Source organism: Bifidobacterium sp. 2450 (genome assembly GCF_041900695.1).
GTDB lineage: Bacteria > Actinomycetota > Actinomycetes > Actinomycetales > Bifidobacteriaceae > Bifidobacterium > Bifidobacterium longum.
Window position 1 is genome coordinate 173,014 of the sequence record NZ_JBHEEA010000003.1, and the last position, 88,539, is coordinate 261,552.

At 60.9% G+C, this 88,539-nt stretch carries 74 protein-coding genes, 1 tRNA gene, 6 pseudogenes and 3 riboswitches (1 of these 84 only partly in view); of the genes and pseudogenes, 24 read left to right on the forward strand and 57 right to left on the reverse strand.

Annotated elements, in window-relative coordinates:
- A protein-coding gene (locus tag ACEUKI_RS01870; protein ID WP_251847616.1) for a glycoside hydrolase family 3 N-terminal domain-containing protein crosses the window boundary here: on the forward strand, positions 1-411 show its 3' end. It extends 792 nt beyond the left edge of the window; only the last 411 of its 1,203 coding nucleotides appear in the window; the start codon falls outside the window, past its left edge; its stop codon occupies positions 409-411.
- Positions 412-488: 77 nt separating this feature from the next.
- Here the strand turns inward: ACEUKI_RS01870 and nadD are convergent, their stop codons facing one another.
- From nadD to glyA, 4 genes are all read right to left on the reverse strand, one after another.
- The gene (nadD, locus tag ACEUKI_RS01875) at positions 489-1,274 is read right to left on the reverse strand and encodes a nicotinate-nucleotide adenylyltransferase (RefSeq protein WP_080785130.1); all 786 of its coding nucleotides are present in this window, start codon (positions 1,272-1,274) and stop codon (positions 489-491) included.
- Positions 1,271-1,852 carry a phosphoribosylglycinamide synthetase gene (locus ACEUKI_RS01880; protein WP_374156430.1) on the reverse strand — a complete coding sequence of 194 codons (582 nt, stop codon included), beginning with the start codon at positions 1,850-1,852 and terminating at the stop codon, positions 1,271-1,273. The genes nadD and ACEUKI_RS01880 overlap by 4 nt, the downstream gene beginning before the upstream one ends.
- The gene (locus ACEUKI_RS01885) at positions 1,849-3,144 is read right to left on the reverse strand and encodes a glutamate-5-semialdehyde dehydrogenase (protein WP_115770726.1); all 1,296 of its coding nucleotides are present in this window, start codon (positions 3,142-3,144) and stop codon (positions 1,849-1,851) included. Before ACEUKI_RS01885 ends, ACEUKI_RS01880 begins: the two co-directional genes overlap by 4 nt.
- 190 nt (positions 3,145-3,334) lie before the next feature.
- A complete protein-coding gene (gene glyA, locus ACEUKI_RS01890) occupies positions 3,335-4,642 on the reverse strand; it encodes a serine hydroxymethyltransferase (RefSeq protein ID WP_115770725.1) in 1,308 nt (435 codons plus the stop codon).
- Between the two features lie 223 nt (positions 4,643-4,865).
- On the opposite strand from glyA, the gene thrC reads away from it, so the two are divergent.
- Both thrC and ACEUKI_RS01900 read left to right on the forward strand, forming a co-directional pair.
- Entirely contained in the window at positions 4,866-6,356 is a 1,491-nt protein-coding gene (gene thrC, locus ACEUKI_RS01895; RefSeq protein ID WP_115770724.1) for a threonine synthase, read from the forward strand.
- A 519-nt stretch (positions 6,357-6,875) separates the two neighbouring features.
- Positions 6,876-9,663, forward strand: a pseudogene (locus tag ACEUKI_RS01900) (calcium-translocating P-type ATPase, PMCA-type).
- A gap of 75 nt (positions 9,664-9,738) precedes the next feature.
- On the opposite strand, the gene ACEUKI_RS01905 reads toward ACEUKI_RS01900, so the two are convergent.
- From ACEUKI_RS01905 to ACEUKI_RS01935, 7 genes are all read right to left on the reverse strand, one after another.
- The gene (locus ACEUKI_RS01905; protein WP_080785136.1) at positions 9,739-10,452 is read right to left on the reverse strand and encodes an ABC-2 transporter permease; all 714 of its coding nucleotides are present in this window, start codon (positions 10,450-10,452) and stop codon (positions 9,739-9,741) included.
- Positions 10,453-10,454: 2 nt separating this feature from the next.
- Positions 10,455-11,168 (reverse strand): ABC-2 transporter permease, encoded by a 714-nt coding sequence (locus tag ACEUKI_RS01910; protein WP_374156431.1) that lies wholly within the window; start codon positions 11,166-11,168, stop codon positions 10,455-10,457.
- 6 nt (positions 11,169-11,174) lie between these two features.
- Entirely contained in the window at positions 11,175-12,095 is a 921-nt protein-coding gene (locus ACEUKI_RS01915; protein ID WP_115770186.1) for an ABC transporter ATP-binding protein, read from the reverse strand.
- A 21-nt stretch (positions 12,096-12,116) separates the two neighbouring features.
- Positions 12,117-12,491: a GntR family transcriptional regulator gene (locus ACEUKI_RS01920; protein ID WP_015713411.1), complete on the reverse strand. Its 375-nt coding sequence runs from the start codon at positions 12,489-12,491 to the stop codon at positions 12,117-12,119.
- A 241-nt stretch (positions 12,492-12,732) separates the two neighbouring features.
- Positions 12,733-13,380, reverse strand: a complete 648-nt coding sequence (locus ACEUKI_RS01925; protein ID WP_144169192.1) for an HAD family phosphatase — start codon at positions 13,378-13,380, stop codon at positions 12,733-12,735.
- A gap of 29 nt (positions 13,381-13,409) precedes the next feature.
- The gene (recN, locus tag ACEUKI_RS01930; protein WP_374156432.1) at positions 13,410-15,248 is read right to left on the reverse strand and encodes a DNA repair protein RecN; all 1,839 of its coding nucleotides are present in this window, start codon (positions 15,246-15,248) and stop codon (positions 13,410-13,412) included.
- A complete protein-coding gene (locus ACEUKI_RS01935; protein ID WP_374156451.1) occupies positions 15,248-16,264 on the reverse strand; it encodes an NAD kinase in 1,017 nt (338 codons plus the stop codon). The genes recN and ACEUKI_RS01935 overlap by 1 nt, the downstream gene beginning before the upstream one ends.
- A 246-nt stretch (positions 16,265-16,510) precedes the next feature.
- Here ACEUKI_RS01935 and ACEUKI_RS01940 point away from each other — a divergent pair, with 246 nt between their 5' ends.
- From ACEUKI_RS01940 to ACEUKI_RS01950, 3 genes are all read left to right on the forward strand, one after another.
- Positions 16,511-17,977 (forward strand): TrkH family potassium uptake protein, encoded by a 1,467-nt coding sequence (locus tag ACEUKI_RS01940; RefSeq protein ID WP_374156433.1) that lies wholly within the window; start codon positions 16,511-16,513, stop codon positions 17,975-17,977.
- 50 nt (positions 17,978-18,027) lie between these two features.
- Positions 18,028-18,690: a TrkA family potassium uptake protein gene (locus ACEUKI_RS01945; protein ID WP_071474645.1), complete on the forward strand. Its 663-nt coding sequence runs from the start codon at positions 18,028-18,030 to the stop codon at positions 18,688-18,690.
- Between the two features lie 139 nt (positions 18,691-18,829).
- Positions 18,830-19,504 (forward strand): hypothetical protein, encoded by a 675-nt coding sequence (locus ACEUKI_RS01950; protein ID WP_080785142.1) that lies wholly within the window; start codon positions 18,830-18,832, stop codon positions 19,502-19,504.
- Here the strand turns inward: ACEUKI_RS01950 and ACEUKI_RS01955 are convergent.
- From ACEUKI_RS01955 to argH, 12 genes are all read right to left on the reverse strand, one after another.
- On the reverse strand, positions 19,486-20,259 hold the full coding sequence (locus tag ACEUKI_RS01955; protein ID WP_374156434.1) for a TlyA family RNA methyltransferase: 774 nt from the start codon (positions 20,257-20,259) through the stop codon (positions 19,486-19,488). The two genes, ACEUKI_RS01950 and ACEUKI_RS01955, sit on opposite strands and share 19 nt — an antisense overlap.
- Positions 20,260-20,330: 71 nt before the next feature.
- A complete protein-coding gene (locus ACEUKI_RS01960; protein WP_007051152.1) occupies positions 20,331-20,477 on the reverse strand; it encodes a hypothetical protein in 147 nt (48 codons plus the stop codon).
- A 4-nt stretch (positions 20,478-20,481) separates the two neighbouring features.
- Positions 20,482-21,522, reverse strand: a complete 1,041-nt coding sequence (locus ACEUKI_RS01965; protein WP_374156435.1) for an HAD-IIA family hydrolase — start codon at positions 21,520-21,522, stop codon at positions 20,482-20,484.
- 8 nt (positions 21,523-21,530) lie between these two features.
- Positions 21,531-23,363 carry a tetratricopeptide repeat protein gene (locus ACEUKI_RS01970; RefSeq protein WP_374156436.1) on the reverse strand — a complete coding sequence of 611 codons (1,833 nt, stop codon included), beginning with the start codon at positions 23,361-23,363 and terminating at the stop codon, positions 21,531-21,533.
- A 27-nt stretch (positions 23,364-23,390) separates the two neighbouring features.
- On the reverse strand, positions 23,391-24,713 hold the full coding sequence (tyrS, locus tag ACEUKI_RS01975) for a tyrosine--tRNA ligase (protein ID WP_374156437.1): 1,323 nt from the start codon (positions 24,711-24,713) through the stop codon (positions 23,391-23,393).
- A gap of 125 nt (positions 24,714-24,838) precedes the next feature.
- Positions 24,839-25,606, reverse strand: coding sequence for a putative ABC transporter permease (locus tag ACEUKI_RS01980; protein ID WP_080785147.1), 768 nt, complete (start codon positions 25,604-25,606; stop codon positions 24,839-24,841).
- Positions 25,603-26,136 carry an HD domain-containing protein gene (locus ACEUKI_RS01985; protein WP_080785148.1) on the reverse strand — a complete coding sequence of 178 codons (534 nt, stop codon included), beginning with the start codon at positions 26,134-26,136 and terminating at the stop codon, positions 25,603-25,605. The genes ACEUKI_RS01980 and ACEUKI_RS01985 overlap by 4 nt, the downstream gene beginning before the upstream one ends.
- A 157-nt stretch (positions 26,137-26,293) precedes the next feature.
- Positions 26,294-26,650: a rhodanese-like domain-containing protein gene (locus ACEUKI_RS01990; RefSeq protein WP_374156438.1), complete on the reverse strand. Its 357-nt coding sequence runs from the start codon at positions 26,648-26,650 to the stop codon at positions 26,294-26,296.
- A gap of 56 nt (positions 26,651-26,706) precedes the next feature.
- Positions 26,707-27,516: a thiazole biosynthesis adenylyltransferase ThiF gene (thiF, locus tag ACEUKI_RS01995; protein ID WP_080785150.1), complete on the reverse strand. Its 810-nt coding sequence runs from the start codon at positions 27,514-27,516 to the stop codon at positions 26,707-26,709.
- Positions 27,517-27,611: 95 nt separating this feature from the next.
- Positions 27,612-28,481: a thiazole synthase gene (locus tag ACEUKI_RS02000; RefSeq protein ID WP_003828815.1), complete on the reverse strand. Its 870-nt coding sequence runs from the start codon at positions 28,479-28,481 to the stop codon at positions 27,612-27,614.
- Between the two features lie 11 nt (positions 28,482-28,492).
- A complete protein-coding gene (gene thiS / locus ACEUKI_RS02005; RefSeq protein WP_007051161.1) occupies positions 28,493-28,687 on the reverse strand; it encodes a sulfur carrier protein ThiS in 195 nt (64 codons plus the stop codon).
- A gap of 174 nt (positions 28,688-28,861) precedes the next feature.
- Positions 28,862-28,965: riboswitch (TPP riboswitch) on the reverse strand.
- Between the two features lie 70 nt (positions 28,966-29,035).
- Positions 29,036-30,508: an argininosuccinate lyase gene (gene argH / locus ACEUKI_RS02010; RefSeq protein WP_115770168.1), complete on the reverse strand. Its 1,473-nt coding sequence runs from the start codon at positions 30,506-30,508 to the stop codon at positions 29,036-29,038.
- A gap of 9 nt (positions 30,509-30,517) precedes the next feature.
- On the opposite strand from argH, the gene ACEUKI_RS02015 reads away from it, so the two are divergent.
- Positions 30,518-30,736: a type II toxin-antitoxin system YoeB family toxin gene (locus ACEUKI_RS02015; RefSeq protein WP_007056876.1), complete on the forward strand. Its 219-nt coding sequence runs from the start codon at positions 30,518-30,520 to the stop codon at positions 30,734-30,736.
- 216 nt (positions 30,737-30,952) lie between these two features.
- Here ACEUKI_RS02015 and ACEUKI_RS02020 read toward each other — a convergent pair whose 3' ends face one another.
- The 15 genes from ACEUKI_RS02020 to ACEUKI_RS02090 form a co-directional block, all read right to left on the reverse strand.
- Entirely contained in the window at positions 30,953-32,191 is a 1,239-nt protein-coding gene (locus ACEUKI_RS02020; protein ID WP_374156439.1) for an argininosuccinate synthase, read from the reverse strand.
- 82 nt (positions 32,192-32,273) lie between these two features.
- Complete coding sequence (locus tag ACEUKI_RS02025; RefSeq protein WP_008782771.1) at positions 32,274-32,786, reverse strand: arginine repressor; 513 nt, start codon at positions 32,784-32,786, stop codon at positions 32,274-32,276.
- On the reverse strand, positions 32,783-33,748 hold the full coding sequence (argF, locus tag ACEUKI_RS02030; protein ID WP_115770171.1) for an ornithine carbamoyltransferase: 966 nt from the start codon (positions 33,746-33,748) through the stop codon (positions 32,783-32,785). Before argF ends, ACEUKI_RS02025 begins: the two co-directional genes overlap by 4 nt.
- Positions 33,749-33,791: 43 nt before the next feature.
- Positions 33,792-35,087 (reverse strand): acetylornithine transaminase, encoded by a 1,296-nt coding sequence (locus tag ACEUKI_RS02035; RefSeq protein ID WP_080785154.1) that lies wholly within the window; start codon positions 35,085-35,087, stop codon positions 33,792-33,794.
- The gene (gene argB / locus ACEUKI_RS02040) at positions 35,077-36,033 is read right to left on the reverse strand and encodes an acetylglutamate kinase (RefSeq protein ID WP_080785155.1); all 957 of its coding nucleotides are present in this window, start codon (positions 36,031-36,033) and stop codon (positions 35,077-35,079) included. The genes ACEUKI_RS02035 and argB overlap by 11 nt, the downstream gene beginning before the upstream one ends.
- Positions 36,034-36,104: 71 nt before the next feature.
- The gene (argJ, locus tag ACEUKI_RS02045; RefSeq protein ID WP_080785156.1) at positions 36,105-37,280 is read right to left on the reverse strand and encodes a bifunctional glutamate N-acetyltransferase/amino-acid acetyltransferase ArgJ; all 1,176 of its coding nucleotides are present in this window, start codon (positions 37,278-37,280) and stop codon (positions 36,105-36,107) included.
- On the reverse strand, positions 37,277-38,371 hold the full coding sequence (gene argC / locus ACEUKI_RS02050) for an N-acetyl-gamma-glutamyl-phosphate reductase (RefSeq protein ID WP_080785157.1): 1,095 nt from the start codon (positions 38,369-38,371) through the stop codon (positions 37,277-37,279). The genes argJ and argC overlap by 4 nt, the downstream gene beginning before the upstream one ends.
- Positions 38,372-38,469: 98 nt before the next feature.
- A complete protein-coding gene (locus ACEUKI_RS02055; protein ID WP_080785158.1) occupies positions 38,470-39,156 on the reverse strand; it encodes a hypothetical protein in 687 nt (228 codons plus the stop codon).
- A gap of 30 nt (positions 39,157-39,186) precedes the next feature.
- Complete coding sequence (pheT, locus tag ACEUKI_RS02060; protein WP_080785159.1) at positions 39,187-41,796, reverse strand: phenylalanine--tRNA ligase subunit beta; 2,610 nt, start codon at positions 41,794-41,796, stop codon at positions 39,187-39,189.
- A 7-nt stretch (positions 41,797-41,803) separates the two neighbouring features.
- Positions 41,804-42,859, reverse strand: a complete 1,056-nt coding sequence (gene pheS, locus ACEUKI_RS02065) for a phenylalanine--tRNA ligase subunit alpha (protein WP_370622457.1) — start codon at positions 42,857-42,859, stop codon at positions 41,804-41,806.
- Positions 42,860-42,924: 65 nt separating this feature from the next.
- Complete coding sequence (locus ACEUKI_RS02070; protein ID WP_179133454.1) at positions 42,925-43,803, reverse strand: RNA methyltransferase; 879 nt, start codon at positions 43,801-43,803, stop codon at positions 42,925-42,927.
- A gap of 112 nt (positions 43,804-43,915) precedes the next feature.
- A complete protein-coding gene (locus tag ACEUKI_RS02075) occupies positions 43,916-44,743 on the reverse strand; it encodes an energy-coupling factor transporter transmembrane protein EcfT (RefSeq protein WP_080785162.1) in 828 nt (275 codons plus the stop codon).
- On the reverse strand, positions 44,740-46,215 hold the full coding sequence (locus tag ACEUKI_RS02080) for an ABC transporter ATP-binding protein (RefSeq protein WP_179133455.1): 1,476 nt from the start codon (positions 46,213-46,215) through the stop codon (positions 44,740-44,742). The genes ACEUKI_RS02075 and ACEUKI_RS02080 overlap by 4 nt, the downstream gene beginning before the upstream one ends.
- Positions 46,215-46,814 carry an ECF transporter S component gene (locus tag ACEUKI_RS02085; RefSeq protein ID WP_080785163.1) on the reverse strand — a complete coding sequence of 200 codons (600 nt, stop codon included), beginning with the start codon at positions 46,812-46,814 and terminating at the stop codon, positions 46,215-46,217. Before ACEUKI_RS02085 ends, ACEUKI_RS02080 begins: the two co-directional genes overlap by 1 nt.
- A gap of 104 nt (positions 46,815-46,918) precedes the next feature.
- Positions 46,919-47,023, reverse strand: a riboswitch (TPP riboswitch).
- Positions 47,024-47,113: 90 nt separating this feature from the next.
- Positions 47,114-48,481, reverse strand: a complete 1,368-nt coding sequence (locus tag ACEUKI_RS02090; RefSeq protein ID WP_374156440.1) for a dipeptidase — start codon at positions 48,479-48,481, stop codon at positions 47,114-47,116.
- Between the two features lie 89 nt (positions 48,482-48,570).
- Here ACEUKI_RS02090 and ACEUKI_RS02095 point away from each other — a divergent pair, with 89 nt between their 5' ends.
- From ACEUKI_RS02095 to ACEUKI_RS02115, 5 genes are all read left to right on the forward strand, one after another.
- Complete coding sequence (locus ACEUKI_RS02095) at positions 48,571-49,194, forward strand: DUF3043 domain-containing protein (protein ID WP_374156441.1); 624 nt, start codon at positions 48,571-48,573, stop codon at positions 49,192-49,194.
- 148 nt (positions 49,195-49,342) lie between these two features.
- A complete protein-coding gene (locus ACEUKI_RS02100) occupies positions 49,343-50,833 on the forward strand; it encodes an NAD(P)/FAD-dependent oxidoreductase (protein ID WP_374156442.1) in 1,491 nt (496 codons plus the stop codon).
- Positions 50,834-50,916: 83 nt separating this feature from the next.
- The gene (locus ACEUKI_RS02105; protein WP_374156443.1) at positions 50,917-51,699 is read left to right on the forward strand and encodes a DUF4191 domain-containing protein; all 783 of its coding nucleotides are present in this window, start codon (positions 50,917-50,919) and stop codon (positions 51,697-51,699) included.
- A gap of 318 nt (positions 51,700-52,017) precedes the next feature.
- On the forward strand, positions 52,018-53,454 hold the full coding sequence (gene glnA / locus ACEUKI_RS02110) for a type I glutamate--ammonia ligase (protein WP_374156444.1): 1,437 nt from the start codon (positions 52,018-52,020) through the stop codon (positions 53,452-53,454).
- A gap of 208 nt (positions 53,455-53,662) precedes the next feature.
- Complete coding sequence (locus ACEUKI_RS02115) at positions 53,663-54,409, forward strand: carboxymuconolactone decarboxylase family protein (protein ID WP_374156445.1); 747 nt, start codon at positions 53,663-53,665, stop codon at positions 54,407-54,409.
- Between the two features lie 146 nt (positions 54,410-54,555).
- On the opposite strand, the gene ACEUKI_RS02120 is transcribed toward ACEUKI_RS02115, so the two are convergent.
- The 6 genes and pseudogenes from ACEUKI_RS02120 to ACEUKI_RS02145 all read right to left on the reverse strand — a co-directional run.
- A complete protein-coding gene (locus ACEUKI_RS02120) occupies positions 54,556-55,626 on the reverse strand; it encodes an AEC family transporter (RefSeq protein ID WP_374156446.1) in 1,071 nt (356 codons plus the stop codon).
- Between the two features lie 163 nt (positions 55,627-55,789).
- Positions 55,790-56,119, reverse strand: coding sequence for a hypothetical protein (locus ACEUKI_RS02125; protein WP_374156447.1), 330 nt, complete (start codon positions 56,117-56,119; stop codon positions 55,790-55,792).
- Positions 56,110-56,229: pseudogene (locus tag ACEUKI_RS02130) on the reverse strand (DNA lyase); the annotation flags it as partial. The gene ACEUKI_RS02125 and the pseudogene ACEUKI_RS02130, both read right to left, overlap by 10 nt.
- 246 nt (positions 56,230-56,475) lie before the next feature.
- Complete coding sequence (locus tag ACEUKI_RS02135) at positions 56,476-57,834, reverse strand: MATE family efflux transporter (RefSeq protein ID WP_080785170.1); 1,359 nt, start codon at positions 57,832-57,834, stop codon at positions 56,476-56,478.
- A 73-nt stretch (positions 57,835-57,907) separates the two neighbouring features.
- Positions 57,908-58,099: pseudogene (locus ACEUKI_RS02140) on the reverse strand (hypothetical protein); the annotation flags it as partial.
- Positions 58,050-58,548, reverse strand: a pseudogene (locus ACEUKI_RS02145) (transposase); the annotation flags it as partial. The pseudogenes ACEUKI_RS02145 and ACEUKI_RS02140, both read right to left, overlap by 50 nt.
- Positions 58,549-58,774: 226 nt before the next feature.
- Here ACEUKI_RS02145 and ACEUKI_RS02150 point away from each other — a divergent pair.
- Positions 58,775-60,154, forward strand: a complete 1,380-nt coding sequence (locus ACEUKI_RS02150) for an ATP-binding protein (protein ID WP_374156448.1) — start codon at positions 58,775-58,777, stop codon at positions 60,152-60,154.
- Between the two features lie 20 nt (positions 60,155-60,174).
- Here the strand turns inward: ACEUKI_RS02150 and ACEUKI_RS02155 are convergent, their stop codons facing one another.
- Positions 60,175-60,810 (reverse strand): GntR family transcriptional regulator, encoded by a 636-nt coding sequence (locus ACEUKI_RS02155; protein ID WP_374156449.1) that lies wholly within the window; start codon positions 60,808-60,810, stop codon positions 60,175-60,177.
- A 121-nt stretch (positions 60,811-60,931) separates the two neighbouring features.
- The gene (locus ACEUKI_RS02160) at positions 60,932-61,975 is read right to left on the reverse strand and encodes a zinc-dependent alcohol dehydrogenase family protein (protein WP_080785174.1); all 1,044 of its coding nucleotides are present in this window, start codon (positions 61,973-61,975) and stop codon (positions 60,932-60,934) included.
- Between the two features lie 271 nt (positions 61,976-62,246).
- Positions 62,247-62,316: riboswitch (Fluoride riboswitch) on the forward strand.
- A 62-nt stretch (positions 62,317-62,378) separates the two neighbouring features.
- Here ACEUKI_RS02160 and ACEUKI_RS02165 point away from each other — a divergent pair.
- The 3 genes and pseudogenes from ACEUKI_RS02165 to ACEUKI_RS02175 all read left to right on the forward strand — a co-directional run.
- Positions 62,379-62,909: pseudogene (locus ACEUKI_RS02165) on the forward strand (CrcB family protein); the annotation flags it as partial.
- 68 nt (positions 62,910-62,977) lie between these two features.
- Positions 62,978-63,346: a CrcB family protein gene (locus tag ACEUKI_RS02170; protein WP_080785176.1), complete on the forward strand. Its 369-nt coding sequence runs from the start codon at positions 62,978-62,980 to the stop codon at positions 63,344-63,346.
- Between the two features lie 46 nt (positions 63,347-63,392).
- Positions 63,393-63,797 (forward strand): annotated as a pseudogene (locus ACEUKI_RS02175) (GtrA family protein); the annotation flags it as partial.
- A gap of 59 nt (positions 63,798-63,856) precedes the next feature.
- Here the strand turns inward: ACEUKI_RS02175 and ACEUKI_RS02180 are convergent.
- From ACEUKI_RS02180 to ACEUKI_RS02205, 6 genes are all read right to left on the reverse strand, one after another.
- Positions 63,857-64,921: a YeiH family protein gene (locus ACEUKI_RS02180; RefSeq protein WP_080785177.1), complete on the reverse strand. Its 1,065-nt coding sequence runs from the start codon at positions 64,919-64,921 to the stop codon at positions 63,857-63,859.
- Positions 64,922-65,306: 385 nt separating this feature from the next.
- Complete coding sequence (gene tuf, locus ACEUKI_RS02185) at positions 65,307-66,506, reverse strand: elongation factor Tu (protein WP_080785178.1); 1,200 nt, start codon at positions 66,504-66,506, stop codon at positions 65,307-65,309.
- 172 nt (positions 66,507-66,678) lie between these two features.
- On the reverse strand, positions 66,679-68,802 hold the full coding sequence (fusA, locus tag ACEUKI_RS02190; RefSeq protein ID WP_065443789.1) for an elongation factor G: 2,124 nt from the start codon (positions 68,800-68,802) through the stop codon (positions 66,679-66,681).
- Between the two features lie 31 nt (positions 68,803-68,833).
- On the reverse strand, positions 68,834-69,304 hold the full coding sequence (rpsG, locus tag ACEUKI_RS02195) for a 30S ribosomal protein S7 (RefSeq protein ID WP_003828652.1): 471 nt from the start codon (positions 69,302-69,304) through the stop codon (positions 68,834-68,836).
- A gap of 5 nt (positions 69,305-69,309) precedes the next feature.
- Complete coding sequence (gene rpsL, locus ACEUKI_RS02200; protein ID WP_003813881.1) at positions 69,310-69,681, reverse strand: 30S ribosomal protein S12; 372 nt, start codon at positions 69,679-69,681, stop codon at positions 69,310-69,312.
- A 716-nt stretch (positions 69,682-70,397) separates the two neighbouring features.
- Positions 70,398-71,459, reverse strand: a complete 1,062-nt coding sequence (locus ACEUKI_RS02205; protein WP_077389376.1) for a bile acid:sodium symporter family protein — start codon at positions 71,457-71,459, stop codon at positions 70,398-70,400.
- 337 nt (positions 71,460-71,796) lie between these two features.
- Between ACEUKI_RS02205 and ACEUKI_RS02210 the strand changes: the two genes are divergently transcribed.
- A tRNA-His gene (locus tag ACEUKI_RS02210) sits at positions 71,797-71,872 on the forward strand.
- Between the two features lie 125 nt (positions 71,873-71,997).
- Complete coding sequence (locus ACEUKI_RS02215; protein WP_251847635.1) at positions 71,998-73,023, forward strand: low specificity L-threonine aldolase; 1,026 nt, start codon at positions 71,998-72,000, stop codon at positions 73,021-73,023.
- A gap of 147 nt (positions 73,024-73,170) precedes the next feature.
- Here the strand turns inward: ACEUKI_RS02215 and ACEUKI_RS02220 are convergent, their stop codons facing one another.
- Both ACEUKI_RS02220 and ACEUKI_RS02225 read right to left on the reverse strand, forming a co-directional pair.
- The gene (locus tag ACEUKI_RS02220; protein WP_115770300.1) at positions 73,171-74,331 is read right to left on the reverse strand and encodes a glycosyltransferase; all 1,161 of its coding nucleotides are present in this window, start codon (positions 74,329-74,331) and stop codon (positions 73,171-73,173) included.
- A gap of 96 nt (positions 74,332-74,427) precedes the next feature.
- Positions 74,428-75,573 carry an aminotransferase class I/II-fold pyridoxal phosphate-dependent enzyme gene (locus ACEUKI_RS02225; protein WP_318161281.1) on the reverse strand — a complete coding sequence of 382 codons (1,146 nt, stop codon included), beginning with the start codon at positions 75,571-75,573 and terminating at the stop codon, positions 74,428-74,430.
- Positions 75,574-76,064: 491 nt separating this feature from the next.
- On the opposite strand from ACEUKI_RS02225, the gene purT reads away from it, so the two are divergent.
- A complete protein-coding gene (gene purT, locus ACEUKI_RS02230) occupies positions 76,065-77,402 on the forward strand; it encodes a formate-dependent phosphoribosylglycinamide formyltransferase (protein ID WP_251847636.1) in 1,338 nt (445 codons plus the stop codon).
- A 12-nt stretch (positions 77,403-77,414) separates the two neighbouring features.
- Here purT and ACEUKI_RS02235 read toward each other — a convergent pair whose 3' ends face one another.
- Positions 77,415-77,780: a VOC family protein gene (locus tag ACEUKI_RS02235; protein ID WP_115770301.1), complete on the reverse strand. Its 366-nt coding sequence runs from the start codon at positions 77,778-77,780 to the stop codon at positions 77,415-77,417.
- A gap of 325 nt (positions 77,781-78,105) precedes the next feature.
- Between ACEUKI_RS02235 and purC the strand changes: the two genes are divergently transcribed.
- The 5 genes from purC (at position 78,106) to ACEUKI_RS02260 (ending at position 86,242) form a co-directional block, all read left to right on the forward strand.
- Positions 78,106-78,858, forward strand: a complete 753-nt coding sequence (gene purC, locus ACEUKI_RS02240; protein ID WP_007051209.1) for a phosphoribosylaminoimidazolesuccinocarboxamide synthase — start codon at positions 78,106-78,108, stop codon at positions 78,856-78,858.
- A 208-nt stretch (positions 78,859-79,066) separates the two neighbouring features.
- Positions 79,067-82,801 (forward strand): phosphoribosylformylglycinamidine synthase, encoded by a 3,735-nt coding sequence (locus ACEUKI_RS02245; RefSeq protein WP_251847637.1) that lies wholly within the window; start codon positions 79,067-79,069, stop codon positions 82,799-82,801.
- 137 nt (positions 82,802-82,938) lie between these two features.
- Entirely contained in the window at positions 82,939-84,243 is a 1,305-nt protein-coding gene (locus tag ACEUKI_RS02250; protein WP_251847638.1) for an alpha/beta hydrolase, read from the forward strand.
- Positions 84,216-85,586 carry an alcohol acetyltransferase gene (locus tag ACEUKI_RS02255; protein WP_251847639.1) on the forward strand — a complete coding sequence of 457 codons (1,371 nt, stop codon included), beginning with the start codon at positions 84,216-84,218 and terminating at the stop codon, positions 85,584-85,586. The genes ACEUKI_RS02250 and ACEUKI_RS02255 overlap by 28 nt, the downstream gene beginning before the upstream one ends.
- On the forward strand, positions 85,583-86,242 hold the full coding sequence (locus ACEUKI_RS02260; RefSeq protein WP_251847640.1) for a DUF6320 domain-containing protein: 660 nt from the start codon (positions 85,583-85,585) through the stop codon (positions 86,240-86,242). Before ACEUKI_RS02255 ends, ACEUKI_RS02260 begins: the two co-directional genes overlap by 4 nt.
- An 83-nt stretch (positions 86,243-86,325) precedes the next feature.
- On the opposite strand, the gene ACEUKI_RS02265 is transcribed toward ACEUKI_RS02260, so the two are convergent.
- A complete protein-coding gene (locus ACEUKI_RS02265; RefSeq protein WP_115770307.1) occupies positions 86,326-87,138 on the reverse strand; it encodes an FxLYD domain-containing protein in 813 nt (270 codons plus the stop codon).
- 102 nt (positions 87,139-87,240) lie between these two features.
- On the reverse strand, positions 87,241-88,425 hold the full coding sequence (locus tag ACEUKI_RS02270; RefSeq protein WP_131218582.1) for an IS256 family transposase: 1,185 nt from the start codon (positions 88,423-88,425) through the stop codon (positions 87,241-87,243).
- Between the last annotated feature and the right edge of the window lie 114 nt (positions 88,426-88,539).

Genomic DNA, 88,539 nt, shown 5'->3' on the forward strand with positions numbered 1-88,539 from the left:
ACCACGTTGGACGGGGCCGAGGCAGGTGCCTTTGACCAGGCGATCACCAAGGCCGATCCTGCAATGGTGATGATGTCGTTGGCCACGTATCAATCCATCGACCCGAATAATCCGGCGGTGTTTTCTTCTACGATTATCGACGGTCATATTCGCAACGCCCTGAAGTACACGGGCGTGGTGATTTCGGATTCGATGTCTGCCGAAGCGTTGAGCAGCTACGATGTAAGCCAATTGGGAGTAAAGCTTGTCGAGGCGGGCGGCGACATGTCCTGCATCGGTCAGACGGATTATGTAAAGCCAATTGTGGACGGCCTCAACGGACGGGCGAAGTCCGATCCGGCTTTCGCTTCGAAAGTGACGGCGGCGGCGACTCGCGTAATGACATTGAAAATCAAGATGGGACTGGCCTGACCGTTCATCCTTGCACTGGCGAGGATTGATGCGCGCTGATTCGCGCTAATCCTCACCAGCCCTCGTACAAATCCTCACTAGTCCTCGTATGAATACAGACCATGCTTGCCGATGTATTGCACTACGCCGTCAGGCACCAGATACCAGACCGGCTCGTCGTGTTCGGCGCGGCGGCGTACATCGGTCGAGGAGATGGCCAGGGCCGGAATCTCAAGCGTATCGACCTTGCCTTCGGGCAAGGTCACGCCGTCCGGACTGGAGTAGCCGGGGCGCGTGACGGCCACGAAGTGGGCGAGGTCCCACATGAGGTCGGCGTCCTTCCACTGCATGATTTCGGCCACGGCGTCTGCGCCGGTGATGAAGAACAGCTCGGCGTCGGGATGCTGGGCTCGGATATCGCGCAGGGTGTCGATGGTGTAGGTGACGCCCGGACGGTCGATGTCGACACGCGAGACGGTGAATTTGGGGTTGGATGCGGTGGCGATCACAGTCATCAGATACCGATCTTCGGCGTTGGTGACGTGCTTGTCCAGCTTGAACACAGGTCGGCCGGTGGGTACGAAAATCACCTCATCGAGGTCGTATACCCAAGCTACTTCGGAGGCGGCGACCAAGTGGCCGTTGTGAATCGGGTCGAACGTGCCGCCCATGATGCCGACGCGCAGGCGCGTATGCCAATTGCCGCGTGCGGAAAGCCTGCCTTTGCCATGGCTGCTGGCCCCGGCCGGCGCGGACAGGTCAGACATGCGCCGTTCGGTTTCGCCTTGGGTGACGGCAACGATTTCGGCGGGCTCGGCGAATTCCACTGATTTTTCGGACTGAACTGACGCAGCCGTTTTGTGGCTGTCGGTAACACCACTCATGCCTGGCCGCCCTCGCCGGCGGCGTCATCGGCTGATTCGGTTTCCCCTTCGATTTCGCCGGCGGTGGGATTGTCTTCCTTGGGATCGATCTTGCCCATGTCTTCATCCCATTCGTCCTGAACCACGCGACGAATTTCGGCGAAGGTGGGCAGCGGGAAGTCCGGCTGGTAGAGGCGGCGGACCTCGGCCACGCGCTCGGTGATGCGGATGAGCGTGTCGGTCATGCCGTCAAGGTTGCCGTCGTGCTCCATCTGGCTGTATTTGCCGATGTAGCCTTCCATGAGTTCCATGTGTTCGCGCACGATCTCGAGCTGGGCATCGTCGAGGTCCACGACTTCGGGCGAATCGGTCTCGGGACAACCGATGAGCACGGCGTCCGCGTATTCGAGCGACGCACGCTGGGCGGCGGAGGCGATGCCGTCCTCGATCTGCACAAGGAACACGTAGCGGACGATGCTCAGACGTTCGACCGCGATCTTCAGGCCGAGCTTGGGATCGCTGAGGTCGATGTCGGGCCGCAGTTCGCTTGCCTTGTTTGCCGTGTCAGCCGTAGTGTTCATGTTGCCGTCCTCGTTCATGCGCGCACCTGTCCTGTTCCGTAACCGATCCACTTGGTGGTGGTCATCTCCCGCAATCCCATGGGACCGCGTGCGTGCATCTTCTGCGTAGAGATGCCAAGCTCGGCACCAAAGCCAAACACGCCGCCATCGGTGAAGCGGGTGGAGGCGTTGACCATGACCACGGCCGAGTCGATGCGCTTGGTGTATTCCTCGATGGCCGCATAATCCTCGGCGATGATGGATTCGGTGTGGCCTGTGGAATGCGTGTTGATGTGGTCGATGGCCGCGCCCAGATCCGGCACCACCTTGATGCCCATTTTGAGGGCCAGGTATTCAGTGTCCCAATCCTCTTCGGTGGCGTGGTTGAGGTCAAGGCCCTCGATTGCCGTGCCGGAGATGATGTCGTACGACGTGGTGTCGGCCTGCAGCACGACGTTCGTCTCGGCCAGAGCGGCGGCGATCTGCGGCAGGAATTCGGCGGCGACATCCTTATGAACCAATAGCTTTTCGGCGGCGTTGCACACGCCCACGCGCTGGGTTTTGGCGTTGATGATGATCGGGATGGCCTTGGCGAGATCACCGGACTTGTCGATGTAGATATGCACGTTGCCGGCACCGGTTTCGATGACCGGCACTTTGGAGTTGCGCACGACGGCTTGGATCAGACCCGCTCCTCCTCGCGGCACGAGCACGTCGATATGGCCTCGCGCCTCCATCATGGCGGTGGCGCCGGCGCGCCCGTACTGGTCGACGGATTGCACCAGTGCGGATTCGAAACCGTGGGCTTCAAGCACCGGGGCGATGACGCCCAACGTGGCGGCGTTAGTGCGTTCGGCGGCGTGGCCGCCTCGCAGCAGCGCGGCATTGCCGGACTTGAGGCACAGGCTGGCCACGTCCACAGTGACGTTCGGCCGGGCCTCGTAGATCATGCCGATGACGCCCATCGGCACGCGCGTTTGGGTAAGGCGCAGACCGTTGGGCAGGTTGTATCCGCGCACGATCTCGCCGACCGGATCGGGCAGGGTGGCCACATGGCGCACGCCTTGGGCGGCGGCGGCCACGCGCGGCACGTCGAACAGCAGGCGGTCGAGCTTTCCCTCATCCATGCCGTTTTCCTTGGATTCGTGCATGTCCAGCGCGTTGGCGGCTTCGATGTCCGCGGCGTGCTCATCCAACGCGTCCGCAATGGCAAGCAGCAGTTCGTTTTTGGCTTCGGTATTTGCCTGTGCAAGACGCTCCTGCGCGCGTGCGGCCTGATCGGCCTGGCGGCACACCGCGTCGAACACCTCAGGACTCAATTCATCGCTCATAACAGTCAAGCGTAACTCACAACGCGGCTGATTGCTTACTCCGACCTGCTTGTTATGGGATGTCTGACGTTTTGAATCGCAAACAGAACCGGCTCCCCTCCATCTCAGGCGGGAAGCCGGTGATGTGATGCGCTCCGGTCAGCAAATCATCACTAACCGGTACACCACGGTGGATTAGCGAATCAGCAAATCAGTGAATCTGGTCCAGGTCGGGGTAGAGCGGGAAGTCTTCGGCGAGCTTGTCGACGCGGGCCTTCAGCGCGGTCACGTCGGCGGACGGGCCGGCGGCGAGCGCGGTGCCGATGATGTCGGCCACCTCCTCGTATTCCTTCGGTCCGAAGCCGCGGGTGGCCAGGGCGGACGTGCCGATTCTCAGGCCCGAGGCCACCGAGGCCGGACGCGGGTCGAAGGGCACGGTGTTGCGGTTGATGGTGATGCCGCAGGCGGCGAGCAAATCCTCGCCCTGCTGGCCGTCCATCTCGCTGTTGCGCAGGTCGACCATCACCAGATGCACATCGGTGCCGCCGGTCAGCACGGAGATGCCGTTGGCCTTGACGTCGTCGGCCAGTAGTCGTTCGGCAAGGATCTTGGCGCCGTCGAGCGTGCGCTGCATGCGGTCCTTGAATTCGGGGGTGCCGGCCACTTTGAAGCTCACGGCCTTGCCCGCGATCACGTGCATGAGCGGTCCGCCCTGTTGGCCGGGGAACACGGAGGAGTTGAGTTTCTTGGCATACTCCTGCTTGGCGAGAATGAAACCGGAACGCGGACCGCCGAAGGTCTTGTGCGCGGTGGAAGAGACCACGTCGGCGTACGGCACGGGGCTCGGGTGCAGGCCCGCGGCCACGAGTCCGGCGAAGTGGGCCATGTCGACCCAGAATTTGGCGCCGACCTCGTCGGCGATCTCCTTCATGGCCTTGAAGTCCTCGATGCGCGGGTAGGCGGACCAGCCGCCGATGATCATGGCCGGGTGGGTTTCGAGCGCGCGCTGGCGGATGATCTCCGGGTCGATGCGGAAGGTCTCGGGGTTCACGCCGTACGCCTCGGCGTGGTAGAAACGGCCGGAGAAGTTGATCTTCATGCCGTGGGTCAGGTGGCCGCCGTGGTCGAGGGCCAGACCGAGCACGGTGTCGCCGGGCTTGACGAGCGCCTGGTAGACGGCGGCGTTGGCCTGGGCACCGGAGTGCGGCTGGACGTTGGCGTATTCGGCGCCGAACAGGGCCTTGGCGCGTTCGCGGGCGATGGTTTCGATCTGGTCCACGTATTCACAGCCGCCATAGTAGCGGCGGCCGGGGTAGCCTTCGGCGTATTTGTTGGTCAGCACGGAGCCCTGGCATTGCAGTACCGCTCGCGGCACGAAGTTCTCAGAGGCGATCATCTCAAGGCCATTGCGTTGGCGGCCCAGTTCGGAGTCCAGCAGTTCGGCGATCTCAGGATCGGTTTCGTAGATCGGCGCGTTGAAAGCATCGGTCGCTTTCTGCGCAAGGGGTGAAGCGGTCATGGGTGCTCCTTTGGTATGGGCGACGATTGATTCGCCGTTGTCGCCTTACTGTATGGCCCGTTTGTAGCCGGCCTGTTTCATGATATGGCCGGTCCCCGTTCGATGGCAATGGTGATTTTCGCCGGTGCGACCGGTCGGCTACGCGAGACGGACGGCCCTTCTGCCCACGGCCCACGCTAGACTGGTGTGGATTCATCATCCCTTTCAGGCAGAAGGATTCATCGTGACAACCACCTTCCATTCCACCCGTAGCACCACCGATTCGCTGACCGCCAAGCAGGCGATTCGTAAGGGCATCGCCGATGACGGCGGCCTGTTCGTTTCGGACGCGTTGGGCAAGACCAAGGTGGACGTGGCCTCCCTGCCGGGCAAGTCGTACCAGCAAATCGCCGCCGAGGTGCTGGGCGCGCTGCTGCCGGACTTCACGGCCGAGGAGCTGGGCCAGTGCATCGCCGACGCCTACGGCGAACAGTGGTCCGATGAGCGCATCACCCCGCTCAAGCCCCTGGGTGACGATTACGTGCTCGAACTGTTCAACGGTCCGACTTCCGCGTTCAAGGACGTGGCGCTGCAGATCCTGCCGCGCTTCATGGCGCACACCACGCCGGCCGATGGCGACGCGGACGAGAAGATCATGATCCTCACCGCCACCTCCGGCGACACCGGCAAGGCCGCGCTGTCCGGCTTCGCGGACGCCCCGGGCACCGCGATCACCGTCTTCTACCCGGAAGGCAAGGTCTCCCAGGTCCAGGAGCTGCAGATGACCACGCAGGCCGGCTCCAACGTGCAGGTGGCCGCCGTGGAAGGCAACTTCGACGACGCCCAGTCCGCGGTCAAGCGCATCTTCGGCGACCGTGCCCTGGCCGAGCGTCTCGCCGGCAATTCGCACGTGGTGCTTTCCTCCGCCAACTCCATCAACGTAGGCCGTCTGGTGCCGCAGGTCGTCTACTACTTCTCCGCTTACGCCCAGCTGCTCGCCGACCAGGTGATCAACGTCGGCGATGAAGTCGAGTTTGTGGTCCCGACCGGCAACTTCGGCGATATCCTCGCCGGCTACTATGCCAAGCTGCTCGGTCTGCCGGTCAAGCACCTCGTGGTGGCTTCCGACAAGAACAACGTGCTGTTCGACTTCCTGACCACCGGTACCTACAACCGCCAGCGCCCGTTCTTCCAGACCATCTCCCCCTCGATGGACATCCTCATCTCCTCCAACCTGGAGCGCATGCTGTACTACTTGTCCGAGGGCGACACCCGTCTGATCTCCATGTTGATGAACGACCTCAACAAGTGGGGCACGTACGAGATCCCGGAAGAACTGCTGTCCAAGATTCGTCAGATCTTCGGCACCGGTTGGGCCGATGAGGATCAGGTACGCGAGTCCATCAAGCACTGCTGGGACGAGAACCACTACGTGATCGACCCGCACACCGCCTGCGGCTACTACCTGCTTGAGCAGATGCCGCGCGACCCGCTGACCACGCGCGTGCTGCTCTCCACCGCCAGCCCCTACAAGTTCCCGCGCGTGGTGAACGAGGCATTGGGCTTCGACGCCACCGGCACCGACTTCGAGTGCATGGATGTGCTGGCCCACGAGACCGGCACCACCGCCCCGGCCGCCCTGCGTGGTCTTGAGACCGCCGATGTGCGGTTCAAGGACGTCGTGGCCATCGACGGCATGGAGGACTACGTGGAGAAGGCCGCCCAGGCGCTGTGATAGTCCGCTGACGGCACTAACTGACAATTCCCAACCGATACATGCTTTACCAGCATGTATCGGTTTTTTGTTTTCTGATGTCACAAGTCGAAGGTCCAGGCATGTTCAAGCATGTCCGAGCCTTGTCACGCGCGGCTTTCTTGCGGCTTTTCACCTGCAACGAGCCAATGGCGTGTTGCTTGTTTTTTCTAGGAAGGCGGGAATCGCCATGCTGCCGGCGAACGGGAAAATCCATGTGGTTTGTTAGGTTCTGTTCCTGCAACTGAATAGTCCCATGAGGGAGTAGACAGCATTGCGGCGAAGGGCTCGGCCCAAACCGCAATGTGGCAAGTCAACATCGTGGCCGTCGGCAGTTCCGTTACGGTCTGGCTTTGCCTTAAATGACGAGACTCATGTACCGCGGAGTATGCGATACATGGTCGTCAACGATTCGTTTGGCTGCGTGCCGCCATGTTGCGCGGTACGCGAGTGATATTACGCGGGTTTCAGTGCGGTGTGTCAACCAAACGAGAGGAACATATGACCACGGCCAACGGGCAGACGCCCGCACCATTCATGCAGGATGCGCCAGCAGTCATCAGCACGCTGGGCACCGATGCACATCAAGGCCTGACCAGCGAACAGGCCGCGCACAACCTGAACCAGTACGGCCCCAACGCCTTCACCAAGCCGAAGCCGGAATCGATGCTTTCCCGCATCGTCAAGACGGCCGCCGACCCGATGCTCATCATGCTTATGATCGCGGCGGCCATCACCCTGGGCGTCAACATCACCCGCGCCATGGCCGGCGGCCACGCCGACATTCTCGAATGCGTGGGCATCTTCTTCGCCATCGCCCCGTCCGTGACCATCACCGTGGTGATGGAGGGCCGCAGTGCCAAGGCATTCGAAACGCTGAACGACATCAATGACGACACGACCGTCACCGTGGTGCGCGATGGCGAGGTCACGCTGGTGTCGCAGTGAGACATCACCATCGGCGATGTGCTGCAGATCAGCACCGGCGACAAGCTGCCGGCCGATGCGCGCCTCATCGAATCAAACGATCTGGCCGCCGACGAATCCGCGCTCACCGGCGAAAGCGTGCCGAGCGCCAAAGCCACCGACGCCGTGTTCACCGACCCGAAGACCCCGGTGGCCGACCGCACGAACATGCTCTATTCCGGCTGCTTCGTGACCGCCGGCAATGGCCGTGCCGTGGTCACCGCCGTGGGCGACGACACCGAGTTCGGCAAAATCGCCCGCGAACTGCGCGCCGCCAACACCGGTATGACGCCGCTGCAGGAGAAGCTCGCGAAGCTCGGCAAGGTGATCGCCGTGGTGGGCTCGATTGTGGCCGCACCGGTGTTCGTGCTTCAGGTGGCCCGGTTCGTGGCTTCCGGCACCGCCTCGTTCGACACGATTTCCGAGGCGTTCACCACCTCCATCACGCTAATCGTGGCCGCCGTGCCCGAAGGCCTGCCGACCATTGTGGCCGCGTGCCTCGCGGTGAACATCATCAAAATGTCCAAGCAGAACGCGCTGGTCAAGAAGATGGTGGCGTGCGAGACCATCGGCTGCATCAACGTGATCTGCTCGGACAAAACCGGCACGTTGACCCAGAACCGCATGACCGTGATCGAGGCGTGCAACGCGCCGGGCCGCGCCTTGGAGAAGCCCGAACAGATCAGGAACCGCATGCTGCTGGAGAACTTCTGCGTCAACGGCACCGCCGACGTGACCTTCCCGAGCGCCACCGAAGCCGAGGCCGGCGCGATGCCGGAATTCATCGGCAACCCCCACCGAATGCGCACTACTGGTCGCCGCGCACAAGGCCGGACTCGACTACCGGATTCGCCGCGAGCGCGCGACGGTACTCCACACGTATCCGTTCTCGTCGGAAACCAAGAGCATGACCACTGTGGTGCGTGACGGCGACGGCATTACCGTGTTTGCCAAGGGCAGCCCGGAGAAGATGCTCGACCGATGCGCCGTCGACGCCAAGACGCGCGGCGAAATCGAACGGGAGATCGCGAAGTTCCAAGCGCAGTCCTGCCGAGTGCTCGGCTTCGCCCACCGCCATATTTCCGATAAGGACGCCGACACTGCGGCCCTCGATTACGCTGCCGACCGCGCCGGCTTGGAATCCGGCATGATGTTCGACGGCTTCGTGGCCATCGTGGATCCCCTGCGCGAGGATGTGCCCGGTGCCGTGGAGCGCTGTCGCAAGGCGGGCATCGAGCTCAAGATGCTCACCGGCGACAACATCGTGACCGCCACGGCCATCGCCAATGAACTCGGCATTCTGGACGAGCGGCATATCGCCGTCGAGGCGCGCCAGATCGAGGAAATGAGCGATGAGGAACTGGCCCGCGAAATCGTCCGCATCCGCGTGATCGCCCGCAGCACGCCGGTTATCAAGATGCGCGTGGTGAACGCTCTGAAAGCCCAGGGCAATGTGGTGGCGGCGACCGGCGACGGCATCAACGACGCGCCCGCCATCAAGAACGCGGACGTGGGCATCGCCATGGGCATCGCCGGCACCGAGGTGTCCAAGGAGGCCAGCGATATCGTGATGCTGGACGATTCCTTTGCCACCATTGTCAAGGCCGTGCACTGGGGCCGTGGCATTTACGAGAATTTCCAGCGATTCATCCAGTTCCAGCTCACCGTGAACCTGTCTTCGGTGGTCGTGGTACTCGCCTCGCTGTTCAGTGGTCTGGCCGCGCCGTTCACCGCATTGCAGCTGCTGTGGGTCAACATCATCATGGATGGCCCGCCCGCGCTGACGCTCGGTATGGAGCCGATTCGAGACAATCTTATGGACCGCAGGCCCACTCGCCGCGACGCCGGCATCGTCTCGCGTGGCATGCTGGAGCGCATCATCGTCTCCGGCGCGTTCATCGCCGTGGTGTTCATGGCGCAAAGCTGGACGAACTTCATGGGCGGCACCGCCGAACAGCAGTCGACCATTCTGTTCACGCTGTTCGTGGTATTCCAGCTGTTCAACGCCTTCAACAGCCGCGAGCTGGGCAACGCCAGCCTGTTCGCCAATCTGCTGCGCAATAAGGTGATGATCGGCGTGTTCGCGCTGATGTTCGCACTTCAGGTGCTAGTGGTGCAATTCGGCGACGCGATGTTCCGCACCGTGCCGCTGCCGATCGACATGTGGCTGAAAATCATCGCGGTCGGGTTCGGCGTCGTGGTGCTGCAGGAGGCCATCAAGGCCGTCAAGCGCGCAGTCGCCGCCATCCGCGCGCGCCGCACGGCCAATGAAAGCGATTCCCAGCAATCGCACCAGCCAATCGCTCTGGATCTGGTGGACTGATAGCACACCGATAACGGAAAGAGACCGACAGATTCCTGTCGGTCTCTTTTCATTCGCGGTCGGACAAATGCGCGGCTAGAGTTCTTTGGCTCGGTAGACGCGGATGGCTATAAGCATGGAGCCAAAATATGCGAGCAGACACAACACGGCGAGAACAAGCGCCGTATGCCACCAGATTGTCAGGAAATCGGCAATATTCAGCAATAGCCATTGCCAGTCAACAGGCAATCGGGCCAGCAGCGCAATGACGGCATACAAGCCAACCATGACCGCGCCAAAGGCCATCATCATCTTGCGGGAGGTGAACCGGTATGCACAGGCCAGCAGCACCGACCCAAGAATGATAGCCAAAGCGAAGATGGAGGCACCTGCTGCCAAGGCACCAATCCACCCCATATCTGCTATATCGCCAAAGACAATGAAGACGCCGCCGCATATCACCACGTCCAAAGCCCAGAGCAGGCCAACCACCAACAGAAAAAGGTACCGACCTACAACTTGTGCAGTGCGTGAAACAGGAATCAGCCCTCGCATGGCACTGTGCCCTGCAGATTCCTCAGACGTCGCAGGCCCCAATGCACTCATACATGCCATCACCGATGCCAGACCTCCGAGTCCGCCCATCAGACCACTGGCAACGTGTTCATCGACGTGGGTCGATATCATCACCAGCGATACCACGATAGACAGCACCGGGAAAACCAGCAGAAACACCATATTCGCCACGCTGAACAGACCCATACTGGCACAATCGAATCGACATTGCTTTACTACGGATTTCCAGCTCATCGTCACCACTCCCTTGAAGCAAATATGCGAGAGGCAATTACATACGAGATTCCATATGCCACAACCGTCGTCGCCAATACCGCAATAACCAGCAACAAGCGTTGCGCGATGATGGCATTCGCGGCATGGGCCAATCCTCTGGTCACCGAAGCAGGCAAAATAGATAGCAGTATGGATCCAGCCAATACAACGGCATAAATCACCATCATCGTGACTTGAAGACCGCCTAGTTTGGTCCACAGATAACCCGTGGGCACGATAAGCGCGATCATCAGCGCGGTGCAGACACCTCCCAACGGCGCCGCCCACAAATTGCCCGCGAATAACCAATCCGGATTGACCAGCACTTGCAACCCGTCAATCAGAACAATCATCGCTATCGACAATACGGAAATCACCAATCCAACCACATATCGCGCGGCCACCTGGTTCTTCCTTGAAGACGGAATAATGCCACGAAGCCGATATCCGTTCTGCAGGTCAGCAACAGCCATGGTGAGTATCCATATGGCGCAGGTGAATACCGTCATGATGACACCTATGCGATAGCCGAAGCCATCACCATAAACTTCACCTTGAAAGATGACGGAGAACAACGGTGCCAACAACAACGAGAACACAGTCTGTACGTCGACGCACAGGTAGGCCATATCGACGCGCAATGCAGTGGTCAATGCATGTTGCCGAGACCGCAACACCCTCAGTATTGCCCCCATGGCCGCTCACCTCCCGCTCAAGTCACGATTGGAATCATGGGCATTGGTCAGTCGAACGATGTCATCAATGGAAGCCGATTCAACGACAAGCCCCGAAACCACCGACGCAACAGCATCAAGCCTGTCTGACCGGACCAGCGCATCGAATCCGGTGGCATACGTATGCGAGCCCAGAACCACGTCCGCAGGCAGTTGTGCCAGTTCGTCTGGACCGCCCTTAATCAGGCGGAACGATTCCTCAAACTCGTCTTTCGGACCGGTGTAGTAGAGACGGCCATCGGTGATGTAGGTAATGAAGTCAGCGGCACGTTCGAGGTCGGCAGTGATATGGGTACTGAACAGTACCGAATGTTCGCCATCCTCAATGTAGGCATGCAGTATATCCATGAGTTCGTCACGCGCGAGCACATCGAGTCCGCTGGTCGGCTCGTCGAGAATCAGCAGCTTGGCATCATGACTCAATGCGATGGCGAGCATCAGCTTCATCTGCATGCCGCGGGAAAGATCCTTGATATGTTTCTTGCCGTTCTGTGCACCACCAAGACCAAAAGCATCCAGATACTTGCGATAGCATCCACTGTCCCATGATGGATACAGTGGCGCGACAATACGTTCAACGTTCTTGACTTGCCACTGTTCATACAGGTAGCTGGAATCGAATACCACGCCGAGTTGTTCCTTGACGGGCTCCTCGTCGGCGATGTTGTCGAGGCCGAGCACGTGAATCGAACCGGCGTCACGGTGGATCATGTTGAGGATGAGTTTGATGAGGGTGGACTTGCCGGCGCCGTTCGGGCCGATCAGTCCCATGATGTAGCCCTTGGGCAGGTCGAAGGTCACGTCGTCCAGCGTGAAGCCGGAATCGTAGTGTTTGGTGACGTCGGTGACCTGCAACGCCATTGCGTTGGATTCGGATATGGCGGTCATGGCCATGGTCCTTTCTTGAGGTTATTCCTTGCGGTATTCCTCTTCGAGCATGCGGTCCAATGCGTCCAGCGGAATGCCGGCGGCTTTGGCGCCCCGGCTTGCCTCGGCCAGGCTTTCGCGAATCTGGGTTTCGAGCTGACGTTGCATCAGCTCGTTGCCCTTGTCCATCACGAAAGTGCCTTTGCCTTGGATGTTCTGCACCACGCCCTCATCGGCCAGTTCGTTGTACGCCCTGGTGACGGTGAGTACGGAGATGCGCAGCTCCTTGGCGAGTTTTCTCAGGGAAGGCAGGGCCTCGCCCGCCTTCAACTCGCCGCTGAGCACCGCCGAACGGATTTGGGTTTTGATTTGCTCGTAGATGGGTTCACCGGACACGGATGAGATGATCAGTTTCATCTATGCCCCCTTCGGTTGTGGTTGACTAGCACCCCAGCTGTTTAGCTGTTATACAACACAGTACAACTGTTCTGCTTAACTGTCAAGGTGTGTTACATAACAGTTGAACAGTGAACAAATACATCGCCAATTTATAGTGTCGGAACATGGACCGTGCCTACAATGGCCTCGGAAGGGGGCACCTATGCCGAACAACGCCGTTCCGCCGACAACCCCGCCAGCGGGGGCGTAACTTTTTTTATCACAGCACGCGCGGGGCGTCGTGGAAGTCGAAGAGGACACCGTCGGCTAGGTGGCAGATTTCGGGCCAGTCGGAGGCGGAGGAGTCGTCGTGCATGGCCCAGACCTTCATGCCGACTGATTTGGCCGACTTCATGCCGACCAGCAGGTCTTCGAACACTGTGCAGTCGGCCGGTGCAGCACCCAGGCGCTTGGCGGCGAGCAGGTAGACGTCGGGCTGGTCCTTGCCGGCGTCGTTCGCGTCATCGACGGAGACTATATCGTTGAACAAATCGAACATGCCGACGTGGCGTAGCGCCGGCTCACGCAGATGCGGGGGCAGCGAGGTGGCGACACCCAGTTTGACACCGGAGGCTTTCAGATCGCTCAGATAGTCAAGCGCGCCGGGTTTGGCTTCGACCGTGGTGGAATAGGCGACGCTGGCCATGTCGTCCCATTCCTGCATGAGCTCTTCGGGCGTGTCTGTAAGGCCGAAGCGTGCGATGGTGTATTCGGCGATCTGGCGGAATTGCATGGCGGAAACTTTGGTCATGTAGTCGGGCGGCACTTCGATTCCGCGCTTGTTCAGGAAGTCGATGTCGACTTGGTCCCAGACTCCCATGGAGTCTAGGAGGGTGCCATCGAGGTCGAATATGGCGGCTTTGGTCATTTGCTAATCTCCTTCTTCTTCAACCACCCTCAGTCGCCTGCGGCGCCAGCTCTCGCCAGCGGGAGCGTAAGCCGAGAATCGGATAGGAGTTCTCGGGCGTGGTCCAGGGAGGCTTCGGATTCGCTGCCGGAGAGCATGCGGGCGATTTCGTGGACGCGGGTTTCGCCGTCGACTTCGGCGATGGTGGTGACCACGCCCAAATCGTCGTCATCGGCATCCGGCGGCTCCTTGGTGACCACGAACTGCGCGTCCGCCCACGAGGCGACCTGCGCCAAGTGGGTGACGACGATGACCTGCGCGCTGCGGGCCAGCCGTGCCAGACGTTTGCCCAGTTCGACCGCGGCCTTGCCACCCACGCCGGCGTCAACCTCGTCGAAGATGAAGGTCTGGTCGGCACCGCCGCGCGTGTCGGCGGCCACCAGCTCCAAGGCCAGCATCAGTCGGCTCAGTTCACCGCCCGAAGCGCTTTTGCCCATCGGCAACTGCGGCGACCCCTCGAACGGCGTAAACAGGAACGCGATATCGTCGCGACCATACGGGCCGAGCGGATCATCGGCCTTGTCTCGCGGCGTGACGCGCACTTCCAAGGAGGCGCCCAGCATGGCGAGCGAGCCGAGTTCTTCAGTGACGCGCGCGCCCAAGTCGGCAGCGGCAGCCACGCGCGCGGCGCTCAGCACATCGGCGGCGGCGAGGGCCGCATCGTACAGCGTCTGCCGTTCGGATTCGAGTTCGGCGACCTTTTCCGGCGAGGCGTCCAGGTCCTCCAGATCGAACGCCGCCTTGTCCCGCCAAGCGAGCACGTCGGCCAAGGTGGGGCCCCACCGACGGGTGAGGTCGCCAAGCTCGTGGATACGGCCGTTAATCTGGTCCAGATCCTCCACGCTGCCTTCGTCGCCCAGCTCCTGGCTCAGGGCGAACACCACGTCGCCCAAATCGGCATTGATGGATTCAAGCCGATCGGCCTGCTCGGCGAACGTGCCGCCGACGCGAATCGCGCGCAACGAGGTCACCGCATGATTGATGAGTTCCACGGCCGAAGCGCCGTCGGCGGCGTCCACATCCACCTGCGAGGCATCCAGCGCGCCCAGCGCCGAACCCACGCCTTGGGCGATGTCGGCCGCGTTTTCGATGCGTTCGCGGCGCGCCTTCAGCTCCTCGTCCTCCCCCGGCTGCGGGTCGGTTCGGTTGATGCGGTCGATGGATTCGCGCAGGTAGTCGGCCTGTTGGCGGGCAGAGGATTCCTGCGAGCGCAGGCGTTCCAGCCGCTCATCCATGGCGGCCAGCGCATCCCACGCCTTGCGGTAGGCGGCCAGTTCGGCTTCGTCTCCGGCCACCCGGTCCAGAAACTCGCGTTGCCGTGCGGCAGCCGCGATTTTCAGCTGATCGGTCTGGCCATGAATGGTAACCAGTTCGCCGGCGATGGCCCCCAGCACCGAACGCGGCACGGACTTGCCGCCGAGCACGGCCCGCGAACGTCCGGAAGCGCGTACGGTGCGGGAAAGGAACAGTTCGCCGTCTTCGGGGTCGACGCCCGCGTCATGGGCCTTGGCCACGGCCGCGGCAGCACCGGTGAACCCACTGTCGGCATCACCAGAACCGGCATCGTCACCGGCATCGTCGGTGTCGCCGGAATGTTCAGATACGACGGCATCATCCGAGAGCGCGAAAATCGCCTGGGCCCAAGCCTCGTCCGCCCCGGCCGAGACGCGCGAGGATTCGGCGGCCCCACCGGAGACCAGTCGGATCGCGGAGAGCAGCATGGATTTGCCGGCGCCGGTCTCACCGGTGATGGCGGTCATGCCTGCGGCCGGCGCAATGGTGGCTTCTCGAATCGGCCCCAGATTGCGGATATCGAGTTCTTCGAGCATCAGGCTCCTGCCTTGCCGTCACGTTCGCCCGGCTTGTCGGGATCGGTACCAGCGACGCCAGCGCCACCGGCAACGCCAGCCGCATACGCGGCCGCCGGGAACGTGTGCCCGTGATGCAGCGACTGGCTCGAGGCCTCGTTGCGCGCGTGCTCGCGCCAACCGACCACGGGCAGATCGAACTTGGAGACCAGACGGTTGGTGAACGGCACGCCGGAGAGTCGGGCGAGACGCAAGGTATCGCGCGATTCGCGCACCATGACGCGCGTACCCTGCGGCAGGGCGCGCTGACGGCGTCCATCGCAGCAAATCCAGCCTTCGGACATGGAATCGTCCAGAATATCGATGGTGAAGGTCGAGCCGGAGCCGATGATCAGCGGCCTGGCGAACAGGGCGTGCGCGGCCAACGGAATCAACTGCAGGGCCTTGACGTTCGGCCACATGACCGGACCGCCCGCGGAGAAGGCGTAGGCGGTGGAACCGGTGGGCGTGGAGACGATGACGCCGTCCGCGCCGAACGAGTTCATCTCCACATCGTCCACGCGGATGGACAGTTCGACCATCTTGCCCCGGTCGGCGCGTTCCAGCGTGATGTCGTTCAGCGCCCAATCCTCAATGGGCTTGGTGGCGCCGGGCAGCCAGACGTCCACATGGGCGATCATGCGTTCGTCGATCGAATAGTCGTGGGTGGCGACCCGGCGGATCGCCTCGCCGATCTGGAAGCTTTCGAATTCGGCCAGGAAGCCGACATGCCCCATGTTCACGCCGAGAATCGGCACTTGGGTGCAGTAGACGAGTTCGGCGGCGCGCAGTATCGTGCCGTCGCCGCCCAGGACCACGACGATTTCGGTGTCGTCCGACACGCACGGCGGCCGCACGCCGAAATCGGGGGCCTCGGTGTTGTCGATGATGGTGACTTCGAAACCGACCACTCGCAGCTGGCTCACCGCCTCGGCCACTACGGTTCCGGTCTGCCTGAGCCTGGTATGCGTCACCACCACCGCGTTGCGCTTGGCCATGGCATCCTCCTGTCGATTCGGTCGCATTGCTCATTATTCTAGCCGCAGACACCGTCATCAGTCGTACAGGTGTTCGAAAAATGCTGCTTCGTGGCGCGTCGTCGGCAACGTTCCACAGAGTCGATTATCGTAAGGCTTCGGCATACAATGGCATACAGCCGCGCAATCACCGTACACGTGCCGCGCTCAGCGCGATGGCATGCCGTATGACCGTACAGCGGTATCAGTTGAGGAGCTTGAGGACCCATGGCCAACGACTTCGACGAATCCTCCGCCAATGAGGAGGCCTCGAAGGGCCTGCCATGGTGGTATTCAGCCGATGTACTGAGCCGAGACAAAAGCGATAAAACCGCCAAACGCATTCGCCGCATCAGCATCACCGACCGTCTGCTCAGGCACCCGGGCCGTCTGTCCATGGTGTATTTCGGCGCACTGATCATCATCGTCACCGGTTTGCTGCTGCTGCCGATCTCCACATCGGACATCATCTTCACCAATTTCCCGGTCGCGTTCTTCACCGCCGTCTCGGCCCTGTCCACCTGCGGCATTCCGGTGGTGAACACCGGCGAATACTGGTCGATGTTCGGCCAGGTCGTCGTCCTGTTCTCCATCCAGTTCGGCGGTCTGGGCGTCATGACCTTCGCCTCGATGGTGGCTCTTGGCGCTTCCCGCAGACTCAAGGTCTCCCAGCGTATGCTCACCGCGAACGAGCTGGGCACCACGAAGCTTTCCGAGGTCAAAGGCGTGCTCACCGTGGTGCTGGGCACCTCCATCATCGCCGAGGTACTGACCTTCGTGCTGCTGCTGCCCGACCTGTTCCGCGTGAACCATGGCAATATGGGGCGCACCTTGTGGCAGGCGCTGTTCTACGCGGTGTCGGCCTACAACAACACCGGTTTCACGCCTGACGCCACCGGCCTGCATGTGAACCGTTGGGGCGTGGGACTGCCGATTCTCATCAGCGCATTCATCGGCACGCTCGGTTTCCCCGTGGTGCTGAATCTGGTGCAGTGCGCACGCCGGCGGCTCAGCCCGAAACGTTGGACATTGCACACCAAACTCACTTTGGTGACCACCGCTGTGCTGGTGGCCACCTCACTGGCTTGGTTCCTGCTGGTCGAGTGGGGCAATACCGGCCTGTTCCCCGCAGATGACCCCGGCATGAAGATGCGCCGTGCGATGAGCGCCGCCGTCATGCCCCGCTCCGCCGGTTTCGATATTTCCTGGGTGCCCGAAGTCACGAATGAGACCAAGGTGTTCATGAGCATACTCATGTTCATCGGCGCAGGTTCCTCATCCACCGCTGGCGGCATCCGTGTCACCACGTTCGCGGTGATTCTCTTGATTTGCCGAGCTGCATTCACCGGCCATCGCGATGTCACCGTGTTCCGCCGCCGTATCCCCCGCCGCATCCAGATGACCGCCGTGTCCGTGACCACAGCCTGCTTTGCGCTGGTTATGGTCGGTGCGGTGATGCTGATGTTCACCACCGACTGCGCGTTCGTGGACGCCGTGTTCGAAGCCTGCTCGGCCTTCTCGTTGGGCGGTTATTCGGTGGGTGTGGCAAGCGCCGGCAATCCGGCCAGCCTGTTTATTCTGTCCGCCGAGATGATTGTCGGACGACTTGGCCCGTTGACCATCGCCTACTCCATCAGCAGACCGATGGCTCCCGAACCTATTCGTTATCCACAGGAAAACATTATCGTTGGCTGATCGGCCATTCAATCGGCACCCAGCAATCTGACATAGAGAGGACCATCATCATGGCAGCAAAACCGAGCGGCAATAAAAGCGTGCTGGTCATCGGCCTGGGCCGTTTCGGCGGGTCCGTGGCCGCCACCCTCGACCAGATGGGTCAGGATGTGCTCGCAGTGGACAAGAACCCGGAGCTTGTGGCCCGCTGGTCCGCGCATCTGCCCACCATTCAGGCCGATATGACCGATGTGCTGGCCATCGAGCAGATCGATGCCTCCCAGTTCGACACGGCCGTCGTGGCCATCGGAGACAGCATCGAGGCTTCGGTGATCATCACCGGCAACCTGCTGGACGCCGGCGTTTCCGACCTGTGGGCCAAGTCCGTGTCCCAGGAGCATGCGCGCATTCTGCAGCGCATCGGCGCCCGCCACATCATCAACGCGGAGACCGACGCCGGCAAGCGCGTGGGCCATCTGGTGGCCGGCAATTATCTGGACTACATCGAAATCGACGGCCCGTACACCGTCGTCAAGATCCACACGCCCCTGTACGCGGTAGGCCGCAGCATCGAGGACGTACAAGTACATGACAAGTACGGCGTGACCGTGGTGGGCCTCAAGGCCCCCGGCAAGGAGTTCCAGTACGGTTCCAAGGAACTGGTCATGCATCGCAACGACGAACTCATCCTCATGGGCAAGCAGGACCAGATCGACCACTTCATCCAAGGCTAACCCCCCCCTAACTACGCCTGTTATCCCCCCCCTATCTGCTCACATCGTGACCGATATAACCCCCCTCAACATGGATGCGCTCATTATTGTGGCAATAAGCCATAAAGCTGTACGTCCATATTGAGGGGACTTTATCATCATGGGCAAGCATACGCAGAATTGCACGCTGATAGGCAAAGGAGTCTACGGCACCATAGGAGTGGACCAACGTTCCCGTCTTGCCGATGGCGCGCATTTTCACACCATGATTGTGACCAGCACCCTCGAGGCCTCAGTTATAGAAGGGGACAAACTGGTCATCAAAAGTGGCATTGTGCGGTGTGATGGTGATATTCGCGTATTCAGCATCAGCGGCAGCGGCGACATCGAAGTCGGCGGCGACATTATTTGCGATGAAATAACCTTTACCGGCAAACTACGATGCAACGGCGATATCGTTTGTTCCGGAAATCTGTCCGTCAATGGCTCCCTAGGCACCCGTCATATTAGCGGTCAGACAGTCCGCTTGAACGGCGTGTTGAAGGGTCATGACATCAACAGCAGGGCTCTGGAAGTTCATCCACTTCGCAGTACGATGTTTTCTCGTTTTGATATGGATGGGTATGAGGATGGCAGCACGGTTCGCCATATCACAGCCGTCACGGTTGAAGCCAACCATCTGCAATGCCGGACTTTGACGGCGGACTCCGCCATGCTACGCAACGGCAGTGCGGTGGAAAGCGCCACGTGTGCCACCGCAATAGGCATCGACCGTACCTCCAGCGTACTGCTGGTGAACGGAGACTGCCAACGCATTCATCTCAAGACAGCGTAAAGCAAGTATTCCTCATTACCGTGGGTGCCGATGATGGGACTATCGGCAGTGGCCACCACGTCAAGTCCGTGCTGTTCAGCACAGGCGACCACGTCGTGTAATGCCCGCTCCCGCAATGCAGGATCTTCAACGATGCCGTTTTTGCCGAGTCCTGCCCGGCCGACCTCGAACTGCGGTTTGACCAGTAACACAATCTGCGCACCGGGAGCCGCGATGCGCGCGATTACCGGAATCACATAGGTCAGGGAAATAAAGGAGACATCGGAGACGATCATCGCCGGCCGGTAAGGCAGGTCGTCGGCCTCTACTTCACGAATGTTGACGCCGCTCATTTCGATGACGTGCTCGTCATTGGCGATGCGCGGGTCGAGCTGGCCGTGCCCAACGTCGAGCGCTACGACTTTGGCCGCTCCCCCGCGCAACAGTACGTCGGTGAAGCCACCGGTGGAGGCACCGATATCCAGACATTCCAAGCCTTCCGGCCCGGTAAGGCCATTGCCGGCAAAGGTTTCGAACGCGCCCAAGAGTTTGTAAGCGCCTCGGGAGACGTAGTCGTCGCCCTTATCCACGGCGAGTTCGCTGTGCCCGGCTTTGACCATGGACGATGGCTTGGTGATGGTCTCGCCGTCCACGCGCACATGCCCGGCTTTGATGAGTCGCTGCGCTTTGGCCCGCGATTCGACCAGTCCCGAAGCCACGAGCATCATGTCAAGTCGGTCAAGTGGAGTCGCGGGATCGATATGCTGCTCGGTCATATATCTTCCTTTCGACCCACCATCCAGTACTTCACGTCATCTTCCGCTGGCAGGAGAATGAATCACCTCTGCTAGCTGCGGCTGTTATCAAGCTCGTGTTGTAAGGATTCCAGCACGTTGCGATAGGTCTCAAGCTTGCGGTCGTTGTCTTGTTCATCGATATCCGCAAGTTCGGGGTATCGCTCGGTGACCGGCGCATGTTCGCTATCCGTAGGCATAGGACTATGCCTCGATGGCGAACACCGGTACCGTGGCCTCGCTGAGCTGTGCACCTTGGTCGGCGGCTTCCCATGCGGCGCATACGGCGGCGCGCAGACCGTCCATACTGGTGGGATCGCTGACGTGTACCTGGCCGTTTTCAAACCAAGCGCTAGCCTTGCGGCATTCCCAAGTACCGCTCTCGTCGCGGACCGGCTCCGGTTGGGCTTCGCCGAGTTCTCGCAGATCAAGGGCGATGAATGTGGGCCTCAGGCGTGCCGGAGCCAGCATCAGTTCGGTCGGGTTGGTGACACCGGTCAGCACCGCCAGCGAATCGTAGTCACCGCGGTTACCGGCCTCGATATCGGTGTCGAGGCGGTCGCCAATGGCGATGGACGCCTCCTTGGGCACCAGATCGTGGCCTTCGGCGGCGTTCAGTTCGCGGGCCTCATCGTACATGTACGCTTCCGGCTTGCCAGCGGAGGCGACCGGTTCGACGCCGGTGGCCGTGATCACGGCGCGAATCATCGATCCGCAACCGGGGGCGATGCCCAGTTCACGAGGAATCGTCAGGTCGCGGTTGGTCACGAAATACGTGGCTCCGGCCTCGACCGCGAACGCGGCATCGGCCATCATCTGCCAAGTCATATCCGGATACCAGCCCTGAATGACGGCCTGCGGGCGGTCCTGAGGACCGTCCACGATGGTCAGGCCGTTGCGGGTGACCTCATCGCGCAAATGCTCGGCGCCCAATACCTGTACGCGCGCGCCGGCGGGCAACGCCTTGGCCACCATACGGGCGGCCACCACCGAAGAGGTGATGACCTGCCACGGCTCCACGTCCAAGCCGAAGCCCTTGAGCTGGTCGGCCACCACGTGCTGGAAGCGCGAGGAGTTGTTCGTGGTGTATTCGATGGTCATGCCGGCGGCTTCGGCCGCACGAATGGAATCGGCTGCGTATTCGACCGGATTCTTGCCGCGATACACCACGCCGTCGAGGTCCAGCAGCGCAAGCTGATAGGCCTCGGCGAGCGGGCGATCGGTGCCTTTGAGGAAACGGGTCATTACGCCGCTCACTCCTCGGTTTCGGGTTCGGGTTCGGTGGAGTCGGAGTCGGCGGATTCGCCGGAATCGTCAGCCTCGGCGTCATTGGCGGAATCGGTCTCGGTCTCGTCGGCCTCATCAGACTCGGCATCGCCGTCTTCAGCCTCGTCATCCTCATCGCCGTATTCCTGCTCCAGATCCAGGGCGTACTGCGTCTCGTCCGGATCGATGCCGAGCTTTTCGAGCACGTCGGAGTCGTCGGTGATGTCTTCGAGATCGTGGTCGATCACCACGTCGTCGCTGTTTTCGTCAATCTCCTCGTCGGCATACTGGTCCTCAAGACGATCCAGCAGGTCGTTGAGCTGCTCGGCTTCCTTGCTGCGGCCGGCCTCTTCAAGGAAGTACTGCTCGGCCTGCACGGCACGCATGCGGTACTCACCCGGCAGACCCTGGGAACGGCTGACGGTGTGGACCACTTCAATGGCCTTGTCCCACATCTCCAAATCGCCAAGGGCACCGGCGTACACCAGGAACATCTCGACCTTGGGAGCGCCATGCAGCTGCTTGCCCTCATCGGACAGCGCCAGTTCCACGGCCTTCTTCGGCTCTCCGACGCCACGCTCGCAGTCAGCGATGAACGGCAGGTAGTCGAGGAAGCCGTTCATACGGTAGGCGGTGCGGAACTCACGCAGGGCCAGCTTGTAGTCGCCCTGACGGTAAGCCACGAACGCGAGCGTCTCGCGGGCAAAGTCGATGCGGGAGGCCTGACGGGCCACCCACTTGGCGTGCTCCAAGGCAAGTTCGGGATCGCTCTCCTCCAGCGCGAAAGCGGCGAGGATGTGCAGACCAATGTTCTCCGCGTGCTCCTTGGACAGGCCGCGCAGACGTTCGCGCTCATCCTTGGATAGCATCGACCATTCCATGCCCTTGGGCATCTTGGGCTCGTCGGGACGACGGTCGGTGTACGGGTTCTGCGAGGGGAAGCTTATCGTGCCGTCGGAGTTACGGCGCGGACGCCTCATGTATTCAGAGCGCTTCTCCTCACGGTACTGGCGCTTCTCTTCCTGCGAAAACTCGCGGAATTCGCCGTCACGACGGTTGTTGTCGCGGCGATCGTCACGGCGGAAGTCACGACGATCATCGCGGCGGTCGTCCCTGCGGAAGTTGCGGCGGTCGCCATCACGGCGGTCGTCGTCGCGACGGAAGTTGCGACGCTCACCATCGCGGTGGAAATCACGGCGATCGTTATCCCTGCGGTCATCGCGACGGAAGTCGCGACGGTCATTGTCACGACGGAAATCACGACGGTCCCCATCGCGACGGTCGTCCCTACGGAAATCTCGGCGGTCGTCGTCGCGGCGGAAGTTGCGACGCTCACCATCGCGACGGAAGTTGCGGCGCTCACCATCGCGGTGGAAGTCACGGCGGTCATCGCGGCGGAAATCACGACGATCGTTATCACGGTGCTGGTAGCGCGGATTCTCGCCGTTCTCGCCTTCGTGGGAACGGTAGCCGCCTTCGCGGCGCGGCTTGAAGCCTTCGCCGTCACGGCGCGGACCATTGCCGCGGTAACCACCCTTGCCGCCGAAGCCGGAGCGGCCGCCCTTGTGGAAGCCGCCGGACTTGCCGTACGACTTGCGGTAGCCGCCGTGGCCCTCGCCATCACCGTCACGGCGCGGCGCGTAGCCCTCGCCATCCTCACGGCGACGCGGCTTGAAGCCCTCACCGCCATGACGCGGCTTGAAACCGCCCTTGCCACGCGGCTTGAAACCCTTGCCGCCGCGGTTGCCCGGTCGGCGATCGCCATACCCCTTATGGCCGCCGCCGTAGGACTTGCCGGAACGCTCGTTACCTTCTGCCATTACTTGTTTTCCTTAATTCGTTGTTGGTTAACGGTTTTCCACGGCGCCGAGCGCCTTCTTGCCACGACGGATGAGCGCGAAGCGGCCTGCCAGGAAGTCGGCTTCGGCCAGCACCTGCTCCTCATCCTCGATACGGTTGTTGTTGAGATACACGCCACCGGACTTGATGGCGCGGCGTGCCTCGGAAGCGGACTTGAACAGTCCGGCAGCCTGGGCGGCGTCGATTACGCGATCGCCGGGCTTGGAGACGGGGAAGACGTGCTCGCCGTTCTCGTCGACCACCTTGAAGCCGTCGAGCACGGATTCCAGCGTTTCCTCGTCGATGTCTTCGAGGTTGCCACCGCGGCCGAACAGCGCACCGGAAGCATCGATGGCGGCCTGGGTAGCGGCCTCGCCATGCACGAAGCTGGTGACCTCCCAGGCGAGGGTCTTCTGGGCCTCGCGCTTGCCGGGGTTGGTCTTGGATTCCTCGACCAGTCGTTCGATTTCGGCCTTGGGCAGGAAGGTGAACGCCTTCAGCAGGCTTTCCATCTCCACGTCCGGGCGGTTGATCCAGAACTGGTAGAACTTGTACGGGCTGAGCATCGTGGCGTCGAGCCAGACGGCGTTGCCCTCGGACTTGCCGAACTTCTTGCCGGAAGCATCGGTGATAATCGGGCTGGTGAACACGCTGACGTCCACACCGCGCACCTTGTGGATCAGGTCCAGGCCGGAGGTGAGGTTGCCCCACTGGTCGGAGCCGCCGAGTTCCAGCGTGCAGTGGTATTCGTCAAACAGGTGGAGGAAGTCGTTGCCCTGCAGCACCTGGTAGCTGAACTCGGTGAAGGAGATGCCTTCCTCAGAGTTCAGGCGGCGGGCGACCGTGTCCTTGGCGAGCATGGTGCCCAAACGGAAGTTCTTGCCGACGTCACGCAGGAAGTCGATGACGGTCATCGAGGCGGTCCAATCGTAATTGGACACGAAACGTACGGCGTTCGCGCCTTCGGTGTCCAGAATGCCACCGATCTGATTCTTCAGGCGATCGGCCCAGCCGGCCACCACGTCCTTCGGGTTAAGCGTACGTTCGCCGGACTGGCGCGGGTCGCCGATGAGTCCGGTGGCGCCACCGACCAAAGCGATCGGATGATGGCCCGCAAGCTGCAGGTGACGCATGTTGATGAGCTGCACGAGGTTGCCGATATGCAAGGATGCAGCGGTGGGATCGAAGCCACAATAATAGGTGATGGGCTCGCCGTTCAGTGCTTCTGCGAGTCGATCCCGGTCCGTGGACTGGGAAATCAACCCGCGCCATTCCAGTTCCTCAAGCAGGGTGTTGAAACCCGCTTCCTTGAAGTCGGTGACGTGAGCCATAGCTTGTCGCTTCTCCCTATCGAATTGTGAATGAGACTGCCCAGTTGGGCACAGTCAAGTTTCGCAGAACATGGCGACAGTGCCGAACACCAGCCGAGCCGCGCGATTCAGTAAAACGCCTTATTCTAGCGGCGCGGGCCCATAAGTTCGCGCAAAGAGTCGATGATGCCCTGACGATCCGGCACCTGGAACTTCGGGAAGGACTTGAGCATACGCTTCTGCTGTGCGTTGATGACGCCATTGACGGCCCAGCGCAGACGCTCAACCGTATCCTGCGAAAGCTCACGCATCCTGTCGGATACCGCATTGGAGCCCCACTGCCACGTGCCACCGGCGCGTGCCGCCACATCCTGCACCACCTGAGAGACGGAATCGAGCACCTGCTCGAATTCGAGCATGCCCGCAACCGTGACCGCCAAGTCGATGATGGTGATCAGGGCCAGTACCGTGACCAGCGTATGCAGCATCGGCAGCGGAATCATATCCGTGACCCGCTCGACATATGGCTGCGAACCAAGTACCACGCCCACGCCGCCGAGGCCGAAAATCAACGCGCCCAGCAGGCAGACGCGCCCTTGGAGGTTGAAGCGGAAGTTCGAGTAATCCCACCAGCGGGCGTGGAACAGCTGCTCCATGACCCACGAGGTTGTGTATTCGAGTATCGTGGCGCCCACCATCGAAATCAGGAAGATGATAATCGGGTTATGTACGTTGCCGAGAATGGCGACGCCGAGTATCGCGCCGGTGCCGTAGATCGGGCACAACGGGCCGTCGAGGAACCCTCGGTTGACCAAGCGGTGCTGTTGGCAGGAGACGAGAATGGACTCGTACATCCAGCCGACGAAACTGTAGAACAGAAACCAGAGGAAATAATGTTCGAGTGTGATGATCATCGACGGGCTTCGATCTCGGCGTAAGGCTTCGCAGCGGGCAACGCGCGCTTGTTGAACCGGTCGAACGAGAAGGTCTCGGCGGTGGCGGAGCATTTGTCCGCCAAGGTGACCAGATAGCCTTCGATATAGCGCGGCGGCACCGGGGTCATCGGGAACATGTGGTTCTCGATGCTGTTGCGTTCGATATCGTTGAGCTTGAAGTCCTTCAGGGCATTGACCAGGGCGGCGCGGCCATGGGTGAAGCCATGCCACTGGTGTTCGCCGTTATCCCAATCGTGCCAGTCGTACAGGAAGTAATCGTGCAGGAGAGCCGCGCGAATCAGGGATTTGAGGTCGACGCGGTACCACAGGTGTGCGCGGTCGGCCATCCACACAGCCAGGCAGGCGACACGCACGGAATGTTCGAACGTGGTGACATTGCCGTGCTGGTAGCAGCAGCGTTCGATCTGCATGTGGCGATGCTCGATGACCTCACGGCCGTGCTTGGCGACCAGGCGTTGAATCTGCGTTCGGGTGAGCAGATGTCCCACGGTTTCGACCCTCCGTTCGGGTTGGTTCAATGCAATCCCTTGTTGTGAACTACGATTACCCGACGATATTCAAGAATCCATCGAGTAATACCGTGACCGATTGTAGGGCACACGTATGTCCGTGCACACTCATCCAAAAGAACGACAACGGGAACCGTTAATCGTGGTGGGTTTCAAGATAGTCGAGATAACCCTGAAAACCGCCATCGAGGCTTGCTACATCGTAACCGCGATCGGCAAGGATTTCAGCTACTTCCTCGCTCCACCATCCTTGAGCACAATAGACTACGACAGTTCGATTTGTGGGCACGGTTTTGAGCACATGGGCCAGAGGGTCGAGTGGTGCATTGGTGGCGTCTTCGACCGGGTGGGCGGCGAAGTCGGCTGGTTCCCTCAAGTCGAGCAGCGTGACCGTATTCGGGTCGAGCTTGGCAAATTCCGCCGGCGTGATGCGGCGGTACGATGCTTCACTGCTCTCATCGTCATCGACCGCATTATGCAAAGCAATAGGCATGTTCTTCCCCTCTCGTTCTGATCTTGGCTCCCCTCAAGGAGGGACGCCACATAGCTCTAAATCGCGCAGGCCGGCTGAATATAGTTGGCCGGATCAATAGCAGTAATGGTCGGCTGCTCACCGCACACCGGGCAATCCGGCACATGCTTTGGCAGTGGGACCCGTCGAATATTCATGGTCAGGGCATCCACAGTGAGCATGCGAGCCACGAGCGGCTCCCCCACGCCGGCAATCAGCTTGACGGCCTCAGTCGCCTCCAGACTGCCGATCACGCCGACCACCGCGCCCAGTACGCCGGCTTCCTTGCAGGTCGGAATCTCACCGGCGGCGGGCATGTCGCGGAAGATGCAGCGGTAGCAGGGGCCTCCGCCGGGAATGACGGTCATCACCTGACCGGCGAATCCGACCACACCGGCATGGATATACGGCTTGCCGGCCAGCACGCAGGCGTCATTGATGAGGAATTTTGCGGCGAAGTTGTCGGTGGCATCGATCACCAGATCGTACGGTTCGATGAGGCCGGCGATGTTGCTCGCGTCGACGAGCTCGTAGTAGGTATCAACCGTCACATCCGGGTTGAGCGCGCGGATGGCTGTGGCCGCGGATTCCACTTTGGGCGCTCCGACACGTGCAGTGGTATGGATGATTTGGCGTTGCAGATTGCTCATATCCACCACATCGCCGTCCACCAGTCCGATATGGCCGACGCCAGCCGCCGCCAGATACAGGGCGGCCGGAGAACCAAGCCCTCCCGCTCCGATGATGAGCACGCTGGAGACCAGCAACCGCTTTTGCCCTTTGACCCCCACGCCCTTCAAAATCAAGTGCCGAGCATACCGTTCAAGTTGTTCATCCGTTAATGCCATATTCCATGTTCCTCATGTATCACAACCCAGCTCCCCTTGCCAGGGGAGCTGTCGCCGGAGGCGACTGAGGGGGTAGTCCCGTTCTTGAAATGTCCTCAGTGCAAATACCCCGTAGTCGGGCTGGACGGCACAGCCTGCCCCTCGGTCACCTTGCCAAGGCCAGACAAATACGCCGCACGACCAGCATCGATGGCGTGCTTGAACGCCTCAGCCATCAGCGGGATATTGCCAGCAGAGGCAACGGCCGTGTACGCCATCACCGCATCCGCACCCATCTCCATCGCATCGCAGGCCTGGCTCGGGCGTCCGATACCAGCGTCGATGATGACCGGCACATGCGCATTGGCGATGATGATTTCGATGAAGTCACGCATGCGCAGGCCCATATTGGAGCCGATCAACGAACCGAGCGGCATAACGGCAGCGGCACCGGCCTCCTCCAGCTGACGGGCCGCAATCGGGTCCGGGAACATGTAGGGCATGACCACGAAGCCTTCCTTGGCCAACATTTCGGTGGCTCGGATGGTTTCGGCGTTGTCCGGCAAGAGGTACTTGGTCTCGTGTTCGATTTCGACCTTGACGAAGTCGGTGTGGCACACTTCGCGTGCCAGTCGGGCGATACGCACGGCTTCCTCGGCGTTGCGCGCACCGGAGGTGTTGGGCAGCAGCGTAATGCCTTCGGGAATGTAGTCGAGCACGCTGTTCTCGGTGGTCTGCGCGCGGCGCAGTGCCATGGTGACGATTTGCGTGCCTGCATGTTCGACCGTGGCCTTGATGAGGTTCAGGTCGTAGCGGCCGGAGCCCAAAATGAATCGCGACTGGAACTCGTGACCGCCCAGGTTCAGCGGCTTGTCTTCCACCGGGAGAATCGGCGCGGCGGTGCCGACCGGATTGGTGACGGCGGGCTGCGGCGGCAGCGGAGTCGCCTCAACAGATGCTTCAGTAACCGGATTAATATTGCTCATAGCTTTTCCTTTCATCCACCCTGTACAAACTGCACAATTTCCATGACGCACTGGTCGTCGAGCATGGCGTCGGCACGCTTATCGCGCGGGATAATCTCACCATTGAGTTCGATGGCCACACGCTCGGCGCGGAATCCGTGCGCTTCGAGATAATCGGCGACGCTGACCGGCGTCTCGAGCGTGACCTGCTCTCCGTTGACCTGCATAATATCCTTTCAGATAGTAAAAAAGGGCGCACGAAACGAACCGTACCTTAAGTGGTGCGCCCATTCATGAACCCAATCATGCGACCGTTCGACCGCTGTGATGTATTGGCTCCATCACGACCGTCTCACGGCTGAATTATGCAAACGGAATGAAAGCTGTATCGGAGAACCCGGCAAATCTGCGACAACGATTCCTTACGGCGGCATGACCCGCGTCAAGTTCCCCGGTCGAAGTCTGGCGACTTCCTCTCAGCCTCACGGCTCCCGTTCGTTACGATTTCTCAGTGTATGCCGTTGCAGTGACAACAGCAAAATGAAGCTCCCTCTGACGAGGGAGCTTCATTGGGACTAGAACGTGCCGGGGGCTTTGTAGGCGGAGCCATCCGACGTGGATGCGGGGAAGAGCTTGAGTTCTTCGGCCTCGGCCTTGGCGTCGGCGATCTGCTCGCGCACGCGACCGTAAGCGGTGCCGCCCTTGCCGTTGCGGGAGTCGACCGAACCGTGGCTGGAGAGCACTTCGCGTACTCCCGGAGCCTTGTCGGCCGGCAGGAACGCGGCGAAGGTCTCGATGAAGTCATTGTCGGTCAGATCCCACAGTTCCTGGCCGCGGCCTTCGGCGAGCTTGACGCAGGCACCAGAGAGCTCGTGCGCGTGGCGGAACGGCACACCGTTCTTGACGAGCCATTCGGCGATGTCGGTGGCCAGCGCGAAGCCGGTCGGAGCTTCCTCTTCCAGGCGGTCGCCGTCGAAGTGCATGGTCCTGACCATGCCGGTGAAGGCGGGCAGCAGCACTTCGAGCGTATCGACCTGGTCGAACACGGCCTCCTTGTCTTCCTGCAGATCGCGAGCGTAGGCGGTGGGCAGGCCCTTCAGGGTGGCCAGCAGACCGGTCAGATCGCCGATGAGTCGGCCGGACTTGCCGCGGGCGAGCTCGGCGATATCCGGGTTCTTCTTCTGCGGCATGATGGAGGAGCCGGTGGAATAGCCGTCGTCGAGCTTGACGAAGGCGAACTCCTGGGTGTTCCAGATGATGATCTCCTCGGACAGGCGGGAGATGTCCACGCCGGTCATGGCGGCCACGAACGCGAATTCGGCCACGAGATCACGTGCGGCGGTGCCATCGATGGAGTTGTCGGTCACGCGGGAGAAGCCGAGCTCACGCGCCACGGCCTCCGGGTCGAGGCCGAGCGTGTTGCCGGCCAGCGCGCCGGAGCCGTACGGAGAGGCGTTGATGCGCTTGTCCCAGTCGATCAGTCGCTGCACGTCGCGAATCAGCGGCCAAGCGTGGGCCATGAGCTGGTGCGCGAGCAGCACGGGCTGGGCGTGCTGCATGTGGGTGCGGCCCGGCATCACGGTGCGGCCGGCCTTTTCGCTCTGCTCGATCAGGGCGTTGACGAGGTCAAGCAGGAGTCCGGCGATCACACGGGAGTGGCGGCGCAACCACATGCGAATCAGGCAGGCGATCTGGTCGTTGCGGGAACGGCCGGCCCTGAGCTTGCCGCCGAGTTCATCGCCGGCAATGTCAATCAGACCGCGTTCGAGGGCGGTGGCCTCGTCCTCATCGTCTTCGATGGGGGCGAAGGAGCCATCGTCAACGTGGCGCTGGAGCGTGTCGAGCGCATCCTCCATGCGCTGCAGCTCGTCGGCGGTCAGAAGTCCCGCACGGCCGAGAGCACGGGCGTGGGCGCGGGAACCGGCGATGTCGTCGTCGACCAAGCGCCAGTCGAACTGCGTGGACCTGGACAGTCGGGCCAATTCCGGCGACGGACCAGACGTAAAGCGACCACCCCACAGGGCCAGATGTTCGTTGTTCTCAGTCATGAAGGCTCCTTGAAACCATGGATTGCAAACAAATCAGACTGCTTGTCAGACTATCAGCGTTGGGCTACATACCGGTGGATTCAAGTTGTTCGTATTCCATGGCGGCAATGTCAGGGATACTGGTCACGTCGTATTGATGAAAAGAACCGCATCGTATACCGCATTACGGGTAACGACGTTCAAAACCTGGAAATAGCCGTCTGTCGAACTCATTACGGAGAGCACTGAGCTTCTTCCGTCATCGGCAAAAAAACGAGGGGAGCACGAGCATAATCTTTGCTCGCACTCCCCTCAGTCATCTACGACGACAGCGTCCTGTAATTACGGACAGCCTGACGGCTGCTGATTGTTGGCTCACTGTCGTTCGCACCTCACCTGCAAACAGCCCACTGGGCTGTTTGCTTTACGGCGCGGCCCCTCAACGAGGGGAGCCAAAGTAAATGATTACTCGACGGTGTTCTCCGGGACCTCGATGCCGTTGCCGAACTTGACGTCGCGCGCTGCGGCCACGCGGGACGGCAGGCCGTAGATGTCGATGAAGCCGTTGGAGGACTTCTGGTCGAAGGTATCGCCGGAATCATAGGTGGCGAGCTTGTAGTCGTACAGCGAGGAGTCGGAACGACGGCCGGTCACGACGGCGCGACCGCCGTGCAGGACCATGCGAATCTCACCGGACACGTACTTCTGGGTGTCCTCGATGAACGCGTTGAGCGACTGAGTCGCCGGGGAGAACCACTGCGCATCGTAGACCAACTCGCCCCAGCGCTTGTCGATGTCGCGCTTGATGCGGTGCTGTTCGCGTTCGAGGCAGCAGTTCTCAAGCTCCTGATGAGCGGTAATCAGGGCCATGGCACCCGGGGCCTCGTACAGCTCGCGGGACTTGATGCCGACCAGGCGGTCCTCGATGAGGTCGATGCGGCCGACGCCCTGGGCTCCGGCGCGGCGGTTCATCTCTTCGATGGCCTGCAGCGGAGTGACGTCACGTCCGTCGATCTTGACCGGCACGCCTTCCTTGAACTCGATGACGACTTCATCTTCGACCGGCGGGAAGGCCGGGTCGTCGGTGTAGGAGTAGCAGTCCTTGGTCGGGCCGTTCCACGGATCCTCAAGGAAGCCGGTCTCAATGGCGCGGCCCCACACGTTCTGGTCGATGGAGTACGGGGACTTCTCGGTCTGGGTGATCGGCAGCTTGTGCTCCTTGGCGAACGCGATCTCGACGTCGCGGGTCAGGGACAGGTCGCGAATCGGGCTGATGGCCTTCAGCGTCGGGTCGATGGAGGCAATGGAGACCTCGAAACGAACCTGGTCGTTACCCTTGCCGGTGCAACCGTGGGAGATGGTGTCGGCACCGAACTGGTGGGCGGCGCGCACGAGGTGCTTGGAGATCAGCGGACGGGAGATGGCGGAGACCAGCGGGTAGACGCCTTCGTACATGGCGTTGGCCTTGAGGGCCTTCATGCAATATTCGTTGGCGAACTCGTCACGGGCGTCGACCACGTAGGATTCGACGGCTCCGCAGGCGAGGGCGCGCTGCTTGATGGTCTCAAGGCTTTCGCCGCCCTGGCCGACGTCGAGGGACACGGCCACGACGTCCTTGCCGGTGCGCTCCTTCAGGTACGAGATGGCGACGGAGGTGTCAAGACCGCCGGAGTAGGCCAGAACAATGCGCTTGTTATCTGCCATTGGTTCCCTTTCGTTCAAGGTCTGAAAAACGAACTGATGCAAGTATATACAGAAGACTGTATATTTATGCACGGTGTGTTGGTTATTTGGAGGCGAGGCTTAGTAACCAGTCGGAGCGGAAGACGGCGGTGTCGTCATTGGTGCAGATCACCATGACGGTGTCGTCTCCGGCGATGGTGCCTAGCACGCCTTCAATCGACTGCTTGTCAATCACCGAGGCCACGTATTGCGCGGCACCGGAAGGCGTGTGCACCACAACCAGATTTCTGGCGGCGGCCACCGAGGTGACCAGTCCGTTCAGCACGCGAGACATCTGTGCCTCACCGCGCTCCCCTACATCCTCACCTTCTGAAGCAACGACGCTGCGACCCACCGTGTAGGCCACCGTGCCGTCCTTCAGCCTGGTCTTCACCGCATGCATCTCATCAAGATCGCGGCTCAGGGTCGCCTGAGTCACCGCAATACCCTCGTCGATAAGGATTTTGGACAGCTGTGATTGCGAGGTGATGATATGCGTGGCGAGTGCCTGTTCTATGGCACTCAGCCGCGCCGCCCTGGTGGCAGGGCGCTGCAGGGACGGACCGGTTTCACTCATGCGAGCAGGCTTTCGTCTCCACGGGCCTTGCCGGTCAACCAAGTCAGCAACGCTTTCTGTGCGTGCAGACGGTTCTCGGCCTCATCCCACACCACGGACTGTGGGCCGTCGATCACTTCAGCGGTGACTTCCTTACCGCGGTAGGCGGGCAGGCAGTGCTGGAAGAGCGCATCCGGCTTGGCCAATGCCATAAGTTCAGCGTTGACCTGGTAATCCCCGAATGGCTTGGAACGGATGGCGTATTCGGCTTCCTCGCCCATGGAGACCCAGGTGTCGGTGAACACGCAGTCGGCGTCCTTCACCGCTTCCTTGGCATCGGTGGTGACCAGGATGGAGCCGCCGGTCTCGGCCGCGATGCGCTTGGCGTCGGCCACGATGTCCGGGCGGGGCAGGTAGCCGTAGGGGCCGGCCACGCGCACGTCCATGCCGGCCACGGCACCGCCGAGCAGGTAGGAGTTGGCCATGTTGTTGGCCGCGTCACCGAGGTAGACGATGGTCTGGTTCTTCAGGTTGTCGACGCCGCCTCGGTGCTCGGCGATGGTCTGGAAGTCAGCGAGAATCTGGCAGGGATGGAAGTCATCGGTCAGGGCGTTGACCACCGGATGGGTGGAGTACTTGGCCATTTCTTCGACGCGGTCCTGGCCGAAGGTGCGCCACACCACGCCGTAAGCCATGCGGTCGAGCACACGAGCGGTATCGGCCACGGGCTCGCCACGGCCCAGCTGGGAGCCGGACTTGTCGATGACCAGCGGGTAGCCGCCAAGCTCGGCAACGCCGATGGAGAAGCTGGAGCGGGTGCGGGTGGAGGGCTTGTCGAACAGTACGGCGACGGCCTGCGGACCGGCGAATGGCTGCTTGTAGAAGCGGTCGTGGTGGAACTTGATGGCAAGTTCGAGCACCTGCTTCTGCTCCTCATGGTTGAGGTCGTCGTCACGCAACATGTGGCGAAGTTCTGGGGTCATGATGATCTCCTTGGATCGGTGGGTCGGCAGTGACGGAGAGAAATCAGTCGTCGGGCAGGTCCGTAGGCACATCCTTGAGGATGGCAAGTGCCTGATCCACGTCTTGTTCGGTTACAATCAGCGGCGGTGCGAAACGCAGCGCATTTGGAGCCACCGCGTTGACGATGAGCCCGTGTTCGAGGCAGTAGTTCATCACCGCGTGGGAGCAGGGATGCTTGAGCTCGACGGCATCCAGCAAACCACGACCGCGTACGGAAACGAACAGCGGATTACCGGTGGCCATAATGCCATCGCGCAGCTGTTCGCCGCGAGCTTCGGCGTTGGCCACCAGATTCTCGTCTTCAATCACGTCAAGAGTGGCGAGTCCCGCAGCCGCACCCAGCGGATTGCCGGCAAAGGTGGAGCCGTGGGAACCGGGAGTGAACAGAGCCGCAAGTTTCTCGCCGAAAGCGATCATGCCGCCCATCGGGAATCCGCCTGCCACACCCTTGGCGAAAGTCACCATATCCGGCGTCACGCCGCCGGACAGATCGTCACGCTGGAATGCGAACCACTTGCCGGTACGTCCGATACCGGTCTGTACTTCATCGATGATAAGCAGCGCGTGGTTGATATCGCACAGTTCGCGCACGAACTTGACGTAATCGGCGCCCAACGGCTGCACGCCGGCTTCGCCTTGGATAAGTTCCAGAATCACAGCAGCCACCGGACCCTTGCCATAGCGACCGAGACCGGTCTGCGCAAAAGCGTCGTGCAGGGCGACCTTGTCGCCGGCGCGCACGAATTCGATGTTCGGCACCAGCGGATCATACGGCTTACGGATACCGGGTTTCCATGTGGCGGACAGCGCACCCATCGTACGGCCATGGAAGCCGTGAGTCATTGCGAGAATGCGTGCGGGCTTGCCGCCGATGGAAGGCAGGGCACCAGGCAAGGTGCGGCCATACAGCTTGGCGAGCTTGAGGGCAGCTTCATTGCCTTCAGCACCGGAGTTGCCGAAGTAGACTTTGGAGCCTTCAGGTGCACCAGCCAGCTCGACCAGTTTTGATGCCAATTCAATTTGCGGCTCGGACGCAAAATAGTTGCTGATATGAGCCACCTTGGCAGCCTGATCGGCAACCGCCTTGACCCACTTGGGGTGGGCGTATCCGAGGGAATTGACGGCGATGCCTGCCAGGAAATCGAGATATTCGTTACCGTCAACATCCCAGATGTGGGCACCTTGGCCGTGATCCATGACGCGCAGCGGCGTACCGAACACATTCATGTGGACCTGAGAGTACTCTCCCAGCCACTTGCTGTCTTCCGTACCTAGTTTTTCCTCATGCTCAGTAGCCATAAGAGCTCCTCATTTCCAGTCCTTCATCGGGCATAACCATGGTACCGATGCCTGCGGAGGTGAATATCTCGTTCAAAATCGAATGCGGCTTGCGCCCATCGATGATATGGGCTTGGGGCACGCCACCGTCGATGGCCCTGACACAGGCCTCCATCTTGGGTCGCATACCGGATTCCAGGTCCGGTAGCATATCGCGCAGGGTTTCCACACCGATCCGGCCAATCAGAGAATTCTTGTCCGGCCAATCGGCGTACAGACCATCCACATCGGTCAAGATAACGAGCTTGTGTGCGCCCACAGCGGCAGCCAAAGCGGCGGCAGCGGAATCGGCGTTCACGTTGAGCACTTCAGTGGCATCTTCTTCGTTCGGAGCCACGGAAGAGACGACCGGGATACGACCGGCGGCCACCAGATCCTCGACTGCCGAAGCATCGACGGAAACCACGTCGCCGACCAGGCCGATATCGGTGGGCTTGCCATCGATGATGGGCCTGCGCTGCATGGCTGAGAACAGGCCGCCGTCTTCACCGGACAGGCCTACGGCCAGCGGGCCGTGCGCGTTGATCAGGCCTACCAGTTCGCGTGAAACCTTGCCGGTCAGAACCATGCGCACCACATCCATGGCCTCGGGGGTGGTGACCCTCAGGCCGCCTTTGAATTCGGATTTGATGCCGAGGGCCTTGAGCATGTGGGAAATCTGCGGACCGCCGCCGTGCACGACGATCGGGTGCAAACCCACCTGACGCAGAAAGACCATGTCTTCGGCGAAGCACTGCTTCAGATGGTCATCGACCATGGCATTGCCGCCGTATTTGACGACGATACGCTGGCCGGCGAACTCCTCCAGCCATGGCAGCGCTTCAATAAGCACTTCTGCCTTCTGATCGGCGCGCAAATCGGTGTGCACGTCGAAATGGAACCCAGGTCCCTTCAATTCTGTAGACAATTTTTCTCTTTTCTGCGACGCCGGAGACGCTATCGCTGCCGGCTGCTACAAACAGCCCACTGGGCTGTTTGTCAGCTTTCGTAGTCGGCGTTGATGTGGACGTATTCGTGGGTGAGGTCGTCGGTCCAGACGGTGGCCTCGGCGTCCGAGCCGGTGTTCAGGTCGATGTCAATGTGGACTTCGCGCGGGGTCATGTCGACCTCGCTACGGTCGCGGCCGGCACCGCCGTTCTCGCAGATGCGCACGCCGTTGACGTCCACGGTCACCTTGTTCGAATCGTAAGGCGCGACTTCAGGCGGCACAGTGCCCAGGGAGCTGACGATGCGACCCCAGTTCGGATCGTTGCCGGAGATGGCGCACTTGAGCAGGTTCGAGGCGGCGACGGCACGACCACAGGCAAGTGCCGCGTCTTCGCTGGTGGCACCGGTGACGGTGATACGGATGTCGTGGGAGGCACCTTCGCCGTCGCCGATGATCTGGCGGGACAGGGATGCACAGGCCTCACGCACCAGCTTGTTGAATTCGTCCTTGTCCGGTTCGACGCCGGAGGCACCGGAGGCGAGCAGCAGGACCGTGTCGTTGGTGGACATGCAGCCGTCCACGTCGATGCGGTTGAACGAATGTTCGGCAGCCACAGCGAGTGCGGCCTGCATCTGACCGGCGGAGACAACCGCATCGGTGGTGATGACGCACAGCATGGTGGCCAGCTGCGGGGCAATCATGCCCGAGCCCTTGACCATGCCGCCGATCTTCCAACCGTTGGAGCCGGTCAGTTCGACCGTCTTCGGCTTGGTGTCGGTGGTCATGATGGCGTGGGAGGCGTCGGTGCCGGCTTCGGTGGTGGCGGCAAGAGCCTCATGGGCGCTCTTGGCACCAGCCAGCACGTTGTCCAACGGCAGCAGTTCACCGATGAGACCGGTGGAGCAGACAGCCACATCATTCGGTTCGGCGCCGATGAGACCGGCGACCGTTTCCGCGGTGGCGACGGACTGGGCGTAACCGGCCTCGCCGGTGCAGGCGTTGGCACCGCCGGAGTTCAGAATCACGGCCTTGACGTGACCGTCGGCGACGACCTTACGGCTCCACTGCACCGGGGCGGCACAGAAACGGTTCGAGGTGAACACGCCTGCAGCCGCGTCGAGCGGGCCGTTGTTGACCACGAGGGCCAAGTCCTTCTTGCCTTCGACGGATGAAATACCAGCCGCCACGCCGGCGGCGGAGAAACCTTGTGCAAATGTAACGCTCACGGTGCTACTCCGATCTTGGTCAGGCCCGCGTCTTCCGGCAGGCCGAGTGCGATGTTCAGTGATTGGACCGCTTGTCCGGCGGTACCACGATTGAGGTTGTCGATGGCGGCAAAAGCGTAGATGCGGCCGGCCTTGCGGTCGGTGACGACCTGCAGGTGGGCTGCATTGGAGCCGATGATGTTGCCAGTGGCGGGCAGTGTGCCCTCGGGCAGCAGCACCATGAAGTCCTGACCTTCATAGACCTTGGACCATACGGCGCGAATCTCCTCATCACTCAGCGCCTTGGCCTTGTCCGTCATGCGGGCGGACACGGTGGCGAGGATACCTCGGGACATGGGGGCGAGAATCGGTGTGAAGCCGAGCGTGAATTCGCTGGCTTCGGCCGCGCTCTTGCCGGCCGCGTGGGCGAAGTCCTGCAGGATTTCGGGAATGTGGCGGTGCTTGCCGCCCACCGAATACGGCAGGGCGGATTGCAGGGCCTCGGCGGCAAGCAGGTTGGTGCGCTTGAGATTCTTGCCGGCACCCGAGTATCCGACGACCAGATCGGCCACGATATCCTGCGATTCAACCAGTCCTTCGGCGATGCCGGGCTGGAGGGCCAGCGTGGTGGCGGTGACGTTGCAGCCGGGACCTGCGATGCGCTTGGTACCAGAAAGCGCCGCACGCTGGCGGGTGTAGGAGCCGTCCGCGGCTTTGCCGGTGATGAGCTCGGGCATGCCGTAGGTCCAATGCTCATAGAAATCGCCGCCGTAGAACTCATCCCAAACGGCCTGTTCTTCGAGGCGATGGTCGGCGCCCAAATCCACAACCACGGCATTCGGATCGAGCTGCGAGGCGAGCTTGCCCGAAGCACCGTGCGGCAGTGCGAGGATGATAACGTCATGCCCGTTCAGCACTTCGGGCGTGGTATCTTCAACGACCAGATTGGCCAGTTGGGGAATATGCGGCATGTGCTTGGCCATCGACTCCTCCACTGAGGAATGGCCTGCCACGCAGGTGATTTCGAAGTCGGGGTGCGCGGCCAGAATGCGCAGCGCTTCACCGCCGGCATAGCCCGTGGCACCGGCCACGGCCACTGTATATTTCGCCATACTCATCTCTTTTCACTGATGTGTCTTCGGATGAGTATACGCGATTATGCAGACTATTGCATATTTATGCAGTGAGTGTGTTGGTATGTGAACGCTACTTATGCGGAGATGGAGTCGGAGGAGGAGCCGGTGCCGCCGGTGAGTTGCTGGAGGGCTTCCTGGTAGAGGCTCATGGCGTCATAGCCATTGAAGGCCATCCAGATGACGGCGATGGTGTACAGCACGTTGATTACCACGGCGGCCACGGCCAAACCGAAGCCCTTCATATGGAAAGTGCGCGTGCGCCACATTGCCACCGCGCCCATCAGTGCCGAGAGCACTGGCACCGGGAAGAACAGGGCGAGGATAAAGGAGATGATCGCATACGAATCCCAATGCCCGTAGAGTGGGTTCTGGTTCGGATCGTTCAGGTCGATGCCGTGGTAATAATGCGGCTGGTGAGGCTGACCGTTCGGCTGTTGACCATACGGCTGGCCCTGCATGCCCGGGTACCCGCCAGGATATGCGCCCGGACCGGACTGTTGGCCGCCTTGAGCATACGGCCAGCCGCCCGCCTGCTGATTGCCGGGCCACGCCGGCTGCTGACCATACGGCTGGCCAGCCTGCTGAAATTGTGCCGCGCCACCGTTGTTGCCAGCGGCTGCGTCGGAATCCTTCTTAGTATCCGGCTCGGGAGCGCCATAAATATACGGGTTGTAATTCGGCCCGTATTGGCCAGACATAGCACCATATTCAGGCTGCTGGTACTGCCCGTATTTCAGCTTGTCCTGCTCCGGTTGGCTCATGGCGCTCCTCGATTCGGATGATTGGTTGGGTCAGGCGCGCAGCTGGGCGCCGATTTCGGCGGCCTCAGCCACGATGGCCTTGCGGATGGCGTCGCTGTCTTCGGCGGACAGCGTCTTGCTCGGCGAACGGAACACCACCGCATAGGCCAGGGACTTCTTGCCCTCGCCCACCTGTTCGCCGGTGAACACGTCGAACAGTTCGATGGATTCGAGGTTCGCGCCGGCGGCCTTGCGAATCACGTTCTCAAGCTGGCCTGCGGTCACGGTCTCGTCCACGGTGAAGGCCAAATCCTGCTTGACCGGCGGGAACGTGGAGATCGGCTTGGCCTGGACGGGCTTGCCGGTCAGCGTGGCGAACAGCGCGGTGAGGTTCAGCTCGAAGGCCGCGGAATGGGCCGGGAAGCCGAGCGCCTCGTTGACGCGCGGGTGCAGTTCACCAACCCAGCCGGTGAAGACGTCGCCCACCATGACGCGGGCGGCGCGGCCGGGGTGCCATTGGACGGGCACATCGTCGGCGGCGGGCTGGTCGAGTTCGATTGCGGCACCGATACGGCCGGCGATGCGGCGCACGGCCTCGACGACGTCGGACCAGTCGACCGGACGCTTGCCGCCCATCCAGCCGTCGTCCTCGGCCAGACCGGTCAGGATGCCGGCCACATGGTCGGGCTGTTCGGGCAGACCGGCGTCAAGCGCGGCGAGCTGTTCGTCGGTGGGGCGCACGCCGCCGGGCAGTGCCGGGATGGCGGGCGCGTTCGGATCCCACAGGTAGACGTGGCCGAGCTCGTACAGGGACACGTTTTCGATGCCGCGGCGGATGTTGCGCTGCACGGTGGTGGCCAGGGTCGGCAGAATCTCACGACGTAGGTACGGACGGTCGCCGTAGAGCGGGTTGGCGATCTCGACGCTGACCTTCTTGGTGGCTTCCGGGTCGAAGCCGAAGGCCTTGTAATCGTCGTCACCCACGAACGGGTAGCTCAGCGATTCGACCATGCCGAACTCGGCGAGCTCGTCCGCCACGCGACGGCGACGCTGCTGGTCCGGAGTCAGGCCCACCAGACCCTCGACCGGTGCCGGCGGCACGGTGATCGGAATCTGGTCGTAGCCGACCAGTCGGGCGATCTCCTCGACCAGGTCGCACGGCTCGTTCAAGTCCGGACGCCAGCTCGGCGCGGTTACGGAGAACTCACCGTTGCCGCCACCGGCCACCGTGCAGCCGATGTCGGTCAGGATGTCGGAGATGCGGTTGATGTCCACGTCGAGGCCGGCTACGCGGGCCACTTCGGAGGCCTTGAAGTGGATGGCCTTGGCGCGCGGCGTGTTGTTCACGTCGTTCGGATGTTCGCTGGGTTCGCCGTTGCCGTACTTGGCCATGAGCTCGGCGGCCATCTGGGTGGCGGCAGGCTGCAGCGCGGTGTCGACGCCACGTTCGAAGCGGCGGGAGGCCTCGGATGGAATCTTGTGGCGACGGGCCGAACGGGCGATGGTCACCTGATCGAAGTGCGCGGCCTCCAGAAGAATGTTCTTGGTGTCGGCGGTCACTTCGCCATACAGGCCGCCCATCACACCGGCAAGGCCGAGGATGCGCGAGCCGTGTTCGCCGTTCGGCGAATCGGTGATAAGCAGATCTTCGACGCTCAGGTCATGTTCCTTGCCGTCCAGGGTGGTGAGTTTCTCACCCTCGTTGGCGCGGCGCACGACAATCGGGCCTTCGAGCTTGTCGAGGTCGTAGGCGTGCATCGGCTGGCCGAGGTCAAGCATCACGTAGTTGGTCACGTCCACGGCCAAGGAGATGGAGCGCATACCGGCGCGGATCAGGCGACGGCGCATCCAGTTGGGCGTGTGGGCGTTGGGGTTGAAGTCCTTGACGATGCGCGCGTAGTAGCGGTCACAGCCGGGCACGCCGTGAATCGGATTGTTATCGTCGATTTCAACATCGATGTCCACCGGGGTGCCGGGCTGGTAGTCAGCAGGTTCCGGGGCCTTCTCGTTGAGTGCCACGGCCGGATCGGTGTAGGCGGCACCGGTGGAGTGGTGGTATTCGCGGGCCACGCCACGGTAGGACAGCGTGTAGCCACGGTCCGGGGTGATGTTGATCTCAAGCAGAGGCTGGTCGAGGTGCAGCAGGTGCATGGCGTCCTGACCAGGCTTCAGAGCCTCGTATTCAGCCTCGGAGAAGCCGTACTGACGCAGCAGGATGATGCCATTGTGGTTGTCGCCCAGACCCAGCTCACGTTCGGAGGCACACATGCCGTTGGAGATGTGGCCGTAGGTCTTGCGCGGTTCGATCTTGAAGTCGCCGGGCAGCACGGCACCGGGCAGGGTGACGACGACCTTTTCGCCGGCCTTCATGTTGGGCGCGCCGCAGATGATGCCGCGCGGCACCTTGTTGCCGTCTTCGTCAGTCTCGTTCCATTCGTCGCCGCAGTCCACGTGGCACCAGTTGATGGTCTTGCCGTTCTTCTGAGGTTCGGGGGTGGCGTCGACCACGTAGCCGACCACAATCGGGCCGGTCACCTGAGAGGAGTGAATCTCCTCTTCCTCAAGACCCACCTTGACAAGGTCCTTGGCGAGCTGTTCGTAGGTCAGGCCTCCGGGAACCTCGACATGGTCCTTGAGCCAATCGATATCGATCATAGGCATGGCTGAATCACTCCCCCATCACAAACTGTTCGGAGAAACGCACGTCACCTTCGACCAGGTCGTGCATGTCGTTGATGTCGCTGCGCAGCAGAAGCGTGCGCTCCATGCCGACGCCGAAGGCGAAACCGGTGTAGACGTCCGGGTCGATGCCGGCGGACTTCAGCACGTTCGGGTTCACCATGCCGCAGCCGCCCCACTCGAGCCAGCCGGGGCCGCCCTTCTTGTCGGGGAACCACAGGTCGAGTTCGGCGCTCGGCTCAGTGAACGGGAAGTAGCTCGGGCGCAGGCGCGTCTTGGCTTCAGGGCCGAACATGGCGACGGCGAGCTTGTCCAGCACGCCCTTCAGGTCGGCCATGGTCAGGTGCTTGTCGACGGCGAGGGCTTCGCACTGGTGGAACACCGGAGTATGGGTGGCGTCCAGCTCATCGGTGCGGAACACGCGGCCCGGGGACGCGATGTACAGCGGCACGCCACGGGTCAGGAGGGCACGGACCTGATCGGAGGAGGTCTGCGTACGCACCACCATGTTGGAGCCGACGAAACCGGCGGCGTCCTTGGCTTGATTGCCCTTGACGTAGAAGGTGTCCTGCATCTGGCGGGCCGGATGGTCCGGGCCGAAATTCAGGGAGTCGAAGTTGTACCATTCGGCTTCGATTTCCGGGCCGGAGGAGATCTGCCAGCCCATGGAGATGAAGAAGTCCTCGACGTCCTCCATCAGCTTAGGCAGCGGGTGACGGGCACCCAGAGGCTTACGGTTCACCGGCAGCGTCATATCCACGGTTTCGGCGGCAAGCGCGGCCTTCTCGGCGGCTTCCTTGAGCTCGACCTCCTTGGGACCATAGGCGCGGCCGAAGTCGGCGCGCAGCTTGCCCATGAGCTTGCCGGCTTCCTTCTTCTGGTCGGCGGGCAGGGAGCCAATGGCCTTGCTGGCCTTGGTCATCGCCGAATCGGCACCTGCATACGTTGTCTTGATGGCCTTGAGCTCCTCCAGGTTGGAGGCGTTCTGGATTTTCTCGATGCCCTCGGCAACCTCAGCGGTCACCTGGTCGGCGTCGAACACCATTTGTTCTGCCACGAGAACCCTTTCGTCTGATGTTTTCTCAGCGTTTCACAGCGTTTTTACCGGTTTCACATTCTTTCAACATGACCCGACATAGACAGCGACATCAGCATCACCGCGGCCGAGGTGCCGAGGTTCAGCGATTCGGCCTTGCCATAAAGCGGGATGGAGACGATGCGACCGCAGCGCGTGAGGCTGTCCGGTTCCAAGCCACGCGCCTCATTGCCGAACAGCACGGCTTTCGGAGCCTCGACCGCCGCCTTGTCCGCCAGTACTGCGGGCAGGCTTTCCGGCTTGCGTTCTTCGGTGCCGTATACGTCGGCGGCCCAGACGTCCATATTATGGTCGCCCGTCCAGATGAAGAATTCGTCGGTGCTCATGGCGAGTACCGGCAGATGGAACAGGGAGCCTGCGGTGGAGCGGATGACCTTGGGGTTCAGCACGTCCACGCAGTCGTCCACGAAGATTACGGCATCGCAGCCGGCCGCGTCGGCCGCACGGATCACGGTGCCGGCGTTGCCTGGGTCGCGCACCTGCCAGAAGGCGGCAATCTGCGGGGCCCGACCGTTCTTGCCAAGTTCGACGTCATCGGCACCGGCGTGCATGGACTCGGCATTGCCGACGGCCGCGATGCCTTGGGCGTCCGGACTGATGCGGTGCATCACGTCGCCGGTGCAGTAGTGCACATAAATCGTGGCATCCTGCGAGGTCTCGACGATCTTCTCCAACGTGGAGGAGATGATACGCGGATGTTCCAGCGCCTGCGAAACCTCTACATACAGGTCCTGCACCACGTCCGGCCGCCAAGTGATGGCCTCGCGCACGGATTGCGGGCCTTCGATAAGAAAACGGCCCGAACGTTCGCGGCCTTTGGCTCGGGTCAGATCGGCGATGCGGCGCACGCGGTCGGATTTCGGATTATCAAGAATCTGGGCGTTGATGGGCATAGCCACTACCCTACTGCCGGGTCATTACGTCAGTTCGTGGCTCACTCCCGCTGGCGGAGGCATCGTAAGCCTTTCAGACACCCTGAAAGGCACTGTGCCAGTCTGCCGTCTTTCAGACACCCTGAAAGGCGAAGTGCCAATTCCCGGTGCCGACGGCTACGCCTATGGAGGCCAGCGGGACGGCCAAACAGATGACGTAGAAGATCCAGTCGATAGGCTTCAGACGCGAGATGCGGGCTTGGGAGCGTGGGGCGCTGGAGCCGAAGCCGCGCGCTTCCATGGCGGTGGCGAGTTTGGTGGCGCGCCGGATGGAGAGCACCAGCAGTCCGAACGCTTGGGAGAGGGCACGGGCGATGGCGTTACCGTCACCAAGGCCGCGCGAACGCTGGGACAAGCCGAGTGCGCGCCAATCTTCCTGCAGCAGCGTAAACATGCGCAATCCGGCCAATCCGCCGTATACGAATCGCGGTGAGAAGTGCAGAATCTCAACCAGACCGTCCGCCAAATCAGTGGGATCGAGGCCCAAGGCCAGAATCACGCCGGGTACGGCAATGGCCGCCACCCTGATAGCCGTGGCGATGGCCAGATTGATGGATCCCTCGCTGATCACAATCCAGCCACCCTGCCACAGGATCTCGCCCGAGGTGCGGCCGTAGAGGAACACGGAGATAAAACTGCCGGCGGCGGCGATCCATACCGGCCAGGTCTTACGGCATACGGTCCACGGAGCCACGCCACCAATCCACAGCAGCACGAATTCGATGCCGAGCGCCGTGGATGCGGATACCACATCCAGACTGATGAACATCGGAATGCACAGCAGCAACGCACCGATGATGCGACTGACCGCGTTGATGCGCGCGATGAACCATGAGGGCGATGAGGCTTTGACCGGCTCCACGCGCGTTTCCTGTGGGCTGACGGTTACCACGTCACTCATGCCTTCGCCTCCTCGAACATCACGCGTCGCGCGTCCAGCGCATCCACCAGCGCCTCATCGTGCGTCACCATGATCACGCACGAGCCTTGATCACGGATGGCGGCGATCAGCTTGACCATTTCATTCCACGTACTGAAATCCTGTCCGAATGTCGGTTCGTCCATCACCAACACTTTGGGTGCGGCGGCCAGCATGGAAGCCACGGATAGTCGCCGCTTCTCCCCGCCAGACAAGGTGTACGGGTTGGCTTTGGCGAAGCGCGTGAGATTCATCTGCTCAAGCATGCGGTCGGCGGTCTGATAAGCCTCGTCTTGGCTCTGCCCCATCGACTTGGGGCCGATGGCGACTTCGTCACGCACGAAATTGGCAGCGAACTGGTGTTCGGGCTCCTGGAACACCATGCCGATACGGCCCAGCAGTTCCTTGCTTTTCCAGTCGATCGGCTCACGCCCGGCATGCGCGGGCTTGAGGTTGTCGGCGATGAGCACCTTGCCGGCGATAGGCTTGAGTAGCCCGGCCAAAGTCAGGGCCAAGGTCGATTTGCCCGCGCCGTTCGGACCCATCAGAGCCGTTACTTCGCCGGGATAAAAATCCAGATTGATACCAACGCCAAGAGCGATCCCACGGCCAAAGCTTAAGTTCTCGGTGCTGAGCACCGGCGCATCGTGCGCAGGCTCCTGCTCCGGTGAGTAATCGGGAATCACACGGCCCGGCACCCACGCGCCACCGGCGGCCAACACGTCGCCCATCTCGGCGAACACCTCGTCCGGCTTGCCGTCGGCGATGACCGCACCCGTGGGCGAACTTGCATCGGGTCGGCCGAGCACAATCACGCGATCGACCAGATCGAGCCATACATCGATATGGTGTTCGACCACAACCATGGTCTGTCCGGTGGCCTCGATGACCTTTTTGACCGCGTCATGCACTTCGACCACGCCTTCGGGGTCGAGGTTGGCGGTCGGTTCGTCCAACAACAGCAGACCGGGCTTCATAGCCAGCACGCCGGCCAACGCGAGACGTTGGCGCTGACCGCCGGACAGATGGCGGGTGGACCGATCCAGTTCGAGTCCGCCGAGTCCCACCATATCCAATGATTCGCGCACTCGCTGCCAAATCTCCTCGCGCGGCACGTTGAGGTTTTCGCAGCCGAAGGACGCGTCATCGCCTAGTCGTTCAAGAATGATCTGCGAGTCCGGGTCCTGAAGCACCAGTCCCACGCGGCCTCGCGCCTCGCGCGCATCGACGCCAGCGATGGTGAGCGAGCCCTCCTGCTCGCCTTCCTCATCGCCGCCAAGTACGCCTGCGAGACCGGCCATCATCGTGCTTTTGCCCGCGCCCGAAGCACCGAGCAGCAACACACGTTCACCTGGCCGGATGGTGAAATCGACGGCACGCAACGCGAAGTCCTTACGCGTGGCGTGCCGCCATCCCCAGCCGCTGGCCTCTACCGCAGCCGGATTAATCTGCATCAGACGCGCGCCTTGCCGCGGCCGGATTCAAAGCGCTCCAGAGCACCGGTGGCGGCGAGCGCACGAGACAAGTACCAGACCACCACGCCGGCGATCACGACGCCGGAGATGATGGAGCCCACCAGATACCAAGTGACGCGCAGGCCGTTCCAGCCCGGGTTGGTGGCCCAGTAGTAGGCCCAGCAGCCCACGCCGGCGAGCGCACCGGACAGGATGGTGGTGCCGATGTTCCACTTCTTCCAAGCGAAGACGGCGAAGGCAATTTCGGCACCCAGACCCTGGATGATGCCGACGGTCAGCGAGCCGCCGACGCCCCACTGGTTGCCCAGCGTAAGCTCGAGGAAGGCGGCGAGGGTTTCGGCAAACAGTGCGGCACCGGGCTTGCGCACAATGATTGCGGCGAGCGGGCCGGCGAACAGCCAGAATCCGTTGAGCAGACCCTCGAAACCGGGGGTCACGCCCTCGAACAGGGCCAGCGGGGCGGAGCAGACAATGTCCCAGCCCCAGAAAATGACGCCGGATGCGACGGCGATGATTGCGGCGACGACGATATCGACGACGCGCCACTTGCAATTGGCTTTGGCCACAGCTTCAGTCATGAATGTGCCTTTCTTCTGCTCGCACGCAGGCCGAACATACACGGATATATGTACGCACATAATGCACATGTTCGTGTCCACGCGCGGGTTGGTTCAGGCACGGGTGGGTAAGAGCGACATTTCCGTGCGCCGGCATTATCCGGTCACGTTCCATCGGTCGAGACTATGAGTCTCCTCTCAGCCGCCCAACGGCAGCTCCCGTGTCAACTCCCGACTATAAAGCAAGCCGCCGTCAAAGGCAATAGCCACATCTGTGACCTACCTGACGGCGGCTCGCTACCATTACCGATACGGTTCGGCTACTTGCCGAGCTTGTCCAGCAGCAAAGCCTCGGTGATCACGTTGTTCTTGAGGCCGGGCAGGGAGATGGACTCATTGGGGCTGTGGGCGTTGGCCTTCGGGTCTTCAGGACCGGTGACCAGCACCTGAGCGTTGGGGAAAATGCGCTGCAGTTCGGGGATGAACGGAATGGAGCCGCCTTCGCCCTTGTTGATGGGCTCAACGCCGAAGGCCTCGGTCATGGCTTCCAGCGCGTCTTTGGTGGCCACGGCGGTCGGGTCCATGGCCCAGCCCATGCCGTTTTCGCCGCGCTCGACAGTGACCTTGGCACCGAACGGCGCGTGGGATTCGAGGAATGCAGCCAGTGCTTCCTGCGCTTCTTCAGGGCGCTGGGTGGGCGCGGTGCGCAGCGACAGACGGAAGCGGGTCTCCGGGGCGATCACGTTGAAGGATCCCTCGACCGGGTGGGCGTCGAAACCGATCACGGTCACGGACGGCTTGGTCCACAGGCGTGAGGCCAGCGAACCGGTGCCGGCGAACTCGTAACCGGCCACCACGCCAGAATCCTCGCGCACGGTGGTTTCGTCAAGGTCGTGCTGCAAACCGCCGATCGGCTCTTCCGCGGCCACGCCGGGTACGGCCAGATCGCCGTTCTCGTCATACATGGAAGCGATGAGCATGGCGGCCAACGTATTGGAGTCGAGAATCGGGCCGCCGTACTGGCCGGAGTGCACCGGATGCTCAAGGCCCTGCACGGTCACGTCCGCACAGGTGTTGCCGCGCAGCGAGGTGGTCAAAGAAGGAATGTCCGCCGACCAGTTGCCGGAATCGGCCACGATAATCACGTCAGCGGCGAATTCGTCGCGGTGAGCCTCGATGAAGGGAATGAAGCTTGGCGAGCCCATCTCCTCTTCGCCTTCGATGAACACTTTGATATTGACGTTGAGGTCGTCGCCCAATGCCTTCAGTGCACCGGAGTGGATGGCGATGCCGCCGCCGTCATCGGCGGAGCCACGGCCGTAAAGGCGGCCGTCGATTTCGGTGGCCACGAACGGGTCGGTGTTCCACTCGGTCGGGTCCGGAACAGGCTGCACGTCGTGATGGGCGTAGAGCAGCACGGTGGGGGCGTCCGGAGAAACGATATGCGAACCGATGACCTCCCATGCGCCCGGAGTGCCGTCGGCATTGGAAGCCTGGACCACCTTGGTATCCACACCCACGAGGCGCAGTTCGTCTGCCACGAATTCAGCGGAGCGCCTCATATGTTCGGCGGTGATGCCCTTGGCGGAGATCGACTGCAGCGCGACCTTTTCGGCCAGCACCTTGACGATGCGATTCCAATCGGTTTCGACGCGCGAACGAATCTCGTCAGCGGCGAGCGTTGTCATGATGGTCCTCCTTTATATGTGTGTGAGCGGCGTCATTGCAATGGCTGCGCCAGTGTACAAGTGTCTGAACGTCACCGTAACCTCAAAGCATGACATGGAATCCGTTTAAGAAAAAAGAAGAGGCCCAAGCTCCTGTTGAGCAGGCCCCGAAGAAGGCATCCGATCCTTCTGAGAAAAAAGGCCGTCCTACCCCGAAGATGAAGCAGGCTCAGGCCGCCGGTATCCGTCCGCTGGTTCCGGTGGACCGCAGGGCCAGCGCCAAGGCCGCCAAAGCCCGTCTGCGTGAGAAGGAGAACGCCGAGTACGAGGCGATGCAGAAGGGCGATATCAACCACATGCCCAAGGCGGAACGCTTGCCTTGGCGTATCTACATCCGTGATTATGTGGATGCCCGTTTCAACCTTGGCGAATGGTTCATCCCGGTGGCCTTCGCGATTCTAATCGTCTCCATGTTCGTCACTTCTTTGATGCAGAACCAGTGGGCTTCCATCATCATGATGGCGCTTATGTACGGTTACCTGATTGCCGTGATCATCGACGTATGGCTGATGTGGCGCAAGCTCAAGGCCAAGCTCATCGCCAAGTACGGCGAACAGTCCGTGTCCAAGGGCTCCCGCTCCTTCTCCTACGCTTGGAGCCGTTCGATTCAGATGCGTCGTTGGAGGCTTCCCAAGCCGCGTTACCCGAAGCGCGGTCACTGGCCGGCGGACTGATTGTCCATATATACTCTGGCTCCCCTCGTTGAGGGGCTGAGCCGTAAAGAAAACAGTCCAGTGGACTGTTTTTAGGCGAAGTGGCGGCGATAGCCGCATATGGCTCCCTAGCATGGGAGCCATACTTATATGTATCAAGGAGGCAATCATGAGCGAACAGTTTGATCTGGTCATCATCGGGGCTGGCCCCGGCGGCTATTCCACAGCTCTGCGCGCGGCCGAACTCGGCATGAAAGTGGCACTCGTCGAGCGTGACACCACCGTGGGCGGCACATGTCTCAACCGTGGCTGCATCCCCTCCAAGGCGCTCATCACCGCCACCCACACCATCGACACCGTGCACCGTGCAGCCGAACTCGGCGTCAACGCCTCGGTGAATGGCATCGACTTCGGCACGCTGCGCGACTATCGCCTGCGTGTGGTCAAGACGATGGTGGGAGGACTGGCCGGGCTGCTTGCCCATCGCGGCATCACCGTGTTCCGAGCCAATGCCGCGTTCCATGCGGATGAGACCGCTCCAGCAACTTCCGACCATATCGTCCACCTCGTCCCCTCCCCCGACCAAAGCGACATCCTCACCTATCACAAGGCCGATGTCCCCGAGCCCAGCGGCCCTACGATGGACCTCACGGCCACGAACATCGTCATCGCCACCGGTGCCAAGCCACGCCCATTGCCCGGCAACCCGTTCGCCGGCGCCCTCATCGACTCCACACAGGCGCTGGAAGTCAACGAATTTCCCTCTTCGGCGGTGATTATCGGCGCCGGGGCCATCGCCCTTGAATTCGCCTCGATGTGGAACGCCGCCGGTTCGAAGGTGACCCTGCTGATTCGCAAGGACCGCGTGCTCTCAGCCTGGGACCGGAGAGCCGGCACCACGCTGACCCGTGAGCTCAAACGTCATGGCGTGAACATCATCACCCGCGCCAGCGTCACCCATGTGGACACTGGCGCGAACCTTGGTGCCACCGTGCACTACACGCGCGAAGGCCAGGACGGCGAACAAAGCGTCTGGGGCGAAATCGCCCTTGTCGCCATCGGGCGTGACCCGATCACCGACCCTGCATGGGGCGTGACGATTGACGACCACGGACATGTCGCCACGGATGCGTACGGCCGCACCGACAAACCGGGCGTATGGGCGGTGGGCGATGTGACGGCCGGTCACGCGCTGGCGCATCGTGCTTTTGAGCAAGGCATCGTCATCGCGGAGACCATCGCCGGACTCAATCCCAAGCCGGTGGACGAAGCCACCGTGCCGCAAATCGTGTTCTCCTTCCCCGAAGCGGCGTCGGTCGGGCTCACCGTCGAACAGGCGCAGGCGAGAGAGGATCTCATTGAAATCAAGGAGACCAACTATCCGATGCTGGCGAACGCGCGCATGCTGATGAGCGGCACGGCCGGTTCACTGACCCTCGTCTCCGGCTGCGACGCGACCAACCCGGACACCCCGCGCGTGCTCGGCGTGCACATGGTCTCCCAGATGGCCTCCGACATCATCGCCGAAGCCGAACAGCTGGTCGGCAACCGTGTGCCGCTCGCCGACGCAGCCCGCCTCGTTCACCCGCATCCCACGTTCAGTGAAACGCTCGGCGAGGCGCTGCTCAAGGCCGACGGACGGCCGTTGCACACACGCTGAGACCAACCAGCACAAGCAAGTTCGGACCAGCGCACCTGATAAGATGTTGTCCAGTGTGTTTCGTCCCAACAAAGGAAGAAGTGATGGCGGAAAAGGACGCGAAGCCGAAGAAGCAGAGCACAATCAAGCAGATCATCCGGATCTACAAGTACACGGCTAAGGAAGACAAGGCCCTGCCGTGGCTTGAGGCCGGTGCTTTCCTGCTGCCTGTAGTCGTGATGATCATCATCGGTCTGATTGCCAAGTGGACCTGGCTGACCTGGATCTTCACCATGGTCACCGCCATCATGCTCGGCATTCTGCTGGCCACCATGATGCTCACCCGCCGCGCGGATGCAGTCGGCTACAAGCAGATTGATGGCAAGCCTGGTGCCGCCATCGGCGTGCTGAGCAACATGCAGAAAGCCGGCTTTGACTTCCCGCAGGAACCGGTGTGGATCGACCCGAAGACCAAGGATGCCATCTGGCGCGGCACTTCGATGAACGGCATCTACCTGATCGGCGAAGGCGAATACGGTCGCGTCATGAAGGCGATGGATCGTCAGGAACACGATATCAAGGGCGTCACCGCCGGCTCCTCCATTCCGGTGTACCGCATCTCCGTGGGCCACGGCCCCAAGCAGGTGCCGCTGACCAAGCTGCGTAGCACGGTGACCAAGTCCAAGAGCTATGAGCCCACGAACCACAAGAACGCACTGATCGCCAAGATTCATCCGCGTCGTCGCTTCCTGTTGACCAAGGCCGAGATGGAAACGCTGAACGATCGTCTGCGCACGCTGCAGGCCAAGAAAGGCTATGCCATCCCCAAGGGCATGGACCCGAACCACCCGCAGAAGATCTCCCGCCGCGCGATGCGCGGTCGCTGATCGGCAGCACACCACCAAATCGCACAGAAGCCCCGGAATCCGTTAATCGGTTCCGGGGCTTCGTCATATGTCTCATAATCGCGTCCATATACATCCATCTACGTCACCTGTCAATATCCACTGTCCACGTTGCGGACATCTCTACCCACTCCCCCGATAGCCTCCGTTTCCATTCTGTAATGATGTTTCGTTGAAATAACGCGCCTGCGCGATTGTCGGCCACAGTCACGAAACATTCTCGTAACCCAAGTTTCGAGCCGGCGAAACGCGCGATTTTACGATGGATACCGTTATATTTCATACGAAAGGAGCGGTCCCGTGACCGAACTCAAGTCCAAGGAAGACGTCGAGGCCCTTATCAACAAGGAAGGCATCGAGTATGTCTCCGTCCGTTTCACCGATCTTATCGGCGTTCAGCAGCACTTCACCGTGCCGGCTAGCGAATTCCTGAAGGACGCTTTCACCGACGGCATGCCGTTCGATGGTTCCTCCGTTCAGGGCTTCCAGGCCATCAACGAGTCCGACATGAAGCTGGTCCCGGACGTTGAGACCGCTTTCGTTGACCCGTTCCGCAAGCACAAGACCCTTGACGTGGCCTTCTCCATCGTCGACCCGCTGACCGACGAGCCGTACTCCCGCGACCCGCGTCAGGTTGCCGGCAAGGCCGAGGCTTACCTGAAGTCCACCGGTATCGCCGACACCGCCTCCTTCGCTCCTGAGGCCGAGTTCTTCATCTTCGACAAGGTCCGCTTCGAGAACGGCATGAACCGCTCCTTCTACGAGGTCGACTCCATCGAGGCTCCGTGGAACTCCGGTGTTGACGTTGAGGAAGACGGCACCCCGAACATCGGTTTCAAGAACCGCGTCAAGAAGGGCTACTTCCCGGTTCCGCCGATTGACCACACTCAGGATCTGCGCGACGATATGGTCGCCAACCTGCAGAAGGTCGGCCTGATTCTCGAGCGTTCCCACCACGAGGTGGCCGGCGCTGGTCAGCAGGAGATCAACTACCGCTTCAACACCCTGCAGCACGCAGGCGATGACCTGATGAAGTACAAGTACGTCGTCCACGAGACCGCCGCTCTGGCCGGCAAGGCTGCGACCTTCATGCCGAAGCCGATCGCCGGCGACAACGGCACTGGTATGCACTGCCACCAGTCCCTGTGGAAGGACAGCAAGCCGCTGTTCTACGACGAGAAGGGCTACGCTGGCCTGTCCGATCTGGCCCGCTGGTACATCGGCGGTCTGATCAAGCACTCCTCCTCCGTGCTGGCCTTCACCAACCCGTCCCTGAACTCCTACCACCGTCTGGTTCCGGGCTTCGAGGCTCCGGTCAACCTGGTGTATTCCGCTCGTAACCGTTCTGCCGCCATCCGTATTCCGCTGGCCGGCACCTCCCCGGCTGCCAAGCGCATCGAGTTCCGCGCTCCGGATCCGTCCTGCAACCCGTTCCTGGCCTTCTCCGCTCAGCTGATGGCTGGCCTGGACGGCATCCTGAACCACATCGAGCCTCCGGAGCCGGTCGACAAGGACCTCTACGAGCTGCCGCCGGAAGAGCACGCTGGCATCAAGCAGGTGCCGAGCTCCCTGGCTGAGGCTATGGACGCCCTGGAAGAGGACCACGACTTCCTCACCGCCGGCGACGTGTTCACCGACGACCTGATCGAGACCTGGATTGGCCTCAAGCGCGACGAGATCGACCAGGCTCGCCTATCTCCGACCCCGCTCGAGTACGAGCTCTACTTCCACATCTGAGTTTGAGATCTCAGCAACGTTGGAATTCCGTCATTGCTCTTCTCTTGTGGGAGTCTAATGGGAGTCATTCAGCGTAACTAGAAAGAACCTCGTGAAATTCGTTTCGCGAGGTTCTTTTTTTGTGTGTTGTGTTGTGTGTTATGCGATGTGTGTTGCTCCTGGAATATTCCAGCTGCGGGCCGCTACTTAGTCTCCCAACGCTCCCTACGTGGTCGTGTTAAAAGCCGTCGTTTCTAACGTCCCCTGCCTGTTCGAGGGCCAAGACGACCCGGACCTGGCCGAAATCATCGAGAATTTCGCGTTCGATGAGGTCCCGAACGAGCCGGGCGTCAACGAATTGGATGACAAGACCCGCTATCTGGCGATTCTGGCCACCTTGCTCGGCAGCCAGAGTCTCACCGAGTTCCGCGGCATCGTGCCGGCCGCGATGATCGCTGGACTCACACCGGTGGAAATCAAGGAAGCGACGTATCAGGCTGTGGCATACCTAGGCATCGCCCGCGTCTATCCGTTTATCGCGGCACTGAACGAAGTGCTGCGCGCGCAGGGAGTAAAGCTGCCGCTGCCCTCGCAGTCCACCTCGACTACCGGAACAAGGCGGGAGGCCGGCACCCAAGCCCAAGTGGATATCTTCGGCGAGGGCATGAAGGATTTCTACAAGTCCGGCCCCGATGAGAAGCGCCATATCAATCGCTGGCTGGCGGCCAACTGCTTCGGCGACTACTACACCCGCACCGGGCTCGACCTGAAGCAGCGCGAGATGATCACGTTCTGCTTCCTTGCCGCCCAGGGTGGGTGCGAGCCGCAATTGACCAGTCATGCCCACGCCAATATGCGCATCGGCAACAATCGACACTTCCTCATCACTGTGGCATCGCAGTGCATGCCGTACATCGGCTACCCACGCACGCTCAACGCGCTGCGCTGCGTCGATGAGGCCGCGAAAAGTATGTGATAAGGGCCATTTGCGCTTAATTATCTTTCGGTCAGAACAACAGAAAATGGTTCCTGGTTCGTGGTAAAAAGAATAGCCAGCATTCATTTATGAATGAGGTTCCAAGCGCCGGAGGCCCCGGCATTCTTTTCGTCGAAGGGGACAATTCAGAACACGACCGCCGACACAATTGTCAGGGAAGCCAGCGAGAACAGCGTGCTTACGAGCACGAAGCCGACCGCATACTCGGGCATGTTGTTCTTGCGACCGGTGAACATGGCAATGGTGGTCATGGTCGGCAGTCCGGCGATGACCGTAATCATCAGCACCATGTCATGGGTGATCGGCAGTTGCGGCAATGCGCCGGTCAGCGCGGTCAGTAGCGCGTAGAAGGCGAGCGGGAATGCGATCATCTTGGCGACTAGGCCAACATAGAGTTCGTAGCGTTTGAGGACGCCCCACCACTTGGTCAGTGCGAACAGGCCACCCAAGTAGATTAGCGACATCGGCGTGGCCATATTGCCGATGGTGTGCAGCGGCTTCAGGATGATGTCCGGCACCTTGACGCCGAGCAGAATCAGAATCAGGGCGAGCATCACGCCGATGAAGGCGGGATCGACGAATCGTTTAAGCAGGCCGAGGACGCGGGTGCCTAGCGAGGGGCGGACGGCCACCGGAGAACCGCTGTTCGCAGCCTCCCCCACCGAACCGGCGCCGTTCACCGAACCGTTCGCGACCGCACCTCGCGCGCCAATCGCGTTGCCGCCAGTCGTTTCGGCGACCGGCTCGCACAGCCATACGCCGTACGTCCAGAGCAGCGTCTGGTCGATGATCGATATCAGCGCCACGTAAATCGCACCGTTCTGTGGCCAAAGTGCCATAATCAACGGAATGCCGATGAATCCGGCGTTGCCGAAAATCAGCGCCGCCTGGAACACGTGGCTGCGTGAGCCCTTGAGCCGCAACAGTTTGGCGACCAGCCAGAACACCAAGATGAGCAGCGCGTACATCACGGCGGTCAGCAGCATCACGCCCCAGTTGGCGGCGAGCTGCGCGCGGTCCGCACCATCGACGGCGTTCGAAAACACAAGCACGGGGATGAGCACGTTGAGCAACAACGAGCACATGCCATCCAACGCCGTCTGACCGTAGAATCGAAGCCTTACACATCCATACCCGACCATCAGCATGATCAGAAATCCGACCAACTGGCCAACCATGACGCCGAACTGCCCCATGCACACTCCTCTCGCTCGCGTTCCCCTGATTTCCTGTCACTGGTTCATATAGGCAACCATCTGGACAACAACTCACCACGCAGGATGCAACCGAACCGACATCTATCCTCTGCCTCTGTGTTCCCTATCCCTTTTCCTCTCCAATCGGCGACCTGCTGGCCAGTCAAATCGACATCAGTGACATGCCGTCGGCGCGGGCGATGTCTTCGATGGTGAGGCGTTCGCCGTAGTGGTAGTAGATGAATCGCGCCATGCTCCAGAACGCCATCCAATCCGGGTCGTTGCGCGGGTGCGCGACTTCCAAACCGACGTACCTGAGCATTATCGAGGCGATGCGCGACGCAGATGCGATGAGGTCCAAAGGCGTGGCGGGGCCAGTAGGTAGCGCGCCTGCTTCAATCGGCATGGCAGCCGCCGATTCGCCCGCCGCGCCATCCATCGGTTCGCCCGTCGATTCGGCTATCGATTCGCCGAATAAGGCGCCGCCGGCCACCACCCGGTCGGGCCGAGTACGTCAGCCATGGTGCGGTACAGCGATTCGATGCGCGCCGGCACGGGCCACTTGTGTGCCTGGTTGGCTTTCATACGTTTCATATTCTGCATTCAGGCTCCGTATTAGCCATCCGCCATTCATTTATTAGGTCGATTATGCGTTCATTAGGTCACTTGTGATGAACACTGCCTTCAAGAATGGCTTCATTCCAATGCTCATTATCTCGTGCTAAGCAGGGCACCGACCTAATGAACGCATAATCGACCTAATGAACGCAACGGTAAGGGAAAACTACAGAGATTCAGACGAAATATGCTCGGCCCACCTGGTCTGGAAGTCGAAAATCTTGATGACATCTACCGCAATTCATGCAGGATTCGCCGCATGAACGGGATGGTGACCACGAACGTCAGCACGTCGGACACCGATTGGGCCATTTCCACGCCGAGCACGCCGAACATCATCGGCAAAATCAGCACGATTGGCGCCAGGAACAGGCCTTGCCTGCACAAGGCCAGGAACGAGGCGATGCCGGTGCGGCCCATGGTCTGGGTCATCATATTGCCCATCATGTTGAAGCCGTTGAGAATCACCGTGCAGCATTGAATATGTAGCGCAGCCACGCCCACCGCCACCACGGCCGGGTCGGAACGGAAGATCTCGACCAGTTGCGGCGCGAAAATCCACAGCAGCGCTGCCAACGCCACGAGCACGCAGGTGGCGAGCCGCACGCAGAACCAATATCCCTCTTTGACTCGCGCGAACAGGCCGGCCCCGTAGTTGTATCCGCACACCGGCTGGAAACCTTGGCCGAGGCCCACGATCACCGAATTGGCGCCCAACATGATGCGCATCACGATGGCCATGCCGGCGATGGCCGCGTCGCCGAATGGATTGGCGGCAATGTTCGCGCAAGTCACGGAAATCGAGCCGGCGCCTTGGCGGATCAGCGAAGGCAGACCGCCGCCAGCCACTTCGCGCATGAGCAGCATATCCGGTTTGCAATTGCGCAGGGACAGTTTCATCACGCCGAATTTGCGGCTCATCGTGGTCAGAATCGTGAAGCTCACCGTCTGGCAGATGGCGGTGGCGAGGCCGGCACCGAAAATTCCGAGGTGCAGCACGAAGATGAGCAACGGCGCGAGCAGGAAATTCAGCAATGCGCCTGAAACCAGACCAATCATGCCGAACGCCGATTGACCTTGGTATCTCAACAATCCGTTGAGTGCGAACGAACCGCACACGCAGGGTGCGGCGACCAGCAACGGCGTCAGATATTGCACGGCGTATGGGGCGATCGTCGAGGTCGAGCCCAGCATGACGACAAGTGGACGCAGGGTCAGCAGTCCGATTGTGGCAATCACCAAACCGGAGATCACCGCGCCCGCAAAGCCCACGGCCAGTAGTCGGGAGGCACGATCATTGTTCTGCTTGCCGAGTTCGCGGCTCATCGAGTTGCCTGCACCGTTGCCGAAGAAGAAGCCGAGCGCCTGCATCACGGTCATGATGGAGAACGCGATACCGATAGCACCGGACTGCGCGGTGCCGAGCTGACCGATGAAAAAGGTGTCAGTCAGGTTGTATGCAGTAGTCACCAGATTGGAAATGACGGCCGGCAGGCACAGTTTGAGAATCAGCGGTTTAACCGGCTGCCCGGTCATCTGCCGATATTTCGCGTCCGCGCTTGCGCGTCTAATACCATGAACCTGCACCACGGACGGTTATCCTACTCGCGCACCTGTTCATCTGACTCCACGTGACCGCCATACGGGTTGAGCACGCTCATCCCACGAGTTGAGGCAGGCTCAGGGAAACGTTGCCGCCACCCTGATCCGTCGCCTCACTCAATTTTTCCTTGGCCGCTTTGCGCTTATCCGAGACCTTCATCTTCGCCGCTTTGCCCTTAGCCGCTTTAATCGCACGCCGAATCGCGTCGGCTTCGGACGCATAGCGGGAGCCTCCACAATCCGGGCATTTTCGACCGGCGTCCCTTCGCCCGCGTGCGATGCCGTTTGCCCCGCGGCAGGTACCGCCTGGGGTCCAATGCCTTCTGCGGTTTCGCGTGGATCCACTGGTAGAGGCATTCGTGGCTGACGCGCATATGCGGGTCGGACGGCCATTCGGCCTTCAGCCTGCCCTCGATCGTCTCGGGCGTCCAGCCCTTCCCAAGCGTGTCCATGACCCACGCGAGCAGCGGCGAATACGCCATGCGCATCGGCTTGCGCGATTGACGCGCGCGTTGCTCGGCCTTGCGCTGCGCGGTCATGGCCGAGTAGAACGGCCTCGACGTCCACGCGCCCGCCTTCAACCGTTTCGGCCTGTAGGGGCGATAGGACTCGTTTCTCGTCGGACGCGGACCACAGGCCGCGCCGCAGCTCGCGGCTGACGGTGGACTTGTCGCGGTCGATCCTCAGGGCGATCTGACGGACCCGAGCCCGTCACGGTTCCTCAACTCGTCGATACAGCAGTTCAGCCGCACAGTCATCCAGCCCTCCCTTTACAAGCACGTCCAATTCACCATTTACACGGCATTTTGCACCAAAACCCTACTTTAAAATGCGGCATTTTGCACCAAAACCCCATTTTGAAATGCGACATTTTGCACATACAAGGCAGAAAATGCTACTCTCATAAGGGATTCGGAAAGGAACTGCCATGCTTGAGCGCAAAATCTCGGACGATCTGCTGGAATGGAAGCGGAGCGGTACCGGCAAAGCACTGCTGCTGACCGGCGCTCGCCAGATCGGCAAGAGCTACGCGGTACGCGAGTTCGCCAAGCACGAATACGCCCATTACCTTGAAATCAACCTGTACGAGAACAAGCAGGCGGCCCGCGCGCTCGCATCGGCGAACGACGTGCAGGAGTTCATCAGCCGCCTTACCTTGTTCTCACCTTCAACGCTCATTCCCGGTGATACGTTGATTTTCATCGACGAGGTGCAAGAGGCACCGGATGTAATGACCATGGTCAAGTTTCTGGTGGCCGATGGCCGTTTCGATTATGTGTTCTCCGGTTCCATGCTCGGCACTGAGTTCAAGGGCGTACGCTCCTACCCCGTTGGCTCGGTCATCGAAAAAACCATGCGCCCCATGGATTTTGAAGAATTCTGTTGGGCCATCGGCGTACAGAAGGCGACACTTGAAAACATCCGAGAATCCTGCCGGTCGGTCACGCCGATCGACCAGTATATTCACGATGCGATGATGACGAACTTCCGCACCTATCTGGTAGTCGGCGGTATGCCGGAAATCGTGCAACGTTTTCTGGACACCAAGGGTGATTTGGCGGCTGTGCGCGCGGTGCAGAACGAGTTGAACCGGCAATATCGCCACGATATTTCGCAGTACGCAGGCAATCGCGCATTGCAGGTGCAGGAGATCTTCGACCAGCTCCCCACTCAGCTGATTGACGGTAACAGCAGATTCGCCGTCTCCTCCATCAGCCCCGGTGCTCGGTACGACCGCAATCAGAAGGATTTTCTTTGGCTTGTCGATGCGGGTGTGGCATTGAAAACCAACTGCGTCACCGAGCCGAAATCGCCATTGAAACGCACGGCGCAATCACCGAAGTTCAAACTGTACCAGTCTGATACCGGTATGCTCATGGCACGATACCCGCAACCGACCGCGCAAGCCGCATACCTTGATGATTCCTCACCGAATCTGGGTGCCATCTACGAGAACGTGATTGCTCAGGAGCTGACGGCGCAAGGCATTCCGCTGTATTACTACATGGCAAAGAAACATGGTGAAGTCGATTTCATCGCTGACACGAACGCCGATTCTGTGATGCCGTTCGAGGTCAAGTCGGGGCGCAGCTACCGCACGCACGCCGCCATCGACGCCGTATTGGCCAATGCCGAATATCGCATCTCGCAGGGCGTGGTGCTGTCCCGCTCCAATATTGCGCAGGACGGCGGAACAACCTATCTTCCGCTGTATGCCACGTACTGCTTGCGAGATGTCTGCAATCTGGCCTCGCCCTCGACCGTCAGCACCATCGGCGACTTTTCGCTGACGGTGCACCCCGTGTAGGCTTCGCATCGGTGCGCGCTTTACCACTGCGCGCGCAGGGCGTTGAAGGCGTCATCGAGGCTCGCGCCAAGCCGGCGGGCCTCGTCGGCATAGGTCTTGGCCGCGCGCACCAGCGGTTCGGGAATCGGCTTGACCCGTTTTACACGCGCCGCGCGTCCGGCACCGGTGTCGATGATGCCGCAGTCGGCGAGTTCGGTGTACGCCTTGGCCACGGTTCCCGGCGCGATGCGCAGATCGCCGGCAAGTTGGCGGACCGACGGCAGACGGTCTCCGTCATGCAACGCGCCGACCCGAACCATGCCTTCGATCTGAGCGCGAATCTGCTCATACACCGGCGTCGGCGACGATTCGCGAATCACCAGCCGCAGCTCGTCGCCACCGTTCACGACCGACCCCGAACGTTTCGAGCCGCTTCGGCGCCATCCACAGGCGAACCTTCGCCGGAATCGGCCTACCAGATCGGCACCCCCGGCCGCTACCCCATCGAGCAGCTGCTTATTCCGATCGAGGGCACGGCTTATTACATCGGCGCGACCTGGCTCAAGCCGTTCGCCACGTACGGCGCTTTCGGCATCACCGACGAGGCCCTCGCCCAGTCCGCTGCACAGTACAAGGCACTGCTCGCCGAGTAACAGGTGACCGGTTTGCGTCACCACAATCGTTCAGCGTAAACCGCGTCAGACACATAACAACGTCCGTATGTATGCGAGGGTCTCGTTACGACGCATACATACGGACGTTAAATACCACTGTGGTAAACCCCGTCACACCACGCGATTAGAACCGGATCAACGCCTTAATAACTTTGCGCTGGTCCATGGCCTCATAAGCGTCCTGAATATGGTCGAGGTCATATTCGGCGGTGAACACGCGACCGGGGTTGATTTCGCCTTTAAGCACCGCATCCAGCAGACCACCGTCAATATCGTAGTGGCGCACGGGAGCTGGGCCGCCCTTGATGCCGACGTTGCCGTAGAACGTGCCTTCGGCGCTGATCTCCACGTCGTGCGGCAGACCCACGCGCCCAATCACGCCGCCACGGCGAACCAGACCAATCGCCGTGTCGAACGACTGCTTGGAGCCCACGCATTCGAGCACCGCGTCCGCACCATAGCCGCCGGTCATTCCTAGCACCTTGTCAATAGCTTCTTGGCCGCGCTCGGGCACGATATCAGTCGCACCAAATTCGCGGGCGAGCGCCGCGCGATCCTCGTGACGGCTCATGGAGATAATGCGCGTGGCACCACGCATCTTGGCGGCAATCACACCGCACAGGCCGACTGCACCATCGCCCATGACCACGGCGGTATCGCCGGGCTTGACCTCGGCAGAAACCGCCGCGTGATAACCGGTGGACATCACATCGGAAACGGTCAGCAGCGAAGCGAGCGTCGCGTCATCGTAGTCTTCCGGTGAACCGGGCACCTTGACCACGGTGCCGTCCGCCTCGGGCACACGCAGGTATTCGGCCTGACAAGCGGAGAAGTAGCCGCCGTGCGGGCACACGGATTCGAAGCCGGCCTTGCATACCGGGCACTTGCCGCAGCTGTACGGGAATGGTACGACCACGAAATCACCTGGCTTAACGGATTCGACCGCCGCGCCAGTCTCCTCGACCACGCCAATGGCTTCGTGGCCCACCTGACTGTGCGCGGTCTGGCCGCTCAGCCCACGGAAGAACCACAAATCGGAGCCGCATACACAGGTGCGCACCATGCGAATCACAATGTCATCATCCTGCTGAAGTGCCGCCTTTGGCACCTCTTCCACGGTCATCTTGCCAGGCTCAACGAAAATCGCGGCCTTCATGGTTTCAGACATATTCACAACTCCTTGTTTCCGGCACCGAGCGATTAGGGCCCGTTATCCTCATGTTCCATTAAACGACAATCGATCTGTATTAGCCAATAGCCATAAACCATGTTGAGCCATACCCACGAGGTATGGAAGTAACCAAGCAATTCATCTACGTGCTTTATCGCCTCACGGCAACCAAGTTCATCGGCATTGCAGAAGTCTCTTGCCGAAATCCACCGCGATAGGCCAATATCCGAGATACTGCTGCCGTTTGTTGTCGCCGCCACGAGTAGGCTAAGGAACCGGCGATGGAACCCGCCTGAACTCGTTTCGAACCGCACACTGCTGATAGTTCCTACACACGATTTGATATTGCATGGAGTCGTTGTGTCTTCAGCAGGATCCAGCGGTTTCCGGAAAGGCTATTATGGGTTCGCAATCCCCATCCACAGACGCTAGACCGAGCGTACGTACGGTCACCTCCCCGACTCGCAAACTTCCCGACATTCATCTTGATATTGCGTTAGTCGTCTTCTGCGGCGGCGCCATCGGCACCGCAATTCGCTATGCGTTTGCTCAAATTCCCGCAGCCGGCAGCTTCCATACCGGCACGTTCGTGGCCAACATGCTGGCCTGCTTCTGCTATGCAGGGTTGACCGCTTACTTGGCCGGCTCCTCTCGATTCGGCGCACGCTCCAAGGAATTCGCCAGCCGCGGACTCGGCATGGGCGTATGCGGCGGCCTGTCCACGATGTCGACACTTGCGTTAGAAGGCTTCACCGCGATTTGCGACGGTCAGGCGGCGGCCGGCATCGCCTATCTGCTGGTGACGTTTGTGCTTGGATTGGCTTGCGCAACTGCCGGCGTATGGACCGGGACACATCTGGCCGGCTCTCCATCAGGTGATGCCCAAACTGCCGTATCGACTCGTTCGGCTCATTCGGCCAGCGCCGCGAAGATGGAATCGACTGCGGATCCCGCATCTGCCTCTCACTCTTCTGCCACGATCATGGGAGGCGCACGCTGATGGCATCTGCAATCTTGCCAATTCTGGTATGTCTATGCGGCGGCGTGGGCGCTTCCTGCCGCTATCTGCTGGATGTGACCATCAAAACGTATTGGCAGCGCGCATTTCCGCTCTCCACATTCACTATCAATCTCATTGCCGGTTTTCTAGCTGGATTGGTTGCTGCGCTGGCACTTGGCGGAACATTGGACGAACCGTGGCGTCTGGTACTGGCCACTGGTTTCCTCGGCGGCTTCTCCACGTTCTCGACCGCCATCAACGAAATGGTGACGCTCTTCCGCAAACGCCACTACCCCACCGCAACGGCTTATCTGGCGTTATCTTTAGTAGTGCCGATTGCTGCGGCGGCCTGTGGTTTTCTCGCATAGAAGCGATATCATGCTGCGAGATTGAGGGGAAGACGAATGGCCGGAGATGCATGGCATGGCGGACACAGAAGAGAAGAACAAGCAGAACGGGCTCGCCGTGCTGGGCAAGTATGTGGGCGTTTCGGCCACGCAGACCATTGTGGAGTATGCGACGTTCGCGATTTTGCACTTGATTGGCGTACCCTCACAGGTCTCCAACGGCATCGCAGTAGCGTGCTCCGCGACCTACAACTTCGTGATGAACCGCAATGTGACGTTCAAATCGTCCAGCAACTTCACCCGATCGGTGGTGCTGTTCGTACTGCTGTGGATCTGGAACTTCACGTTCAGCACGCTGCTGATCGGCTGGATGCCGGACGCGACGAGCCTGAGCCCGTATGTGGTGAAATTCATCGCGATGGCCTGCCAGTTCGGCTGGGGTTATCCGTTGTGCAAGTACGTGATTTTTAGGTGGCACATTCCAATTGCTCACTGTCGTTCGCCTTCGGCTATTTGTATTTGGAGCGCTTATCAGAAGAACAGCACAGCAACACCTGCGGCGAAGCACATGAGCAGAATCGATGTCAGGAAGCTGGCGAGCATCGGCTTCTTGCCCTTGGACGCGATGGCCTTGAAGTTCACATTGATGCCGAGCGCGGCCATGGCCATGCCGAGCACGATGTACGCAAAGTCCACAAGCTGCGGGGTGATGGAGGCGATGAGCGGCACGAAGGTGCCGATGATCGAAGCGCCGATGAAGCCGAGCATGAACCACGGGAAGGCCACGGTCTTCTTGCCGGTGTTCTCCACCTCGGAGTGCTTCTTCTCCCACCAGATAGCGATGATGATGGCCGCGAACACGAGCATGAGCACGCGGGAAAGCTTCATGATGGTGGCGATGTCCACCGCGCCGAAAGCGTCGCCGGCGGCGACCGCGTGGGCGATTTCGTGCAGGGAAGCACCGGCGGTGATGCCCAGCTGGTCCTTGGTCATGCCGGTCAGCGGGCCGAGCGCGATCTCCAGCAACGCGAACACAGTACCCATAATGGCTACGATGGCCACGGCCATGGTCACGTCGTTGTCCTTCTCGTCCTGCTTGTCCTCAGGCACCTTGATGGAACCGGCCAGGCCCATGACGGCGGCCGCACCGCAGATGCCGGTGCCACCGGCGGTCAGGATGGCGAGCATCGGGTCGACACCGAGCTTGCGGGCGATGGCATAGCACACGATGATGGTCAGCGTGACGACCACAGCGGCGATCGGCAGACACTTGATGCCCTGTGTGAACAGCACGGCGAGGTTGAGCTTGAAACCGAGCAGGATGATGCCGAGGCGCAGCAGCTTGTTGGAAATCAGGCCAGCGGCGTCCTTGACGCCTGCCTTGCGGCCATCATTGGAACCGACGTAGGCACTGCGGATCGGGAACTGGATGATCATACCGATGAGCAGCGCGATGATAAGCGCGCCGAACAGGCTGAATCCGGGGAACTGCTTGAGCCAGGAGGCGAACAGCGAGGCCAGCAGAGTCAGAACGCCAATGAACAACATGTCAACGGTGGCAATGCGCTTCCACCATTTTGTACAGAACTCTTTCACGGTGTCTATTGAATCTCAAGTGTTTACATCGGTCAAATCATTGCCACTGCGAGAACGAGACCGCCAATGGCTCACGATCCTCCTGCACGCGTGCAATCTGCTCGCGCGTATCACGCCATAATCCATCAGCTGGCACTCCCCTGTCGGCTGCCAGTCGCCTGCATACACGTGATAAATAAGCGTGTGTCCGGCACGTCCCGGCTGTGCACGGCGTTCCGCGAACGCGCATTCCTCTTATCTATTGGAAAGCAACACTAGCGCATCCAGGCCGGAAGTCGTGGTACATATCCATATCCTGCTGCGGTTATAGAAAATCCCCTTCGAGGAAACTCGGAGGGGATTTTCTATAACGCTAGTTCAAGCGAAGATCCTTGTCTGATGAAAATCAGGCGAGGATCTTGGTCACACGACCGGAGCCGACGGTGTGGCCACCTTCACGCACAGCGAAGGTCAGGCCTTCCTCCATAGCGATGGGCTGAATCAGCTCAACGGTGAAGGTAGCGTGGTCGCCCGGCTGAACCATCTCGACGCCTTCCGGCAGCTCGATGACGCCGGTGACGTCGGTGGTGCGGAAGTAGAACTGCGGACGGTAGTTGGAGAAGAACGGCGAGTGACGGCCGCCTTCGTCCTTGGTCAGCACGTAGACTTCGCCCTCGAACTTGGTGTGCGGGGTGACGGAGCCCGGCTTGGCCACAACCTGGCCACGCTCGACATCGTCACGGCCGAGACCACGCAGCAGCAGACCGGTGTTGTCGCCAGCCTCGCAGGAGTCCATGGTCTTGTGGAAGGTCTCGATGGAGGTGACGGTGGTCTGCTGGGTCTGACGGATACCAACGATCTCGACCGGGGTGTTGACGGCCAGCTGGCCACGCTCGACACGACCGGTGACAACGGTACCACGGCCGGAGATGGTGAAGACGTCCTCGATCGGCATCAGGAACGGCTTGTCCAGGTCGTGAACCGGGGTCGGGATGTATTCGTCGACAGCGTCCATGAGGTCCTTAACGGACTGGACCCACTTCTCGTGATCCGGGGCATCGTCGTGCAGAGCACCGTAAGCGGAGGTGTGGATGACCGGGCAGTCACGGTCGAAGCCGTTCTCGTCGAGGAGGTCGCGGACCTCTTCTTCGACGAGCTCGATGAGCTCTTCATCGTCGACCATGTCGCACTTGTTCAGGGCGACGAGGATCTTCGGAACGCCAACCTGACGGGCGAGCAGCACGTGCTCGCGAGTCTGGGCCATCGGGCCGTCGGTGGCGGCCACAACGAGGATAGCGCCATCCATCTGGGCAGCACCGGTAATCATGTTCTTCACGAAGTCGGCGTGGCCCGGGCAGTCGACGTGAGCGTAGTGACGCTCAGCGGTCTGGTACTCGATGTGGGCGATGTTGATGGTGATACCGCGGGCGGCCTCTTCCGGAGCGGAATCGATCTGGTTGAAGTCGTACTCCGGGTTGACATCCGGGAACTCCTCGTGCAGCACCTTGGAGATGGCGGCAGTCAGGGTAGTCTTACCGTGGTCGACGTGGCCGATGGTACCGATGTTAACGTGCGGCTTAGTACGCTCGTACTTTTCCTTTGCCATTACTTTTGTCCTCCTGGACGTCTCGTGAGTTTCCTGCACCCTTTCGCACAGGGACTCGCTTATTCTACTGGGTTTCTGGGTTATGTGCCACTTTGAAGAGCCAGAACCCAGTCAGCGGTACACGATACTACCGCTGACTGGAGACACTGGCTACTTCATGCAGTGGCGCGTGTCACTCGCCGCGCTGGGCCTTGATGATCTCCTCGGAGACGCTCTTCGGCACCTCGTCGTAGGAGTCCATCTCCATGGTGAACATGGCGCGGCCCTGGGTCTTGGAACGCAGGTCGCCGATGTAGCCGAACATCTCGGACAGCGGGACCTTGGCGTCGATGACCTTGACGCCGACACCGTCGGTCATGGACTGGATGTTGCCACGGCGCTGGTTCAGATCGCCGATGACTTCGCCCATGTACTCTTCCGGCGTACGGACTTCGACCTTCATAATCGGTTCGAGAATGACCGGCTTGGCCTTCGGGGCAGCTTCCTTGAAGCACATGGAACCTGCGAGCTTGAAGGCCATTTCGGAGGAATCGACCGGGTGCATCTGGCCGTCGGTGACGGTGGCCTTGACGCCCACGACCGGGAAGCCGGCGAGAACACCGGACTCCATAGCCTCCTTGACACCGGCCTCGATGGGGCCGATGAATTCGGCGGAGATGTGGCCGCCGGTGACCTTGTTCTCGAACTCGAAGGTCTTGCCCTCGGTGGTGTCGAGCGGCTCGAAGTTCATCAGGACCTTTGCGAACTGGCCGGAACCACCGGTCTGCTTCTTGTGGGTGTAGCCCTGGTCCATGACGGCCTTGCGGATGGTCTCGCGGTAGGCAACCTGCGGCTTGCCCTGGTTGCACTCAACCTTGAACTCGCGGCGCATACGGTCGACGATGATGTCGAGCTGGAGCTCGCCCATGCCGGAGATCAGGGTCTGGCCGGACTCTTCGTCGGTCGTGACCTGGAAGGTCGGATCCTCTTCGGCCAGCTTGGACAGGGCGATACCCATCTTCTCCTGGTCGGCCTTGGTCTTCGGCTCGACGGCCACCTGGATCACAGGATCCGGGAAGGTCATGGAGTCGAGGGTGATCGGATCGTCGATGGCGCACAGGGTGTCACCGGTGGTCACGTTCTTCAGGCCCACGAAGGTGTAGATGTTACCGGCGTCAGCGCGGTCCATCGGGTTTTCCTTATCGGCGTGCATCTGGAAGATCTTGCCGATACGTTCCTTCTTCTCGCGGGTGGAGTCGAGCACGGAGTCGCCCGGCACAACGGAGCCGGAGTAGACGCGCACGAACACGAGCTTGCCGTAGAACGGGTGAGTGGAGATCTTGAAGACCAGAGCCGCGAACGGATCGGACTTGACCGGGTGACGGTCGATCTCGACGGACTCATCGCCAGGCTTGTAGCCCTTGATGGCCGGCACGTCTTCAGGAGACGGCAGGTAATCGACAACGCCGTCCAGCATCGGCTGAACGCCCTTGTCCTTGAAGGCGGAACCGCAGAAGATCGGGAAGGCTTCCTTGGCGATGGTGAGCTTACGCACGCCAGCGCGGATGTCTTCCTTGGACAGGTCGCCGTCCTCGAAGAACTTGTTCATGAGGTCGTCGTCGGCTTCGGCAGCGGCTTCCACGAGCTTCTCGTGGTACTCCTGAGCCTTGTCCTTGAGGTCGTCCGGGATCTCAGTGGTGTCGTACTTGGCGCCGAGCTCCTCGGTACCGTTCCACACGTAAGCCTGCATCTCAACCAGGTCGACAACGCCAGTGAAGTCGTTCTCGGAACCGATCGGCAGCTGCATCACGATCGGAGTAGCGCCCAGCTTCTCCTTGATGGTGTCGACGGAGTAGTAGAAGTTCGCGCCCAGCTTGTCCATCTTGTTGATGAAGCAGATACGCGGAACGCCGTACTTGTCAGCCTGACGCCACACGGTCTCGGACTGCGGCTCCACGCCTTCCTTGCCGTCGAACACGGCAACGGCACCATCGAGCACACGCAGGGAGCGCTCCACCTCGGCCGTGAAGTCCACGTGGCCAGGGGTATCGATGATGTTGATCTGGAACTTGTCCTTGGTGTCGTGGGACTGACGGCTCCAGAAGCAGGTGGTAGCAGCGGACTGGATGGTGATACCACGTTCCTGCTCCTGCGCCATGAAGTCCATGGTGGAGGCGCCGTCGTGGGTCTCGCCGATCTTGTAGTTCTTACCGGTGTAGAACAGAATACGCTCGGTAGTGGTGGTCTTGCCGGCATCAATGTGGGCCATGATGCCGATATTGCGGACGTCGTGGAGGTCCGAAATCTCTTCAGCCATCTTTTTCCTTAGTTTTACTCAGGGCGAGTGATTACCAGCGGTAATGAGCGAAGGCCTTGTTAGCCTCTGCCATCTTATGAGTATCCTCGCGGCGCTTGACAGAAGCACCGAGGCCGTTGGAGGCATCCAGGATCTCATTGGCGAGACGCTCAGCCATGGTCTTCTCACGACGGGCGCGGGAGAAATCGGTCAGCCAGCGCAGCGACAGGGTGTTGGCGCGGTTCGGCTTGACCTCGACCGGCACCTGGTAGGTAGCGCCACCGACACGGCGGGAGCGAACCTCGAGGGACGGACGGATGTTGTCCAGGGCGCGCTTGAGCACAGCCACCGGCTCCTGGTCGGACTTCTCCTTGACCATATCGAGCGCGGAGTAGACGATGTCTTCGGCGATCGACTTCTTGCCGTCAAGCAGAATCTTGTTGATGAGCTGCGCCACCACGGTGGAACCGTAGATCGGATCGGGCAGCACGACGTGCTTCTTGGAAGGTCCCTTACGTGACATATCTCTTACTTCGCCTTCTTTGCTCCATACAGGGAACGACCCTGCTTACGGTCCTTGACACCCTGGGTATCGAGCGCGCCACGCACGATGTGGTAACGCACACCCGGGAGATCCTTCACACGGCCGCCGCGCACGAGCACGATGGAGTGCTCCTGCAGATTGTGGCCTTCGCCCGGAATGTAGGCGGTGACTTCGATGCCCGAGGACAGGCGCACACGAGCGACCTTACGCAGAGCCGAGTTCGGCTTCTTCGGGGTGGTGGTGTAGACACGGGTGCACACGCCGCGACGCAGCGGGCTGCCCTTCAGGGCCAAAGTCTTGGACTTCTTCGGCTTTGCCTGACGTCCCTTACGGACGAGCTGTTCAATAGTAGGCAACTTGAATCCTCCGATTCAGTGGTTTCTCTTGCTTTTGTGTGACCGCCGCACTGCACCCACACTTTTCAGCACACTCGCTTGGTATCCGCCTGTTGGCGGCACCCGACGAATCGGAAAAGATAGCCCAGTCCACCGGCCCGATGGCCTTCGCCCCTCCCGTCGGCGCATTACTGCGTGCGATCAGCGGTTTGAAGGATATCCCAGCATGCTCGCCTGTTACATAAGGCGTGCTGTTGGCACACACGAATATCTATATTACGATTCCTCCGGACAACGACGCGCCGGGCCACAACTCACTGGTTTGGAGACCTCTTGCGCCCTGTACTTTTCCTCTCCTCCCAACGCAATATTCCCGGGAATGCGTCGCAAAAAGGGAACGCCACACAGCAGGTGCCCCCGCGGAGACTATGTCACACGGGGGCACCGCCAAGGAGGTTACATTATGTTTCTTTTCACCACATCCGCTTCTGTGTTATCTGTTTCCAGCACATCCTCGTGCTCTTCCATATCCGATGGGAACCTCTAGCGACCCGGCCTCTTTGCCGTATTACCTTGCCGCTTTCTGCATTACCAATTATAGCAAAACCGCGCTCGCGAAACGCCCGATACCTCAATCGGAAGTAAGCGGGAGCGGCTATGTTATGCGAGGTAGGAAAGGTGGATGACCGACTGACTGGAGTCGTGCCTTACCCGACCTTTCTCACCATTTCAGGATTTCAGGCAGCGACCTTGGCGGCCTTATCGGCGTCGAACGGGTGGGCCGCTGAAACGGTGCTCTTGGCAGAGCCCTTCTCGCCATTGTCGGAATCCCAGTGGATCTCGTGCTTGTCATCGTGGTTGCGCCACCAGCTGGACAGGATAGAACCGGAGATGTTGTGCCACACGGAGAAGAAGGTGGACGGCACGGCAGCGAGTGGGTTGGTCGCGAAGGAGGTCAGGGCCAGGGTTGCGCCCAGAGCGGAGTCCTGCATGCCGACTTCGAAGGTGATGGCCTTCTGCTGTGCGTAGCGGAAGCCCTTCGGGTAGATCTTGTACATCAGCTTGGAGAAGCCGAAGCCCAGCGAGTAGCCGCACAGGTTATGCAGGATGACCACCGGGATGGCCATCAGGGAGCTGGCCACGAACAGCTTCGGACCGTTGGCGGCAACGACCACGCCGATGATAAGCAGAATAGCCACCTGAGAAACGATAGGCAGGGCGACCGTAACCTTCTCGATCTTCTTGCCGAAGATCATGTGGCAGATCACACCGAGGGCGATCGGGAAGAGCACCACCTTGACGGCGTTGAGGAACAGGGACTGAGTCGGCACGGACACGTACTGAGAAGCGAGCAGCTGCATCAGCAGCGGAATCATGAACGGGGCGCACAGGGTGGAGAGGATGCCGATGGAGACATCGAGGGCCACGTCACCACGGGACAGGTAGCTCATCACGTTGGAGGAGGTGCCAGACGGGCAGCAGCCGACGAGAATCACGCCCACGGCCAGCGGGCCGGACAGGTGGAAGATCGCGCACAGGGCCACGGCGATGAGCGGCATGATGATGAAGTGAGCTACGGTGCCGACGATGACCATCAGCGGCTGGGTCAGGATGCGCTTGAAGTCGTCCAGCGTCAGGGTCAGGCCCATGCCGAACAGCACGATGCCCAGCATGTAGCCGGTGTACGCCTTGCCCCACAGGCTGGCGGCCGGCACGAAGTAGTTGAAGACGGCCCAGACGATGACGATGACCGTAAACCACTTGGTCAGCCAATCTGCAAAGGCTTTAACCTTTTCCATGGTGTTTCTCTTCCCTTGTTCGGTGTAGGTAACACCGCGTGAAACTAGGAGGGTCGCGGTTGACATGAAACATAATGCTCACATTGTGAACACTCACGTAATCATTTCTGCAATCCCCAGTCGTACCATCACGCCGTCGTGTGCCCTGACTTTTCATCAATCGCCGCACAAGACCCACTCGTCTACATCCCGCCATCTGAGACAGCCCGCAGCCTGGCCCCCAAGAATGAAACCAACCACTTGATTCCACCGCGACACACCGATGAGCACACATCCGCAAAGTTGTGTATAGTATTCACCTGTTGCGCGAATTCAGCTTGCTGAATACGGCACTATGGTGGCCATAGCTCAGTTGGTAGAGCATCTGATTGTGGTTCAGAAGGTCGCGCGTTCGAGCCGCGTTGGCCACCCCAGTAAAACCCTTCCGTTCGCGGAAGGGTTTTGTTTTTCTCCATGAATTCCCCGCTCCTGCCTGGAACCACCGCGTTGTACGCTCGGGCATATCCAATTCATCTAACACAAGGACAAAAGGTCCGTCATGCTGTCTTTTGAGAACGATTACTCCCGCGCCGCCCATCCCGCAGTGCTTGAAGCCGTGGCTGAAGCCAACAACCATCTGTATTCGGGCTACGGGTTCGACGAACTGAGCGATCAGGCCAAGGCCAAGATCCGCGAGGCCTGCGGCCAGCCGGACGCGGATGTGTGGTTCCTCGTCGGCGGCACACAGACCAACCAGGTCGTCATCGACACCATCACCCCGGCGTATGCAGGCGTGGTCGCGGTCGCCTCCGGCCATCCGAACGTGCACGAGGCCGGCGCCATCGAGTTCTCCGGGCACAAGGTGCTCACGATCCCCCAGCACAACGGCAAAATGGACCCGACCGAACTGGACGAGTTCTGCAAGACCTTCTATGCGGACGGCAACTACGAGCACATGGTGTTCCCGGGCTCCGTGTACGTCTCGCAAAGCACCGAATACGGCACGAACTACTCCAAAGCCGAACTGCAGGCTATCGCCGATGTGGCGCATAAGTACGATATGCCGCTGTTCGTGGATGGCGCGCGACTCGGCTACGCGCTGACCGCCACCGGTTCCGACATGACGCTCGCGGATCTGGCAACCATCGCCGACGTGTTCTACATCGGCGGTACCAAGGTGGGTGCCCTGTTCGGCGAGGCCGTGGTGTTTACCAAGCACAACACGCCGAAGCACTTCCTGACCCGCATCAAGCAGCACGGTGCCTTGCTGGCCAAGGGCTTCGTGCTGGGCGCGCAGTTTGACGCCTTGTTCACCGACAATCTGTACTTCAAGATCGCCCGCAACGCCAATGAGGCGGCCGATCATATTCGCGAGGCCCTGCGCGTCAAGGGCTACACGCTCACTTTCGAGGCGCCCACCAACCAGATTTTCGTGACGATGGATCAGCCGACCATCGACCGTCTGGAGCGCGAGGTCAAGCTCGGCTTTACCGAAAAGGCCGACGACACGCACACCGTGATGCGCATCTGCACCAGCTGGGCCACCACGCCTGAAGAGGTCGATCAACTTATTGAGTTGTTGTAAAATCCTTCGCTAATCTCTCCCTCCGTCATCGCTTCGCGATGCCACCTCCCTCATCAGAGGGAGGTTTTTTTCGTAGCTCCCTCTGATGAGGGAGATGGCCGCCGCAGGCGGACTGAGGGAAAGACCTCTCCGCAAACGAGAAGGCTCCTACTCCCCTATCGCCTTGCGTTCCATATCCACGAACTTGTGGACCGAGGCTTCCACGGAATAATGCGCCTTGGTGTATTCGGCGTATTTCTCGCCCCATTCGGCACGCTCGGCCTGATGTGCGATCCACCAATCGATGCGTCGGGCCAGCAGGGCCGCGTCCCGCACGGGGAACAACGACTCGTCGATCAGCGCGAACTGGCTGGCCGCCGACAGTTCGGACGCGGCGATCACCGGCACCAATCCGCACGCCATCGCCTCGATCACGCTCATCGATTCGATGTCGGCAATCGAACAATGCACGAACAAATCGCCCGAACGCAACAAATCGGGCATATCGGCGTGCTTGTGGAATCCGATATCGGCCTTGCGCGCCAGCAAACGCCCGGCGCGGAACTTGAGATACTGCTTGAGCGGCCCAGTACCGGCGATCACCAGCTGAATATCGCCGGCGTGCCGGGACATCGACACCGCCTTGATCAGCGTAATCTGATCTTTCTCGCTAGCCAGTCGGCCGGAAGCGATGACGCGGAACGGCACGGGAGCCGAGGCATCCGGATCGGCCGGCTTCTTCGGCGAATACACCGGTGAATAACCATTGGAAATCACGTGCAACTTGGCTTTATACCCGTGCGCGCGCAACAGGCTCGCGGTCATTTCGGTGGGCACATGGATGTGGTCAATGTGCTTGTACAGCCAGTGCTTGAACAGCCAGTACAGGAAGCTGGAAATACCGGGAATGCGACGTAGCGGGCCGGCCGAATACAACACGTTCTCCGGCTGCAGGTGGAATCCGGCAGTCACGGGAATGCCCATTTGGTGGGCGACTTTAGTGGCACGACGGCCGAATTTGAACGGCATATAGATATGCACCACATCCACGCCTTGGAAGGCGGTGCGGAACAACGTGTCGCTGGGTTCGGCGAATTGCATGAGCTGCTTGGCGGCCACCCACGAGACGAGCGGCACCTTATTCACGCGCGCCGGATATTCGGGCGCCCCTATACCGACAAGCCTCACATGATGGCCTTGCCGCTCCAATTCTGCAGCCCACTGCAAGGCCGAATTGGAGGTGCCGTTGCCCTGATTGCCCACCGTATCGACCACAAGAGCGATAGTCAGCGGACGATCAATGCTCTCTTCAATCCCGTTTTCGCGCATTGCCTCATCCTAAACCACCGCGCTGCAATGGCGTCGGCCGCGCTGCCTGAACGCGTGTGAAATGGTATGGACTGCCGCATTTTGCCCAATATTGAATCACGCGCTTCGCAGCGCACGATCGACGCGGGCCACGGCCTGGAACAACTCGGCGGTGTGCTTGAGCAGACTGATACGCACCCAGCCTTCGCCCGCCTGACCGAAGCAGACCCCCGGCATCAGCGCCACGCCGGCTGCGTTGAGCAGCCAATCCACGAATGTGGCGGAATCGCCATGCCACCGCTCTGGCACGCGCGCCCACGCGAACAGTCCGCCTTGGGCCTCGGCCACCGGCAGACCGGCTTGGGTAAACCCGCCACGCACCACTTCAAAACGATGCTGATATTGCACGGCCAGCAGCTTCACCGTGCTCTGATCGGATTCCAGCGCCACCGCACCGGCCTGCTGAATAACGCTGGAAGCCAACACCGCAGTCTGCCGGTGTACGGCTTTGACTGCGGGCAAGACTTCGGCGTTGCCCGTCACGAATCCGCCACGCCAGCCGGCCACCATATACATTTTGGACAGCGAGCCAAGTTCCAGCGCCACGTCCAGCGCGCCCGGAGTCTCCAGCAGGCTCAGCGAGCGCACGTCGCCGAACTCGAGCCCCGCATAGGCGAAATCGTTAAGTACGATGAATCCGTATTGCTTGGCCAGGCGCACGGACGTCTCATACAGTTCGGGTGTTGCGGCCGCGCCGGTCGGATTGTTGGGATAGTTCAGAATCAGCAGTTTGGCGCGAGTCCATAGCGCTGGATTCACCGCGTCCAAGTCGGGCAGGAATCCGCGGCTCGGGTCAGCGGGAATCGTCTCGAACTGGCCACCGGCCACTGCTGTTGAGCCCTCGTACTGCGGGTAATACGGGTCGACCGCCACCACCGTATCTCCCAGATCGACCAGCGTCTGGATGACGGTGGTGATGCCGACGGACGAGCCGGAAGTCGCCAGCAGCTGGGTGACGGGGTCCACGGTGACGTTGTGCTGGCGCGAATACCAGCCGGCAATCGCATTCAGATATTCCGGAAGCCCGTCAAATGGCGGGTACCGGAACAGGGAAGGATTGTGTGAAGCGTGAGAAAGCGCGTCCTGCACAAAGGATGGCGGCCGCCCATCGGGATTCCCTTTGCTTAGGTCGATGATATCCTTGCCGGCGGCGACGGCTGCTGCAGCGCGTGCGTCCGCCTCAGCAAAAGGATTGCCGGGCAGACTAGCCGCCCGTCAAGAAATCAGAGCCGCGTTCGACGTCGGCATGTCGCCCTCCCCCTTCGACTATTGCCAGCGTGCCGGCTTGTAGCCTGAAATGCCGGAACCGGCACGCCGCTATTCGCTATATGTTGCATCCCAAAATGTTGGCCCGACCGCCCCATATTTCATCGGCCGGTAATTGCTAAGGTACGACGGCTCTGTTACGCACGCAACGGCGTGTCTATACCCAGTATTTATGGCGGGTTACGGGCATCTGAATCTTCATGGGGCGGCAACCTGCCCATGGGGCGGTGAAATTCCCATGGGAGGTAAGACAAAACGGCTTAATTCCGCGGTTTCACAAAACCAACAAACCGCCCCATGGACTCATTACCGCCCCATGGGGAATTTACCGCCCCATGAAGCCGGATATTCCGCCCGTAATTTTGGCCACGCGAGGCACTCCGCTCACGCGGCATACCGAAATCATCGCGGCATGGCAGAATGTGGGTATGACTGAGAACGCCGTGAATACTGCCGTGACTTCCGCCTCCTCTCCCGCAATTCCCGCCGAGACTTCCGCCGTCTCCCCCGCAACTCGCGCAGCCAACCGCCCGCTGGGCACACCGCTGGGCAAGCACCCCACCCGCGTGCTGTTTTTGGGCGCTGGTGAGCTGGGCAAGGAAGTGGCCATCGAGCTCATGCGACTGGGCGCGTGGGTGTGCGCCGCTGACTCGTATGCCGGCGCTCCGGCCCAGCAGGTGGCGCATGAATATCGCGCGTTGGATATGGCGAATGCCGCCGAATTGCAGGCATTGTTCGATGAAATCAAGCCGGACATCATCGTGCCCGAGGTAGAGGCCATCGCCACCGATGTGCTGGCCGGTGCTGCGGCTGCGGGCGCCCAGGTGATGCCGAGCGCCGAAATCGCCGCGAGTTGCATGGATCGCGAGCGCCTGCGCGTACTGGCCCACGAAGAATTGGGCTTGCCGACTACACCGTATCGTTTTGCCGGCTCGCTGGAAGAGCTGCGCGCCGGAGCTTCGGAAGTCGGTTATCCGTGCGTGGTCAAGCCGGTGATGAGCTCGTCTGGTCACGGCCAGTCGGTGGTGCGTTCCGCCGACGCCATCGATGCCGCTTGGACCGAAGCGCAGGAGGGACGCCGCGCCGCCGATGAGGGCGATGTGTCGCGCGTGATCGTTGAGGCGCTTGCCCCGCTGGAGCGTGAGCTGACGGTGCTGACTGTTTCTTCGTCCGCCGGCATTGTGACGTGCGCGCCGATCGGCCAACGTCAGGAGTCCGGCGATTATCGCGAGTCCTGGCAGCCGGCTACCGAGCCCGATGGTGAGGCCGAGCGGGCGCGCGACATCGCACGTACCGCCGTTGAAGGCTTGGTGGCCAAGGCTCAGGCGGCCGGCGAAACCGGTTGGGGCGTATTCGGCGTGGAGCTGTTCGTGCTCACCGACGGCTCGATTCTGTTCAACGAGGTCTCCCCCCGTCCGCACGATACCGGTATGGTGACGATGGCCTCCCAGCGTCTGAGCGAGTTCGCGCTGCACGCCCGCGCGATTCTCGGCCTGCCGATCACCCCCGAGCATGTGGCGCTCACGATTCCGGCCGGCTCGGTGGCGGCAAGCCATGCGATTGTGGTGGCCGGCGACGGTGAGGCCGAGTTCACCGATGTGGCCGCTGCTCTGGCCGAACCCGGCACGGACCTGCGCATTTTTGCCAAGCCCGAAGTGCATGGCCACCGCCGCATGGCCGTGGCACTGGCTGTCGGCGAGTCCGAAGCCGACGCCCGTGCCAAGGCCGGCCTCGTGGCCGATGCGTTGACGATTACCGTGGAGTAGTCCACGGCCTGATCAGCTCAGCATGGCCTCAATATTATTGCCGTCCGGGTCGTGGATGAACGCGGCGTAATACGTGGGGCCAAAGTTCGGGCGCGGGCCCGGAGCGCCGTTGTCGGTACCGCCAGAGGCGAGACCGGCCTCATGGAACGCCTTGACGGCGGCCTCATCCTTGGCGCGGAACGCCACATGAGACGGCACCACCGGGTTGCCGTCCTTCGGAGACTCCAGCCAAACGCTGTCGCCATCCTCGTCATTGGCAAAGCACACGGCGGTCGGGTACGCCACTTTCTTGACGTAGCCCAGCGGGGCCAGCAGCTTCTCGTAGAAATCCGCGTACTGTGCGGCGTCGGAAACAAACAAACCAATATGATCGATCATGACGAACCTCCTTGTACCATTTCGTCACTCCCATTATCGTGTGCATATGGCCGAAGAGTCATGTTTCGTCTATTGACGAACATCTGAGTATTCACACGCGCTTCTGTAGATACCTTCATGCCGGAAGGCTACACGACCGGAGACGAGCTGATCGTACTGGCCAATGACGGCCGCCTCCGCCATCCCAACAGCGTATGGCCGTTCGATGCAGCGACGTATGATGCGTTGGCCGCATCGTAGCGTCATGCTGAGTGTTGTTGTAGCCCTCGATTGGTACCCTTTTACCGTTAGTTCACCCAGAAATTCCACTCCTGAAAGGTGAGTCATGGAGAAGCTGGAAAAGCTCTACGAGGGCAAGGCCAAGCAACTGTACGCAACCGACGATCCCGAGGTTCTGTGGGTCGAATACAAGAACACCGCCACCGCTGGCGATGGTGAAAAGAAGGAAGACTTCACCGGCAAGGGCCGCCTGAACAACCTCATCACCACCATCATCTTCGACCTGCTCAAGAAGCGCGGCATCGACAGCCACCTTATCAAGCGAGTGGACGACACCGGCCAGCTGGTGCGCAAGGTGAACATGTTCCCGTTGGAGATCGTGCTGCGCAACGTGGCCGCCGGCCACTTCTGCTCCCGTCTGGGCGTGGAGGAAGGCCTGCCGCTCAAGGAGCCGGTGCTTGAGTACTTCCTGAAGAACGATGATCTGCACGATCCGTTCGTCAACGACGATGACCTGGTGGCCCTCGGCGTATGCACTCGCGAGGATCTCGCCGAGATCGCCCCGCTGGCCCGCAAGATTAACGAGGCCCTGATCGAGATCTTCGCCAAGATCGACGTCAAGCTGGTCGACTTCAAGATCGAAATGGGCCGCGCCACCGACGGCACGCTGCTGTTGGCCGACGAGATCACCCCGGATTCCTGCCGTCTGTGGGACCAGAAGGACCACTCCGGCAAGGTCGAGCACCTTGACAAGGACCTGTTCCGCCGTGGTCTCGGCAGCATCATCCCGGCCTACGAAGAGATCGAGGAGCGCCTCGCCGAACTCGCCAAGTCCGAAGGCATCGAAGTCGCCGAGTAAGTCGTTTAGGTGCAGGTAGCAGAAACATACAGCTGGCTCCCCTCCCCGAGGGGAGCTGTCGCCGATAGGCGACTGAGGGGAGGTCAAGACGTTCACCGCCATGGCAACTCCCCTCAGTCAGCTCCGCTGACAGCTCCCCTCGGAGAGGGGAGCCAAGTTCTTTTACCGCACTTCTTCAATTTTTCACTATTTTCAAGAAAGGATTTCCATGGTTTTTCGCGTGTACGTGGAAAAGAAGCCCGGCTTTGATGTCGAAGCCCAGCAGCTTGCGGGCGAACTGCGCACGATCCTCGGACTGACCGGCCTCAAGGCCCTGCGCATCGTGAACCGCTATGACGTCGAAGGCATCTCCCAGGAGCTGTTCGACCAGACCGTACCCACCGTGTTCAGCGAGCCTCAGGTGGACAATGTGGCCTACGACCTGCCCGACTTCGCCGGCGCCAAGGTCTTCGCCACCGAGTTCCTGCCCGGCCAGTTCGACCAGCGCGCCGACTCCGCCGCCGAATGCATCCAGCTCATCTCCCAGGGCGAGCGCCCGACCGTCCGCTCCGCCAAGCTGTACGCGCTGGAAGGCGACCTGACCGACGCCGACGTGGACACCATCAAGCATTACGTGATCAACCCGGTCGAGGCCCGCGAGGCCAGCCTGGAGACCAAGGAAACCCTGAAGACCCAGGTGCCGGTGCCCGGCAAGGTCGAGACCATCGCCGGTTTCAACGAGATGGACGCCGAAGCCGGCCAGAAGTTCATCGACGAGCGCGGTCTGGCCATGGATCTGGCCGACCTCGAATTCTGCCAGAAGTACTTCAGCGAGGAGGGCCGCGAGCCCACCATCACCGAAATCAAGGTGATCGACACCTACTGGTCCGACCACTGCCGTCACACCACGTTCGGCACTGAGCTGGACGAAGTGACCATCGATGACGCCACCGTCAAGGCCGCCTTCGAACGTTACCTGGCGATGCGCCACGAGCTCGGCCGTGACGCCAAGCCCGTCTGCCTCATGGACATGGGCACCATCGGCGCCAAGTGGCTCAAGAAGAACGGTGTCCTGACCGGCCTTGACGAGTCCGAGGAAATCAACGCCTGCACCGTCAAGGTCAAGGTTGACGTGAACGGCCACGACGAGGACTGGCTGTTCCTGTTCAAGAACGAGACCCACAACCACCCCACCGAAATCGAACCGTTCGGTGGCGCGGCCACCTGCATCGGCGGCTGCATCCGCGATCCTCTGTCCGGCCGCTCCTACGTGTATCAGGCGATGCGCGTCACCGGCGCCGCGGACCCGACCGTGCCGGTCTCCGAGACGCTGGAAGGCAAGCTCCCCCAGCGCAAGCTCGTGACCACCGCCGCCGCCGGCTACAGCTCCTACGGCAACCAGATCGGTCTGGCCACCGGTCAGGTCGACGAGATCTACCACCCCGGCTACGTGGCCAAGCGCATGGAGGTGGGTGCGGTCGTGGCCGCCACCCCGGCCGACCATGTGCGCCGCGAAACCCCGGCCCCCGGCGACAAGATCATCCTGCTGGGCGGCCGCACCGGCCGTGACGGCATCGGTGGCGCCACCGGTTCGTCCAAGGCGCATAACGTGGAATCGCTCGAACTCGACGGCGCCGAAGTGCAGAAGGGTAACGCTCCGGTGGAGCGCAAGCTGCAGCGTCTGTTCCGCCGCGGCGATGCCTGCCGTCTGATCAAGCGCTGCAACGACTTCGGCGCGGGTGGCGTGTCCGTGGCGGTCGGCGAGTTGGCCGACGGACTGTTCGTGGACCTCAACACCGTGCCCAAGAAATACGAGGGCCTGGACGGCACCGAGCTGGCCATCTCCGAATCCCAGGAGCGCATGGCCGTGGACGTGGCCGCCGAGGACGTGGACGAGTTCCTGGCCTACGCCCGCGAAGAGAACCTCGAAGCCACGGTGATCGCCACCGTGACCGAGGACCCGCGCATGGTGATGACCTGGAACGGCGACAAGATCGTGAATCTGTCCCGTAAGTTCCTGGCCTCCAACGGCGCTTCCAAGCACCAGACCGTGCATGTCGAGGCACAGCAGTCCTACGAGACCCCGTGGGGCGAGGGCACGCTGGCCGAACGCATGAACAAGCTGGTCACCGACATCAACGTGGCCTCCAACAAGGGCCTTTCGGAGCGCTTCGACTCCACCATCGGCGCGGGCACCGTGCTCATGCCGTTCGGCGGCAAGCGTCAGCTCACCCCGAACATGGCCATGGTCGCCAAGCTGCCGGTGTTCGGCGAGACCACCACCGCTTCGGCGATGGCGTGGGGCTTCAACCCGTACATCATGTCCAAGAACCAGTTCACCGGCGCCTACCTGTCCGTGGTCGAGTCGCTGGCCAAGCTGGTCGCGGCCGGCTTCGAGCATGAGAAGGCCTACCTGAGCTTCCAGGAGTACTTCGAGAAGCTGCGCGACGAGCCGGAACGCTGGGGCAAGCCGGCGGCCGCCGTGCTCGGCGCGCTGATGGCCCAGGTGGACCTGGGCACCGGCGCCATCGGCGGCAAGGACTCCATGTCCGGTTCGTTCGAGGATCTCGACGTGCCGCCGACGCTGATCTCCTTCGCCGTGGCCGTGGGCAACATGAAGCGCGCCACCTCCCCTGAATTCAAGGACGCCGATCACCGTATCGCACGCATCGCGCCGCGCTACCTGGCCGACGGTCTGACCCCGGACAAGGATGCGCTGCTTGAAGTGTTCTCCGTGATCGAGGAGCTCACCGACCTCCACGATGCCCTGGCCGTCTCTACGCCGGGCTATGGCGCCACCGCCGAAGCCCTGTTCAAGATGACGCTCGGCAACCGCATCGGCGTGACCCTGAACAACAGCATCACCGTGGACGACCTGTTCACCCCGGCATACGGTTCGTTCATCGTCGAGCTGGCGGACGATGCCAAGCTTCCGGCCGTCTCCAATTTGGTCGAGATCGGCGAAATCGGCACCACCACCTCCGAATACGTGTTCAAGGCCGCCGGCGAGACGCTGGACCTGGACGCTGTGCAGGAAGCTTGGGAGTCCGGCATCGAATCCGTGTTCCCGTACCGTTCCAAGGGCGAGGACAAGGGCGCGACCGTCGAGACCATCGACTTCCACGCGCCGAAGAAGACCGTGTACGTCGGCTCTTCCGTGGCCAAGCCGCATGTGGTGATCCCGGTGTTCCCGGGCAACAACTGCGAGTACGATTCCGCCGCCGCCTTCGAGCGCGCCGGCGCCGATGTGACCACACTGATCGTCAACAACCTGACGCCGGCCGCCGTCGCCGAATCCACGCAGGCGTTGGTCGACGAGATCAACAAGAGCCAGATCGTGATGATCCCGGGCGGCTTCTCCGGCGGCGACGAGCCGGACGGTTCCGCCAAGTTCATCACCGCGTTCTTCCGTGCGCCGGCCGTCACCGAGGCCGTGCGTGACCTGCTGAAGAACCGCGATGGTCTGATGCTCGGCATCTGCAACGGCTTCCAGGCGCTCGTCAAACTGGGTCTGGTGCCATACGGCGACATCGTGCCGATGACCGACGCCTGCCCGACGCTGACCTTCAACACCATCGGTCGCCATCAGAGCCGACTGGTCCGCACGCGCGTGGCCTCCGACCTCTCCCCGTGGCTGTCCAAGACTTCGGTCGGCGACATTCACACCGTGGCCATCTCCCACGGCGAGGGCCGCTTCGTGGCCTCCGACGAGGTGCTCGCCCAGCTCAGGGCCAACGGCCAGATCGCCACGCAGTACGTGGACGAGACCGGCACCCCCGGCATGGACCTGGATGTGAACCCGAACGGCTCGCTGCTCGCCATCGAGGGCATCACCAGCCCGGACGGCCGCGTGTTTGGCAAGATGGGTCACTCGGAGCGTTCCGGCAACGGCCTGTACGTCAACGTGCCCGGCAACAAGTACCAGCCGATCTTCGAGGCCGGCGTGGAATACTTCGCCGCCTGATAATCGGCGCGTATCGCGTCTGATACGGCACACAGGGAAGGAACTCTCGGGTTCCTTCCCTTTTTTGTTCATGCCGGTCATAAGCTAAGGTTGGGGTGTTCGCACTACCGAATCCGCCGCTGAAAGGACCTGTCGTCATGCCGATCAACGAGGCATTGTTCGCCGCGATGAAGGCCGCCAGCTACATCAAGCCCAACGCGGGCAAGTCGTACAAATTGCAGCGCGTGGCGGAAGAGCTTATCGCCAAGCAGGCACCCGCCAATCCGAAATGCCGTGTCGAGGACGTCTTCGCGCCTATGGCGGATGGATATGCCGTACCATTGCGAGTGTTCACGCCGCTGGTCGCCTATGGAGCGCCCCTGCCCGAAGCCCTGGAGGAATCTTCCGCCAATGGCACGCCAGTGACCTCGGCAATATCCGCGATTCTGCCCGCCGTATTACCCAAAGTCCTACCCAAAATACCCATCAAGGAAAGCACGTCGAGCGGCAACGCCGACGGTATTTCCGGCAATACCAACACGGAACTTCCCTCAGTCACGCCGCGTGGCACGATCCTGTTTTTCCACGGTGGCGGTTGGACTACAGGCGGCATCAACCTGTACACGCAGGCTTGCGCGCATATGGCCGTACGTCTGCAACGCCGTGTGATCTCAGTCGAGTACCGGCTGGCTCCTGAATACCGCTTCCCTACTGCTGTTGAGGATTGCTATGAGGTAGCCCGGCAGCTGTTTGCTGGGGAATTGCCGATTTCCGGGGTGGGTGGCGGTACTGTTGCCGCCGTTGACCACCCCCAGTCGGCTGCGCCGACAGCCCCCGCCGGCGGGGGCGATACATCTGCGACAATCCCGGCACCGGATCCCGACAGCATCGTGCTGTTTGGCGACAGCGCGGGCGGCAATCTTGCGGCCGCCGTCTCGCTCATGGCCCGCGACCGCGGCGAGTTCATGCCGCGCACGCAGATGCTGCTTTACCCGGTAGTCGGCAACGACTACAATCCCGAAGCCAGCCCGTTCGAATCGGTGCGAACCAACGGCACCGACTACATCCTCACCGCACAGGACATGGCCGACTACATCGACATGTACCGTTCGTCCGTGGCCGATCTGACCAATCCGTATTTCGCGCCGCTGACCGCGCACGACCTGAGCAATCAGCCGCGCACGCTGGTGTTGTCCGCCGAATACTGCCCGCTCAGAGACGAGGACGAAGCGTACGCCCGTCGTCTGCAATTGGTGAACGACAACGTCTCCTGTTACCGAATTCACGATGGCATCCACGGCTACCTACTCAACACGTCGGCCGTGGGACTGGTGGCCACCACCTACCGAATCATCGAGCATTTCCTCGACGGCACACCGCTGGAACCAGCTCCCGGCACCGGCACCACCGCCAACGCACCGGAGGGAGGCGACGCGTGGCAAGACGTACTTGGTACCGACTAGACAACATCGGCAAGTTCTACTCCTCCCAGGCTGGCCGCTCCTCGCAGACCGTGTTCCGCTATTCGGCCGATCTGGCGGACGACATCGATCCGGACATCCTGCAGCGCGCGCTCGACCATGCCATCGCCCAGTTCCCGAGCTTCAACGTGCACCTGCTCAACGGCATGTTCTGGCATTATCTCGAACAGTCGGATGGACGCCCCCAAGTAGAGCCGGAACATCTGCCGATGTGCTCGCGCCTGCATTACGGGCCCAAAAGCATGCTGTTCCGCGTGAGTTATTTCCGCAATCGTGTCAATCTCGAGGTCTCGCACATCATTTCGGACGGTCGCGGCGCCATCAACCTGTTCAAGTCACTGTTGCACGCCTACATTGCCGAGCGATATGACGTGCCGGATGTGCCTTCGGATTACGACGGCTCGGACAGCGACAAAGCCGAAAACAGCTTCGACAAATACTACGAGAAAGACAAGGCCGGTGCCGCGCCCGGCACGAAGATCTACCGGCTCGCCGGCCCTATCGACCGGGACGCGCCCACGTTCATGGAATATCACGTCAGCGCCAGTAAGGTGCTTGGTGCAGCACATCAGTGCGGAGTGAGCCTCACCTCCTACCTCATCGCCGCGATACTGTGCGCGATTCGCGACGTCATGCCCTCGCGCGCCCGCAATCGCGCGATTCGCGTGGATATTCCGGTCGACTTGCGCGCCTTCTTCAGGTCGGAGACCGTGCGCAACTTCTACGGCATGACTTACGTGGCGTACACGCCGGCCGATATCGAAGCCGATGAGGACTCCGCGAAAACTTCCGCAACGAGCCCAGACGCGACCGGCGACGGCCAGCAGTCCGCCGCCTGCACCGCGCACGGCAACGGTATGGGTGGATTGCTGACCGATGAGCCGTTGGCCGACATCGCCCGCCATGTGCAGGAGCAGCTCGGCCATGCCACCAGTCGCGAGCGCGTCGAATCGCATATGAACCGCATGATTGCGTTGGAAAAGAATCCGGCGCTGCGTCTCGCGCCCTCCCCTGCCAAGGACTGGGTGCTGGAGCTGGCCCGGTTCATCGCCGACCGCGAGACCACGACCACCGTCTCGAACCTTGGCCGAGTCACCTTGGACGAACGACTCGCGCGCCATGTACGTTCGGTGAGCTTCCTCACCACACCGGCCAGCCTGAATTTCACGGTCTGCTCGTTCGGCGACGACCTGAGCATCGGCATCTCCACCATCTACCATGATCTGAACGTCATCAAGAACCTGTGCCGGATTCTCGCCACGCAGGGCATCAGCGGTCGTATGAACATCGCCGGCGTGCATGTGGAGAAAGGAGCGTCGGCATGAAGCATTGCGATGCCTGCAACGTCGATTTCACCGGCGATATGGCCCGTTGCCCGCTCTGCCAGAACGAATTGCACGGCGAGGCCTCTCCCGCCGCATTCCCCGCGCAGCAGATCTATCTGCGTCCGAGGCGTCTGACGGTGGAGATCATCACGTTTGCAACCGGCGCGATTCTGCTGCTGCATGGCTTCTTCAGCTATCTGTTTTCATGGCCGATACCGATTGCCAGTGCATCGGCGGCCGCTCTGATCATCAGCGTGCTGTTCATCAACAGTGCGATTCTGCACGCGTCACGGCCGCTTCGCCTCATGTTTCGATATTTCTATATCATGCTGGCGATTGCGCTGGTCTGGTTTGTGGCGACGATGAATTGTGTCGTCACCATGTTCGTCATACCGATCACGTGTCTGGTTTCGCTGGTCTTTGACGTGGTGCTGCTTATCGTGCTGCGGGCCAAGGCCATTGACCAGTACGCCAAGTATCTGGCGTTCGACATCGTCGCTGGTCTGATGCCTCTGACGTTCATTCCGCTCGGCTGGGCTCCGTGGGATGTGCTGGTGATGGTCAGCGGGCTGGTCTCCCTGCTGGTGCTGCTCGGCCTGCTCGTCTTCGCCCGCCGTCAGCTCTTCTCGGAATTCGGCAAACAGTTCTCGGCGTAAGTTGACTGATATTGACGTTTAATAGTGATGGCCCACAGGAAGATTCCCTGTGGGCCATCACTATCTGTTGTGTATGGATACGCTTAATCGTCTACTTCATAGTGGTCGACAGACGCCTTCACCTGCGCCGCATCGACATCGCTACCGGTTTCGAATTTTACCTTTTCTCCTGCAGGCCAAGCATTAGTACTGGCGTATACTTCGGCAGCCTTCACGCCATCGGCATCGTATAGAGCCAATATCAAGTTGACGGTACCGAAATCGATTCCGCTGGTGTTTTCGATGACGGCTGAGTATGTGTAGTAGCCATATCCGTCATCAGTTTTCTCGAAAGTCGCAGAGGCAATCAGATTATTCAGCGCGTCTTCCGTTTCCGTCTTTTTCTTGACGGACGAACCGTTGGCAACAATATCATTCAATGAATCTTGATATTTACCGTCTACCGTGAGCTTGTAATTATCGACAAAATCCTTGAGCAATGCCGAACGCTTATCGTATACCTTGGTCCATTCGGTGCGGTAATTCGAGCTGAGATAGGAATAATCCTCGTTCACTTTTTGAGAATCCTCAAGCAGGTTGAGATAAGCAATGACTTTCTCCTGCAACTTCGAATCCTTGAACTGCCGCTCTTTCAAAGGCTTATCGTTATCGATTTCAGCCTGAACAGCATCTTTGACATGTTTGACGGAATCGGTATCTTTCTTCTGCTCATATTGAGCGATGACATCCGAACGCTTCTGATACCCTTTCGCGATTATGGACATCGCCTCATCATCCGCATAGTCTGGGCCATCATCCTTTTGAGTGTTACCGCAGCCAGCAGCACCAACGATGAACACCAAACTAACGACCGCTGCAAGTACCGTCTTACCCACGTTTCGTACATAGGAAATCATAAGAGTCCTCTCAATTCCTTGTTTTTCCTATGACGCTACTGCATAACCGGTAGTGCCCGAACTCTTGCGCACTTTGGTCTTCGCCCGTCCCTGTGGCGGTGATCAGTTCGCTGCTGGTACGGTCTCACCGAGCCTTGACATGTCGAGGTAGCGGCGCGTCGACCACTCGTCGGATGTCACGTAGCGGACCCTCGCGCAGACGAGCATCAACGCGCTGCGTCCGTCGGGGAACGAGCCGACCACGCGGGTCCTGCGCCTGATCTCGCGGTTGAGCCGTTCGATCATGTTGTTGGTGCGGATCCGACGCCTATGCTCGCGCGGGTAGTCGTCGAGCAGGTAGGTCGTGGTCTCGCCGATGCCCTCGCGCAGGCATTTGGCGGCCTCCTTGAGTTTCCTGGATTCCATGTCCCGGGCGACGGATTCGGCCTTCTCCAACGCCTTGTCGCGTGATTCCATGGAGAACACGGCCTTCAGTGCGTCGGCCGCCCAGTCGCGGTTCCCGGGGTTGACCCTGGCGAGTATGTTGCGCTCGAAATGCACCATGCACCGCTGGTAGCGGGCATCGGGCAGCAGCTCGCCCGCGGCGGCGACCAGCCCCGCGCACCGATCTCCCGTCACCAGTCTCACGCCCTTGAGGCCTCGTGCGAGCATGCCTTTGATGAATTCGCGCCAGCTTTCCGCGTCCTCCTTCATGCCCTCGGCCACCGAAAGCACCTCGCGCCGCCCGTCCATGCCGACGCCGATGGCCACCAGGATGCTCACGTTCTCCACGGACCCGCCCCAGCACCTTTTGTGCCACACGCCGTCCATGAACAGGTACGGGTAATCCTGTTCGAGGGGCCTGCCCCGCCATGCGTCGATATCCGCATAGACGCGCTTGAGCTTGTCGCTCAGGGTCTGCGAGGGCATGCGGTCGCCCCACAGGAGCCGGCTGACATCATCGACCTGGCGGGTGGAGACGCCGGCCAGGTACATGTCGATCAAGGCCTCCTCGACGCTCTCCTCACGCCGACGGTATCGTTCGATCACGGCCGACTCGAACACCGCGCCCTTGAGTTTCGGCACTTTCAGGCTCATTTTGCCGGCCTTGACGGTCAGGTCGCGCTCGTAGTGGCCGGCCCGGTACGCCTTGCGGTCCCCGCTGCGCTCGTAGCGCGCGGCGCCGGTGATCTCGTCGGCCTCGGCGTCGAGCATCGCGTTCAGGGTCTCCTCGACGCTTTTGCGGACCATCCGGTCCAGGGTGGTTTCCAACATGGCCTGGTCGACCTGTAGAATCTGCTGTGACATGGCTTCGTGCCCTCGTTTCCAATCGCGGTTTTCTAATGTCTGGCGACTGAAAATCGTACACAGGACACGGGCCATGCCCCTATCTCAAGCCCAAACCAAAGTGCGCAAAATCTC

What these genes read in the sequence shown, in the direction of transcription:
- nadD (WP_080785130.1), bottom strand. Translation starts at nt 1,274, where the DNA reads ATGAGTGGTGTTACCGACAGCCACAAAACGGCTGCGTCAGTTCAGTCC.
- ACEUKI_RS01880 (WP_374156430.1), bottom strand. Translation starts at nt 1,852, where the DNA reads ATGAACGAGGACGGCAACATGAACACTACGGCTGACACGGCAAACAAG.
- ACEUKI_RS01885 (WP_115770726.1), bottom strand. Translation starts at nt 3,144, where the DNA reads ATGAGCGATGAATTGAGTCCTGAGGTGTTCGACGCGGTGTGCCGCCAG.
- glyA (WP_115770725.1), bottom strand. Translation starts at nt 4,642, where the DNA reads ATGACCGCTTCACCCCTTGCGCAGAAAGCGACCGATGCTTTCAACGCG.
- ACEUKI_RS01905 (WP_080785136.1), bottom strand. Translation starts at nt 10,452, where the DNA reads ATGAGCTGGAAATCCGTAGTAAAGCAATGTCGATTCGATTGTGCCAGT.
- ACEUKI_RS01910 (WP_374156431.1), bottom strand. Translation starts at nt 11,168, where the DNA reads ATGGGGGCAATACTGAGGGTGTTGCGGTCTCGGCAACATGCATTGACC.
- ACEUKI_RS01915 (WP_115770186.1), bottom strand. Translation starts at nt 12,095, where the DNA reads ATGACCGCCATATCCGAATCCAACGCAATGGCGTTGCAGGTCACCGAC.
- ACEUKI_RS01920 (WP_015713411.1), bottom strand. Translation starts at nt 12,491, where the DNA reads ATGAAACTGATCATCTCATCCGTGTCCGGTGAACCCATCTACGAGCAA.
- ACEUKI_RS01925 (WP_144169192.1), bottom strand. Translation starts at nt 13,380, where the DNA reads ATGACCAAAGCCGCCATATTCGACCTCGATGGCACCCTCCTAGACTCC.
- recN (WP_374156432.1), bottom strand. Translation starts at nt 15,248, where the DNA reads ATGCTCGAAGAACTCGATATCCGCAATCTGGGGCCGATTCGAGAAGCC.
- ACEUKI_RS01935 (WP_374156451.1), bottom strand. Translation starts at nt 16,264, where the DNA reads ATGGCCAAGCGCAACGCGGTGGTGGTGACGCATACCAGGCTCAGGCAG.
- ACEUKI_RS01940 (WP_374156433.1), top strand. Translation starts at nt 16,511, where the DNA reads ATGGCCAACGACTTCGACGAATCCTCCGCCAATGAGGAGGCCTCGAAG.
- ACEUKI_RS01945 (WP_071474645.1), top strand. Translation starts at nt 18,028, where the DNA reads ATGGCAGCAAAACCGAGCGGCAATAAAAGCGTGCTGGTCATCGGCCTG.
- ACEUKI_RS01950 (WP_080785142.1), top strand. Translation starts at nt 18,830, where the DNA reads ATGGGCAAGCATACGCAGAATTGCACGCTGATAGGCAAAGGAGTCTAC.
- ACEUKI_RS01955 (WP_374156434.1), bottom strand. Translation starts at nt 20,259, where the DNA reads ATGACCGAGCAGCATATCGATCCCGCGACTCCACTTGACCGACTTGAC.
- ACEUKI_RS01960 (WP_007051152.1), bottom strand. Translation starts at nt 20,477, where the DNA reads ATGCCTACGGATAGCGAACATGCGCCGGTCACCGAGCGATACCCCGAA.
- ACEUKI_RS01965 (WP_374156435.1), bottom strand. Translation starts at nt 21,522, where the DNA reads ATGACCCGTTTCCTCAAAGGCACCGATCGCCCGCTCGCCGAGGCCTAT.
- ACEUKI_RS01970 (WP_374156436.1), bottom strand. Translation starts at nt 23,363, where the DNA reads ATGGCAGAAGGTAACGAGCGTTCCGGCAAGTCCTACGGCGGCGGCCAT.
- tyrS (WP_374156437.1), bottom strand. Translation starts at nt 24,713, where the DNA reads ATGGCTCACGTCACCGACTTCAAGGAAGCGGGTTTCAACACCCTGCTT.
- ACEUKI_RS01980 (WP_080785147.1), bottom strand. Translation starts at nt 25,606, where the DNA reads ATGATCATCACACTCGAACATTATTTCCTCTGGTTTCTGTTCTACAGT.
- ACEUKI_RS01990 (WP_374156438.1), bottom strand. Translation starts at nt 26,650, where the DNA reads ATGCCTATTGCTTTGCATAATGCGGTCGATGACGATGAGAGCAGTGAA.
- thiF (WP_080785150.1), bottom strand. Translation starts at nt 27,516, where the DNA reads ATGGCATTAACGGATGAACAACTTGAACGGTATGCTCGGCACTTGATT.
- ACEUKI_RS02000 (WP_003828815.1), bottom strand. Translation starts at nt 28,481, where the DNA reads ATGAGCAATATTAATCCGGTTACTGAAGCATCTGTTGAGGCGACTCCG.
- thiS (WP_007051161.1), bottom strand. Translation starts at nt 28,687, where the DNA reads ATGCAGGTCAACGGAGAGCAGGTCACGCTCGAGACGCCGGTCAGCGTC.
- argH (WP_115770168.1), bottom strand. Translation starts at nt 30,508, where the DNA reads ATGACTGAGAACAACGAACATCTGGCCCTGTGGGGTGGTCGCTTTACG.
- ACEUKI_RS02020 (WP_374156439.1), bottom strand. Translation starts at nt 32,191, where the DNA reads ATGGCAGATAACAAGCGCATTGTTCTGGCCTACTCCGGCGGTCTTGAC.
- ACEUKI_RS02025 (WP_008782771.1), bottom strand. Translation starts at nt 32,786, where the DNA reads ATGAGTGAAACCGGTCCGTCCCTGCAGCGCCCTGCCACCAGGGCGGCG.
- argF (WP_115770171.1), bottom strand. Translation starts at nt 33,748, where the DNA reads ATGACCCCAGAACTTCGCCACATGTTGCGTGACGACGACCTCAACCAT.
- ACEUKI_RS02035 (WP_080785154.1), bottom strand. Translation starts at nt 35,087, where the DNA reads ATGGCTACTGAGCATGAGGAAAAACTAGGTACGGAAGACAGCAAGTGG.
- argC (WP_080785157.1), bottom strand. Translation starts at nt 38,371, where the DNA reads ATGGCGAAATATACAGTGGCCGTGGCCGGTGCCACGGGCTATGCCGGC.
- ACEUKI_RS02055 (WP_080785158.1), bottom strand. Translation starts at nt 39,156, where the DNA reads ATGAGCCAACCGGAGCAGGACAAGCTGAAATACGGGCAGTACCAGCAG.
- pheT (WP_080785159.1), bottom strand. Translation starts at nt 41,796, where the DNA reads ATGCCTATGATCGATATCGATTGGCTCAAGGACCATGTCGAGGTTCCC.
- pheS (WP_370622457.1), bottom strand. Translation starts at nt 42,859, where the DNA reads ATGGTGTTCGACGCCGACCAGGTGACCGCTGAGGTTGCCGAGGGCATC.
- ACEUKI_RS02070 (WP_179133454.1), bottom strand. Translation starts at nt 43,803, where the DNA reads ATGCCCATCAACGCCCAGATTCTTGATAATCCGAAATCCGACCGCGTG.
- ACEUKI_RS02075 (WP_080785162.1), bottom strand. Translation starts at nt 44,743, where the DNA reads ATGAGTGACGTGGTAACCGTCAGCCCACAGGAAACGCGCGTGGAGCCG.
- ACEUKI_RS02080 (WP_179133455.1), bottom strand. Translation starts at nt 46,215, where the DNA reads ATGCAGATTAATCCGGCTGCGGTAGAGGCCAGCGGCTGGGGATGGCGG.
- ACEUKI_RS02085 (WP_080785163.1), bottom strand. Translation starts at nt 46,814, where the DNA reads ATGACTGAAGCTGTGGCCAAAGCCAATTGCAAGTGGCGCGTCGTCGAT.
- ACEUKI_RS02090 (WP_374156440.1), bottom strand. Translation starts at nt 48,481, where the DNA reads ATGACAACGCTCGCCGCTGACGAGATTCGTTCGCGCGTCGAAACCGAT.
- ACEUKI_RS02095 (WP_374156441.1), top strand. Translation starts at nt 48,571, where the DNA reads ATGACATGGAATCCGTTTAAGAAAAAAGAAGAGGCCCAAGCTCCTGTT.
- ACEUKI_RS02100 (WP_374156442.1), top strand. Translation starts at nt 49,343, where the DNA reads ATGAGCGAACAGTTTGATCTGGTCATCATCGGGGCTGGCCCCGGCGGC.
- ACEUKI_RS02105 (WP_374156443.1), top strand. Translation starts at nt 50,917, where the DNA reads ATGGCGGAAAAGGACGCGAAGCCGAAGAAGCAGAGCACAATCAAGCAG.
- ACEUKI_RS02120 (WP_374156446.1), bottom strand. Translation starts at nt 55,626, where the DNA reads ATGGGGCAGTTCGGCGTCATGGTTGGCCAGTTGGTCGGATTTCTGATC.
- ACEUKI_RS02150 (WP_374156448.1), top strand. Translation starts at nt 58,775, where the DNA reads ATGCTTGAGCGCAAAATCTCGGACGATCTGCTGGAATGGAAGCGGAGC.
- ACEUKI_RS02160 (WP_080785174.1), bottom strand. Translation starts at nt 61,975, where the DNA reads ATGTCTGAAACCATGAAGGCCGCGATTTTCGTTGAGCCTGGCAAGATG.
- ACEUKI_RS02170 (WP_080785176.1), top strand. Translation starts at nt 62,978, where the DNA reads ATGGCATCTGCAATCTTGCCAATTCTGGTATGTCTATGCGGCGGCGTG.
- tuf (WP_080785178.1), bottom strand. Translation starts at nt 66,506, where the DNA reads ATGGCAAAGGAAAAGTACGAGCGTACTAAGCCGCACGTTAACATCGGT.
- fusA (WP_065443789.1), bottom strand. Translation starts at nt 68,802, where the DNA reads ATGGCTGAAGAGATTTCGGACCTCCACGACGTCCGCAATATCGGCATC.
- rpsG (WP_003828652.1), bottom strand. Translation starts at nt 69,304, where the DNA reads ATGTCACGTAAGGGACCTTCCAAGAAGCACGTCGTGCTGCCCGATCCG.
- ACEUKI_RS02205 (WP_077389376.1), bottom strand. Translation starts at nt 71,459, where the DNA reads ATGGAAAAGGTTAAAGCCTTTGCAGATTGGCTGACCAAGTGGTTTACG.
- ACEUKI_RS02215 (WP_251847635.1), top strand. Translation starts at nt 71,998, where the DNA reads ATGCTGTCTTTTGAGAACGATTACTCCCGCGCCGCCCATCCCGCAGTG.
- ACEUKI_RS02220 (WP_115770300.1), bottom strand. Translation starts at nt 74,331, where the DNA reads ATGCGCGAAAACGGGATTGAAGAGAGCATTGATCGTCCGCTGACTATC.
- purT (WP_251847636.1), top strand. Translation starts at nt 76,065, where the DNA reads ATGACTGAGAACGCCGTGAATACTGCCGTGACTTCCGCCTCCTCTCCC.
- ACEUKI_RS02235 (WP_115770301.1), bottom strand. Translation starts at nt 77,780, where the DNA reads ATGATCGATCATATTGGTTTGTTTGTTTCCGACGCCGCACAGTACGCG.
- purC (WP_007051209.1), top strand. Translation starts at nt 78,106, where the DNA reads ATGGAGAAGCTGGAAAAGCTCTACGAGGGCAAGGCCAAGCAACTGTAC.
- ACEUKI_RS02245 (WP_251847637.1), top strand. Translation starts at nt 79,067, where the DNA reads ATGGTTTTTCGCGTGTACGTGGAAAAGAAGCCCGGCTTTGATGTCGAA.
- ACEUKI_RS02250 (WP_251847638.1), top strand. Translation starts at nt 82,939, where the DNA reads ATGCCGATCAACGAGGCATTGTTCGCCGCGATGAAGGCCGCCAGCTAC.
- ACEUKI_RS02260 (WP_251847640.1), top strand. Translation starts at nt 85,583, where the DNA reads ATGAAGCATTGCGATGCCTGCAACGTCGATTTCACCGGCGATATGGCC.
- ACEUKI_RS02265 (WP_115770307.1), bottom strand. Translation starts at nt 87,138, where the DNA reads ATGATTTCCTATGTACGAAACGTGGGTAAGACGGTACTTGCAGCGGTC.
- ACEUKI_RS02270 (WP_131218582.1), bottom strand. Translation starts at nt 88,425, where the DNA reads ATGTCACAGCAGATTCTACAGGTCGACCAGGCCATGTTGGAAACCACC.